This is a genomic window from Curvibacter sp. T50, assembly GCF_057219955.1.
Genome location: NZ_JBXVVU010000007.1, coordinates 1 through 112,032 on the forward strand (window position 1 = coordinate 1; position 112,032 = coordinate 112,032).

Annotated in this window: 106 protein-coding genes (1 of these 106 only partly in view); 53 read left to right on the forward strand and 53 right to left on the reverse strand. The window is 63.5% G+C overall.

Annotation, left to right across the window (positions count from 1 at the left end; genetic code table 11):
• From AC2EBU_RS16330 to AC2EBU_RS16390, 13 genes are all read left to right on the forward strand, one after another.
• Window positions 1-103 (forward strand): EF-Tu C-terminal domain-related protein (locus AC2EBU_RS16330; protein WP_080363168.1); only part of this gene is annotated, 103 nt, incomplete at its 5' end.
• A 24-nt stretch (window positions 104-127) separates the two neighbouring features.
• Window positions 128-442, forward strand: coding sequence for a 30S ribosomal protein S10 (rpsJ, locus tag AC2EBU_RS16335; protein ID WP_484611512.1), 315 nt, complete (start codon window positions 128-130; stop codon window positions 440-442).
• 157 nt (window positions 443-599) lie between these two features.
• Window positions 600-1,274: a 50S ribosomal protein L3 gene (rplC, locus tag AC2EBU_RS16340; protein WP_484611513.1), complete on the forward strand. Its 675-nt coding sequence runs from the start codon at window positions 600-602 to the stop codon at window positions 1,272-1,274.
• Window positions 1,274-1,894: a 50S ribosomal protein L4 gene (gene rplD / locus AC2EBU_RS16345; RefSeq protein WP_484611514.1), complete on the forward strand. Its 621-nt coding sequence runs from the start codon at window positions 1,274-1,276 to the stop codon at window positions 1,892-1,894. The genes rplC and rplD overlap by 1 nt, the downstream gene beginning before the upstream one ends.
• A complete protein-coding gene (gene rplW, locus AC2EBU_RS16350; protein ID WP_484611515.1) occupies window positions 1,891-2,205 on the forward strand; it encodes a 50S ribosomal protein L23 in 315 nt (104 codons plus the stop codon). The genes rplD and rplW overlap by 4 nt, the downstream gene beginning before the upstream one ends.
• 2 nt (window positions 2,206-2,207) lie before the next feature.
• A complete protein-coding gene (rplB, locus tag AC2EBU_RS16355; RefSeq protein WP_484611516.1) occupies window positions 2,208-3,032 on the forward strand; it encodes a 50S ribosomal protein L2 in 825 nt (274 codons plus the stop codon).
• Window positions 3,033-3,042: 10 nt separating this feature from the next.
• Window positions 3,043-3,321: a 30S ribosomal protein S19 gene (gene rpsS / locus AC2EBU_RS16360; protein ID WP_484611517.1), complete on the forward strand. Its 279-nt coding sequence runs from the start codon at window positions 3,043-3,045 to the stop codon at window positions 3,319-3,321.
• Window positions 3,322-3,330: 9 nt separating this feature from the next.
• A complete protein-coding gene (gene rplV, locus AC2EBU_RS16365) occupies window positions 3,331-3,660 on the forward strand; it encodes a 50S ribosomal protein L22 (protein WP_484611518.1) in 330 nt (109 codons plus the stop codon).
• Window positions 3,661-3,676: 16 nt separating this feature from the next.
• Entirely contained in the window at window positions 3,677-4,567 is an 891-nt protein-coding gene (gene rpsC, locus AC2EBU_RS16370) for a 30S ribosomal protein S3 (protein WP_484611519.1), read from the forward strand.
• A 2-nt stretch (window positions 4,568-4,569) separates the two neighbouring features.
• Complete coding sequence (gene rplP, locus AC2EBU_RS16375; protein ID WP_296293417.1) at window positions 4,570-4,986, forward strand: 50S ribosomal protein L16; 417 nt, start codon at window positions 4,570-4,572, stop codon at window positions 4,984-4,986.
• Window positions 4,987-5,000: 14 nt separating this feature from the next.
• Entirely contained in the window at window positions 5,001-5,195 is a 195-nt protein-coding gene (gene rpmC / locus AC2EBU_RS16380; RefSeq protein WP_484611520.1) for a 50S ribosomal protein L29, read from the forward strand.
• 9 nt (window positions 5,196-5,204) lie between these two features.
• Window positions 5,205-5,474 (forward strand): 30S ribosomal protein S17, encoded by a 270-nt coding sequence (rpsQ, locus tag AC2EBU_RS16385; protein ID WP_484611521.1) that lies wholly within the window; start codon window positions 5,205-5,207, stop codon window positions 5,472-5,474.
• Between the two features lie 100 nt (window positions 5,475-5,574).
• The gene (locus tag AC2EBU_RS16390; protein WP_484611613.1) at window positions 5,575-6,084 is read left to right on the forward strand and encodes a redoxin family protein; all 510 of its coding nucleotides are present in this window, start codon (window positions 5,575-5,577) and stop codon (window positions 6,082-6,084) included.
• Window positions 6,085-6,255: 171 nt separating this feature from the next.
• On the opposite strand, the gene AC2EBU_RS16395 is transcribed toward AC2EBU_RS16390, so the two are convergent.
• Both AC2EBU_RS16395 and AC2EBU_RS16400 read right to left on the reverse strand, forming a co-directional pair.
• Complete coding sequence (locus AC2EBU_RS16395; RefSeq protein WP_484611614.1) at window positions 6,256-6,744, reverse strand: GNAT family N-acetyltransferase; 489 nt, start codon at window positions 6,742-6,744, stop codon at window positions 6,256-6,258.
• A gap of 50 nt (window positions 6,745-6,794) precedes the next feature.
• The gene (locus AC2EBU_RS16400) at window positions 6,795-7,475 is read right to left on the reverse strand and encodes a cytochrome b/b6 domain-containing protein (protein WP_484611522.1); all 681 of its coding nucleotides are present in this window, start codon (window positions 7,473-7,475) and stop codon (window positions 6,795-6,797) included.
• Window positions 7,476-7,579: 104 nt separating this feature from the next.
• Here AC2EBU_RS16400 and AC2EBU_RS16405 point away from each other — a divergent pair, with 104 nt between their 5' ends.
• The gene (locus AC2EBU_RS16405) at window positions 7,580-8,032 is read left to right on the forward strand and encodes a c-type cytochrome (RefSeq protein ID WP_484611615.1); all 453 of its coding nucleotides are present in this window, start codon (window positions 7,580-7,582) and stop codon (window positions 8,030-8,032) included.
• Window positions 8,033-8,157: 125 nt separating this feature from the next.
• Here the strand turns inward: AC2EBU_RS16405 and AC2EBU_RS16410 are convergent, their stop codons facing one another.
• Complete coding sequence (locus AC2EBU_RS16410; RefSeq protein WP_484611523.1) at window positions 8,158-8,655, reverse strand: TlpA family protein disulfide reductase; 498 nt, start codon at window positions 8,653-8,655, stop codon at window positions 8,158-8,160.
• A gap of 19 nt (window positions 8,656-8,674) precedes the next feature.
• Here AC2EBU_RS16410 and AC2EBU_RS16415 point away from each other — a divergent pair, with 19 nt between their 5' ends.
• Window positions 8,675-9,382: a DUF4197 domain-containing protein gene (locus AC2EBU_RS16415; RefSeq protein ID WP_484611524.1), complete on the forward strand. Its 708-nt coding sequence runs from the start codon at window positions 8,675-8,677 to the stop codon at window positions 9,380-9,382.
• 13 nt (window positions 9,383-9,395) lie between these two features.
• Here AC2EBU_RS16415 and AC2EBU_RS16420 read toward each other — a convergent pair whose 3' ends face one another.
• Together AC2EBU_RS16420 and AC2EBU_RS16425 are read right to left on the reverse strand one after the other, a co-directional pair.
• Window positions 9,396-10,517, reverse strand: coding sequence for a hypothetical protein (locus AC2EBU_RS16420; protein WP_484611525.1), 1,122 nt, complete (start codon window positions 10,515-10,517; stop codon window positions 9,396-9,398).
• Window positions 10,518-11,046: 529 nt separating this feature from the next.
• A complete protein-coding gene (locus tag AC2EBU_RS16425) occupies window positions 11,047-12,291 on the reverse strand; it encodes a CaiB/BaiF CoA transferase family protein (RefSeq protein ID WP_484611526.1) in 1,245 nt (414 codons plus the stop codon).
• A 53-nt stretch (window positions 12,292-12,344) separates the two neighbouring features.
• Between AC2EBU_RS16425 and AC2EBU_RS16430 the strand changes: the two genes are divergently transcribed.
• Genes AC2EBU_RS16430 through ptsP form a run of 5 tightly spaced genes read left to right on the forward strand, consistent with a single transcriptional unit; the run spans window position 12,345 to window position 16,617 of the window.
• Window positions 12,345-12,884 (forward strand): hypothetical protein, encoded by a 540-nt coding sequence (locus AC2EBU_RS16430; RefSeq protein ID WP_484611527.1) that lies wholly within the window; start codon window positions 12,345-12,347, stop codon window positions 12,882-12,884.
• On the forward strand, window positions 12,881-14,125 hold the full coding sequence (locus AC2EBU_RS16435) for an MFS transporter (protein ID WP_484611528.1): 1,245 nt from the start codon (window positions 12,881-12,883) through the stop codon (window positions 14,123-14,125). The genes AC2EBU_RS16430 and AC2EBU_RS16435 overlap by 4 nt, the downstream gene beginning before the upstream one ends.
• Window positions 14,122-14,565 carry a PTS sugar transporter subunit IIA gene (locus AC2EBU_RS16440; RefSeq protein ID WP_484611529.1) on the forward strand — a complete coding sequence of 148 codons (444 nt, stop codon included), beginning with the start codon at window positions 14,122-14,124 and terminating at the stop codon, window positions 14,563-14,565. The genes AC2EBU_RS16435 and AC2EBU_RS16440 overlap by 4 nt, the downstream gene beginning before the upstream one ends.
• Window positions 14,534-14,803 (forward strand): HPr family phosphocarrier protein, encoded by a 270-nt coding sequence (locus tag AC2EBU_RS16445; RefSeq protein ID WP_484611530.1) that lies wholly within the window; start codon window positions 14,534-14,536, stop codon window positions 14,801-14,803. Before AC2EBU_RS16440 ends, AC2EBU_RS16445 begins: the two co-directional genes overlap by 32 nt.
• Before the next feature lie 38 nt (window positions 14,804-14,841).
• A complete protein-coding gene (gene ptsP / locus AC2EBU_RS16450; RefSeq protein WP_484611531.1) occupies window positions 14,842-16,617 on the forward strand; it encodes a phosphoenolpyruvate--protein phosphotransferase in 1,776 nt (591 codons plus the stop codon).
• Here the strand turns inward: ptsP and AC2EBU_RS16455 are convergent.
• Window positions 16,592-17,479, reverse strand: a complete 888-nt coding sequence (locus AC2EBU_RS16455) for a DMT family transporter (protein WP_484611532.1) — start codon at window positions 17,477-17,479, stop codon at window positions 16,592-16,594. The genes ptsP and AC2EBU_RS16455 overlap by 26 nt on opposite strands.
• Before the next feature lie 56 nt (window positions 17,480-17,535).
• Between AC2EBU_RS16455 and AC2EBU_RS16460 the strand changes: the two genes are divergently transcribed.
• Window positions 17,536-17,886: a carboxymuconolactone decarboxylase family protein gene (locus AC2EBU_RS16460; protein ID WP_484611533.1), complete on the forward strand. Its 351-nt coding sequence runs from the start codon at window positions 17,536-17,538 to the stop codon at window positions 17,884-17,886.
• Window positions 17,887-18,136: 250 nt separating this feature from the next.
• Here the strand turns inward: AC2EBU_RS16460 and lipA are convergent, their stop codons facing one another.
• Genes lipA through AC2EBU_RS16480 form a run of 4 tightly spaced genes read right to left on the reverse strand, consistent with a single transcriptional unit; the run spans window position 18,137 to window position 21,057 of the window.
• Window positions 18,137-19,138 (reverse strand): lipoyl synthase, encoded by a 1,002-nt coding sequence (gene lipA / locus AC2EBU_RS16465; protein ID WP_484611534.1) that lies wholly within the window; start codon window positions 19,136-19,138, stop codon window positions 18,137-18,139.
• A 27-nt stretch (window positions 19,139-19,165) separates the two neighbouring features.
• On the reverse strand, window positions 19,166-19,837 hold the full coding sequence (gene lipB / locus AC2EBU_RS16470) for a lipoyl(octanoyl) transferase LipB (RefSeq protein ID WP_484611535.1): 672 nt from the start codon (window positions 19,835-19,837) through the stop codon (window positions 19,166-19,168).
• 5 nt (window positions 19,838-19,842) lie between these two features.
• Window positions 19,843-20,142, reverse strand: a complete 300-nt coding sequence (locus AC2EBU_RS16475) for a YbeD family protein (protein WP_484611536.1) — start codon at window positions 20,140-20,142, stop codon at window positions 19,843-19,845.
• A gap of 9 nt (window positions 20,143-20,151) precedes the next feature.
• On the reverse strand, window positions 20,152-21,057 hold the full coding sequence (locus AC2EBU_RS16480; RefSeq protein ID WP_484611537.1) for an aminotransferase class IV: 906 nt from the start codon (window positions 21,055-21,057) through the stop codon (window positions 20,152-20,154).
• 184 nt (window positions 21,058-21,241) lie between these two features.
• Between AC2EBU_RS16480 and AC2EBU_RS16485 the strand changes: the two genes are divergently transcribed.
• The 9 genes from AC2EBU_RS16485 (at window position 21,242) to AC2EBU_RS16525 (ending at window position 28,432) form a co-directional block, all read left to right on the forward strand.
• The gene (locus tag AC2EBU_RS16485; protein ID WP_484611538.1) at window positions 21,242-21,733 is read left to right on the forward strand and encodes an ATP synthase subunit I; all 492 of its coding nucleotides are present in this window, start codon (window positions 21,242-21,244) and stop codon (window positions 21,731-21,733) included.
• Window positions 21,734-21,737: 4 nt separating this feature from the next.
• A complete protein-coding gene (gene atpB, locus AC2EBU_RS16490) occupies window positions 21,738-22,586 on the forward strand; it encodes a F0F1 ATP synthase subunit A (protein ID WP_484611539.1) in 849 nt (282 codons plus the stop codon).
• Between the two features lie 67 nt (window positions 22,587-22,653).
• Window positions 22,654-22,917 carry a F0F1 ATP synthase subunit C gene (gene atpE, locus AC2EBU_RS16495; RefSeq protein WP_484611540.1) on the forward strand — a complete coding sequence of 88 codons (264 nt, stop codon included), beginning with the start codon at window positions 22,654-22,656 and terminating at the stop codon, window positions 22,915-22,917.
• Between the two features lie 71 nt (window positions 22,918-22,988).
• Window positions 22,989-23,459 (forward strand): F0F1 ATP synthase subunit B, encoded by a 471-nt coding sequence (locus tag AC2EBU_RS16500; protein WP_484611541.1) that lies wholly within the window; start codon window positions 22,989-22,991, stop codon window positions 23,457-23,459.
• Between the two features lie 7 nt (window positions 23,460-23,466).
• The gene (locus AC2EBU_RS16505) at window positions 23,467-23,997 is read left to right on the forward strand and encodes a F0F1 ATP synthase subunit delta (RefSeq protein ID WP_484611542.1); all 531 of its coding nucleotides are present in this window, start codon (window positions 23,467-23,469) and stop codon (window positions 23,995-23,997) included.
• Between the two features lie 59 nt (window positions 23,998-24,056).
• Window positions 24,057-25,610: a F0F1 ATP synthase subunit alpha gene (atpA, locus tag AC2EBU_RS16510; protein ID WP_484611543.1), complete on the forward strand. Its 1,554-nt coding sequence runs from the start codon at window positions 24,057-24,059 to the stop codon at window positions 25,608-25,610.
• An 18-nt stretch (window positions 25,611-25,628) separates the two neighbouring features.
• The gene (gene atpG, locus AC2EBU_RS16515; protein WP_484611544.1) at window positions 25,629-26,507 is read left to right on the forward strand and encodes a F0F1 ATP synthase subunit gamma; all 879 of its coding nucleotides are present in this window, start codon (window positions 25,629-25,631) and stop codon (window positions 26,505-26,507) included.
• A 17-nt stretch (window positions 26,508-26,524) separates the two neighbouring features.
• Window positions 26,525-27,931: a F0F1 ATP synthase subunit beta gene (atpD, locus tag AC2EBU_RS16520; RefSeq protein WP_484611545.1), complete on the forward strand. Its 1,407-nt coding sequence runs from the start codon at window positions 26,525-26,527 to the stop codon at window positions 27,929-27,931.
• An 84-nt stretch (window positions 27,932-28,015) separates the two neighbouring features.
• Window positions 28,016-28,432, forward strand: a complete 417-nt coding sequence (locus AC2EBU_RS16525; RefSeq protein ID WP_484611546.1) for a F0F1 ATP synthase subunit epsilon — start codon at window positions 28,016-28,018, stop codon at window positions 28,430-28,432.
• A 69-nt stretch (window positions 28,433-28,501) separates the two neighbouring features.
• On the opposite strand, the gene moaC is transcribed toward AC2EBU_RS16525, so the two are convergent.
• Complete coding sequence (moaC, locus tag AC2EBU_RS16530) at window positions 28,502-29,005, reverse strand: cyclic pyranopterin monophosphate synthase MoaC (RefSeq protein WP_484611547.1); 504 nt, start codon at window positions 29,003-29,005, stop codon at window positions 28,502-28,504.
• 163 nt (window positions 29,006-29,168) lie between these two features.
• On the opposite strand from moaC, the gene AC2EBU_RS16535 reads away from it, so the two are divergent.
• Window positions 29,169-30,764, forward strand: coding sequence for a M48 family metalloprotease (locus AC2EBU_RS16535; protein WP_484611548.1), 1,596 nt, complete (start codon window positions 29,169-29,171; stop codon window positions 30,762-30,764).
• Here the strand turns inward: AC2EBU_RS16535 and AC2EBU_RS16540 are convergent.
• Window positions 30,741-31,091: a phage holin family protein gene (locus AC2EBU_RS16540; protein WP_484611549.1), complete on the reverse strand. Its 351-nt coding sequence runs from the start codon at window positions 31,089-31,091 to the stop codon at window positions 30,741-30,743. The genes AC2EBU_RS16535 and AC2EBU_RS16540 overlap by 24 nt on opposite strands.
• A gap of 95 nt (window positions 31,092-31,186) precedes the next feature.
• Between AC2EBU_RS16540 and AC2EBU_RS16545 the strand changes: the two genes are divergently transcribed.
• Entirely contained in the window at window positions 31,187-31,639 is a 453-nt protein-coding gene (locus AC2EBU_RS16545; protein ID WP_484611550.1) for a DUF3717 domain-containing protein, read from the forward strand.
• A gap of 73 nt (window positions 31,640-31,712) precedes the next feature.
• Here AC2EBU_RS16545 and AC2EBU_RS16550 read toward each other — a convergent pair whose 3' ends face one another.
• A complete protein-coding gene (locus AC2EBU_RS16550; RefSeq protein ID WP_484611551.1) occupies window positions 31,713-32,273 on the reverse strand; it encodes a YaeQ family protein in 561 nt (186 codons plus the stop codon).
• A 66-nt stretch (window positions 32,274-32,339) separates the two neighbouring features.
• A complete protein-coding gene (purB, locus tag AC2EBU_RS16555; protein WP_484611552.1) occupies window positions 32,340-33,719 on the reverse strand; it encodes an adenylosuccinate lyase in 1,380 nt (459 codons plus the stop codon).
• Window positions 33,720-33,826: 107 nt separating this feature from the next.
• Here purB and AC2EBU_RS16560 point away from each other — a divergent pair, with 107 nt between their 5' ends.
• The 4 genes from AC2EBU_RS16560 to AC2EBU_RS16575 all read left to right on the forward strand — a co-directional run bounded on the left by AC2EBU_RS16560 (window position 33,827) and on the right by AC2EBU_RS16575 (window position 44,752).
• Entirely contained in the window at window positions 33,827-34,444 is a 618-nt protein-coding gene (locus AC2EBU_RS16560) for a glutathione S-transferase N-terminal domain-containing protein (protein ID WP_484611553.1), read from the forward strand.
• A gap of 359 nt (window positions 34,445-34,803) precedes the next feature.
• On the forward strand, window positions 34,804-40,395 hold the full coding sequence (locus tag AC2EBU_RS16565) for a beta strand repeat-containing protein (protein WP_484611554.1): 5,592 nt from the start codon (window positions 34,804-34,806) through the stop codon (window positions 40,393-40,395).
• Window positions 40,392-43,643, forward strand: a complete 3,252-nt coding sequence (locus AC2EBU_RS16570) for a hypothetical protein (RefSeq protein ID WP_484611555.1) — start codon at window positions 40,392-40,394, stop codon at window positions 43,641-43,643. Before AC2EBU_RS16565 ends, AC2EBU_RS16570 begins: the two co-directional genes overlap by 4 nt.
• A 167-nt stretch (window positions 43,644-43,810) precedes the next feature.
• On the forward strand, window positions 43,811-44,752 hold the full coding sequence (locus AC2EBU_RS16575; RefSeq protein WP_484611556.1) for an OmpA family protein: 942 nt from the start codon (window positions 43,811-43,813) through the stop codon (window positions 44,750-44,752).
• 87 nt (window positions 44,753-44,839) lie between these two features.
• On the opposite strand, the gene AC2EBU_RS16580 is transcribed toward AC2EBU_RS16575, so the two are convergent.
• Genes AC2EBU_RS16580 through AC2EBU_RS16605 form a run of 6 tightly spaced genes read right to left on the reverse strand, consistent with a single transcriptional unit; the run spans window position 44,840 to window position 51,745 of the window.
• The gene (locus AC2EBU_RS16580; protein ID WP_484611557.1) at window positions 44,840-45,232 is read right to left on the reverse strand and encodes a RidA family protein; all 393 of its coding nucleotides are present in this window, start codon (window positions 45,230-45,232) and stop codon (window positions 44,840-44,842) included.
• Complete coding sequence (locus AC2EBU_RS16585) at window positions 45,229-46,881, reverse strand: AMP-binding protein (protein WP_484611558.1); 1,653 nt, start codon at window positions 46,879-46,881, stop codon at window positions 45,229-45,231. Before AC2EBU_RS16585 ends, AC2EBU_RS16580 begins: the two co-directional genes overlap by 4 nt.
• A complete protein-coding gene (locus AC2EBU_RS16590; protein ID WP_484611559.1) occupies window positions 46,878-48,086 on the reverse strand; it encodes an acyl-CoA dehydrogenase family protein in 1,209 nt (402 codons plus the stop codon). Before AC2EBU_RS16590 ends, AC2EBU_RS16585 begins: the two co-directional genes overlap by 4 nt.
• Before the next feature lie 7 nt (window positions 48,087-48,093).
• Window positions 48,094-48,948: an enoyl-CoA hydratase family protein gene (locus AC2EBU_RS16595; RefSeq protein WP_484611560.1), complete on the reverse strand. Its 855-nt coding sequence runs from the start codon at window positions 48,946-48,948 to the stop codon at window positions 48,094-48,096.
• Complete coding sequence (locus AC2EBU_RS16600) at window positions 48,945-49,409, reverse strand: MarR family winged helix-turn-helix transcriptional regulator (RefSeq protein WP_484611561.1); 465 nt, start codon at window positions 49,407-49,409, stop codon at window positions 48,945-48,947. The genes AC2EBU_RS16595 and AC2EBU_RS16600 overlap by 4 nt, the downstream gene beginning before the upstream one ends.
• Window positions 49,410-49,459: 50 nt before the next feature.
• Window positions 49,460-51,745 (reverse strand): bifunctional salicylyl-CoA 5-hydroxylase/oxidoreductase, encoded by a 2,286-nt coding sequence (locus AC2EBU_RS16605; RefSeq protein ID WP_484611562.1) that lies wholly within the window; start codon window positions 51,743-51,745, stop codon window positions 49,460-49,462.
• A 124-nt stretch (window positions 51,746-51,869) separates the two neighbouring features.
• Here AC2EBU_RS16605 and AC2EBU_RS16610 point away from each other — a divergent pair, with 124 nt between their 5' ends.
• Window positions 51,870-52,193 (forward strand): DUF1840 domain-containing protein, encoded by a 324-nt coding sequence (locus AC2EBU_RS16610; protein ID WP_484611563.1) that lies wholly within the window; start codon window positions 51,870-51,872, stop codon window positions 52,191-52,193.
• Window positions 52,194-52,249: 56 nt separating this feature from the next.
• Here AC2EBU_RS16610 and AC2EBU_RS16615 read toward each other — a convergent pair whose 3' ends face one another.
• The 10 genes from AC2EBU_RS16615 to AC2EBU_RS16660 form a co-directional block, all read right to left on the reverse strand.
• Window positions 52,250-53,263, reverse strand: a complete 1,014-nt coding sequence (locus AC2EBU_RS16615) for a Bug family tripartite tricarboxylate transporter substrate binding protein (protein WP_484611564.1) — start codon at window positions 53,261-53,263, stop codon at window positions 52,250-52,252.
• Entirely contained in the window at window positions 53,241-53,534 is a 294-nt protein-coding gene (locus AC2EBU_RS16620) for a hypothetical protein (protein ID WP_484611565.1), read from the reverse strand. Before AC2EBU_RS16620 ends, AC2EBU_RS16615 begins: the two co-directional genes overlap by 23 nt.
• Before the next feature lie 233 nt (window positions 53,535-53,767).
• Window positions 53,768-54,751: a tripartite tricarboxylate transporter substrate-binding protein gene (locus tag AC2EBU_RS16625; protein WP_484611566.1), complete on the reverse strand. Its 984-nt coding sequence runs from the start codon at window positions 54,749-54,751 to the stop codon at window positions 53,768-53,770.
• Between the two features lie 122 nt (window positions 54,752-54,873).
• Window positions 54,874-56,142: a phenylacetate--CoA ligase family protein gene (locus tag AC2EBU_RS16630; protein ID WP_484611567.1), complete on the reverse strand. Its 1,269-nt coding sequence runs from the start codon at window positions 56,140-56,142 to the stop codon at window positions 54,874-54,876.
• Between the two features lie 60 nt (window positions 56,143-56,202).
• A complete protein-coding gene (locus AC2EBU_RS16635; RefSeq protein ID WP_484611568.1) occupies window positions 56,203-57,012 on the reverse strand; it encodes an ABC transporter ATP-binding protein in 810 nt (269 codons plus the stop codon).
• A 109-nt stretch (window positions 57,013-57,121) separates the two neighbouring features.
• Window positions 57,122-58,459 (reverse strand): ABC transporter substrate-binding protein, encoded by a 1,338-nt coding sequence (locus AC2EBU_RS16640; protein WP_484611569.1) that lies wholly within the window; start codon window positions 58,457-58,459, stop codon window positions 57,122-57,124.
• Window positions 58,460-58,545: 86 nt separating this feature from the next.
• A complete protein-coding gene (locus AC2EBU_RS16645; protein WP_484611570.1) occupies window positions 58,546-59,622 on the reverse strand; it encodes a branched-chain amino acid ABC transporter permease in 1,077 nt (358 codons plus the stop codon).
• Window positions 59,623-59,657: 35 nt separating this feature from the next.
• Complete coding sequence (locus AC2EBU_RS16650) at window positions 59,658-60,587, reverse strand: branched-chain amino acid ABC transporter permease (RefSeq protein WP_484611571.1); 930 nt, start codon at window positions 60,585-60,587, stop codon at window positions 59,658-59,660.
• 13 nt (window positions 60,588-60,600) lie between these two features.
• Window positions 60,601-61,386: an ABC transporter ATP-binding protein gene (locus AC2EBU_RS16655; protein ID WP_484611572.1), complete on the reverse strand. Its 786-nt coding sequence runs from the start codon at window positions 61,384-61,386 to the stop codon at window positions 60,601-60,603.
• A gap of 21 nt (window positions 61,387-61,407) precedes the next feature.
• Window positions 61,408-63,354 carry an AMP-dependent synthetase/ligase gene (locus tag AC2EBU_RS16660; protein ID WP_484611573.1) on the reverse strand — a complete coding sequence of 649 codons (1,947 nt, stop codon included), beginning with the start codon at window positions 63,352-63,354 and terminating at the stop codon, window positions 61,408-61,410.
• Between the two features lie 341 nt (window positions 63,355-63,695).
• Between AC2EBU_RS16660 and AC2EBU_RS16665 the strand changes: the two genes are divergently transcribed.
• From AC2EBU_RS16665 to AC2EBU_RS16695, 7 genes are all read left to right on the forward strand, one after another.
• Window positions 63,696-64,409 (forward strand): Crp/Fnr family transcriptional regulator, encoded by a 714-nt coding sequence (locus AC2EBU_RS16665; RefSeq protein WP_484611574.1) that lies wholly within the window; start codon window positions 63,696-63,698, stop codon window positions 64,407-64,409.
• Between the two features lie 64 nt (window positions 64,410-64,473).
• Entirely contained in the window at window positions 64,474-65,460 is a 987-nt protein-coding gene (locus AC2EBU_RS16670) for a pseudouridine synthase (protein WP_484611575.1), read from the forward strand.
• Window positions 65,461-65,555: 95 nt separating this feature from the next.
• Window positions 65,556-66,818: an esterase/lipase family protein gene (locus tag AC2EBU_RS16675; RefSeq protein WP_484611576.1), complete on the forward strand. Its 1,263-nt coding sequence runs from the start codon at window positions 65,556-65,558 to the stop codon at window positions 66,816-66,818.
• Between the two features lie 158 nt (window positions 66,819-66,976).
• Complete coding sequence (gene htpG, locus AC2EBU_RS16680) at window positions 66,977-68,929, forward strand: molecular chaperone HtpG (protein ID WP_484611577.1); 1,953 nt, start codon at window positions 66,977-66,979, stop codon at window positions 68,927-68,929.
• 136 nt (window positions 68,930-69,065) lie between these two features.
• A complete protein-coding gene (locus AC2EBU_RS16685; RefSeq protein ID WP_484611578.1) occupies window positions 69,066-69,506 on the forward strand; it encodes a hypothetical protein in 441 nt (146 codons plus the stop codon).
• A 101-nt stretch (window positions 69,507-69,607) separates the two neighbouring features.
• Window positions 69,608-70,969 (forward strand): AAA family ATPase, encoded by a 1,362-nt coding sequence (locus AC2EBU_RS16690; protein WP_484611579.1) that lies wholly within the window; start codon window positions 69,608-69,610, stop codon window positions 70,967-70,969.
• A gap of 27 nt (window positions 70,970-70,996) precedes the next feature.
• On the forward strand, window positions 70,997-72,517 hold the full coding sequence (locus AC2EBU_RS16695) for a VWA domain-containing protein (RefSeq protein ID WP_484611580.1): 1,521 nt from the start codon (window positions 70,997-70,999) through the stop codon (window positions 72,515-72,517).
• 15 nt (window positions 72,518-72,532) lie between these two features.
• Here AC2EBU_RS16695 and AC2EBU_RS16700 read toward each other — a convergent pair whose 3' ends face one another.
• Window positions 72,533-73,027, reverse strand: a complete 495-nt coding sequence (locus AC2EBU_RS16700) for a hypothetical protein (RefSeq protein ID WP_484611581.1) — start codon at window positions 73,025-73,027, stop codon at window positions 72,533-72,535.
• 289 nt (window positions 73,028-73,316) lie between these two features.
• Here AC2EBU_RS16700 and AC2EBU_RS16705 point away from each other — a divergent pair, with 289 nt between their 5' ends.
• Entirely contained in the window at window positions 73,317-74,543 is a 1,227-nt protein-coding gene (locus tag AC2EBU_RS16705; protein ID WP_484611582.1) for an ABC transporter substrate-binding protein, read from the forward strand.
• A 30-nt stretch (window positions 74,544-74,573) separates the two neighbouring features.
• On the opposite strand, the gene AC2EBU_RS16710 is transcribed toward AC2EBU_RS16705, so the two are convergent.
• Genes AC2EBU_RS16710 through AC2EBU_RS16720 form a run of 3 tightly spaced genes read right to left on the reverse strand, consistent with a single transcriptional unit; the run spans window position 74,574 to window position 78,249 of the window.
• Entirely contained in the window at window positions 74,574-75,746 is a 1,173-nt protein-coding gene (locus AC2EBU_RS16710; protein ID WP_484611583.1) for a phospholipase A, read from the reverse strand.
• Window positions 75,656-76,114, reverse strand: a complete 459-nt coding sequence (locus AC2EBU_RS16715; protein WP_484611584.1) for a hypothetical protein — start codon at window positions 76,112-76,114, stop codon at window positions 75,656-75,658. The genes AC2EBU_RS16710 and AC2EBU_RS16715 overlap by 91 nt, the downstream gene beginning before the upstream one ends.
• Window positions 76,115-76,116: 2 nt before the next feature.
• On the reverse strand, window positions 76,117-78,249 hold the full coding sequence (locus AC2EBU_RS16720; protein ID WP_484611585.1) for an ATP-dependent helicase: 2,133 nt from the start codon (window positions 78,247-78,249) through the stop codon (window positions 76,117-76,119).
• Window positions 78,250-78,363: 114 nt separating this feature from the next.
• Between AC2EBU_RS16720 and AC2EBU_RS16725 the strand changes: the two genes are divergently transcribed.
• On the forward strand, window positions 78,364-79,329 hold the full coding sequence (locus AC2EBU_RS16725) for an AEC family transporter (RefSeq protein WP_484611586.1): 966 nt from the start codon (window positions 78,364-78,366) through the stop codon (window positions 79,327-79,329).
• 241 nt (window positions 79,330-79,570) lie between these two features.
• Window positions 79,571-81,796, forward strand: a complete 2,226-nt coding sequence (katG, locus tag AC2EBU_RS16730; RefSeq protein ID WP_484611587.1) for a catalase/peroxidase HPI — start codon at window positions 79,571-79,573, stop codon at window positions 81,794-81,796.
• A 19-nt stretch (window positions 81,797-81,815) separates the two neighbouring features.
• Here katG and priA read toward each other — a convergent pair whose 3' ends face one another.
• Both priA and hemE read right to left on the reverse strand, forming a co-directional pair.
• Window positions 81,816-83,924: a replication restart helicase PriA gene (priA, locus tag AC2EBU_RS16735; RefSeq protein WP_484611588.1), complete on the reverse strand. Its 2,109-nt coding sequence runs from the start codon at window positions 83,922-83,924 to the stop codon at window positions 81,816-81,818.
• A 315-nt stretch (window positions 83,925-84,239) separates the two neighbouring features.
• Window positions 84,240-85,349 (reverse strand): uroporphyrinogen decarboxylase, encoded by a 1,110-nt coding sequence (gene hemE, locus AC2EBU_RS16740; RefSeq protein WP_484611616.1) that lies wholly within the window; start codon window positions 85,347-85,349, stop codon window positions 84,240-84,242.
• Between the two features lie 693 nt (window positions 85,350-86,042).
• Here hemE and AC2EBU_RS16745 point away from each other — a divergent pair.
• Both AC2EBU_RS16745 and AC2EBU_RS16750 read left to right on the forward strand, forming a co-directional pair.
• The gene (locus AC2EBU_RS16745; protein ID WP_484611589.1) at window positions 86,043-87,383 is read left to right on the forward strand and encodes an iron-containing alcohol dehydrogenase; all 1,341 of its coding nucleotides are present in this window, start codon (window positions 86,043-86,045) and stop codon (window positions 87,381-87,383) included.
• A 54-nt stretch (window positions 87,384-87,437) separates the two neighbouring features.
• Window positions 87,438-89,852 carry a dehydrogenase gene (locus tag AC2EBU_RS16750; RefSeq protein WP_484611590.1) on the forward strand — a complete coding sequence of 805 codons (2,415 nt, stop codon included), beginning with the start codon at window positions 87,438-87,440 and terminating at the stop codon, window positions 89,850-89,852.
• A gap of 48 nt (window positions 89,853-89,900) precedes the next feature.
• Here AC2EBU_RS16750 and AC2EBU_RS16755 read toward each other — a convergent pair whose 3' ends face one another.
• From AC2EBU_RS16755 to AC2EBU_RS16785, 7 genes are all read right to left on the reverse strand, one after another.
• The gene (locus tag AC2EBU_RS16755) at window positions 89,901-90,329 is read right to left on the reverse strand and encodes a CoA-binding protein (RefSeq protein ID WP_484611591.1); all 429 of its coding nucleotides are present in this window, start codon (window positions 90,327-90,329) and stop codon (window positions 89,901-89,903) included.
• Window positions 90,326-91,708 (reverse strand): O-acetylhomoserine aminocarboxypropyltransferase/cysteine synthase family protein, encoded by a 1,383-nt coding sequence (locus tag AC2EBU_RS16760; protein WP_484611592.1) that lies wholly within the window; start codon window positions 91,706-91,708, stop codon window positions 90,326-90,328. Before AC2EBU_RS16760 ends, AC2EBU_RS16755 begins: the two co-directional genes overlap by 4 nt.
• A gap of 99 nt (window positions 91,709-91,807) precedes the next feature.
• Window positions 91,808-92,323 (reverse strand): CoA-binding protein, encoded by a 516-nt coding sequence (locus AC2EBU_RS16765; protein ID WP_484611593.1) that lies wholly within the window; start codon window positions 92,321-92,323, stop codon window positions 91,808-91,810.
• Window positions 92,324-92,363: 40 nt separating this feature from the next.
• Window positions 92,364-92,978 (reverse strand): thioredoxin family protein, encoded by a 615-nt coding sequence (locus tag AC2EBU_RS16770; protein ID WP_484611594.1) that lies wholly within the window; start codon window positions 92,976-92,978, stop codon window positions 92,364-92,366.
• A 43-nt stretch (window positions 92,979-93,021) separates the two neighbouring features.
• Window positions 93,022-95,223, reverse strand: coding sequence for a protein-disulfide reductase DsbD family protein (locus AC2EBU_RS16775; protein WP_484611595.1), 2,202 nt, complete (start codon window positions 95,221-95,223; stop codon window positions 93,022-93,024).
• Between the two features lie 59 nt (window positions 95,224-95,282).
• Window positions 95,283-95,600, reverse strand: a complete 318-nt coding sequence (locus AC2EBU_RS16780; RefSeq protein ID WP_484611596.1) for a DUF167 domain-containing protein — start codon at window positions 95,598-95,600, stop codon at window positions 95,283-95,285.
• A gap of 15 nt (window positions 95,601-95,615) precedes the next feature.
• Window positions 95,616-96,383, reverse strand: coding sequence for an alanyl-tRNA editing protein (locus AC2EBU_RS16785; protein WP_484611597.1), 768 nt, complete (start codon window positions 96,381-96,383; stop codon window positions 95,616-95,618).
• 85 nt (window positions 96,384-96,468) lie between these two features.
• Here AC2EBU_RS16785 and AC2EBU_RS16790 point away from each other — a divergent pair, with 85 nt between their 5' ends.
• From AC2EBU_RS16790 to AC2EBU_RS16800, 3 genes are read left to right on the forward strand one after another with little or no spacing between them, the layout of a single operon-like run.
• Complete coding sequence (locus tag AC2EBU_RS16790) at window positions 96,469-97,317, forward strand: creatininase family protein (RefSeq protein WP_484611598.1); 849 nt, start codon at window positions 96,469-96,471, stop codon at window positions 97,315-97,317.
• A gap of 47 nt (window positions 97,318-97,364) precedes the next feature.
• On the forward strand, window positions 97,365-99,227 hold the full coding sequence (locus tag AC2EBU_RS16795; protein WP_484611599.1) for a sensor domain-containing diguanylate cyclase: 1,863 nt from the start codon (window positions 97,365-97,367) through the stop codon (window positions 99,225-99,227).
• Between the two features lie 26 nt (window positions 99,228-99,253).
• A complete protein-coding gene (locus AC2EBU_RS16800) occupies window positions 99,254-100,327 on the forward strand; it encodes an RNA methyltransferase (protein ID WP_484611600.1) in 1,074 nt (357 codons plus the stop codon).
• On the opposite strand, the gene AC2EBU_RS16805 is transcribed toward AC2EBU_RS16800, so the two are convergent.
• The 7 genes from AC2EBU_RS16805 to AC2EBU_RS16835 all read right to left on the reverse strand — a co-directional run bounded on the left by AC2EBU_RS16805 (window position 100,318) and on the right by AC2EBU_RS16835 (window position 106,209).
• A complete protein-coding gene (locus AC2EBU_RS16805; RefSeq protein ID WP_484611601.1) occupies window positions 100,318-101,007 on the reverse strand; it encodes a histidine phosphatase family protein in 690 nt (229 codons plus the stop codon). The genes AC2EBU_RS16800 and AC2EBU_RS16805 overlap by 10 nt on opposite strands.
• 143 nt (window positions 101,008-101,150) lie before the next feature.
• On the reverse strand, window positions 101,151-101,840 hold the full coding sequence (locus AC2EBU_RS16810; RefSeq protein ID WP_484611602.1) for a VOC family protein: 690 nt from the start codon (window positions 101,838-101,840) through the stop codon (window positions 101,151-101,153).
• Window positions 101,837-102,778 (reverse strand): PhzF family phenazine biosynthesis protein, encoded by a 942-nt coding sequence (locus tag AC2EBU_RS16815; protein ID WP_484611603.1) that lies wholly within the window; start codon window positions 102,776-102,778, stop codon window positions 101,837-101,839. The genes AC2EBU_RS16810 and AC2EBU_RS16815 overlap by 4 nt, the downstream gene beginning before the upstream one ends.
• A 10-nt stretch (window positions 102,779-102,788) precedes the next feature.
• Window positions 102,789-103,409 (reverse strand): glutathione S-transferase family protein, encoded by a 621-nt coding sequence (locus tag AC2EBU_RS16820; protein ID WP_484611604.1) that lies wholly within the window; start codon window positions 103,407-103,409, stop codon window positions 102,789-102,791.
• Between the two features lie 3 nt (window positions 103,410-103,412).
• Window positions 103,413-104,603, reverse strand: a complete 1,191-nt coding sequence (locus AC2EBU_RS16825) for an aminotransferase-like domain-containing protein (RefSeq protein ID WP_484611605.1) — start codon at window positions 104,601-104,603, stop codon at window positions 103,413-103,415.
• Window positions 104,600-105,562, reverse strand: coding sequence for a DMT family transporter (locus AC2EBU_RS16830; protein WP_484611606.1), 963 nt, complete (start codon window positions 105,560-105,562; stop codon window positions 104,600-104,602). Before AC2EBU_RS16830 ends, AC2EBU_RS16825 begins: the two co-directional genes overlap by 4 nt.
• Complete coding sequence (locus AC2EBU_RS16835; RefSeq protein WP_484611607.1) at window positions 105,559-106,209, reverse strand: LysE family translocator; 651 nt, start codon at window positions 106,207-106,209, stop codon at window positions 105,559-105,561. The genes AC2EBU_RS16830 and AC2EBU_RS16835 overlap by 4 nt, the downstream gene beginning before the upstream one ends.
• A 121-nt stretch (window positions 106,210-106,330) precedes the next feature.
• On the opposite strand from AC2EBU_RS16835, the gene AC2EBU_RS16840 reads away from it, so the two are divergent.
• The gene (locus tag AC2EBU_RS16840) at window positions 106,331-107,770 is read left to right on the forward strand and encodes an aminotransferase-like domain-containing protein (protein WP_484611608.1); all 1,440 of its coding nucleotides are present in this window, start codon (window positions 106,331-106,333) and stop codon (window positions 107,768-107,770) included.
• A gap of 20 nt (window positions 107,771-107,790) precedes the next feature.
• Here the strand turns inward: AC2EBU_RS16840 and AC2EBU_RS16845 are convergent, their stop codons facing one another.
• The 3 genes in view from AC2EBU_RS16845 to AC2EBU_RS16855 are tightly spaced (at most 7 nt apart) and all read right to left on the reverse strand, a layout consistent with a single transcriptional unit that may run on beyond the window.
• Window positions 107,791-109,884, reverse strand: coding sequence for an ATP-binding protein (locus AC2EBU_RS16845; RefSeq protein WP_484611609.1), 2,094 nt, complete (start codon window positions 109,882-109,884; stop codon window positions 107,791-107,793).
• Between the two features lie 7 nt (window positions 109,885-109,891).
• Entirely contained in the window at window positions 109,892-110,785 is an 894-nt protein-coding gene (locus AC2EBU_RS16850) for a hypothetical protein (protein ID WP_484611610.1), read from the reverse strand.
• Window positions 110,782-112,032: the end of a fimbria/pilus outer membrane usher protein gene (locus AC2EBU_RS16855; protein WP_484611611.1), read on the reverse strand. 1,266 nt of this gene lie beyond the right edge of the window; 1,251 of the gene's 2,517 nt are visible here — the last part of the coding sequence; its start codon lies beyond the right edge, outside the window; it ends in the stop codon at window positions 110,782-110,784. Before AC2EBU_RS16855 ends, AC2EBU_RS16850 begins: the two co-directional genes overlap by 4 nt.

The window sequence follows — 112,032 nt, forward strand, 5'->3', positions numbered from 1 at the left end:
CAAGCTGATCGCCCCGATCGCCATGGAAGAAGGCCTGCGCTTTGCCATCCGCGAGGGTGGCCGCACCGTCGGCGCCGGCGTCGTTGCCAAAATCATCGAGTAAACCGGATCCAACCAAGGAGCGATCATGTCCGCCAAACAGAAGATCCGTATTCGCCTCAAGGCCTTTGATTACAAGCTGATCGATCAGTCAGCAGCTGAAATCGTCGATACCGCCAAGCGTACCGGTGCGATTGTGAAGGGGCCGGTGCCATTGCCAACCCGCATGAAGCGATTCGACATCCTGCGTTCACCGCACGTCAACAAATCCAGTCGTGACCAATTTGAAATTCGGACTCACCAGCGCCTGATGGACATTGTGGATCCGACCGACAAGACGGTAGACGCCTTGATGAAGCTCGACCTGCCAGCTGGCGTGGACGTCGAAATCAAGCTGCAATAACGGTATAGTTGGCGCCGCCACGGGGGGCTTGCCTAAACCCAGTCCCCCGAGGTAAAATCGCAGGCTCTGCTGAATTGGCAGGGAATTTAATAACCCTCTTTCACATAAAACGCCGTTGCCAATTGCAGTGACGGCGGTGAGAGTATCGGAGAAAAACATGAGTCTGAGCACCTCTTTGGGGTTGCTGGGGCGCAAGGTGGGCATGATGCGTCTGTTCACCGATGACGGGGATGCAGTTCCTGTCACGGTGGTGGACGTGTCCAACAACCGAGTGACCCAAGTCAAAACCCAAGATCGGGACGGGTATGTCGCCATCCAGGTGACTTTTGGCGCCCGCAAATCTTCGCGTGTTTCCAAGCCGCTTGCCGGACACCTGTCAAAGGCGGGTGTCGAGGCCGGTGAGATCATTCGCGAATTTCGAGTTTCCGCAGAAGCGGCCGGTCAGCTTTCGGCTGGGTCGTCTGTGGCGGTAGCGTCCGTTTTCAGTGTGGGTCAGAAAGTCGATGTTCAGGGAACCTCGATCGGGAAGGGCTTTGCTGGAACCATCAAGCGCCACAACTTCAGTTCGCAACGTGCGTCGCACGGCAACAGCCGTTCGCACAACGTTCCGGGCTCGATCTCCATGGCGCAGGATCCGGGCCGAGTTTTCCCCGGCAAGAAGATGTCGGGGCACTTGGGGGACGTTACGGTAACAACACAAAATCTCGATGTTGTTCGTGTTGACGAGGTCCGCCAGTTGTTGTTGATCAAAGGCGCGATCCCAGGCGCCAAGGGTGGTTTTGTGACCATTCGGCCGGCCGTCAAGGCGAAAACTACCCAAGGAGCGATCTGATGCAGCTCGAACTCCTGAATGAACAAGGCCAGGCGTCTGCCAAGTTTGAAGTCCCGGAAACGGTGTTCGGCAGAGCCTATAACGAAGACCTGATTCACCAGATTGTGGTGGCGTATCAGGCCAACGCGCGCCAGGGGACGCGTGCCCAGAAAGACCGCGAACAGGTCAAGCACTCAACCAAGAAGCCCTTCAAGCAGAAGGGTACCGGGCGCGCTCGAGCGGGCATGACCTCATCGCCGCTGTGGCGCGGGGGCGGTCGGATTTTCCCCAACAGCCCGGAAGAAAACTTTACACAGAAAGTCAACAAGAAGATGTATCGGGCCGGCATGGCGTCGATCCTTTCTCAGCTTGCTCGCGAAGGTCGCTTGGCTGTGGTTGACTCGCTGAAAGTCGATTCGCCAAAGACTCGCCAACTCGCTGCGAAATTCAAGGCCATGAACCTTGACTCTGTATTGGTCATTGCGGAAGAGGTTGACGAGAACCTGTACCTTGCTTCTCGGAACCTTATCAACGTGCTTGTCGTTGAGCCGCGTTATGCCGATCCGGTCTCGCTGGTGCACTACAAAAAGGTGCTGGTGACCAAGGCTGCGGTCGAAATGCTCAAGGAGATGTTCGCATGAGCGCCGCCAAGTTCGCTGAAAGTCGCCTGATGCAAGTGCTCGTTGCTCCGATCGTTTCGGAAAAAGCAACTGCGGTCGCAGAAAAGTCCAATGCAGTCACCTTCAAGGTTCTGCAAAATGCAACCAAGCCTGAAATCAAGGCAGCGGTGGAGTTGATGTTCAAGGTCGAAGTCAAGGGTGTCTCGGTCGTGAATATCAAGGGCAAAACGAAACGATTCGGTAAGACTATCGGCCGTCGCGACAACGTTCGCAAGGCCTATGTCACTCTCAAGCCGGGTCAAGAGCTGAACCTGTCCGGGGAGGCTGCGTAATCATGGCTGTCATCAAGATGAAACCGACTTCTCCCGGCCAACGTGCTGTGGTGAAGGTCACTCGCGATCACCTTTACAAAGGGGCGCCGCATGCCAGTCTTCTGGAACCTCAGTTTCAGAACGCCGGCCGCAACAATAACGGGCACATTACGACCCGACACAAAGGTGGAGGCCACAAGCACCACTACCGAGTCGTTGATTTTCGCCGTAACAAAGATGCTATTCCCGCCAAAGTGGAGCGCATTGAGTACGACCCTAACCGTACGGCGCATATCGCATTGATTTGCTACGCCGATGGTGAGCGCCGTTACATCATTGCTCCCCGTGGTATTGAGGTGGGCGCTATCCTCCTGAGCGGAGCTGAAGCGCCGATTCGCGCCGGAAATACGCTGCCTATTCGCAACATTCCGGTGGGCTCGACCATCCATTGCATCGAGCTCAAGCCTGGTGCAGGAGCACAGATTGCTCGCTCCGCTGGTGCGTCAGCGACACTTCTTGCGAAAGAGGGAACCTATGCCCAGGTCCGCATGCGCTCGGGTGAGGTTCGAAAGATTCACGTCGAATGCCGTGCGACCATCGGCGAAGTAGCCAACGAAGAACACAGCCTGCGACAACTTGGTAAGGCCGGTGTGAAGCGTTGGATGGGAATTCGCCCCACGGTTCGTGGTGTTGCGATGAACCCGATCGACCATCCACACGGCGGTGGCGAGGGGCGTACAGGCGAAGGGCGCCACGCTGTCGACCCATGGGGTAATTTGACCAAAGGTTACCGCACTCGTAGCAACAAGCGGACGCAGAACATGATTGTTTCGCGTCGGAAGAAGTAAGGAGTAGCTGATGACACGCTCTCTGAAAAAAGGTCCGTTTGTTGACCATCATCTCGTGGCAAAAGTAGACAAGGCCGTTGCCACGAAAGACAAAAAGCCGATTAAGACCTGGTCGCGCCGTTCGATGGTGTTGCCCGAGTTCATCGGTCTGACCATCGCGGTGCACAACGGCAAGCAGCATGTGCCGGTTTACATCACCGACCAGATGGTCGGCCACAAGCTTGGCGAGTTCGCGCTGACCCGTACGTTCAAGGGTCACCCGGCCGACAAGAAGGTACAGAAGAAGTAAGGAATGACCATGGAAACACGTGCAGTTCTCCGAGGCGTCCGCCTGTCTGTCGACAAAGGTCGGCTGGTAGCCGATCTGATTCGCGGCAAGAAGGTTGATCAGGCTCTGAATATTCTGACGTTCACGCAGAAGAAGGCGGCGCTTGTCGTCAAGAAGGTCCTCGAATCCGCAATTGCGAACGCCGAGCACAACGATGGTGCCGATATCGACGAATTGAAGGTCAAAACCATCTACGTTGAACAGGGGGCGACCCTCAAGCGTTTCACGGCCCGGGCTAAAGGCCGCGGAAACCGTATCAGCAAACCGACGTGCCATGTGTACGTGACGGTTGGTAACTGAAAGGCCAGGTCAGAAAATGGGACAAAAAATCCATCCTACCGGCTTCCGCCTCTCGGTCAGCCGCAATTGGACCAGTCGGTGGTACGCCAGCAACCGCGATTTCGCAGGTATGCTGGCCGAAGACATCAAGGTTCGGGAATATCTGAAGGCCAAATTGAAGAATGCGGCCGTGTCCAAGGTGCTAATCGAGCGCCCCGCAAAGAACGCACGGATCACCATTTTCTCGGCTCGTCCGGGCGTGGTTATTGGCAAGAAGGGCGAAGACATTGAGAACCTTAAGAAGGAACTCGCTGCACGCCTGGGCGTTCCTGTTGCCGTCAATATCGAAGAAGTGCGCAAGCCGGAAATCGATGCCCAATTGATCGCCGACAGCATTACCCAGCAGCTCGAAAAACGCATCATGTTCCGCCGCGCGATGAAACGCGCTATGCAAAATGCCATGCGCCTCGGAGCGCAGGGCATCAAGATCATGTCTGCGGGACGGCTCAATGGTATCGAAATCGCCCGCACCGAGTGGTATCGGGAGGGCCGTGTACCGCTGCATACATTGCGAGCTGATATCGACTACGGCTTCTCTGAAGCCAAGACGACCTACGGCGTGATCGGTGTGAAGGTGTGGGTCTATAAAGGCGACACGCTTGGCCGCAATGATGCACCAGCCGCGGCCGAGCCGAGGAATGATGAAGAGCGTCGTCCGCGTGGTCCTCGTCGGGACAACCGGTCCGGCGATCGGCCCAGTGGTGACCGTCGTCCTGCTGGTCGGCGTCCGGCAGGGGCCGGTTCCGCGCCCGCCGACGGAAGTGACAAACCCGCAGAGGCTTCCGGAGCCGATGCGAAGCCCGCCGTTAAGCGCGTCCGCAAGGTAGGCGCGCCAGCCGCAGCAGCTGACGGTGCCAAAGGAGAATAAAAATGCTGCAACCTGCACGCAGAAAATTCCGCAAGGAACAGAAAGGCCGCAACACCGGTATCGCAACCCGTGGCAATACGGTTGCATTTGGTGATTTCGGACTCAAATCGACCGATCGGGGCCGTTTGACCGCACGCCAGATCGAGTCGGCTCGTCGCGCGATTTCGCGCCATGTCAAACGGGGTGGCCGCATCTGGATCCGCGTTTTCCCCGACAAGCCGATCTCGACCAAACCCGCCGAAGTCCGTATGGGTAACGGCAAGGGCAACCCCGAGTACTACGTTGCCGAGATCCAGCCCGGCAAAGTGCTTTACGAGATCGTCGGTGTCCCAGAAGAGCTGGCTCGCGAGGCATTCAAACTCGCTGCCGCGAAGCTGCCGCTTCGGACCACGTTTGTTGCCCGAATGATTGGCCAGTAATCAGGAGAATGACCATGAAAGCTGCTGAACTGCGCCAAAAAGACGTCACCGGTCTTGAAACCGAGGTGAAAGAGTTGCAGAAGGCCCATTTTGGGCTGCGTATGCAGAAGGCGACCCAACAACTGAACAACACCAGCCAGTTGCGCGTGACGCGCCGTGCAATCGCACGTGCGAAGACAGTCCTCGCTCAAAAGCGGGCGGCCAAATAAGGAGTGACCATGACGGAAGCGAGAACATCCCTCAAGCGCACCTTGATTGGTAAGGTTGTCAGTGCCAAGCGTGCGAAAACGGTGACGGTGCTGGTGGAGCGCCGGGTCAAGCATGAGTTGTATGGCAAGATCGTTGCGCGATCCAGCAAATACCACGCCCACGATGAAAAGGGAGAGTATGGTCTGGGTGACGTAATAGAGATCACCGAAAGCCGCCCCATTTCCAAGACAAAAAACTGGGTTGTTACCCGCTTGGTGGAAAAAGCCGCGGCGGTGTAAGTCTGTTTACTGGGCGTCTGACGCCAAAGCCCGAAACGGCCCACAATGTGGGCCGTTTGCATTTTCCGAAGCCTTAGCCGTTTACCCCCAAGGAGACATGATGATCAAGATTGGCGATTCCGTTCCCGCAGCGACCCTAATGGAGTATTCCGAAGTCGAAGGCGAAGGCTGTAGCATCGGCCCGAACCCGATCGATGTTCGCAAGGCGTGTGCAGGCCGCACGATTGCGTTGTTCGCCCTACCGGGGGCATTCACACCAACCTGTTCTGCGAAGCATGTTCCCGGGTACCTGGAGCATGCGCAAGCCCTGCGGGCTGCGGGTGTTGACGAAATCTGGTGTGTCAGCGTCAACGATGCATTTGTGATGGGTGCTTGGGCGCGTGAGCAAAAGACGGCTGGTACGATTCGGATGCTGGCGGATGGTAGTGCCGACTTTGCCAAAGCGACAGGTCTGACCCTCGATCTGACAACCCGTGGGATGGGACTTCGTAGTAACCGGTACTCCATGCTGATTCGGGACGGTGTCGTAACAACACTCAACGTCGAAGGGCCCGGGAAGTTTGAAGTCAGTGACGCGGCAACCATGCTCGCCCAAGCGAAGGCGATCTGAAACAACATTCAGCCAATTCCACGAACCTCGCGCTTATGACGACGAAGGGGCTCTGCCAGCGAATTCTTTCGCAGGCAATTCAGGCCCCGTTCGATCCACGATTCTCCGCCGATCGGCGTGCACCAAGCCCGGGAAAGACACGCCACACGGAACGTGTGGCCAAAGAAGCAGTCAAAGCACGGCCCGGAGGTAGTGGGCGCCAGGAATAGGGTTGTGGTAATACGGTGGGATCTCGATGAAACCGAGATCCTCGTAGAGGGCGCGCGCGGCCTCCATTTCGTTCAGGGTATCGAGCAAAATGCTGTCATAGGCTTTTGCCCGGGCAAGATCGAGGATCTTCTCACTCAGAAGCCTTCCTATGCCAAAGCGACGATATTGCGGCCGTACGAAAAGGCGTTTCATCTCGCACGCATTCACGTAGTCGGCCTCATCGGCGGGCCGCAACGCTCCGCAACCGGCGACAACCTCGCCGGACCAAGCGAGCAAAAGGGCCCCACGCGGCGCCGAATACTCTCCCGGCAACAGCGCAAGCTCCTGTTCGAAATTCTGAAAACACAGATCGATCGTCAGAGAGCGGGAATACTCCAGAAAGATCTCTCGGACCAATGCAAGATCGGTCGGCGCTGGGCAATCGAGGACAGAGACCCGGACGGTTGACAGCGATTCTGACGTAGGCGGGCGCTTGATCACTTGGTGTGTGTTCGTGAACATCAGCCGCCAAAAGAAACTACACCAGCCACCAGGGCTGCGCACACGACCAGAATCACCAACGCTCGAATGCGAGTGCCGGCATTGTCAACTGCCGAGGGAAGATCATCAGGCAACTCCTTGTCTCCATGCCACATTGGACCGATCAGGTCCTTCTTTCGCACAATCCTGTAGAACGCAATGGCGCCCAGGTGCAAGCCAACCAAGACCAACAACAGGTACTCACCTATCAAGCGGTGCATACGCGTCGCCAGCGAAACGGCGTCGCCCGAGACCAGATTGACCAGAGGCCCGGTAAACGCGATCTCATCATCGGAAAAAAAACCGGTTGAGACCTGCAGTGCCAACAGCCCCATCAGTCCCAGGACCGAGAGCGCGCCGAGCGGATTGTGCCCTGCTGAATCCTCTGCAGAAAGTTCACGACCGCGCAGATACCGCAGCACGGTTCGCGGACCTCTCACGAAATGAACGAAACGGGACCAACGGCCGCCAACAAAGCCCCAAATGACCCGAAACAGCAGCAAGGCCCCCACGAGGTAGCCCAACCGACCGTGCCAGACCATCGCATTGCCGCCAATGTTGCCGCTCACAACAAGCCCGATCACCGCTGCGGCAAGCAGCCAGTGGAACAGTCTCGTCGGCAAATCCCAGACTCGAACCGTACGCATGAACAACCCTTTCACGATAACCGAAACCAATTCGGGTTTTCCCGCAAACTAAAGTTCCCATGGAACTAAAGAATATGGACGATACTCCGTCACATTCCCTACAACCCACGAGGATATCAATGAAAAAACCTCTTTCGTTTCTGTTCGCCGCAATGGCTGTTGCACTGAACGTGCCCGCCGCAGCACAGTTTGCCAAGCCGGAAGACGCCATCAAGTACCGCAAAGCCAGTTTTACCGTCATGGCCGCTCATTTCGGGCGTGTTGGTGCGATGGCCAACGGACGCGCTCCTTATGATGCCAAAGCTGCCGCAGACAACGCCGAAATAGCTGTCGCGATGAGCAAGTTGCCATGGGCCGCATTCGGCGAGGGCACCGACAAAGGCGAAACCCGGGCAAAACCGGAAATCTGGAAAGAGCAGGCCAAGTACAAGGAAGGTGCGGACAAAATGCAGGCAGAAATGGTCAAGCTCGCTGCCGCCGCCAAAACCGGCAATCTTGACAACCTGAAGGCTGCCTTCGGTCCTGCCGCGGGAACCTGCAAAGCCTGTCACGACGCCTACCGAAAAGAGTGAAGGCATACGCTATCCCGTCGCAAAAAAGGCCTGCATTTGCAGGCCTTTTTTCTGTCCAGAAAAGAAAAAACGATAGCAATAAATGACCATAAGTCGCGGGGTATCGGCCAAAATGGACAGAAATATCAGCTCTCGGCCAACAAACGCTCAATCAAGGCGTGCAATTCAGCGAAGTTGGGTTGCCCCACGAACTGTTTGACAATTTCCCCCCTCTTGTTGACCACAAAACTGGTCGGCGTGAGTTTGACGTCGCCCCAAGCCCTGGCGACGTCCCCAGTGTTGTCGATCGCGACTTTGAACGGCAGTTTGCGACTCTGGGCAAAGTTGACCACGTAGGCGGGTGGGTCGTAACTCATGGCGACGGCGACCGTTTCGTAGCCCTTGGCTTGGAATTTCTGATAGGTTTCAATCAGATGGGGCATCTCGGCGACACAGGAAACACAGCTGGTTGCCCAAAAATTCACCAAAGTAACCTTACCTTTTAAGGTCGACGACTGAAGCCTGCTGCCATCGAGCAACACAAAGGTCGAATCTGGCGCAGGTGTTGGTGAGCAGCCACTGATAACCGCAGAACCCAGTGCGACAGAGACCACAAGAAAAAGAGAATGAAAAAATCTGAACATATGCCGGAAGGGAGTCGGAATGAATCGACGTCAGTTTAAAGGGCACCTGGCTGCTGCCGCGGGATTCCTTCTTGTTGGTGCATCCGCCGCGCCGGTGGCGGCCCAGCAAGTCCGAGAAATTGGGCCGGCCGAAACTGCAGCCGCGCTAAAGGCTGCGCTGGAGAAGGGGGTCCACTACGCGGTCAATCAGCTTGGGCGGGCTGATGGATTCCTGGGAAACGAAAAAGTTCGCATTCCCCTGCCCGGACTCTTAGAAGATGCCGCGCGGTTGCTGCGCAAGACAGGTCAGCGTGATCGTGTTGATGCGCTGGTGCTGAGTATGAACCGAGCGGCCGAAGCGGCTGTTCCCTTGGCTCGCGAGCTCCTGGTGAGCGCCGTCCGAGGACTCACCGTACAGGATGCAGCCAGAATTGTCACGGGGGGCGAGACTTCGGTGACGGACTTCTTTGCTGGGCGAACGCGAACCGCGCTGACGGCCGAACTTCTGCCGGTGGTGAGCCGAGCAACCGAGAAGGCTGAGCTCGCCACGCGCTACAACAAGGTGGTCGAAAAAGTGACCAGTTTCGGCCTCCTGAACAAGCAGGAATCGCGATTGGAAGACCATGTCACCGCCAAAACGCTGGACGGCATCTACTACATGATCGGTGAACAAGAGAAGGTCATACGCCGCGATCCGTTGGCCGCTGGTAGCAAGGTGATCTCGACGGTTTTTGGCGCGCTGCGCTGAAACGCAGCGAAAGCTACTGATTTCGCCCAAGCTCAAGCGCCAGCACGGAAGGCAACTGCTGGGCGAGGCGTTCTCTGTTGAGACGCGTGGTCGCCATTGCACCCCACACACCCATCTCCATCGGGTGATCGCCCGAAACCAGCTCTACAAACGCCGTCGAGGGGGACAAGCGCCTGACCGTTTCGAGCAAACCATCCGGTTGGTGTGGGCCATTGGGCCTATCTGCGATGACCAGATGGGGCACGGACTGCCCCAGGACGGCAATCGCTTCGGCATCGTCGGGAACGAAACGGGGCGTTGCCTTGACATTCATGCACAACCAACCCACCTCTTCACGAATGTGCGAATCACTGCAAACCACGAGGATACGCAGTGCTGCCCCCGCCTTTTGCGACGGATTGAGCGGATCACCCCGGGTTTCGAAGTCGAGGTTGGAATAGCGACTTTCGCGCTTGACCATCTCAGGAAACAGTGGGAAACAGATCGTCAGGGTGCCGCCAGTCGGGCGGATGTTGCGCTCTACTTTTGCGCCCATCGTCCGCGCAGCGGTGCCAAGGAGACGCCAGTTCAGACAATCTTCGTCAAGTGCACGCAGAGGGGCGCTACCGCTATCGCAGTCAACAATCAGCAAATCCCGCTCGGGCCAGTCCTGTCGGGTCAGATTGGCGGTAACTCGATCGCCCCGTTCAACCGCCCAGTCCAAAGCCGCTTCCAGCAGCGTGGACATCAGCCCGGGCTCTTCAATCACCTCTGTCGGCCGCAGGAGCACCGAAATCGTGCCCCCGCGTGCGCGCAAAACGTTCTCGCGCTCATCGGCCATTTCGCGCAACATCGCGTCCAGCGAGAAACGCTCCCGGGCCTGCTCGGCCTTGCGGACCGAAACCCGTCCAAGTTGCTGGCTTCGCCGAGCCAAGGTCAAGGCTGTCTCGATACTGTGGCCCATTGCCTCAGCATAGGTGGAGTCGAGCGCATCAGACGCAACTGCTTCGTCGACCAGCGTGCGCAGTTCCCTCAGGGGGCCCAACATCTCCAGGCCGATGACGCCAGCCAACAACAAGCCGGCGTCCGGCTCTTGCGTGCTGGTGACCCCTTCCGAAGTGCTGGCAGAGGGCATGTTCGACGAGGTACTGACCATAAGATTTCCTGCACTGCATGAAAGGGAACTGCAGTCAATTGGGCCAGCACAAGACGAAAGCTGCAACCCCCGAAGTCAACGGAACGGCGAAGACGCCCGAACCATAGTCTCACGAGCCCCACGTGAGCATTGATCAACCGATCTCGCCCAATGGTCTGCTCGACCAGATTTCGCCGTAGTGGCCATGCCGAAATCGATGTACGGGAACTCCGGAGGGGTTGCCGAGCGGCTTCCGAGCAGAGTCGGCCAAGCCGCAGACCAAAAATGCGCGGGTAGCACGCTCGTGACACGGGGGGGTCCTGGTTTCACTGCCACCCCGCTGGTGGCACAGGGGCCGGAAATCCGGTCACGCGGGGCTCAGGTGGGGTCTGACGGGCCGCGCGAACGCCGCCATGCAGCGGGGGCGAAAGATTACCTGAGACGATCAGGGTGACCGCATGCATGCGGTGGTTGGTTGACAAAAAAGGCTGCCCTGGTTCTGTACCGGGTCCCGTGCGAGGCCCCAACAATCGGGACAGTCACACCGATCTCAGATGATCCCTCGCTCGCGCATTTCGGCAATGCGGGTTGGGGGCCACTGGAGTACCTCAGCCAGAACGGTGTCAGTGTGTTCGCCGAGCCGGGGCGGTGGACGATCCCGACACACTGGTGTCCTCTCCAATTTGAGCGGGCTGGCGACGAGTGCCAGGTCTTCTCGCAAAGGATGGCACCAGTGATCGACCATTGCACGAGCGACCACCTGCGGGTCGGCAAAAACCTCATCAAGCCGGTTGATCGCTCCACACGGGACGGTGGCTGCTTCCAGGCTGGAAAGCCAATCGGACTTGGACCGCTGCCTCATCACAGCTTCCAGCATAGGGATCAAGACGTCACGGTTTCGCACGCGGTCCGCATTTCGAGCGAAACGAGGGTCCGCTGCCAGATGCGAACATCCGGCGACCCCACAGAAACGAGCAAACTGGCCATCGTTGCCGACAGCAAGGATAAGGTGATCCCGGGCCGTGTCCGCTGTCCCGGGTGGGGGAGCAACTTCGAATACCTGATACGGCACGATGTTGGCGTGGGCATTGCCGGCACGTCCCGGCACTTGCCCGCTGACCAGGAAATTTGCCGCCAGATTGGCGAGCATGGCAACTTGGGTGTCGAGCAGAGCCATATCGATGGCCTGGCCCTCACCAGTGCGCTCGGCATGTCGCAAGGCGGCAAGGATCCCGACCGTCGCATACATGCCGGTGAACAGGTCGGCAACCGCCACGCCAACTTTCTGCGGTCCCCCTCCAAGGTCGTCGCGTTCGCCGGTGACACTCATAAGCCCACCGATACCTTGCACGGCGTAGTCGTATCCCGCTCGATCACGATAGGGGCCGGTTTGGCCGTAGCCCGTGATACTGCAGTAAACAAGCTGCGGGCGAAGAGCTCTCAAGCTTGGGTAATCCAGTCCATACCGGGCCATGTCGCCAACTTTGAAGTTCTCGACGAAAACGTCGCAATGCTGCGCCAAGTCCCTGATCAGGGACTGGCCCTCTGCGGTTGCGATATCGCAGGTGATTGACCGCTTGTTCCGGTTTGCACCAAGGAAATAGGCCGACTCCGGCGTGTCCAGCCCCGCTTCGTCCTTCAGGAACGGGGGGCCCCAGCTGCGCGTGTCGTCGCCCTGTCCGGGCCGCTCCACCTTGATGACGTCGGCCCCCAGATCGGCAAGGACCTGGGTGCTCCACGGCCCGGCCAGAACCCGTGAGAGATCCAGCACCCTGATTCCAGACAATGTGTTCATCGGAGAATTGTCGCGGGAAACGTCACCGCCCGGACCACTTGATAATGGTGCGCATGATCAGAAAGTTGGTCGCTGGTGCGGCGCTTACCTTGCTTGCGTGTTCCCCGACGCTGAACTGGCGAGAAGTGCGTCTTGGTGACACGCCTTTTGCGACCTTGCTCCCCTGCAAGCCTGATCGAACCATTCGTGAAGTGCCGATGGCCGGTGGCACGGTCTTGCTGCAGGTGACCGGGTGTGACGAGGCTGGAGCGACGATGGCGGTCATGGTCGCGCCTCTGCCGGAACAGGTGTCAGCGGTCGCCGCTCAGGGGCATTGGCAACGGGCCAGTCTGCTCAATCTTGGTGTGACAGAGGTCGTCACCGTGCCGCTGACTACGCCATCAATTGCCGACATCCGACAGGCTCCGCCAACAAGTATTGGTGTGGAAGGCCGGTACCCGGATGGCCGGAAGGTAAACGGACGGCTGCTGTGGTTGGCCGCCGCCGCAAACGACCGACGTTACCTGATTCACCTGATCGTCTACTCGGAACCCGGGCGCCGGGACGCCGAAGAAATCCTCGCGACAATGGTCGAAGGCTTGCGCATTCCATGAGTGCGATACCCCGATCGGCCGCTATCGCGGTGTTTCTGGCCTTTGCGGTAGCCTACTTCTTCTCTGCGCTGTTGCGGGCCATAACCGCGACGCTTTCGCCGGTGCTGTCCCATGAGTTCCAGCTCGGATCCGCCGACCTCGGGCTCCTGGCGGGAGCATATTTCCTGGGATTCTCGGTCACCCAGCTGCCGCTGGGGAGTGCACTGGACCGGTACGGTCCTCGTCGTGTCAGTCTGCTCCTGCTGACCGTTGCGGTTGCCGGGTGTGTTCTGTTTTCCGTGGCAAGCAGTTTCTGGGCTCTGGTTATTGCGCGCGCGCTGATCGGTGTCGGTGTCAGTGCCTGCCTGATGGCGCCGCTGACGGGCTATCGGCGCTGGTACACACCCACAACCCAGCTGCGCGCCAACTCCTGGATGCTGATGACCGGGTCGTTAGGAATGGTGGCGGCCACCTTGCCCGTGCAATGGCTGTTGCCATTGACAGGATGGCGTCCTCTGTTCTGGGGGCTTGCTGTTGCAATCGCGGTGGCCATGGCGGTCATCCTATGGCTTGTACCTGGTTGGGCGCAGCCCCGTTCGACTTCGGGCGACGCGGCACCCCGCATTGCACCCGCGTCCGGTTACGGGCCCATCTGGCGGAGCCGGTATTTCTGGCGAATGGTTCCCATAGGGTTCTTTTGCTACGGAGGAATGGTTGCCGTTCAAACCTTGTGGGCGGTTCCCTGGATGATGCGTGTCGGGGGCCTGTCATCGCAGGATGCTGCCCATGGCTTGTTCTGGATCAACGTGTCCATGCTGATAACTTTCTGGACTTGGGGGTTGATCACACCCGCCCTGGCCCGACGCGGACTCAAGGCTGAACGACTGATCGCGTGGGGTTTGCCCGGCAGCTTCGCAATGCTCGCCAGCGTCATTCTTCTTGGGCCTGCGCTGGGGCCGTGGGGTTTTGCCGGATTGGCACTCTTTTGCATGACCTGCAGTGTGGTTTCCCTCGCGCAACCGGCTGTGGCAATGGCGTTTCCATCGGAGTTGGCTGGAAGGGCATTGTCGGCGTACAACCTGGTGATTTTTCTCGGAGTGTTTTGCGTGCAATGGGCCATCGGTCTGCTTGCGGACACCTTGCAATGGCTCGGTTGGTCCCCGTCCGGCGCACTTCGCACCGCAATGGCGCTATTTCTGTTGCTTTGCGTGGGTTCGTATGGCCATTTCTTCTGGGCCGGGCGGGATAATCGCGAGTCATGAATGCCATCCTTATCATTGCCCACGCCCCATTGGGACATGCGTTGCGCCAATGTGCGCTTCACGTGTTCCCCGATTGTGGTGATGCGGTTCGCGCTCTGGACATTCAACCCAATACCCCCCCCGAAGAGTCGCTGATGGCGGCCCGGATGTTGCTGCGACACCTGAATGCACCATCGACTCTGGTGCTCACCGACGTATTCGGAGCGACACCCTGCAACATTGCGCAAAAACTGGTTGCCGGGGAGGATGCCCGGCTGGTCGCCGGGATAAATCTTCCCATGTTGCTGCGAACCGTCAGTTACCGTCATGAGCCGATTGATGCGCTGGTCGCCCGCGCCCTGACCGGCGCAACGCAGGGCGTCATGCAGGTCGCCGTGACCGCTCCCCAGAACCAGACTCGACGAAACCATGATCCGAATCGAAACGACCATCAGCAATAAACTGGGCCTTCATGCCCGGGCATCGGCAAAACTGACAAAACTGGCGGGAAGCTTTCCCTGCGAGGTGTGGATAGCCAAAGGCGAACGCCGCGTGAACGCCAAGAGCATCATGGGCGTCATGATGCTGGCAGCAGGAAAGGGCTCGGATGTGGTCATCGAAACCAGTGGCGAGCGTGAACAGCAGGCCATGGACGCCTTGGTCGCGCTGATCAATGACAAGTTCGGCGAAGGGGAGTAAATGCCCGCACGAGTGCATTTTCGCAAGGAACCCTGTCGATGACCTTCAGCATCCATGGGCTGGCTGTTGCGAAAGGCATCGCAATCGGACGTGCCGTTCTTGTGGCATCCAGTCGGGCAGACGTCGCCCACTACTTCATCGAAGTCGATAAGGTCGATGCTGAGATAGACCGGGTCCGGGCAGGGCGTGACGCGGTGGTCTTCGAACTGCAGCGCCTGCTGCAAGAGATGCCCAGGGACGCACCGCACGAGTTGGCTGCGTTGCTGGACGTGCATCTTATGCTGCTCCAGGATGAAGAGCTTGCAGAAGGCGTCAAACAGTGGATCCGGGATCGGCTTTACAACGCCGAATGGGCGCTTGTGACGCAGTTCGAGGTAATCGCAAGACAGTTTGACGAAATGGAGGATGATTACCTGCGTGAGCGCAAGGCCGATCTGGAGCAGGTGGTCGAGCGAGTGCTTCGTCATATGAAGGGTGCAACCTCGCCGATTTCAACTCCGGCGCCGACGGCGGGCATGGGCCGCCGTCGCCAACAGGACCTGCAACTCGATGACACCATGGACGTGCCACTGATTCTGGTCGCGCACGACCTGTCCCCAGCGGACATGCTGCAATTCAAGCAGAGCGTTTTTGCCGGCTTTGCCACCGATGTCGGCGGCAAGACCTCGCATACCGCCATCGTTGCACGAAGCCTCGGGATTCCCGCTGTTGTGGGTGCGCGAACGGCCAGCCATATCATCCGACAGGACGATTGGATCATCGTTGACGGAGACGCGGGTGTTCTGGTCGTCGACCCGTCGCCCATTGTGCTGGCCGAGTATGGCTTTCGCCAGCGGCAGGGTGATCTGGAGCGCGAGCGGCTGTCGCGCCTTCGCAATACGCCCGCCGTCACCCTCGACGGTCAGCGCATTGAGTTGATCGCCAATATCGAAATGCCCGACGATACGATTGCCGCGCTCAAGGTCGGCGCGGTTGGGGTCGGGCTGTTTCGCAGCGAGTTCCTGTTCATGGGCCGCCAGGGCAAATTGCCTGACGAAGAGGAGCAGTACCAGGCCTACCGCAAGGCGGTTGACGGCATGCAAGGACTGCCTGTGACCATTCGCACGGTGGATGTCGGCGCAGACAAGCCGCTGGATGATGCCCGCCACGACGATGCCCATCTGAACCCGGCCCTGGGTTTGCGCGCGATTCGCTGGAGTCTTGCAGACCCGGCGATGTTTCTGACCCAGTTGCGTGCCATCCTGCGTGCGGCGGCCCATGGCAAAGTGAACCTTCTCATCCCCATGTTGGCCCATGGCAGTGAGATTCGCCAGACCTTGTCTTTGCTGGACCACGCGCGTGCGCAGCTGGACAACCGGGGCGCGGTGTACGGCCCGCTTCGGGTGGGCGCAATGATCGAGGTCCCCGCAGCGGCACTCTCGCTGAGATTGTTTTTGCGCTATTTCGATTACCTTTCGATTGGGACCAATGACCTGATCCAGTACACGCTGGCCATCGATCGGGCGGATGAGTCGGTTGCCCACCTCTACGACCCGTTGCACCCCGCCGTGTTGCGACTGGTGGCGGACACCATTGCCGAGTGTCAGGCACAGGGCAAAGGGGTGAGTGTCTGTGGCGAAATGGCCGGTGATGTGTCGGTGACACGCTTGCTTCTCGGGCTCGGCCTGCGCAGTTTCTCCATGCATCCCTCCCAGATTCTGGCGGTCAAGCAGGAAATCTTGCGGGCCGACACCGGGAAGCTGCGCATATGGGCGCAGACCGTCCTGGCCGACGAAGATCCGGCGCGGCTCATTGTTGGCGTCGAGGATCGCTGAACCGCTCATCCGTTTCGCTCGGCTTGTCGCGGGTCTGCCGTGTACCGACGACCGCTGCGCCGACGATGAGTCCGCCTGCGAGCAGCACCGTTGTACCCGGACGTTCTCCCCGGACCGTCACCAGCAACAGCGTCGACAGCAGGGGCGTCAGAAAGCTGAGTATTCCGATCTGCCGCGGGTCCCCCTTCTTAATCGCTGCATCCCACAGGAAGAACGCTGCCCCCAGCGGGCCTAGGCCCATCAGAGTCACCAGGCCCCAATCTCCGGTGGACAGGTTCACAGGGGTCTCCAACAGATAATGGCAAAGCAGTGAAAGCAGGCCCGACACGAGGCCAAACAGGCCGATGGCCGAAGTCGGAAAAGGGCTGACCCGCTTGGTGAGTAACGAATAGCTGGACCAGGCGAAGGCGGCGCCCAGTGCAGGCAGGTAGCCCCAGGCGAAGCCACCGGAGAGGTCGCGGTCACCGAGGATGACCAGCGCCGCTCCGGTGAATCCCATCGCTGCGGCGAGCAAGTGCGACGCGCTGAGCCTCACTCCAGGGAGAAACAGCGGCGCCATGACCACAATGCCGAGCGGCCAGAGGTAGTTGACCAGATTGGCCTGTACGGGCGGCGCGTGCCGGAATGCGGTGAACAATAGAAAGTGGTAACCGAAAAGCCCATAGACCCCCAAGAGTAGGGTGGCAAAGGGCATGCGCCACTGACGAAAATCAAGGCGCGACACCGGCAGCGCCACCACACTGCCGATCAGAAGTGCCAACCCGGTCAACAGGAAGGGTGGCAGGTGCGCCAGAGAAACCCCCAAGGTGGCCAGTGAAGCCCACAACCCGATGGCACCCAGCGCCAGAAAGTTGGCTTTCATGGGAAGGTTCTCCGACGGCCGGGCCCGCCCGGAAACAGAACAGAAAGGAACACGGTATGAGTACGTTCGATCACAGCAGTCTGATTCAGGATATCAACGAAAGCTTGGCGCCATTTCGCAAAGCCCAGCCTGAGGCAATGGCCGGCTTCGGCCAACTCGCTCGGGCAGCGATCGCCGACGGTGCGCTCAGCGCCCGGCAAAAAGAGCTGATTGCATTGGCCATCGGTGTTACCCAGCGCTGCTCCGGTTGCATCGGTTTTCACGTGAAGGCATTGCATCGGCTTGGATGTACGCGCGCGGAACTGGAAGAGATGTTGGCCGTTTGTGTCTACATGGGCGGCGGCCCGGCACTGATGTACGCGGCCGAAGCGATCACCGCGTGGGAAAAGATGGCACCGTCGAGCTAATCTAAAATTGATAGCTGAAAGTGACCCTTTTACGATGGGTACCCGGCAATTTTGTCTGAAATCGAAATGCCCAAGCTGCATTGATCAGTTTGCTGGGCGATTCGATGCCGTTTTCGCCGCCCGCAAAGGTTTCGGCGCGGTGAATGCGTCATCAAGCCTCGTTTGACTTGGCCAGGGTGCATGGGGATGCTCCCCCTGAGGTCAGGTAGCGGAGCCTCATTTGCGTTGTATCCGTGTGGTGTGTCGTGGTCTATGAGGTCCTATTGAGCACGCCATGCGCCTGCTGATCAGCGTGGTAGCTGGAACGTACCATTGCGCCAACTGCGGCATGGGTGAAACCCATTTCGTAGGCCTTTTCCTCGAACATCCTGAAGGTGTCAGGGTGCACGTACCGTCGCACTGGCAGATGGCTGTTGCTGGGTGCCAGATACTGGCCAATGGTCAGCATGTCGATCTGGTGGGCGCGCATGTCGCGCATGACGGCCAGAATCTCCTCATCGGTTTCGCCCAGCCCGACCATCAGGCCACTTTTGGTGGGAATCTTGGGGAAAAGCAGCTTGAATTTGCGCAGGAGGTTCAGCGAAAAAGCGTAATCCGAGCCCGGGCGCGCTTCCCGGTACAGGCGCGGCACTGTTTCCATGTTGTGGTTCATGACATCCGGTGGCGCAGCCTTGAGAATGTCCAACGCCCGGTCGTCGCGGCCTCGGAAATCAGGCACCAGAACCTCGATCTGAGTCCCCGGCGAGTGTTCGCGTGTCCTGCGTATGCACTCAACGAAATGCCCGGCACCTCCATCTCGCAGGTCGTCGCGGTCGACACTGGTGATCACCACGTACTTCAGCTTGAGCGCAGCGATGGTTCGCGCCAGATTTCCCGGTTCCTCGACATCCAGTGGATCGGGGCGCCCATGGCCTACATCACAGAACGGACAGCGGCGGGTGCATTTGTCGCCCATGATCATGAAGGTCGCGGTGCCCTTGCCGAAGCATTCGCCGATGTTCGGGCAACTGGCCTCTTCGCACACGGTCACCAGCTTGTTGCTCCGCAGGATATCTTTGATTTCATAGAACCGGGTGCTGGGGCTGCCGGCCTTGACCCGAATCCAGTCGGGTTTTTTGAGCACCTCGGCCGATTGAACCTTGACCGGAATCCGCGATAGCTTGGCGGCCGCTTTCTGCTTGGCTGTGGGGTCGTAGGTTTCGGTCGACTGCGCTTCGCGAACGACGTTTGGCGGTGTTGGTGCTGTGCTCATCAAGGGCCTCCGGTTTGGGCGTGACACTCAGGATGAGAGCAGGGCGCCCAGCTTTTGACCAAGCAGCCGGGCTGCTTCGTCCCAGGCAATCTCGACGCCGATTGTAGAAAGGTCGACGGTTGCGAGCCCCGCATATCCGCAGGGGTTGATGCGTTCAAATGGTTCCAGATTCATAGAAACGTTGAGCGCCAACCCGTGGAAGGTGCAATGGCGGCTGACCTTGATGCCCAAAGCGGCGATCTTCCCCAGGCCCCGAAACGGGTCAGCGGGGTGTGCCGGGCCGCTCAGGGCTGCATGGGAGAACGGGTCATCCAGACGCACATAGATGCCTGGGGCGCCGACGACCCGATGACCGGTGATGCCCAGGTGGGCCAGGGTGCGCAACACCGCCTCCTCCAGTCGAAAGACATATTCCTTGACGTAGTAGCCTGCACGCTGCAGATCGATCAAGGGATAGGCGACGACCTGACCTGGTCCGTGAAAGGTGACCTGCCCGCCCCGGTTGGTCTGAACGACGGGGATTGTGCCTGGGGCCAGCAGGTGGCCTGCCTGTCCGGCGAGCCCCTGAGTGAAGACCGGCGGATGCTCACATAGCCATAATTCGTCGGGGGTGGTTTCGGTACGCGAGGCGGTGAACGCCTGCATCGCGGCAACCGTAGGTTCGTACGCGACCCGGCCCAGCATCTGCGGTATCAGCATGGAACTCAAAGTACGACCTTGACCAAGGGATGCCCGGTGAATGCGCGGTAGAGGGCATCCAGCTGCTCTCGGCTGGTAGCCGTGATTGTCAAGGTGACTCCGAGGTAGCGCCCGCCGCTGCTTTCGCGCAGTTCGACGGTGGCCGAGTCAAACTCTGGGTCGAACTGGCGTGCTACCTCGACCAAGGAAGAGACCAGGCGGTCGTTTCGGATACCCATCACCTTGATCGGGAAGCGGCATGGATACTCGATCAGGGATTCGGCCGCGGTGCGGGGCATTGGGGTGTTGAGCGGCGGTACGGTCATGTCGGTTCGCTATGCGGGTTGCTGCTTGGCCAATTGGTAGGCCGCAAAAAGTCGATCGTAGATCGGCCCGGGCAGGCCGTTGCAAACCGGCTTGCCATCCAGACGAGTAACTGCCAGCACCTCTTTGCTGGCGGATGTCAGCAGCAACTCGTCTGCACGCTCCACGTCAGCACGAACCAGCGGCCGCAGCCCGAAAGGCAGGCCGAGTTCGCGGCACAGCCGCTCCATGAGCCCATATCGGATACCTTCCAGTACCGACTCGTTGCGCGGAGTGCCCCAGATGGCGCCATCCTTGACAACCCAGACGTTGCTGGACGACGCCTCGGTCAGGGTGTCATCGCGAAAAAGGATGGTTTCCTGAGCATTCACGTCGGCGCTGACCTGGCGTGACAGAACCGCGCCGAGCAGGCTGGTGGACTTGATGTGGGCTTTGTGCCAACGGATGTCATTGGCGCTGACGCAGGTGGCGCCGTGCGCACGCACTTCTTGTGAAACCGGGCGCAGGCGACTGCACATGGCAAAGACGGTTGGCGTTACGTCGGCAGGCAAGGCATGGTCACGCAAGGCAACGCCACGTGTGACCTGGAGGTAGACCAACGAGTTTTCTGCAGTAGAACCAGTTTTTTGTCCTGTACCCAACAAGAAACGGTCGAATTTTGCTATTAAATTCGAAGCGATTTGCCGCCATTGCGTCCGGCTGTGGGGGATCGTGAGTCGGATCGCATCAAGGGATCTCTCGAGCCGGTCGATATGCTGTTCGAAACAGAAAAGGCGCCCTTCGTAAGCCGGAATGACCTCATAGACGCCGTCCCCGAAGAGGAAGCCTCGGTCCATGACACTTACCCGGGCGCGATCCAGTCGCAAATAGCGACCATTCAGGTAGCACGGAGAGTGGGGCAAATCGGTGTGGTGCATGACGTCAGATGGGGCGTAGTATCCCTGAACGGTGTCGATGTTTCGGACGTTTTCCGACGACCGCAACCCTCCGCAAGCGCTGGCTTGATGCCTGTCAGCATCGACAAAGCGGAACGGGGCGGGTTTTTACTTATAATCCGACGGTTTGTGAAAAATCATCGGTGTAACTTGCGCGTAATCTGAGATGAAGACAATCGCGCCTGCTCCGGAATCGCAAATCGACGAACCCGAATTCAAGCGGTTGACGGCCCAGGAGGTCAGGGAGCTGCGCGAAGCCAATCCATCAGTGTCCCCCTGGTGGGTTGTGGGGGGGCAGGTTGTCGTAGGGCTCTTGGTGGCAGTTGGTGCCTGGGGTATTACGACGAAGGCAGAAATCGGCTGGTCTGCGGCGTATGGTGCGTTGGTCGTGATTCTTCCGGCAGCAGTGTTTGCCAGAGGCCTCACCGGCCGGTTCGCATCCCTGAATGCAGGAACTGCGGTGCTGGGCTTCTTTTTGTGGGAAATGGTCAAGATGGCCCTGTCGCTCGCGATGCTTGTCGCTGCGCCGGGTCTGGTGGTTGGATTGAGTTGGCCGGCTTTGTTGCTCGGACTTTTTCTGACCATGAAGGTGTATTGGGTGGCGATGGCGTTCTCCCCCAAGCGTGTGAAGCGAATGTTAGAACGAACTGGCGAGTAATCAGATGGCATCTGGAACCGGACCGACGGCAGGCGAGTACATCGTCCATCACCTGCAGCATCTTCAGAACAAGGCACCGTCAGGTGTGGCTGATTTCAGTGTTTTCAACCTGGATTCCCTGTTCTTTTCCATCGTCTTGGGGGTGTTTGGCTGTTGGCTCCTTTGGCTGGCTGCCCGCAAGGCTACCTCGGGAGTGCCGGGGCGTTTCCAGGCTGCGGTCGAAATTCTGGTCGAGATGGTCGACTCGCAGGCAAAGGGCATTGTGCACAACGCCAACAGTCGAAAGATGGTGGCTCCGTTGGCACTGACGGTGTTCGTCTGGATTTTCCTGATGAATGCCATGGACTTGCTGCCAGTCGACTTGATTCCGGCGATTTGGCACAGCGCCGGGCCGGCCTTGGGTATGAAGGACTACATGCGCGTTGTGCCGACGGCCGACTTGTCCGTGACAATGGGTTTGTCTGTTGGGGTTTTGCTCGTCTGCATTTACTACAACATAAAAATCAAGGGGGCTGGCGGCTGGCTTCACGAGCTCTTCACAGCGCCGTTCGGGTCTCATCCGTTGCTTTGGCCATTCAACTTTCTCATGCAAATGATCGAGTTTGTTGCCAAGACGGTTTCTCATGGCATGCGGCTGTTCGGCAACATGTATGCTGGCGAGCTGATTTTCATGCTGATCGCCTTGATGGGTGGTGCTTGGTCGCTCTCGGCCACCGGTATCGGCTTGGCGATTGGTCACATAATTGCCGGGACAGCGTGGGCCATTTTTCACATCCTGATCATTACGCTGCAGGCTTTTGTGTTCATGATGCTGACGCTGGTGTATATCGGCCAGGCTCACGACGCCCATTGATCATCAATCAAGCGGGTTTCCCTTTTTCGTTTCCCTTTCTCGTCAACCAAGTCCTCTAGGAGTCATCATGGAAGTTATCAGTTTTGTCGCACTGGCCGCCGGTCTCATCATCGGTTTGGGCGCTATCGGTGCTTGTATCGGTATTGGCATCATGGGTAGCAAATACCTTGAGTCCGCTGCTCGTCAGCCTGAACTGATGGGTGAACTGCAGACCAAAATGTTTCTGCTGGCCGGTCTGATCGATGCTGCGTTCATTATCGGAACGGGTATCGCACTGTGGTTCGCGACGGCCAACCCGTTCCTGGCCCAGATTGCCAACCTGCCGAAGTAATCAGCCTGTAATCGGCCGACCCACGTCACTCCCCCGCCGACAATGGTCGCTGCGGGGAAAAGGATGAAAAAGTGAGCATTACCGGTACCCTCATCATTCAGATGATTGTGTTCGTGATCTTGGTCGCGTTCACAATGAAATATGTGTGGCCTCCCATAGCGGCAGCGTTGGATGAGCGCGCCAGCAAAATAGCCGACGGCCTCGCTGCCGCCGACAAGGCCAAATCCGAACTCTCAGCTGCTAATGCCCGCGTTGAGGCTGAGCTGTCAAAGTCGCGTGCGGAGACGGCGCAACGATTGGCAGATGCGGAGCGCCGTGCTCAGTCGATCATCGAAGAAGCCAAGACTCGTGCAAACGAGGAGGGCGGGAAGATCGTTGCCGCCGCCCGCGCCGAGGCCGAACAGCAGATGCTCAAGGCCCGCGAATCCTTACGTGAGCAGGTTGCCGTATTGGCTGTAAAGGGTGCCGAGCAGATTCTTCGCAAGGAAGTCAACCCCGACATCCATGCGGATCTGTTGGGGCGGCTGAAGGCGGAGCTGTGAGGTCGTCATGGCTGAACTAGCAACCATCGCGCGCCCCTATGCGGAAGCGCTATTCAAGGCGGCGGGTGCCGATCTCGATTCAACGGCAGCTTGGGTTGATGCCATCGCAGCTGTTGCGAGTGACCCCCAGCTCAAGCAGCTGATAGGTAACCCCCGTGTATCGGATTCGGAAATGGTGCAGCTGGTGGCTGGTGTTGTTCGCGCGCCGTTGCCAGACCTCGCAACCAACTTCCTGAAAACGGTTGTTGAGAATGGACGCTTGGCTGTCCTTCCTGAAATAGCTTCGCAATTTCGGGCGCTCAAAAACGGAAAGACGGGCACTTCCGATGCGGTGGTGTATAGCGCGTTTGCCATGACCGACGCGGCGCTGAGCGACGTGATGAGTGTGCTGGAGGCCCGGTTTGGGCGAAAGCTCAACATTTCCGTTGAAGTGGTGCCCGAGTTGATTGGCGGCATCCGAGTGGTGGTTGGTGACGAGGTGCTTGACACTTCGATCAAGGCACGGCTTGAGCAGATGAGAATGGCCCTCTCGGCCTGATTCGGTGGCCGGCGCTTTGTGTCGGCCCGTTGGCATTTTTAAGAAAGAAGGAAAGAGTCATGCAACTCAATCCCGCAGAAATTTCTGAACTGATCAAGAGTCGTATTGAAGGGCTGGCGGCGAGTGCGGACATTCGCAATCAGGGGACCGTTGTTGCGGTAACCGACGGTATCGTCCGCATCCATGGATTGTCCGACGTAATGCAGGGCGAAATGCTGGAATTCCCGGCCACCAAAGAGGGTGTGCCAACTTACGGATTGGCTCTCAATCTCGAGCGCGACTCCGTTGGTTCTGTGATTCTTGGCGAGTACGAGCATATTTCAGAGGGTGACACCGTTAAATGCACCGGTCGCATTCTCGAAGTCCCCGTCGGCCCGGAACTGATTGGCCGTGTGGTCAATGCACTGGGGCAGCCGATCGACGGAAAAGGTCCGATCGACGCCAAGATGACCGACGTCATCGAAAAAGTTGCGCCTGGCGTTATCGCGCGTAAATCTGTGGACCAGCCGGTCCAAACGGGTCTCAAGTGTCTGGACTCGATGGTCCCGGTAGGTCGGGGCCAGCGCGAGCTGATCATTGGTGACCGTCAAACAGGCAAGACGGCGGTCGCGATTGATGCCATCATCAATCAGAAGGGTCAGAACATGACCTGCGTGTACGTGGCTATCGGTCAAAAAGCCTCGTCCATTAAGAACGTTGTCCGCGCGCTGGAGCAGGCCGGGGCCATGGAGTACACCATCGTTGTGGCGGCCAGTGCTTCGGAATCGGCGGCAATGCAGTATGTCTCCGCCTATTCGGGCTGTACGATGGGCGAGTACTTCAGGGACCGGGGGCAGGACGCCCTGATCGTTTACGACGACCTCTCGAAGCAAGCCGTTGCTTACCGACAGGTCTCCTTGTTGCTTCGTCGTCCTCCCGGACGGGAAGCGTACCCCGGTGATGTGTTCTATTTGCACAGCCGCCTGTTGGAGCGCGCCGCTCGCGTGAATGCCGACTATGTGGAAGCATTTACCAAAGGTGAAGTAAAGGGCCAGACCGGCTCTCTGACGGCGTTGCCAATCATTGAAACGCAAGCGGGTGACGTGTCTGCGTTTGTGCCGACCAACGTGATTTCTATTACAGACGGACAGATCTTCCTGGAAACGTCTTTGTTCAACGCCGGCATTCGACCGGCTATCAACGCGGGTATCTCTGTCTCTCGCGTCGGTGGCGCGGCCCAGACTAAGCTGATCAAGTCCTTGTCTGGAGGCATCCGTACCGATTTGGCGCAGTATCGCGAATTGGCGGCTTTCGCTCAGTTCGCTTCTGATCTCGATGAGGCGACTCGCAAGCAGCTCGATCGAGGCGCACGCGTGACCGAGCTTCTGAAACAGCCCCAGTACAGTCCATTGCCTATCAGTCTCATGGCGGCTTCCCTCTACGCCGTCAACAAAGGGCATATGGATGATGTCGATGTCAAGAAGGTTCTCAGCTTTGAGTCGGGACTTCATGGCTACCTTAAGGACAAACATTCAGCCCTGCTATCCAAACTTGAGAATGAGCGCGCCATGGATAAGGATGCAGAAGCCGAATTGAGTGCCGCTATTTCGGCATTCAAGAAGAGCTTCGCTTAATCCTACGAGGAGCCACCCATGGCAGCAGGCAAGGAAATTCGCGGCAAGATCAAATCGGTTGAGAACACCAAGAAGATCACTAAGGCCATGGAAATGGTGGCCGCGTCCAAGATGCGCAAAGCGCAGGACCGCATGCGGGCCGCACGTCCCTATAGCGACAAAGTTCGAAGTATTGCCCTAAACCTCGGCAAGGCGAACCCGGAGTATGTCCACCCGTTCATGAAGAACAACGATGCCAAGGCGGCGGGGTTCATCGTTGTAACGACGGACAAAGGCCTTTGCGGTGGCATGAACACCAACATTCTGCGGGTTGTGACGAACAAGATTCGTGACCTGCAAAACGAAGGTGTACAGACTGAGGCGGTTGCGATTGGTAATAAGGGCTTCGGCTTCCTGAACCGGGTTGGGGCAAAGATAGTTTCGCAAGCGACTCAGCTTGGGGACACGCCGCACTTGGAGCGTCTTATTGGTCCCGTGAAAGTTCTGCTGGATGCCTATGCGGCAGGTAAGCTAAATGCGGTTTACCTCTCCTACACGCGCTTCATCAACACGATGAAGCAAGAACCCGTCGTAGAACAGTTGCTTCCGCTGTCCGCGTCGCGGATGGCAGCCAGTGGATCCGGCGAGCCGGCCGGTCCTGGTTGGGACTACATCTATGAGCCAGATGCCCAGACGGTAATTGATGAACTATTGGTCCGGTACGTCGAAGCACTGGTCTATCAGGCCGTTGCGGAGAATATGGCATCGGAGCAGTCAGCTCGAATGGTAGCCATGAAGGCTGCGACCGATAACGCTGGCAATGTCATCGCCGAACTGAAACTGGTCTACAACAAGACGCGCCAAGCGGCGATCACGAAAGAGCTTTCGGAGATCGTCGCGGGTGCCGCCGCCGTTTAATTTTTTTGGAGCAAAAAATGGCTCAAGTGCAAGGCAAGATTGTTCAATGTATCGGCGCCGTGGTGGACGTCGAATTCCCGCGCGACCAGATGCCCAAGATCTATGACGCGCTCAAGATGGACGGCTCAGCCCTGACGCTGGAAGTTCAGCAGCAGCTCGGGGATGGCATCGTGCGTACCATTGCTCTGGGTTCTTCCGACGGGCTGCGTCGCGGCAACATGGTCTACAACACCAATGAGCCCATCACCGTGCCAGTTGGCAAAGCAACTCTGGGCCGCATCATGGACGTTCTTGGGAACCCCATCGACGAGCGTGGCCCGGTGTCAGCCGACCTTTCGGCATCGATTCATCGCAAGGCACCTGCCTATGACGAACTCAGCCCGTCGCAGGAACTGCTGGAAACCGGTATCAAGGTGATCGACTTGGTTTGTCCGTTCGCCAAAGGCGGTAAGGTTGGCCTGTTCGGTGGTGCCGGTGTGGGCAAGACCGTCAACATGATGGAACTCATCAACAACATCGCCAAAGCGCACTCGGGTCTTTCCGTGTTTGCGGGGGTCGGTGAACGTACCCGTGAGGGCAACGACTTCTATCACGAGATGGCCGACTCGGGAGTTGTCAAACTGGACAACCTTTCTGAGTCCAAAGTTGCCATGGTTTATGGGCAGATGAACGAGCCTCCGGGCAACCGCTTGCGCGTTGCTCTGACAGGTCTCACTATCGCCGAGTCATTCCGAGACGAAGGTCGCGATGTGTTGTTCTTCGTGGACAACATTTATCGCTATACATTGGCGGGTACCGAGGTGTCAGCCTTGTTGGGCCGCATGCCTTCAGCGGTGGGTTATCAGCCGACTCTCGCTGAAGAAATGGGTCGTTTGCAAGAGCGCATTACGTCAACCAAAGTCGGTTCGATTACCTCGATTCAGGCTGTATATGTGCCCGCCGACGATTTGACTGACCCGTCACCCGCGACGACCTTTGCGCACCTGGATTCTACGGTTGTGCTTTCTCGCGACATTGCTGCACTGGGTATTTACCCCGCAGTGGATCCGCTGGACTCGACCAGCCGACAACTCGATCCTCTTGTCGTTGGTGAAGACCACTACAACACAGCACGGGCGGTTCAAGGAACGCTGCAACGCTATAAGGAGCTTCGAGACATCATCGCCATTCTGGGTATGGATGAGCTGGCTCCTGAAGACAAACTGGCGGTAGCGCGGGCGCGTAAAATTCAGCGTTTCCTGTCTCAGCCGTTCCACGTGGCAGAGGTGTTTACGGGTTCGCCTGGAAAATATGTCCCCCTGTCGGAAACAATCCGGGGTTTCAAGATGATTACGAACGGCGAATGCGACCATCTGCCAGAACAAGCGTTCTACATGGTGGGTAGCATTGACGAAGCGTTTGAGAAGGCCAAGAAGGTTGCGTGATAGTTGGTTTCGTCCCTGCCCGTCTTACGACAACCCAGGGACGCTGTAGGACCAGCCATTCCCCAAGCTTCAGCAGGAATTATCATGAATACAATCCACGTCCAAGTGGTCAGCGCGGAGGAATCGATTTTCTCTGGCGAAGCGCGATTCGTTGCACTACCCGGCGAATTGGGTGAATTGGGAATTTACCCCCGGCATACACCGCTGATTACCCGCATTAAACCGGGGTCAGTTCGCATTGAAACCGCCGACGGCGGTGAGGAATTCGTTTTCGTTGCGGGGGGGGTGCTCGAAGTGCAACCCGACTGTGTTACCGTCTTGTCCGACACCGCAATTCGCGGGAAAGATCTCGATGACGAAAAAGCCAATGAAGCACGTCAGGCAGCGGAAGAAGCGCTGAAGAACGCCAAGAGTGAAATCGACCTTGCTCGTGCGCAGTCGGAATTGGCTGTCTTGGCAGCCCAAATAACGGCCTTGCGCAAGTACCGTCAGAAGCGGTGATCGAAGAGCTCAGAGATCATACAAAGCTCTCCTGAATTTGAGCCTTCGCCGGTCCGGCGAGGGCTTTTTTTATTTGCTGGCTATAAAGGCGCCCGACTGACCGCCGTGCTTTTCAAGCAGTTGGACTTTCTGAATGATCATTGAACGATCGACAGCTTTGCACATGTCATAGATCGTCAACAGGGCGATCTGCACCGCTGTCAGTGCTTCCATTTCAACACCGGTAGGCCCAATTGTTTCGACTCGCGCAGTGCAGGTCACCTTTGCTTCTTGTTCGCCCTCAGGCAAAACGAAATCGACAGAAACCCGGGTCAATGCAAGCGGATGGCAAAGCGGAATCAGTTCACTTGCTCGCTTTGCCCCCATGATGCCTGCAATTCGCGCAACACCAATCACATCGCCTTTTTTTGCCGTTCCCTTGCGGATAAGAGCCAGAGTAGCAGGCTGCATGTAAATATCACCTTGGGCGACGGCGATACGATGGGAAGCCGCCTTTGCGCCAACGTCAACCATATGCGCATTGCCCAGGACGTCGAAATGCGTAAGGGATTTATCAGGAAAAGAAGAGGTCATAGCGGAGGGTTGAACTTAACATTTTGGAAACGCTGGCACAGCATGATAGCGACGCGGAGCCAAGGGACTTAGGATCAGATTCCGCAATCGTATGTCTCGGCGTGCTGCGGTACCCCTTGCAATCGGAAAGATACTCCCCCAAACCCAAAATCCGGAAAAGACGATGTCCCTGAACGCCCTTTCTCGGTCGCTCTTGGCGGGAGTTGCACTTGCCATGCTCCTTGGCATCTCGGGCAGGCAGGCTCACGCACAGTCAGCATCCGCTATTCCGAGCCTTGGGGGCGATATGATGGAAATTCGGACCGAACGAAAACTGGGCGACCGAATTGCTCGTGATCTCTACCGCGATCCGGACTTTATAGACGATGTCCTGTTGGAATATTACGTAGAGGCAATCTGGCGACGCCTGATTGAAGCAGCGCGACGCAGAGGCGATCTTCCGGAAGAACTCTACCGTGAATTTTCCTGGAAAATCCTCCTGGGAAAAGACCGAACCATCAATGCCTTCGCTTTGCCGGGGGGATATTTCGGCCTTCACTTGGGAATGATTGCAGCGATTGAAAGCAGCTCAGAATTAGCCGCGGTATTGGCACATGAGCTCGCTCATGCGTCACAACGCCATCTCTATCGCCTGACGGCACGCCAGGAACGACTTGCACCGTGGATGATCGGGGCCTTCATCCTGGGAACCATCGCTGCCAACCGGAACCCTGATGCCGCCAACGCCATCGTATTGGGTGGACAGGCAGCCGGCTTACAAACACAGCTCAACTTTTCCCGCGACATGGAGCGGGAAGCTGATCGCATCGCCCTCGGAATTCTGCAAGACGCCGGCTTTGCAACTGCAGGCATGGTCTCAATGTTTGAGAAGCTCCAGAGTGCCAACCAACTCAACGATTCGGGGGCGTTTCCCTACCTGCGCACCCATCCGCTGACAACTGACCGTATAGGGGACATGCGTGCCCGAATCGGAATATCGGGTAGCGGAGGGAAAAGGTTTGATCTCGAAGCAAGCTTGATGGCGACACGGGCTTCGATCCTCTCCCGAACCTACGCATCAAATACGAATCAACTCCCGCGGGTCGCACGGAACCAAGCAACCAACCCTAAGGAGCAACTGATCGTCCACCGGTATGGCACAGCACTTGAGGCGACACTGAGCGGTGAGCGGGACAACTCCGAACTGATCCTCCCGGAAATAGATGAGCAAGCCAGTGACAAAGATGAAAAAGCGTGGCTGATCAATCTCGTTTGGGCAGAACTTGACCTCAACGTCGGACGATACGCTGACGCCAACGAACGGCTAACTCGTCTAACCCGCATGCCCGAGCCCGGAAAGCGCCCCGTCCTGCTGTTGAAAATCCAAAGCATGTTGGGTAAGCAAACAGACGAAAGCCGAAAGCGCGCCCGAGAACTCCTTCGCCTGTGGTTAAGCGAACACGCAGATGATGCTGCGGCATGGCAGCTTATGGTGAAGACTCAAACAGAACTGAATGAGCCGATTGCTGCCATCCGAGCCGAAGCAGAAGTGCGAATGGCGAGATTGGACTACATCGGCGCATTGGACCGATACAAGGCCGCAATCCGGCTGAGCACGGAGTCCGAAACAGTACGCGTCGATCAGATCGAATTGGCGGTTGTCGAGACCCGAATGCGGGACGCTCAGGCCAAAATCGCCGAACAGGAAGCAGGCCAAAGCAGACCCTTCCGTTCACCCCAGAGCCACCTTCGGGCCCTAACGCCCGAACAACCGTTGTAGCGCGGAGTCGATCACAATACCCGAAACCGAATAGATCACAGAACCTACCAATGCAGCCCAAAAGCCCAGCACCACAAAGCCAGTGGTCAGCCCAGAAGCAGCCCAAAACAGCAGAGCATTGATAACGAAAAGAAACAGCCCTAAGCTGATCAGAGTAACCGGCAGTGTCAGTAGAACGAGGATCGGCCGAACCAGAGTGTTCAGCAGGCCAATCAGAAGCGCTGCGATCAGCGCCGAGCCAAACCCGCTCACCTGTACACCGGAATAAAAGTGCGCAACCAGCAACAGTGCGCAAGCATTGAGAATCCATTTGCTGAGAAGCTTCATAGGCAAAGAATAGCAGGGCCCGGGAAATGCGAGCCAGCAACCCCCAGACTCCAACCGACCGAGAATGTCGAAGTTCGCTCTCAAGGCCATTAAAGATGCACCCGGAACTCCAATCCCAACCGAACGACGTCATTTCCCTTGTTGATCTGGAGGCGGCCATCAACTTCTGGCGCTTGCGCGATCCGTCGATCGATGGTTGCACGCTCACACCGGCACTATCGGCATTGGCCGAAATCTATGCCCAAATGACTCTCAGCCGCGTACCGGTTGTCAACGTGGACACGGTAGAAGAGCCAGCACGTCAAGCATGGTTGACCTGGTATCACACGACCAGCGATACGCCGTGCATCGCCATCTGTTCAACCAGTCAAGGCGACGCTGTATGCAAGGGTTGTGGGCGGACAGAGATTGAGGTCCAGGCCTGGCCCGCTATGAGTCCGTACCAGAAAAGGGCGACCTGGCACCGAATAGAAAGCGAAGGAACCGCTTGGCGATTCAATCGTTATTCTGAGCGGATATTCAGGGTTGGGACAGATCCGCACATTTAACCCGGGGAACACAACTTCGGGCAGCACCAAAAGCCAGTCAAGAACGGAAAACCCCCCGGACCGCGCCTACCAATTACTTCCAGCGGATGCACTCAATGTCGATGTGTGTGTCTTTGTCCGACAGGCTCAAACTACCCTCCTGCACCGTGGCCTGCAAATGCATATTGCGCTGGGCCAGGCGTGCCAACGACTGTGAAGCCACGGCCGGCACCCGCCAAACCTGAAGCTTCTCCAGCCGTTCCAGCTTGTTTTCGATACCTCGCCACCAGACCTCAGCGGCATGGTGGAACGCGTACACCATGACCTGATCTGCCTTCTGGCAGGCTTTGGCCAGCGGTCGGTCTTCAGGCTGGCCGACCTCGATCCAAAGGCGCATTTGTCCGGTGTAATCTTCCAAGAAGAGATCGGGACTGTCGGGGTCCGAGAGGCCGGCCCCGAAAGCCAGCACTCCATCGCCGCCACAAATCGATTGCAACTGCCAGGAATTCAGTGCCAGCGCCACCAGCCGGACCATCATTCGCTCGTCGGTCTCGCTCGGATGGCGCGCCAACGTCAACGTTTGGTCTGCGTAGTACCCGTGGTCGATGTCAGCAATCCCCAGTTGCACTTTGAAAACGGTAGAGCGGAGTGCCATTTGCTATCAAATATATAGCTGTTGAGGACGCTTTTACGGTGGGTATAAGGCCAAAAAAGGCGAAAACTACACTCGCAATGCCAGTTCTGCTGCTTTACCGACATAATCCTGAGGAGTTAAAGCGAGAAGTCGCAATTTTTCTTCTTCTGGGATCGGTAGCGTCTTGATTAGTACGTGAAGGTCGCCGGCCGTCACCGTTTGACCTCGGGTGATTTCCTTGAGCTTCTCATAGGCACCCTCTACGCCGTAACGCCGCATCACCGTTTGAATGGGTTCGGCCAGCACTTCCCAGGCGTTGTTCAGATCGGCCCGCAGCGCTGCCTCATTGATCTGGAGTTTGTTCAGTCCAGTTAGTAGCGATTGGTATGCCAAACTGGCGTAACCCAAGGCTACGCCCATGTTCCGCAATACGGTCGAGTCCGTCAGGTCCCGTTGCCAGCGGGATATGGGCAGTTTCTCGGAGAGATGCCTTAGCAAGGCGTTGGCGAGGCCCAGGTTGCCCTCAGCGTTCTCGAAATCGATGGGGTTCACCTTGTGTGGCATGGTCGACGACCCGATCTCGCCTGCCCTGAGCTTCTGTTTGAAGTACCCGAGGCTGACATAGCCCCAGATATCGCGGGAAAGGTCGATAAGAATCGTGTTGGCCCGCGCCACCGCGTCGAACAGCTCAGCCATGTAGTCGTGAGGCTCGATCTGTATGCTGTAAGGCTGAAATGTGAGGCCGAGACCCATGGGTTCCGGCGTTTCAACAACCTTTCGAGCAAAGCGCTCCCAGTCGAATTCAGGCCACGCCGCCAAGTGGGCGTTGTAGTTGCCCACTGCGCCGTTCATCTTTCCCATCATCGGTACGTTGGCAATGCTCTTCCTCGCGACGGCCAGTCTGTGGGCCACGTTGGCCAGTTCCTTTCCGACGGTTGTCGGGCTGGCCGTTTGGCCGTGGGTGCGGCTGAGCATCGGAGTCTTCGCAAACTGATGGGCCATTTCTCGCAAACGGTGAATCACCGTGTCTAAACCAGGCAAGATGACCAGATCTCGTGCGGCACGTAGTTGCAGCGCATGGCTTGTGTTGTTGATGTCTTCGCTCGTGCAGGCGAAATGAACGAACTCGCTGGCTTTACTGAGTGCTGGCTGCTCGGCAATCTTGGCTTTGATCCAGTACTCCACGGCTTTCACATCGTGGTTCGTGGTTCCCTCAATGTCTTTGATCGCCAGCGCATCTTCCTGTGAGAACTGTTCGACAAGATCGAACAGAAAGGATCGTGCATCGGAGGGTAACGGCGGAAACTCGGCGAACCCGGCGTCTGACAGGTGAATCAACCAAGCGATTTCGACTTGGATGCGCCGGTGCATGTAGCCCTGTTCACTCATGATGGGGCGAAGAGCGGCCAATTTGGCCGAGTATCGGCCATCCAAAGGGGACAGTGCGGCAATGGGATGGGGAGTCATACACGAATTGTAGGTGTGGGGTGTTGTAGGCGCGCACCGCAGGACGGCCGCCCTTCCCCTAGAATGACCAAAATAGGCCTGAGATACAAGAAAGACAGAGAGGATTCATGAAACTGATCGGCTCCCTGACCAGTCCCTACGTGCGCAAGGTGCGTGTTGTGCTGGCCGAGAAGAAGTTGGATTGCCAGTTTGTTTCGGAAGACGTCTGGAATGCCCAGACACGTATTACTGATTCCAACCCCCTTGGCAAGGTGCCCTGCCTCATTATGGAAGGCGGTGAAGCAGTTTTTGACTCCCGTGTCATCGTTGAATACATGGATACGTTGTCTCCGGTGGGAAAGCTGATTCCGCCGACCGGGCGGGAGCGGGTCGAGGTGAAAACCTGGGAGGCACTGGCCGACGGCGTCATGGATGCGGCTGTGCTGGCCCGGTTGGAGGCGACATGGGATGGGCGCCGTCCTTCCGAAAGGTCTCAGGCGTGGATCGACCGGCAGATGGACAAGATTCACGGCGGTTTGCGGTCCATGAGCTTGGGCTTGGCAGACCGGGGCTACTGCAGCGGCATCCATCTGAGCCTTTCGGACATCGCGGTGGGTTGCGCTCTCGGCTACCTTGATTTCCGCTTCTCCCAGATTGACTGGCGTGGTCAGTATCCCAATCTTGAGCGCCTTCAGGACAAACTGATGTCGCGACCGAGCTTTCAGGAAACCATCCCGCCGACCTGACGCCGAGAGCAGGTCTTGCATTGTCCGGACGGGCCGTTCGGAGTATTTCCAACCGGACTGATTCTCCTTCTCGACCTCGCATAATTAGCGCGAGGTAGGGTCGGTAAGTCACTGTCGATCCTTGGGTTATGATCCGGCGCGTTTTGGGTGTGTGATTTTGGTCACACTTCCACCCTCCACGTAGCTTTCGACGTGTACTTTTTGTAACCGTTTTAACGGTTGACTTTAGACTCGGGCGCTAAGTTCGCGTGTGGCGGGCAAATGGTTTGTCTTCGGAGTACGGATTGAGTCGGGTGCAGACGGTGAGGAGTCGAACGGCTGAAGCGGGTTTTTCTGCCCGTTTGGTTTCGTTCGCCCTCATGCTTCTGGTTGTATGGGCGCTTTCGGCTGTGCAGGCTTTCGCCCAGACCAGCGTCACCAACACGGTGTCCATCACACCTCCGGCCGGCGTGGTTAACACCAACCCCTCCACTTCGTGTTCGGGAGGGGTTTGTTCGGTTCGTGACATTGACGGCGTGTCGCCCAATGCCAACCTAGGGGTAACCAAGACCCCCAGCAGTGTCTCGGTAGGCACGGTGGGCTCGACCTTCAGCTACGTCATCACCTTTGCCAACACGGGCCCGAGTAGCGCCAGCAGCGTGCGGATGACGGACAATCTGACGGCGGCGGGGTTGACACTGGTGAGTGCGCAGGCCTCGTCCGGGACGCTGCAGACCACAACGGGGGCGGTCACCCTGACCTTGGGAACCTTGGCCAGTGGCGGCAGCGGCACGCTGACCCTGACCGTCTCGGTCAGTGCCGGCGCGGGTTCGATCACGAATGCAGTCGGGATCACGAGTACCACACCGGACAGCAACACCAGCAACAACACCGCGACAAGCACCATCAGCCGCGTGGTCAGTGCGGACCTGTCGGTAACCAAGACCCCCAGCAGTGTCTCGGTAGGCACGGTGGGCTCGACCTTCAGCTACGTCATCACCTTTGCCAACACGGGCCCGAGTAGCGCCAGCAGCGTGACGATGACGGACAATCTGACGGCGGCGGGGTTGACACTGGTGAGTGCGCAGGCCTCGTCCGGGACGCTGCAGACCACAACGGGGGCGGTCACCCTGACCTTGGGAACCTTGGCCAGTGGCGGCAGCGGCACGCTGACCCTGACCGTCTCGGTCAGTGCCGGCGCGGGTTCGATCACGAATGCAGTCGGGATCACGAGTACCACACCGGACAGCAACACCAGCAACAACACCGCGACAAGCACCATCAGCAGGGATGCCAGCGCCGACCTGACGGTGGTGAAGACGGCCAGCACGCCCAACGGCACGGGTGCGGGCGCGACGATGAGCTTTGCGATCGTGGTGAGCAACGCCGGCCCGAGCGCGGCGGCCAACGTGACGGTGACGGACGTGGTGCCTGCGGGACTGAACGTGCTCAGTGCCAGCGGCAACGGCCTGACGGTCAGCGTCAGCGGCAACAGCATCACGGGCACGACGGCCAGCCTGGCCAGCGGCGCGACGGCGACGCTGACCATCGTGGTGAGCCTGAGCAACGCCACCAGCGCGACACTGGGCTACACGAACACGGCCAGCATCACCAGCACGACGCCGGATCCGACGCCCACGAACAACACCAGCACGGCCACGGTGACGGTGGAGCCGCGCGCTGACGTGGTCACGACGGTGGATGTGCCCACCAACGCGACGGCGGGCAGCACGATCACGGCGACGGTGACGTTTGTGAACCAGGGCACCTCGACGGCCGGCGATGTGACGGGCACGGTGCTGATCAGCGGCCCGGGCGGCACGCTGACGACGGCGGTGTACACGATCGGCACGCTGGCTCCGGGGGCCACGAGCACCCAGACCATCAGCTTTGTGGTGCCGGGCAGCGGCCCGGTCAGCGCCACCAGCACGGTGACGACGACGACGCCGGAGAGCAACACGGCCAACAACAGCGGCACGGACACGATGACGGTCAATGCCAGCGCCGACCTGACGGTGGTGAAGACGGCCAGCACGCCCAACGGCACGGGTGCGGGCGCGACGATGAGCTTTGCGATCGTGGTGAGCAACGCCGGCCCGAGCGCGGCGGCCAACGTGACGGTGACGGACGTGGTGCCTGCGGGACTGAACGTGCTCAGTGCCAGCGGCAACGGCCTGACGGTCAGCGTCAGCGGCAACAGCATCACGGGCACGACGGCCAGCCTGGCCAGCGGCGCGACGGCGACGCTGACCATCGTGGTGAGCCTGAGCAACGCCACCAGCGCGACACTGGGCTACACGAACACGGCCAGCATCACCAGCACGACGCCGGATCCGACGCCCACGAACAACACCAGCACGGCCACGGTGACGGTGGAGCCGCGCGCTGACGTGGTCACGACGGTGGATGTGCCCACCAACGCGACGGCGGGCAGCACGATCACGGCGACGGTGACGTTTGTGAACCAGGGCACCTCGACGGCCGGCGATGTGACGGGCACGGTGCTGATCAGCGGCCCGGGCGGCACGCTGACGACGGCGGTGTACACGATCGGCACGCTGGCTCCGGGGGCCACGAGCACCCAGACCATCAGCTTTGTGGTGCCGGGCAGCGGCCCGGTCAGCGCCACCAGCACGGTGACGACGACGACGCCGGAGAGCAACACGGCCAACAACAGCGGCACGGACACGATGACGGTCAATGCCAGCGCCGACCTGAGTACCACGCTTTCGGTCACCCCCAACGGCACACCGGGCAGCACGATCACGGCGACGGTGACCTGGACCAACAACGGCCCGAGCACAGCGCAAAACGTCACTGGCACCGTCGTGCTGCCCAACGGCACGACGCAGACGGTTGTCATCGGCTCGCTGGCCAACGGCTCCAGCACCGTCACGGTAGTGAACTACAGCGTGCCGGCCGGCTCGATCACGACGCAGAACTGGACCGCGGGCGTGGCCACCACCACGGCCGAGAGCATCACCACCAACAACACGGTGACGGCTGTAACGCCGCTGACCGCGCTGGCTGACGTGAGCACCACAGTGCGCGTCACCCCCAACGGCACACCGGGCAGCACGATCACGGCGACGGTGACCTGGACCAACAACGGCCCGAGCACAGCGCAAAACGTCACTGGCACCGTCGTGCTGCCCAACGGCACGACGCAGACGGTTGTCATCGGCTCGCTGGCCAACGGCTCCAGCACCGTCACGGTAGTGAACTACAGCGTGCCGGCCGGCTCGATCACGACGCAGAACTGGACCGCGGGCGTGGCCACCACCACGGCCGAGAGCATCACCACCAACAACACGGTGACGGCTGTAACGCCGCTGACCGCGCTGGCTGACGTGAGCACCACAGTGCGCGTCACCCCCAACGGCACACCGGGCAGCACGATCACGGCGACGGTGACCTGGACCAACAACGGCCCGAGCACAGCGCAAAACGTCACTGGCACCGTCGTGCTGCCCAACGGCACGACGCAGACGGTTGTCATCGGCTCGCTGGCCAACGGCTCCAGCACCGTCACGGTAGTGAACTACAGCGTGCCGGCCGGCTCGATCACGACGCAGAACTGGACCGCGGGCGTGGCCACCACCACGCCGGAGAGTAATCTCGCCAACAACACCGCGACCAGTGCCCAGGCGATTGTTCTCATCGCAGACCTTGTGACCACCATCACCGTAAGTCCGGAAGGGACACCCGGAGCGACGATTACCGCGACCGTGACTTGGGTGAACAACGGGCCCAGTGCTGCAGATGGTGTTGTTGGCTCGATCATCCTGCCTGACGGCACAGTGCAGAACGTGAATATCGGAGCGCTTGGGGTTGGTTCGATTGTCCAATCTACCGCGACGTATCGAGTGCCGAACAATGCGATCGGTGAAAGTACGCTGACTTGGACTGCCGGTATATCTGGCGCAACAACCGAAACTAATCTGTCGAACAATACGGTGACTGCACCGACCATTGTTGTGACCATGGCTGATGTTTCGACCACACTCGTGGTTCCGCAGTCTGGTACACCCGGCACCACCATTTCTGTAACTGTCACCTGGGTGAATAACGGTCCAAGCACTGCGCAAAACGTAACGGGAACTGTCGTACTACCTAGCGGAGTGACTCAGACCTTTGGGTTGGGAGCAATGCCCGTTGGATCTTCCACGTTCAAGGTTGTGAGTTATTTGGTGCCGGCCGGATCCAATGCGGGTGAGTCGATGACCTGGATCGCCGGTGTCGCCACCACTACGCTTGAATCAACGCTCGCGAACAATACGGTTTCTGCTTCCACTGGAGTAGCTGCAGTATTCAATGCAAGCCTTTCAGGACGGGTCTGGCTGGATCGAAATTCGGATCGTTGGTGGCAAGGCAACCTGGATACCCCCTTGAACGGTTACCGCGTTGACGTTCTTAAGGGAAGTTTGGTGGTGGGCTCGGCCACAACTGCTGCCGATGGACGCTACAGAGTCGATGGACTGCCAACTGGCACGGGTTATTCTGTTCGCTTCACTGACTCAAGTGGCAACGTGATCTATGGCGTTCCGTTTAACCAACGCAACCTCACAGAGCGCGGCAACGTCCAGACCGGGGGCACCTTGCTGACCTCGCCGACGCAGTCGAACATTCCGGTGACTGTGTCAGGCGCGATCTCCGGTGTGACGCTGTATGCGGGTGACAACGTGGTTGAGCAGAACCTTCCGCTCGACCCGTCCGGGGTGGTCTATGACAGCGTAACGCGCAAGCCGATCGCTGGGGCCAGGGTCACACTCGAAGGTCCGCCCGGATTCAATCCTTCCACCCACCTGGTTGGTGGCGTCAATTCCATGGTCACCGCTGACGATGGGCTGTACCAATTCCTGTTCATTAACAGCCCACCAAACGGAAACTATCGTTTGAGGGTTGTTGCTCCGAATGGCTACCTGCCGACGCCTGCCGTCTTGGGTGGTGTCGCCCTGCCTCAGGGTCTCCTCAACGTTCCGAGTGGAGTCAACTACATACAACCACAAGCTGATGCTCCCGGTGTTGAATTGACCGGGCTACCGGGGACTTTGTACTACCTTGATATGCAGTGGGACTTCGGTCAGTTCCGTGAGGTCCGGCACAACCATATCCCGTTGGATCCGCTGAGTTCCGGAGCGCTGCTGATCAATAAGGTGGGTAACAAGACCGTGGCGGAAATCGGGGATTCTGTCGAATACACGATTCGTGTGAAGAACACGACCGCCCAGTCAATTCCTGGTGTTCGGGTTGAGGACTTGTTGCCCGCAGGATTCCGCTATATACCGGGTACAACGAGAGTTGCCGGTGTCTCGGTTGCAGATCCGAGCGGCGGCATAGGTCGCCAGATGGTGTTCAGTATCGGTAACGTCTCTGGCGATGCTACGGTAGAACTGAAGTACATCGTGCGCGTGGGTGTCGGTAGCCAGGAGGGCGACGGGATCAACCGGGCAACTGCCGTGTTCAATGGTGTGAATGGACCTGTCCGCTCCAATACAGCCATCTTCAAGGTCACTGTCCAGGGTGGTGTTTTCAGCAACGAGGGCTGCATCGTTGGCAAGGTTTACGTCGATTGCGATGGAAACCACGTCCAAAACAACAACAGCGGCTCGCGTGACTTGGGAGTGCCGGGCGTTCGCATTGTGATGTTGGATGGCAGCTACGTCATCACGGACTCCGAAGGCAAGTACAGCCTCTGTGGTGTCAAACCGCAGACCCATGTCATCAAGGTCGATAAGACGACTCTGCCGAGAGGCGCTCGTCTCGTCCCATCCAGCAACCGCAATGCAGGATCAGGGGATAGCATCTTTGTCGACATGCGAGCTGGTGAAATGGCCCGCGCAGACTTCATCGAAGGATCGTGTTCTGTGGAGGTTCTGGATCAGGTGAAGGCGCGCCGAACTGAAGGCCGGATCATCGTTCCTGCCAAAGAGAGCTCGGGCGAGCGTCCCGCAGAGGGAGCGAAACGATGACAGCCAGAAAGCGTAACCTCGAACTCCGCCTCAGACCCGTTGTTCTGGCAATTGGTATGTTGCCGCTCGGTTTGAACGCCCAAGTGGCGGATGGGACAACCAGTGCCGACGTGGTCGGGCGAGCCAGCGCGTTTGATACTGGGGGGCAGGCAACGGTTGGTCCGCGTCCGTTTACGTCCTTTATGGAGAGAGTTTCCTCTCCGGTTGCGAAAATCGCGGTAAGAATTCCGGCAGATAACCTGCTGGCGGACGGTGTTTCAGAAACTGAAGTCGTTGTTGACTTGCAGGGTGCCGGCGGACTGGCGCTCAAAGAGGATATCGACCTTACGATAGAAGTTGATGGAAGCGCGCGGATCGTGTTGCCTGGTGCTGTCGAGTCCGAAGGCAAGGGGCGGACCGGGGATATCGACAAGGTTCAACCTGGATACCAGGTCACAGCAAAAGGCGGGCAGTTAAAGTTCAAACTGGTTGCGCCCTACAAGCCAGGTGTGGTCAATGTTCGGGTCTCGGTCAGAGGAGTGGCCGAAAAAGTCGCGGTTCGGTATGTGCCGGATCTGCGCGAAATGATTGTTGTTGGCCTTCTGGAAGGCCGGATTCGTGCAGACAAATTCGACCCGAAAACAATTGTTCCTGTCCGAGAAAATGATCTTTTCGACCAGGAGTTGAAGGGCTTCGAGCGGGAGTTCAATGGTGGGCGGGGCCGGGCTGGGGCGCGGGCCGCCGTCTATCTCAAGGGAAAGGTCAAGGGTGAGTATCTTCTGACACTTGCTTATGACTCTGACAAAGAGACTCGGCGTGGCCTTTTTCAAGACATAGATCCGAACGCGTTCTATCCGGTGTACGGCGATTCCAGTGTCCGCGGAGTTGACGCCCAGAGTACCGGGAAGCTGTATGTCCGCCTCGACAAGAATCGTAGTTTCCTCCTGTTCGGGGATTTCACAACCCAAGATAACAGTCCCTCACGGAGTCTGAGCCAATATAGCCGGTCGCTTCCGGGACTTCGTGGCCACTATGAAGAAGGAAAAGTTATTGCTAACGCGTTCCTCGCGCGGGAGTCGTTGCGGCAGATCGTTGACGAGTTTCCGGGTCGGGGAATGTCTGGGCCCTACTCGGTCTCCAACCCGAACGGTGTTGCTGGGACCGAGAAAATCGAAATCCTTGTCCGGGATCGCAATCGCCCTTCCATCGTTCTGAAGTCAACCTTGCTGACCCGATCGGTGGACTACGAGTTTGAGCCATTTACCGGGCAGATACTTTTCAAATCTCCGGTTCCATCTTTCGACGACCAGCAAAACCCTTTGAGTATTCGAGTCACCTATGAAGTCGAACAAGGGGGTGAAAAGTTCACGGTCTCGGGTGCTGACCTGCGACTTGCCCTGACGCCGACTTTATCGATCGGTGCTGCAATTGCAAAAGACCAGAACCCGGAAGCGCCGTACGAGGTGTCAGGAGTCAACGTTCAGTTGCGATTGAGCAAGTCCACCGAACTAATCGCTGAAGTCGCGCGATCGACTTCAGTGGTGAATCAGGGAAGCAGTGGTTTCAATTCCAACACGAGCGCAGCCTTTGCGGGGCGATCTGGTGAATTCAGCGGAAATGCCGCGCGTGTGGAACTGCGGCATGACGACCAGGCGATTCGCGGCCGTGTTTATGCCGTTCGTGCTGAAACCGATTTCAACAACCCCAGTGCGGGTGTTGTAGGAGGCAAAACCGAATTGGGCGCATCCGGTGCTTTCAAGGTCAATGACAAATTGACTCTGAATGCAGAAGCCACCCGTACGGACGACAGGGTCGCCGGAAGCCGTAGCGACGCCGCCAGCGTGGGAGCTGATCTGCGCTTGAGCGACCGATTGACCATAGGGGCCGGCGCGCGTCGGGTTTCTCAGGATGCCATCTCCTTGATATCTCAGGGCTTGGTTGCCTGCAACTCAGGCATTGGCGTAAGTGGCTCTGGCTACAACAGCGGTTTCGGCATCAATCAGCAAGGAAATCAGCAGATCGATCCATTAACCGGTCAGCCCGTGGTGTGTACGGGATCGTTGCTTTCAGGCAGCACTCCTGCCGCGCCGGCGGATTTGGAGCGTACTTCGCTGTACGGACGAGTTGGTTTCAAGGTTTCGGACGCCTTGATGCTTAACGGCGAACTCCAGCGCGAAATGGGTGACAACAGCACCACCTTGTACCGTCTGGGCGCAGACTGGACGGTCGCCAAGCAGACCCGTATCTTTGCGCGCCTTGAGCACTCGCGCGCCTGGGGTGGAGCTTATGGCCTGGGCGTTGGTGACGCGGTAAGTGCGTTCTCTGTGGGTGTCGATACACAGTACATGCAGGACGGCTCGCTGTTCACCGAGTATCGACTGCGAGATGCTGCGAACGGAAGGGAAATTCAATCCGCTCTTGGTCTTAGAAACGGGTGGAAACTGTCCGAGGGCCTGCGCCTGAATACCAACTTCGAGCGTAGCAACGGAACCAGTGGCACGACAAATGCCATCGGTCTCGGTCTGGAGTATCTTGGAAGTGAGCTTTGGAAAGGCTCTGGGCGTCTTGAATGGCGTCAGGACGTGAGCAACGTCAATTGGCTGGGCACACTGTCGCTGGCGCGCAAACTGGACCGAAACTGGACTTTGTTGGCGAGGGACTACGTTAACCGTGTGCAGCCACGGGTGGCATTGGCGGGTGATCGGTTTCAGAACCGATTCCAGGTGGGATTCGCTTATCGCCCGGTTGACAACAACCAGTTTGATGCGATTGGCATGTTCGAGCGCAAGATCGACACAGACCGTGTAGCGCGAACCGATCTCAGCACCGATATTGTCAGCCTCCGTTTCAACTATCACCCGAGCCGTCCATGGTGGATCAGTGGACGGTATGCCTACAAGCAGGTTAACGAACTGCTTCTTGGAACGATCAGTGACAGCTATCGTGCGCAGTTGATTGGTGGCCGTGTCAGTTATGACATCACAAACCGCTGGACCCTGGGGGCACTCTTTACGGTGCTTCAAGGCCAGGGTGGCGCCCGCCAGCACGCCTATGGGTTGGAGGTTGGCTATGTGTTGATGGACAACCTCTGGGCGACGGTTGGCTACAACTGGCGCGGCTTCCGCGATGATGATTTGACTGGCAGCGATTACACCAATCGCGGTTGGGTGCTGGGCCTTCGCTACAAGTTCGACGAAGACACGTTCCGCAGGCGGGATGGCTCGGTCAACAAGACCATTGAGCCAACGGCCGCAGGTACAAAACCATGACGAGGACGGGTATGAAAATAATTCTCCCTCTGGCTTTGGTGGCGACAGTCCTTGCAGGTTGTGCGACCACTGGCCGGGAAGGTCCGGGTCCCTCGGGACAAGCGACCGGTCTGGCGCCCGAAAAGCAGCGAATCACAGACAGCATCATCAGGGCAGATCGAGAGAGATTGGACGCCCACCAGGATCGGCTGAGAAAACTCAACGAATCGGGTGTTCCCCAAAACCATTTCGGCTTGGCCAAAGCGCAATGCTGGCTCGATACGGCAAAAACCAAATACCTGGAGAACGACCGGACGGGCTACGTCGAAGAATCGCTTGCCGAATCTATGAAGATTGCTGCGGCTCTCGAAGCGGATCGCAAGGCTGTTGTTGGAATCGATACGCCTTTGGTTGCGCGGAGTGCCCGGTTGCGTGACGACCTTTGGAGCCGTTTGCAAGGTCACAAGAACAATGCACAGACACTGGAGTGCAACGCGCGCACGGTGGCGTGCGCCGAGGTTCGGCTCGTTCGTGCCGGCCACGCGCAGGAGCAGACCGGCTGGCGGCAAGCGACGCCACATATTGCAATGGTTGAAGATGCGTTGCGGCGCGCTGACCAGGAGGCGGCCGCTTGTCGCATGCCGGTCGCCGTTCCCAGGCCCGCCGCTGCAGCGGCCGCACCCGCGCCCGTACCCGTAGCGGCACCGGCAATGCCACAGCAAGCGTCGGTGGTCGTGCCAACGGAGACGTTTGTCATTCTGACTGACGCCTTGTTCCAGTTCGACAAGGCCAAAGCATCTGACCTGTTGCCGGGCGCATCGGTGCGGCTCGATCAGGTAGCCGAGCGGCTGAAAGCGTTCAAGACCATCCGTCAGATCACGGTCACCGGACATGCCGACCGGTTGGGTTCGCCCGACCACAATGCGAAGCTTTCCGAGACACGTGCCGCAACAATCCTGGAAGAACTGAAGAAGCGGGGAGTCCTTGCCACGAACTCGGTGGCCCGCGGCTTGGGTGAAACCAAGCCGGTGACCACAGATTGCAGCGACAAACTGGCTCGTACCGCCTTGATCCAGTGCCTGCAGCCGGACCGTCGTGTGGAAATTGAGCTCAGCGGCCAGGTTCGCTGAGGAAAAGACCGTACCACAGAGTGTTAAAAAGGTGCAGGATCGGTAGGTATCAATCTCCCGCTCCTGTTTGTGGTGGCCTGGATTCGGTCAATCCGGCACCACCGCGGTGACTTCGATCTCCACCTGGGCGCGGTCCTCCATCAGGGCGGCGACCTCCACACACGTCATCGCCGGGAAGTGGCGCCCCATCACCTCCCGGTAGGCGCGGCCCAATTCCGGCAGGCGCCGCAGGTACTCGTCCCGGCGGGTGATGTACCAGGTCATGCGCACCATGTGCTCGGGGCCGGCACCGGCCTCGGCGAGCACCGCGTGTACGTTGCGCAGCGTCTGTGCGGTCTGTTCGATGAAGTCGTCGGTCTCGAACTGCTGCTGGGCGTTCCAGCCGATCTGGCCACCCACAAACACCAGCGTGCCGCGCGCCGCCACGCCATTGGCGTAGCCTTTGGGGGTCGCCCATCCGGGCGGTTGCAGGATTTTCATGGGGTCCTCAGCTTGAAGCGTTGCAGCTTGCCGGTCTCGGTGCGCGGCAGCGTGTCGCGAAACTCGATCTGGCGCGGGTATTTGTAGGGGGCGATGGTGCTTTTGACGTGCTCCTGCAGGGTCTTGACCAAGGCATCGTCGCCGACAAAACCCGGCTTGAGCACACAAAACGCCTTGACGATCATGCCGCGGTCCTCATCGGGCAGACCGATCACGCCGCACTCGGCGACGGCGGGATGGCGCAGCAACGCGTCTTCCACCTCCGGGCCGCCGACGTTGTAGCCGGCGGTGATGATCATGTCGTCGTCGCGCGCCTGGTAGAAGAAGTAGCCGTCCTCGTCCTGCACAAAGGCGTCGCCGGGAAAGTTCCAGCCGTCCCGGACGTAACGGGCCTGCCGCTCGTCGGCCATGTAGCGGCAGCCGGTCGGGCCGATCACGGCGAGCTTGCCGACCGTGCCGCGCGGCACTTCCCGGCCCTGTTCGTCCACCACCCGGGCGTGGTAACCGGGAACCACTTTCCCGATCGCGCCCCGGCGGACGTCGGCACCGGCCGACGAGATGAAGATGTGGAACATCTCGGTGGCGCCGATGCCGTCGGTCATCTCGATGCCGGTGGCGTCCTTCCACAACTGGCGCGTCGCATCCGGCAGGCCTTCGCCGGCGCTCACGCAGGTGCGCAGCGAGGGCAGTCCGATGGCTTTGGCGAACGGCGCCATCTGCCGGTAGAAGGTGGGCGCGGTGTAGCAGATGGTGGCCCCCACGTCGCGGATGAGCCGCACCATGGCCTCGGGGGTGTAGGTGATGTCCGGGTAGTAGACCGAAGCGCCGGCTGCCATCGGGAAGATCAGCATGCCACCCAGACCGAACGTGAAGGCCAGCGGTGGCGAGCCCATCACGATGTCGTCGGGTGTGGCGCGCAGCACATGGCGGGGCCAGGCCTCGCAGGCCGCCAGCACGTCGCGGTGGGTGTGCACCACCGCCTTGGGTTTGCCGGTGGTGCCGGAGGTGAAGGCCAGCAGCGCAATGTCGTCGGCGGCGGTGGGGCAGGCGGTGAAGTCGGCGGGCTGCCGGGCCGCGCGCGCCTCCAGCGAACCCGCGACGCCATCCTGGTTGAACGGCACGATGGTGGTCAGCACCGGGTGCCCGGCCTGCGCGGTGCGCAGCTCGTCCAGCAGCTTGCCGTCGCACAGGGCAAGCGTGGGCTGCGCCTTGTCGATGATGTCGCCGAGTTCGCGGGCGCGCAGCAGCGGCATGGTGGCCACCGCCACCAGTCCGGCCTTGACCACCGCCAGCCAGGCCAGCGCCATGGCCACCGAATTGCCACCGCGCAGCAACACCCGGTTGCCGGGCACCAGGCCCAGTTCACCCGTGAGCACGCGGGCGATGCGGTTCACCTCCGCCTCCGCCTGTGCGTAGCTGAGGGTGCGCGTCGGGCTGCGCAGCAGCGGGTGCTCGCCCCAGCCGCGGGCGTGGGCGCCGCCCAGCAGCGTGGCGACCAGATTGGCCGCGTCCGGGATCTGCAGCTCGGGCCGGTCGTAGCGCAGGTCGGGCCATTGGTCCCGTGGCGGCAGGCGGTCGTGCACAAAGCGGTCGGTCTGCGCGCTGGGCGCACCGGCGCCGGAAGAAGCGCCGGACAAAACATCCGTCATGGGGTGGCCTCCTGCAGAACGGCTTTGCCGATGATGAGCTGTTGAACTTCGGTGGCGCCTTCGTAGATGCGCAGCGAGCGGATGTCGCGGTACAGGCTTTCCACCTTGGCGCCTACCTCCACGCCACGCCCGCCGTGCATCTGCAGCGCCATGTCGATGACCTTCTGGGCGTTTTCGGTGGCGGTCATCTTGGCCGCAGCGGCGGCGACGCTGCGCTCGCGCGCGCTGCCGCTGGCCAAGTCGCGCATCCACGCCGCGCGGTAGGTCAGCAGCGCGCCAGCGTCGATCAGCGCGGACATTTCGCCCAGTTTGGCCTGGGTGAGCTGGAAGTCCGCCAGCGTCTGGCCGAACATGCGGCGCTTTCGCGCCCAGGCCACCGCCTCGGCCAGCGCGCGGCGCGCCATGCCCAATGCGGCCGCTGCCACCGACGCGCGGAAGATGTCCAGCGTCTGCATCGCCAGCTTGAAGCCACCGTTGACCTCGCCCAGCAGCGCGTCGGCGGGCACGCGGCAGCCGTCGAACACCAGCGTCGCCAGCGGGTGCGGCGCCATCACGTGGATGGCGCGGCTGGCGTCCAGACCCGATGTGCCAGCGTCCACGATGAAGGCGCTGATGCCCCGGCTGCCGCCCTGCGGGTCGGTCTTGGCGAACACGCAGTAAAAATCGGCCAGCCCGCCGTTGCTGATCCAGGTTTTCTGGCCCTGAATCACAAAATCCGAGCTTTTTTGGCCGTGACCCAGCGTCATTTGGTCATTATTTGCTATGGTTTGCATAGCGGCCACGTCCGAACCCGCGTCCGGCTCGCTGAGCGCAAAGGCGGCGATCTTGTCGCCCCGGGCCACCGCCGGCAGGTAGGCCGCCTGCTGCGCCGGTGTGCCGGCCAGCGAAATCGCGCCGCTGCCCAGGCCCTGCATCGCAAACGCGAAATCCGCCAGCGGCGAGTGGAACGCCAGCGTTTCCCGCAGCACCACCAGCGCCCGCGAATCCAGCGCGGGCAGGGCGCCGCCGTGTTCGGCCGCCACGCAATAGCGCAGCCAGCCGGCATCGCCCAGGCGGCGCACCCAGTCGCGGCAGGCGGCGCGGTCGTCGGCCTCGTCGACATCCTGCGCCGGCGCCCAGGCGCGCAGGCCGTCGGCCAACTGCCGGTGGGCAAGGTCAAAGAAGGGCAGCGCGAGGTGGCCGGCGGGTGCGCGCAGATCGGTCATGGCCATCTCAGTCGCCTCCGAACACCGGCTTCTGTTTGGCGGCAAAGGCCTCATAGGCGCGGCGGAAGTCCTGCGTCTGCATGCAGATCGCCTGGGCCTGGGCCTCGGCCTCGACGGCCTGCTCGATGGTCATGGCCCATTCCTGCTGCAGCATGGTCTTGGTCATGGCGTGGGCAAAGGTGGGGCCGGCCGCCAGCTCGCGGGCCATCGCCGTGGCGGCGCCGAGCAGGGCGTCGCTTTCGTGCAGCGCGTTGAAAAAGCCCCAGGCCAGGCCTTCCTGGGCGGTCATGGCGCGGCCGCTGAACAGCAGCTCGGAGGCGCGGCCCTGCCCGATCACGCGCGGCAGCAGCGCACAGGCGCCCATGTCGGCACCCGCAAGACCGACGCGGGTGAACAGAAAGGCCGTCTTGGTGGCGTCCGTGCCGTAGCGCAGGTCACAGGCCAGCGCCATCATGGCGCCCGCGCCGGCGCAGATGCCGTCGATGGCGCCGACGATGGGTTGCGGGCAGTTGCGCATGGTCTTGACGAGGTCACCGGTCATGCGGGTGAACTCCAGCAGTTCGGGCATGGTCATGCGCGTGAGCGGGCCGATGATCTCGTGCACGTCGCCACCGGAGCAGAAATTGCCGCCCGCACCGGCGACCACCACCACCTTGACGTCGGTGGCGAACTTCAGCGCGTGGAACAGGTCGCGCAGCTCGGCATAGGAGTCGAACGTCAGCGGGTTCTTGCGTTCCGGGCGGTTGAGCGTGACGGTGCCCACACCGTCGGCGAACGACCAGGCGAAGTGCCGGGCCACGTAGCCGGCGCGGGCGTCGAACTGGCCGCGCATCGGGTTGCCGGCGGGGATGTAGTGTTTCATGCGGTCTCCTGAAAATGGTGTTTGACCTCGCCGAGCAGGCGGTGCAGCGTGGCCATGTCGTCCGGTCCGAGGGCGGAAAAGGCGTCAACGATCCAGCCCTCGTGGGCGCGGGCCATGGCGTGAAAGCTCTGGCGGCCCTGATCGGTGAGCCGAACGCGAAAAGCCCGGCGGTCACCGGCCACCTCGATGCGCTCCACCAGCCCCTCGGCCACCAGCTGGTCGGTGATGCCGGTGACGTTGCCGCCGGTGACCATCAGCCGGCGCGAGAGCTCGTTCATGCGCAGGCCCTCGGGCACCCGCTCCAGCTGGGCCATGAGGTCAAAGCGCGGCAGCGTGGTGTCGAACTGCTCGCGCAGCGCGCCGCGCAGGCGCTTTTCCACCAGCTGGGTGCAGGTCAGCAGGCGCAGCCACAGGCGCAAGGCCTCCGGGTGCTCACTGTGGGCGCGGGCTTCCATGTCCATGGGGCTTTTATTCCTGAATCAATAGCAGACAATCACCTTTTGACGCTGGGTCAGGTGGATTTTTGCCGTGAAACTTCGCGGTAGAGCTGGTCCCGGCCGCTTTCGTACGGCCGTGGCCACCGCACGTCCCGGCTTTGCAGCTTGGCGGCCTCGTGCAGCGTCCAGGCCGGGTCCGCCAGATGGGGTCGCGCCACGGCGCACAGGTCGGCACGGCCGGCGGCGATGATGCTGTTGGCATGGTCGGCCTCGGAAATGGCGCCCACCGCCATGGTCTGGATGCCCACCTCGTTGCGAATGCGGTCGGCAAACGGCGTCTGGTACATGCGGCCGTACACGGGTTTGGCCTCCCGGGTGGTCTGGCCGGACGACACGTCGATCACGTCGCAGCCGGCGGCCTTGAACAGGCGGGCGATCACCACCGCATCGTCCGGGGTGTTGCCGCCCGGCGCCCAGTCGTGGGCGGAGATGCGCACGCTCATCGGGCGCTCGGCCGGCCAGGCGGCGCGCATGGCGGCAAACACCTCCAGCGGGTAGCGGCAGCGGTTCTCGATGGAGCCGCCATAGTCGTCGGTGCGGCGGTTGGTCAGCGGGCAGATGAAGCTCGACAGCAGGTAGCCGTGTGCGCCGTGCAGTTCCAGCCAGTCAAAGCCGGCCTCGGCCGCGCGCCGGGTGGCGGCGACAAACTGCGCGGTGAGCTGGTCCATGTCGGCGCGGGTCATGGCGCGGGGCACCTGGTTCTGCGCGCCATACGGCACGGCGCTGGCGGCCATCAGCGGCCAGTTGCCGTCGGGCAACGGTTCGTCCGTGCCTTCCCAGCCGACGCAGGTCGAGCCTTTGGGGCCGCTGTGGCCCAGTTGCAGACCGATCTTTGCCGGGCTGTTGCGGTGCACGAAGTCGACGATGCGTGTCAGCGCCGCCGCTTGCTCCTCGTTCCACAGCCCCGGGCAGCCGGGGGTGATGCGGCCTTCGGGCGTCGGGCTGGTCATTTCCACCATCACCAGCGCCGCGCCGCCGACGGCGCGCGCGCCCAGATGCATCAGGTGCCAGTCCTGCACCACACCGTCCACGGCCTTGTACTGGGCCATCGGTGACACCACGATGCGGTTGGCCAGCTGCAGGCCGCGCACCGTCACCGGCGTCAGCATCGGCAGCTGCGGGCGGCCAGTGCCGGCAAACCAGGCCTCGTAGCCTTCCAGCCATTTGGCGTCGCGCAGGCGCAGGTTTTCGTGGCTGATGCGCTGGCTGCGCGTCAGCATGGAGTACATGAACTGCGGCGGCGCCATCCGGTCCGCGTAACGGCGTCCGCACACCTCGAACCATTCCATCGCGTTCCAGGCGGCGTTCTGCAGTTTCAGCACCTCGACCTGGCGCAGTTCCTGGTAGCGTGCCAGCACCTGCGGAATCTGCCCGGGCGCGTCACCGATGTCGATGAACTGGCGCGTCAGCTCGATGGCGTCCTCGATCGCCAGCTTGGTGCCGGAGCCGATGGCAAAGTGGGCGGTGTGCACCGCGTCGCCCATCAGCACCACGTGGCTGCGGCCGTTGAAGTGCGACCACTGTTCGCACTTGACGCGCTGGAAATTCAGCCAGGCCGAGCCGCGCAGGTGGCGGGCATTGGTCATCAGCTTCTCGCCCTGCAGGTTCTTGGCGAACAGCTGCTCGCAGAACGCGATCGACTGGGCCTGGTCGGCCTCATCCAGCCGGTGTGCCTGCCAGACCTCTTCCGGACATTCGACGATGAAGGTGGTGGTGTTCTCGTCGAACTTGTAGATGTGGGCCTGGAACCAGCCGTGCTCGGTTTTCTCGAACAGGAAGGTGAAGGCGTCATAGAGTTTGTGGGTGCCCAGCCAGATGTAGCGGTTGGGACGCACCACGATGTCGGGCTGAAAGACGCGTTCGTACTGGGTGCGGATGCGGGAGTTGATGCCGTCGCTGGCGATGATCAGGTCCGCGTCGGGGTAGTCGGTGTCGGAATCGACTTCGGTTTCGAACACCAGCTTCACGCCGAGCTGCTCGCAGCGCGCCTGCAGGATGTTCAGCAGCTTCTTGCGTCCGATGCCGACAAACCCGTGGCCGCCGGAGCGGATCACCTCGTCCTTGAAGTGCAGCTCGATGTCGTCCCAGTGGTTGAAGGCCTGCTGGATCTCGGCCGCGGTGGCGGGGTCCCACTGGCGCATGTTGTCCATGGTGGCATCGGAAAACACCACGCCCCAGCCGAAGGTGTCGTAGGGCTTGTTGCGCTCCACCACCGTGATGTCATGGGCCGGGTTGTGCTGCTTCATGAGCAGCGCGAAGTACAGGCCCGCGGGGCCGCCGCCGATGCAGACGATGTTCATGGGGTCTCCAGCGCATTAGTTCAGACAAAAATAGTTTAGAACTAAACGAAAACATCCGAACAGGGATTAACCCTTGTCCGCAACTGACGGGGCACAATGAAGGGCCTCACTCGGAGTCCCTCGCATGTTGTTCAAGTTCAAATCCAAGGCAACCGGTGACCTGATCATGCTGGAGCCCAATGGCAGGAGGGTGCTAGACATCATTGGCAAGTCGCCGGAAACCAGCGGCATCATCGAGCCGCTGCAAATGGCGCGGGCCATTCAGGCACTGGAGTTGGCCATACGGACTGAAGAAGCCGCACGAAATGCAGCAGTCGAATCGGCACGCTCCCGCGGGGATGATCCACCGGCCGGGGAGGTCGTTTCGCTGCGTCAGCGAGCAACGCCGTTCATTGAGATGCTGCGGCGATGTGAGAAGGCTGAGGCGCCGATTGTCTGGGGAGTTTGACCGCGCGCTACGGGGCCAGGGGCACGCGCGTGAGCGCGTGCAGACTCGGGTGGGTGTCAGTCCACTTTGGCACCCGAGGCCTTGACAACGGCCGCCCATTTGACGAGTTCCGCATCAATCAGGCGGGAGAACTCGGCGGGGGTGTTGCCGCTGGGAATCGCACCCTGAGATTGCAAACGCTCGCTGATGGTCGCAGTCCGCAGAGCCTTGGCGGTCTCTTGCTGAATTCGGGAGACGATCTCCGCCGGTGTGCCGGCCGGCGCCAGCAAGCCGAACCAGCTGCTGGCTTCAAAGCCCTTCAGACCAGCGGCCTCCTCGATGGTGGGTAATTCCGACATGGCTGCAGAACGCTGCGCGCTGGTAACTGCAAACGCCTTGAGCTTGCCGGCTTTGATCTGCGGCATGGCCGAGGGCAGGTTGTCGAACATCACATCGGTGTTACCGGCCACCAGATCGTGCAGCGCGGGCCCCGAACCCCGGTAGGGGATATGGGGCATGAAAACGCCGGTCCGGGATTTGAACAGCTCGCCCGCAAGGTGGATCGATGTTCCGTTGCCACTGGAAGCCATGCTGAGTTTTCCAGGGTTGCTCCGGGCATAGCGGATGAAGTCGGTTACCGTATTGATGCCCAAGGCCTTGGCCCGATCGGCATTCATCACCATGACATTCGGAACACCGGCGACCAGAGTAACCGGCGCAAAGTCCTTTTGCGGGTCATACGGAAGACGGGGATACAGCGACTTGTTGATGCCGTGGGTGCCGACCGTACCCATCAGGAGGGTGTAACCGTCCGGCGTGGACCTGGCAACCAGTTCGGCGCCGACGTTGCCGCCGGCGCCGGCGCGGTTTTCAACGACAAAGCTCTGGCCGAAGGCCCGGCTCAGTTCCGGAGCAATCGCGCGGGCCAGAATATCGGTGGTGCCACCGGGCGCGAACGGAACCACCATGCGCACGGGCTTGGTGGGCCAACCGCTTTGGGCAAGCGCAGCAGAGCTGAGCGCCAAGGCGGCCGCAGTGGCCCCGAGGCGGGCCAATAGCAAACGACGTTCAGGGCGAATCAGATGGGGCATGGTGCTGGGCCTCTGCGGAGTTGGTGCGAGACGCCATCATGACGGCATTTCGGCACGACTGTCCTTGGTGAATACCCAAGGTGGCCGCGCAGGCGTTGACATGACTGATCCGGCCCGTTGCCAGTGTGCTTTGCGCGTTGCCGATACACGCGCTGTCGTGGCCCACCGTGCAGGCGGCCAGATCGCTCGCCTGCAAAATTTGCAGTGCCGCGATTCCTGCCTGATCCTTGCCGACCCCCGCGTCATTGAACACGCACAGAACGGGGCGCACGGCCGCTGCGTATCGCGCCGAGCTGACGCCGCCATGTGAGCCGCTGACAGCAATGCAACCGCCGTCGCACGGTGACAGTTCGGTAATCGAATCAACGATCCGAAGCTGGGGCGGCCGGGTCTGTGACATACGGGAAAACAGCGCAAAAAACCGGCCGCACGGGCGCGGCCGGTTACCAGGAAATGTGGACAGCCAAAGTTCTGCAGCGATGCTCTGGCCGAGCGGGCATGTCGTCAGTCGGCAAAGGCCTTGGCAGCTTCGAAAACCGGGCGGATCTTGTTGATCTCCGCGGCGACGAAGGCTTTGTGCCCTTCCGGGGTTACGCGGTTGTCTGTGGCAACAATCGCCCCCAGACCTTCCTGCTTCTTGATGAAGTCGGGATCCTTGAGCGCCTTTTTCATGCCTTCGTTCAAAATCTTGGTGATCGCGGCCGGCGTGCCCTTGGGTGCATACAGCCCGTGCCAGATCGTCAGGTTGAAGCCCTTGAGCCCCATCTCCTGCAAGGTCGGGTAGTCCTTGAGCGTCTTGTGGCCGGACAATGGACGTGCTGTCGTTACAGCGAAGGCCTTGACGCGGCCACCCTCGATCTGACCGACGGTGTTGGTGGTCTGGTCACACATCACGTCGACTTGCCCTCCGACCAGCGCGTTCATCGCCGGCGCGGTGCCGCCGAACGGAATGGTCGTCATGGATTCGTTCAGCTTGACGGCCGATTGCCACATCAGGCCGCAAAGGTGGGATGCTGAACCTTGTCCGGCATGCGCAAGGTTCAGTTTTCCGGCGTTGGCGCGGATGTAGTTTTCAAAGTCGCGGTAGGTATTGGCCGGCAACTGGGGCTTGCCGATCAGGGTCATCGGTACATCGTTGACGATACCCAGGTATTCAAAGTCTTCCAGCGGCTTATAGGTCAGCTTGCGGTACATGACCGGTGTGGTCGCCATGCCAACATGGAACAACAACAGCGTCTGTCCGTCAGGAGCCGCTTTGGCCACCTTGTTGGCGCCAATGGTTCCACCGGCACCGGCGGCGTTTTCAACCACAAAGTTCGAGCCCGGAATCGCCTTACGCATGGCTTCAGCCAGGTCGCGCGCAACACGGTCGGTCGGACCGCCGGCCGCGAAGGGCACCACGATGGATATGGGGCGATTGGTGGGGTAGGTCTGCGCGTTTGCGCCGGCGGCGACGGCCAGGCATGCGAGGAGAACGAGCTTCTTCATGGTTCACTCCAGTTGATCGATGGAGCGATGTTACGAGCCGCGGCGCACCGTGCAATCGCGGGAACTACGTAAGGGCGAGCCCGGATGCGCAGTGCGACCGTGATCGGAATTCCGTCCGTCGATCACTGGTAGCTGCGGGCGTCCTCTATGACCTTGCCGTCGTTGGGCAGGCTACCGGGGGCCAGTACCTCGACATTGCCACGCAGTTTTGTGACATCTCGAATGGCATCGGCTACGCGGCCGACCAGTCCGTCAGGGCCGCTGCAGGTTGATTCGACCTTCAGCGTCATCTGGTCGTTCGCCATCTCTCCGGTAACCACCAGACGGGCCCGAACGATTTCCGGAAAGCGCCGAACGATATCGGCCACCTGGCCCGGATGCACAAACATGCCCCGGATCTTGGTGGTCTGGTCGGCGCGGCCCATCCAGCCCTTGATGCGGGGCGCGGTGCGCCCGGTCGGGCAGGAACCGGCCAGGATCGCCGAAAGGTCGCCGGTGCCGAAGCGGATCAAGGGGTAGTCGGGGTTGAGCACCGTCACCACCACCTCGCCGACCTCGCCGTCGGCCACCGGGTCGCCGGTGCCGGGCCGCACAATCTCGACGATGATGTTTTCATCCAGCACCAGGCCTTCGCGGGCCGCGGTTTCGTAGGCGATCAGGCCCACATCCGCCGTGGCGTAACACTGGTAGGCGGTGACGCCGCGCTCGGCCAGCCAGTCGCGCAAGGAGGGCGGAAACGCCTCGCCGGACACCAGGGCCTTGGTGATGGGCAGCGTCATGCCGACTTCCTGCGCTTTTTCCACCAGGATCTTCAGAAAGCTCGGCGTGCCGGCGTAGGCCTGCGGCTTCAGGTCGGCGATGGCGGCCAGCTGTTGTTCGGTGTTGCCCACGCCACCCGGAATGACGGTGCAGCCCAGCGCCTGCGCGCCGCTTTCCATGATCCAGGCGCCGGGCGTCAGGTGGTAGCTGAAGCAGTTGTGCACCAGGTCGCCTTCGCGGAAGCCGGCCGCGGACATGGCCCGCGCACAGCGCCAGTAATCCGTGGCATGACCCTCGGGCTCGTAGATCGGCCCGGGCGACTGGTACACCCGGCGCGCGCCCCGGCTGCGCAACAGGCCGTTCCAGCCGATGGTCGAAAAGCCGCCGAACGGGTCACTACCCGCGGCACGGGAGGCCTTCTGGCGGTCGAGCAGTTCGTACTTTCGCGTCACCGGCAGGCGCGCAAGCGCGGCGCGATCGGTGACGGCCGTGGCGTCGACACCGTCCAGCAGCGCGGCAAGCGCCGGTGCATGGCGCTGCGCCTGGGCGATCTGAGCGGGAAGGGCGCCGAACAACGCGGCTTCGCGGGCTTCGGGCGTGCGGATCTCAAGGTCGTCGTGGTGATGGCTCATGGTGGAACGCTTGCGCACCTCCGGCAAGGGTTGAAACGGAAAGGAAAACGGAACCGGCTGTCAGGCCAGCCAGCGCTTGCGCCGCTTGTAGCTCTTGACGTCCTTGAAGCTCTTGCGCTCGCCACCGCCCATGCCGAGGTAGAACTCCTTGACGTCCTCGTTGCTGGCCAGGTCGGCCGCCGCCCCGTCCATCACGATGCGGCCGGACTCCATGATGTAGCCGTAGTCGGCATACCGCAGCGCCATGTTGGTGTTCTGTTCGGCCAGCAGGAAGGTGACCTTTTCCTTGGTGTTCAGGTCCTTCACGATGTTGAAGACCTCTTCGACGATCTGCGGCGCCAGGCCCATCGAGGGCTCGTCGAGCAGCACCATGTTGGGGTTGGCCATGATGGCACGCCCGATGGCACACATCTGTTGCTCGCCACCGGAGGTGTAGGCCGCCTGCGAAGTGCGGCGGGTCTTCAGGCGCGGGAAGTAGTTGTAGACCTTCTCCAGGTTGCGGGCCACTTCGGCCTTGTCCTTGCGGGTGTAGGAGCCGGTCAGCAGATTTTCTTCAATGGTCAAGTGGGCGAAACAGTGGCGGCCTTCCATGACCTGGACCACGCCGCGGTTGACCAGATCGGCCGGGCTCAGATTCTCGATTCGCTCGCCCCGCAGTTCGACCGAACCCTTGGTGACCTCGCCACGTTCGCCTTTCAGCAGGTTGGAGATGGCCCGCAGGGTGGTGGTCTTGCCGGCGCCATTGCCGCCCAGGATGGCAACAATGCCACCCTCGGGCACCTGCAGGGAAACGCCCTTGAGCACCAGGATCACGTGGTTATAGATGACCTCGATGCCGTTGACGTTGAGAACGATGTTGGGGTTGCTCATGTTGGAGTGTCCTGTTGAACCAGCTGAAAGGCCCGCACGCGGCCCTTTCAGCTGATGGCCCGTGTGGGCCACCAGGCCTTCCCGTCAAGCGGGAAGGGTTGCCGAAGAATCAGGACTGGCAGTCTTGCGGTGTGCGGCGAGTGAGTTTCTTCTCGGCCGCGTACTTGTCGGCAGCGGCTTTGACCATGGGCTTGATGATCTGCTCGTCGCCCTGGTACCAGTCGCTGCTGAAGACCCATTTGGTGCCGTCCCAGGTGTGGATACGGGCCCAGGCGGCGCCCATGTGGTCGGCGCAACTGGTGGAGATGGGTCGCATGACACCTTTGAAGCCCAGCGCGTCCAGCTTGGCCTGGGTCAGGTTCAGGTTTTCATACCCCCAACGGGCCTGCTCTCCGGTCATGACTTTGCCTTTGCCGAAGCGCTCCTGAGCTGCGCGGACCCCTTCCACAGCGAACATGGCGCTGATCAGACCGCGCATGTACAGCACTTCACCCACTTCATCCTTGGGTCCGGTGCCTTGATTCTTGGCATGCAGCTTTTCCAGGACTTCCTTGACCACGGCGGCGCCTTTTTCCGTTCCATGCTGCATGGTGATTGCGCTGTAGCCCTTGGCGCCCTGGCCAACGTCTTTCACGTCAGGTTCGGCACCCGCCCACCACACACCGTACATCTTCTCGCGCGGATAGCCTGTGGCCTGGGCTTCTTTCAGAGCGGTGGAGTTCATCACACCCCAGCCCCAGTTCAGCACGTAGTCCGGGCGGTTCTGGCGAATCTGAAGCCAGGTGGCTTTCTGCTCGACGCCGGGGTGGGTGACGGGCAGAAGGCTCAGGTCAAAGCCATGCATCTTCGCGCGTTCTTGCAGCAGGGGGATTGGCTCTTTGCCAAACGGGCTGTCGTGGTAGACCAGCGCGATCTTCTTGCCCTTGAGCTTGTCGAAGCCGCCTTCCTTCTTGGCAATGTGCTGGATCAGCACGTCGGCGGCGACCCAATAGGTGCCAGCGATCGGGAAATTCCACTTGAACACGCCGCCGTCCTGGCTTTCGCTGCGGCCGTAACCGGCCGTGATCAGCGGAATCTTGTCCACGGGGGCTTTTTCGGTCAGTGCAAAGGTGATGCCGGTGGACAGGGGCTGGAACACGGTGGCTCCGCCATTCTTGCCTTTCAGTCGCTCGTAGCACTCGACGCCGCGGTCAGTGGCGTAACCGGTTTCACATTCTTCAAAGGAGACCTTCACGCCATTGATGCCGCCGCGGGCGTTCGTGAGTTTGAGGTAGTCGACGTAACCGTTGGCAAAGGGCACGCCGTTGGGCGCGTACGCACCGGTGCGGTAGACCAGGGCAGGGAAAAACTGCTCTTTGGCCTGGGCGGAAGCCAGGGACGTGGTCAACACACCGGAAAGACCGGCAGCGACCACCGTGGCGGTGAGGGCAATTTGGCGAAGCTTCATGGGTTGTCTCCTAAGAAAGTGAAGCACAGGGGGAACCGAATAGTTAACGCTAAAAGACGCGTGTAGGTGTCAGGGATGTCCCTTGGTCAATGCGGGAAAGGCCAGATTCGCAGCTTCTGTTTGGCAATTGACCACAGTTTGGCGAGTCCATGGGGTTCCACGATCAGGAACCAGACAATCAGTGCGCCGAAGATCATGAATTCCGTGTGCGCCACGGCTGCGGTGGAGATGCTCACGCCCACCAGATCACCCACCCAGGGTAGGAACTGGTTCAGGAAAATTGGCAGGATCACGATGAAGGCGGCCCCGAAAAAGCTGCCCATGATGGAGCCCATGCCACCGATGATCACCATGAACAGCAATTGGAAGGAACGGTCGATGGAGAACGCGGCCGGCTCCCACGAACCCAGGTGGACAAAGCCCCAGAGCCCACCGGCGACGCCGACAATGAAGGAACTGACAGCGAATGCACTGAGCTTGGCATAGACCGGGCGGATGCCAATCACGGCGGCGGCCACGTCCATGTCGCGAATGGCCATCCATTCTCGACCGATTGCTGAGCGCACCAGATTCTTCGCCAGCAGTCCGAACACGACAAGGAACCCCAGGCAGAACAGATACTTTTCAACGGGCGTATTGATGGTCCAGCCCATGACCTGCAGATTGGACACCGATACGGAACCCGATGCATTGTTGTTGGTGAACCAGCCCACCCGCAGGAAGGCCCAGTCACAGAAGAACTGTGCCGCCAAAGTGGCAACCGCCAGGTACAGCCCCTTGACCCGCAAGCTCGGGATACCGAAGAACATGCCCACTGCTGTGGCAAAGAAACCGCCGGACAACAGCGCCACGATCAGCGGCATGCCGTCGATGCGGATGTAGGTGTTGTAGGCCATGTAGGCGCCCACCGCCATGAAGGCCCCCGATCCCAGGGAGATCTGGCCGCAATAGCCCACCAGGATGTTCACACCCAGCGCTGCCAGCGACAGGATCAGGAACGGGATCAGGATGGCGCGGAACATGTACTCGTCTGCCAGCATCGGTATCGCCAGGAAGGCGAACGCGATGATGGCCAGCACGGCGAACCGGTCCTGCGTGATCGGGAAGATCTGCTGATCGGCGCGGTAAGAGGTCTTGAACTGACCGTTTTCTCTGTAGAACATGATTTATCCGTTCGGTCTGGGCTAGTCGGGGGGGCTTACACGCGGTCGATGATTTTTTCGCCGAACAGGCCCTGTGGGCGGAACAGCAGGAAGACCAGCGCCAGCACGTAGGCGAACCAGATCTCGATGCCACCACCGACCAGCGGTCCGAGGTATACCTCGGACAGCTTCTCGCCGACCCCGATGATCAGGCCGCCGATGATGGCGCCGGGCACGGAGGTCAGGCCGCCGAGGATGATCACCGGCAGGGCCCGCAAGGCCACCGTGGTCAGGGAGAACTGCACCCCGAGCTTGGAGCCCCAGATGATGCCGGCGACCAGCGCCGTGATGCCGGCCACGAACCAGACGATGACCCAGATCTTGTTGAGCGGGATGCCGATCGACTGCGCCGCCTGGTGATCGTCGGCGACTGCACGAAGCGCGCGTCCGGTGGCCGTCTTCTGGAAGAAGATGGAAAGTCCCGCAACCAGGAAAGCCGCGATGATGGCCGCATAGACGTCTTCGAGGTTGACCAGCACGCCACCCGGGAACACGCCCTCGAAAAGGAACACAGGATCCTTGGGCATGCCGACGTCGATCTTGTAGATGTCGCTGCCGAAGATGGTCTGGCCGAAGCCGTCGATGAAGTAGGTGATGCCCAGTGTGGCCATGAGCAGCGTCACGCCTTCCTGGTTGACCAGATGGCGCAGCACCAGCCGCTCGATCAGCCAGGCCAGCGCAAACATCAGCGTGGCAGCCAGCAGGAAGGCGATCGTATTGGCCAGGAAACGGCTTTCTATACCGGTCCAACCGGGCACCCATTCGGCAAAGCGGGCCATCGCGAGCGCGGCAAACAGCACCATCGCGCCCTGCGCGAAGTTGAACACCCCCGAGGCCTTGAAGATCAGCACGAAGCCGAGCGCCACCAGGGAATACAGCATGCCGGCCATCAGGCCGCCAAACAACGCTTCAAGAAAAAATGCCATGGCTGTGTTCTCCTCAGTGGCTCGTGCCCAGATAGGCGCGAATCACGTCTTCGTTGTTGCGTACTTCGTCGGGGGTGCCGTCACCGATCTTCTTGCCGTAGTCGAGCACCACGACGCGATCGGAGATGTCCATCACCACACCCATGTCGTGCTCGATCAGCACCACGGTGGTGCCGAACTCGTCATTGATGTCGAGCACGAAGCGGCACATGTCCTGCTTCTCTTCCAGATTCATGCCCGCCATCGGCTCGTCCAGCAGCAGAACCTGCGGCTCCATCGCCAGCGCGCGCCCCAGGTCGACGCGCTTTTGCAGGCCGTAGGGCAGTTGGCCGACCGGCGTCTTGCGAAAGGCCTGGATTTCCAGGAAATCGATGATGTGCTCGACGAACTCGCGATGCTGCTCTTCTTCCTTCTGCGCCGGACCGATCCGCAACGCCTGCAGGAACAGGTTGCTCTTGATGCGCAGGTTGCGCCCCGACATGATGTTGTCGATCACGCTCATGCCCTTGAACAGCGCCAGGTTCTGGAACGTGCGGGCGACGCCCATCTCGGCCACCTGCCGGCTGTTCATGTGGCTGAAGGTTTTGCCGCGAAAGGTGATGTTGCCTTCCTGCGGGGTGTAGACCCCGTTGATGCAGTTGAGCATGGAGCTCTTGCCGGCACCGTTGGGGCCGATGATGGCCCGGATTTCGTGCTCCTTCACATTGAAGGAAATGTCGGTGAGCGCCTTCACGCCGCCAAATCGCAGGCTGATGTTCTTGACGTCGAGAATGACGTCGCCGATCTTTTTCTTGGTCATGATGAGTGCGTCCTGTGGGGATCAGGCGGCGGCTTTGACCGGCGCGAAAGTCTTGGCGTCCATGATTTTCAGTGTGGCGCTGACCTTGCCGGTACGGCCGTCTTCGAACTTCACCACCGTTTCAATGAACTGCTCGGTTTTGCCGCCATACAGCCCGTCGATCAGGGGCTGGTACTTCTCGGCGATAAAGCCGCGGCGGACCTTGTTGGTGCGGGTCAGCTCGCCGTCGTCGGCGTCCAGTTCCTTGTGCAGCACCAGGAAGCGGCTGATCTGGCTGCCGGCCAGCAGCGCGTCCTCGGCCAGGTCGGCATTGACCTTCTCGACGCATTCCCTGATCAGCTGGTAGACCTCGGGCTTCTGGGCCAGGTCGGTGTAGCCGGCGTACGGCAGGTTCTGGCGTTCTGCCCAGTTACCCACCGCGTCGAAGTCGATGTTGATCATCACGCAGACCTTCTCGCGCTGGTCGCCGTAGGCCACCACTTCCTTGATCTGCGGGAAGAACTTGAGCTTGTTCTCGACATATTTGGGGGCGAACATCGCGCCGTCGTTGGCGCCGCCGTGGATGCGGCCCACATCCTTGACGCGGTCGATGATCTTGAGGTGGCCGTGGCTGTCGATGAAACCGGCGTCGCTGGTGTGGTACCAGCCGTCGGCGGTGAGCACCTCTTCGGTGGCCTTGGGGTTCTTGTAGTACTCCTTGAGCAGGCCGGGCGACTTGACCAGGATCTCGCCGTTGTCGGCCACCTTGATCTCCACGCCCTGGCACGGCACGCCCACGGTGTCGGCGCGGGCCTCGTGGTCCGGCTGCAGGCACACGAACACCGCGGTCTCGGTGGAGCCATAGAGCTGTTTGAGGTTGATGCCGATCGAGCGGTAGAAGCTGAACAGGTCCGGCCCGATAGCCTCGCCGGCGGTGTAGGCCACCCGCACGCGGTTCATCCCCAGGTTGTTGCGCAGCGGGCCGTATACCAGCAGGTTGCCCAGCCAATACAGCAAAGCGTTGCTGCCCCCGATCGACTTGCCGTCCAGACGGTCGGGGCCGACTTTTTTGGCCAGGTCCATGAAGTAGTGGAACATCTTGCGCTTGATCGATCCGGCGTCTTCCATGCGGATCATCACGCTGGTCAGCAGGCCTTCGAACACCCTCGGCGGTGCGAAATAGTAGGTGGGGCCCACTTCTTTCAGGTCGATGTTCACCGTGCCGGAAGACTCCGGGCAGTTCACGGTGTAGCCGCACACCAGCCACTGGGCGTAGCTGAAGATGTTCTGGCCGATCCAGGCCGGCGGCAGATAGGCCAGCACGTCTTCGTCGCCACTGAGGCGGTCGAACTCGGCGCCGGCCCGGGCACGGTCGATCAGTGAATTGTGGGTGTGCACCACACCCTTGGGATTGCCGGTGGTGCCCGACGTGAAGAACATCGCGGCCACGTCACCGGCCTGCGCCTTTTCGATCTCATCCTTGTAGAAGTCGGGATGCTGCTTCGAAAACGCCTCGCCGGCGCCGATCAGCTCGTCCAGACCGGCCAGGCCTTCTTCGTCGTAGTTGCGCAGGCCCCGCGGATCGTCGAAGTAGATGTGGGACAACTGGGGGCAGCTTTCACGAATCTCCAGCATCTTGTCGACCTGCTCCTGGTCTTCCACCAGGGCAAAACGCACCTCGGCGTTATTGATCGGGAAGACGCATTCGGCAGCCACGGCATCTTGGTACAGGGGCACCGGAATCGCGCCCAGCGACTGCGCGGCCAGCATGGTGGCATACAGGCGGGGCCGGTTGGCGCCGATGATGACCATGTGTTCACCGCGATGCAGGCCGGCCTGGTGCAGTCCGCAGGCAATGTGCTCGGCCATGCGGGCAATGTCGGCCCAGCTTCGGGTTTGCCAGATGCCGTACTCTTTTTCCCGCATGGCGGGAGCCTGGCCGCGGCGCGCCGCATGGTCCAGCAGCAGGCGGGGGAACGTGGTCAGCATGGTGTTGGTCCTTGTCTCCAGTTGCGTTGCACCCGGGCCGATGGGGGCTTGGGTACCTGTTGGCGCGAATGTAGGGCTGAGTTTGACGTTATGTTGTCGTTTCGACGACATTCCTAGGGAAAATACCGATCCAATCGCCTGATCGCCTTGAGGGCCATCAACCGCCAGGCCCGGTTGGCGCAGCGTAACGGTGGCTGTCATGGTCGCAAGCGTGACAGTACGCCCAATGCAGGGGTAAACCCCCTGTTAATTGACATTCTTGTGCTTGTCTGGCGACAATCCAAGGTCCAACCCCCATAGGACTTTCCCCAGCCTCGAATGCGGCAGGGGCCCGCGACCCGATGAGCCTTGATACCAGTCTTCACCAACGCCGGCGGGAGTTGACCCGCGACGAAATGGCCGATATTCCATGGCTGGCGCTATTGCAGGCGAGTGAGCGGGAGCGCGCGATCCGCGAACTGCGGGTCAGTGATGCGGCCCCGGGGGACTATGTCTGCCGTGTTGGCCGACCGGTAACGTACTGGTTCGGGGTGGTCGAAGGCCTTCTCAAGATGAGCAGCGACAGCGCCGACGGTCAGACCATGACCTTCACCGGCGTGCCGCCGGGGGGCTGGTTCGGCGAGGGCACCGCGCTCAAACGCGAAACCTATCGGTACAACATCCAGGCGCTGCGCCGCAGCCTGGTGGCGGGGCTGCCGGTGGATACCTTTCACTGGTTGCTGGACCACTCCATTGGCTTCAACCGCTTTGTCATGAGCCAGCTCAACGAGCGTCTGGGCCAGTTCATTGCCGCCCGCGAGATCGACCGCATGAACAACCCGGACCTGCGGGTTGCCCGCAGCCTGGCGTCGCTGTTCAACCCGGTGCTGTATCCCGGCGTGGGGCAGGTGCTGCGAATTACGCAGCAGGAACTGGCCTATCTGGTGGGCCTGTCGCGCCAGCGGGTCAATGAGGCATTGGCCACCCTGCAGTCGCAAGGCATGATCCGCATCGAGTACGGTGGCCTGCGCATTCTGGACCTGCAAGGGCTGCGTTCTGCCGTGTTTTCGCGTTGAAATGGCCGATACCCAGCGTTAAAAGGTCATTTATTGCTATATTTTTTGTACTGATGAGTTGCCCATGACCTTGCCGACGCCTCCCCGGGACTCCGCTGTGCGCCCACCCCCTCCGCCCGGAAGCGGCGCGACGTCCTCTCCGGCGCGCGTCTTGGCGCCGGCGCGTCGGGTCGCCGCGCCGGCGACCACCGTGCGCCTGAACAAGCGCATGGCCGACCTGGGGCTGTGCTCCCGCCGGGAGGCCGACGACTGGATCGCCCGGGGCTGGGTGAAGGTGAACGGCCAGCCGGCTGCGATGGGACAGCCGGTGACCCTGTCGGATCGGGTCACCGTGGACCGCCAGGCCGAGGGCCAGCAGGCCAACCGGGTCACGATCTTGCTGAACAAACCCATGGGCATCGTCAGCGGGCAGGCCGAAGACGGTCATGCGCCGGCCATCTCGTTGATCCAGCCCGCCAGCCGGTGGCGCGACGACAACGCGCGCTTTTTCTTCCACCCGTCGCAACTGCGGGGACTGGCGCCGGCCGGGCGGCTGGACATCGACTCGACCGGTCTGCTGGTGCTGACGCAAGATGGGCGTGTGGCGCGTCAGCTGATCGGCGAAGACGCCGGCATGGAGAAGGAATACCTGGTGCGGGTGGCCTGGACCGGCGCCGAAAACCCGGCCGCCTCGTCCTCGGCCGCCGCTACCCATGCGCCGTTGCGGCCGCCCGTGCGGGTAACCCCGGGAGGAGAACGGCTCGGCCGCATCGACGACGGCGTTCCGGTCACCCGTGATGTGCAGTCGGTCTTCCCGCGCGAGCGACTGGCGCGGTTGCGCCATGGCCTGTTCCTGGACGGCCAGGCCCTCAAGCCCGCCCAGGTCGACTGGCAGAACCCCGAGCAGCTGCGCTTCGTGCTGACCGAAGGCAAGAAGCGCCAGATCCGCCGCATGTGCGAGCTGGTGGGCCTGAAGGTGCTTGGCCTCAAGCGCGTGCGCATCGGCCGCGTCATGCTGGGCAACCTGCCCGTCGGGCAGTGGCGCTACCTGGCGCCGCACGAGCGGTTCTGAAAGCGCGTGGTCTGGATGCCGCTCCCTAACCGGCAGCGGCTTTCCTGCCCACAATGAACGTCCGAACGCGGCTCCTGCTCCGCGACGGCGACATCATGACCAGAAAAAATGCCGCGTTGACCGACGTTCGCAACCATCTGCGCCCCTCCGACCTGCGCGGCGTGGCCCAGCTCGCCACCCAGGCCACCCGGGGCGTGACGCGCATTGTCGAAGGCGTGCACCAGTCCGTCTACGACACCATGGGCGTGCCCGGCGGGCCGGTCAAGGGGCAGACGCGCGGCGTGACCGGGCTGGTCTACAAGAGCATCCACGGTGTCACGCAGGCGGTGGGTAAGGCGCTGGACCTGGCGCTTACCGGGCTGATGCCGTTGCTCGAATCCGCTGGCCCCGCGAAGCCTGCCAGCGCGCAACGCGAAACCGTGCTGACCATCCTGAACGGCGTGATGGGTGACCATCTGGTCGCCAGCGGCAATCCGCTGGCCACGCCGATGAGCCTGCGCCATCAGGGCCAGGCGCTGTTATGGAACGTGGAGCCGAGCCTGGCCGGCGCGAGCCGCAAGGTGCTGCTGATGATCCATGGCTTGTGCATGAACGACCTGCAATGGCACACCGAAAAAGACGGCCAGGTGGTCGATCACGGCGAAACCATTGCCGCTGCACTTGGCTACACACCACTTTATCTGCGCTACAACACCGGCCTGCACACCTCGCAGAACGGCCACCAGCTCGCTGCCGAGCTGGAGCAAATGGTGTCGCATTGGCCGGTGCCCCTGCAGGAGATCACGGTGCTGGTGCACAGCATGGGTGGCTTGCTGATCCGCAGCGCGCTGTACTACGCCCAGCAGGAGGGGCTGACATGGCCCGGATATCTGAAAAGCATCGTCTTCCTGGGCACGCCGCACCACGGTTCGCCGCTGGAGCGCGCGGGCAACTGGGTGGACACCATTCTGGGCAGCACGCCGTTCACCGCGCCCTTTGCGCGCCTGGGCAAGCTGCGCAGCGCCGGCATTACCGACCTGCGCTGGGGCCACGTGCTCGATGCCGACTGGCAGGGCCATGACCGCTTCCATCGCAAGCCCGACAGCCGGGTGCCGTTGCCGCTGCCCGAGGGCGTGGCCTGTTACGCGGTGGCCGCCACGCTGGCGTCCGAGCGCAGCGCCCTGGCCGACCGCCTCACTGGCGACGGCCTGGTGCCGCTGCACAGCGCGCTGGGCAAGCACGACGACCGGGCGCGCTCGCTGATCTTTGCGAAAGACTCGCAGTGGATCAGCTTCAACACCGGCCACATGGAGCTGCTGAGCCGCCCCGAGGTGACGCAGCAGGTGCTGAAGTGGCTGACGCCGCCACAAGGCGGCTGACAGCGCGGGCCGGGTGCGCCAGCCGATCTTGAAACTGCGCCGGGCGCCCATAATTGCGCCCTTCGCACGGCCCGTTCCGGTGCCGGGCGCCGCCTCTGCGGGCTTCATGACCCGCCGGTTCGGCCGCGATTCCTCTCTTCATCCAGCTTGTTTTCACCATGACCCAACAGACCCATTCCTTTCAGGCCGAAGTGGCCCAGCTGCTGCACCTGGTCACCCATTCGCTGTATTCCAACAAGGAAATTTTCCTGCGCGAGCTGATTTCCAACGCTTCGGACGCCTGCGACAAGCTGCGCTTCGAGGCACTGAACGACGCCGGCCTGTACGAGGACGCGCCCAACCTGGAAGTGCGACTGGCCTTCGACAAAGACGCCAAGACCCTGACCATCACCGACAACGGCATCGGCATGAGCGCGCAGGAGGCCATCGACCACCTGGGCACCATCGCCAAGAGCGGCACCCGGGATTTCATGGGCCGCCTGTCGGGCGACCAGAAGCAGGACGCGCAGCTCATCGGCCAGTTCGGGGTGGGTTTCTATTCCGGATTCATCGTGGCCGACAAGATTACCGTCGAGTCGCGCCGCGCCGGCATGAAGGCCGACGAAGGTGTGCGCTGGACCAGCGGCGGCACCGGCGACTTTCAGACCGAGACCATTACCCGCGCCGAACGCGGCACCCGTGTGGTCCTGCATCTGCGCGAGGACGCGCTGGAGTACGCCAACGGCTGGAAGCTGCGCGAGCTGGTGCGCAAGTATTCCGACCACATCAGCCTGCCCATCCTGCTGGAGAAAGAGGAATGGAAGGACGGCGAGAACGATCAGCCCGGCGCCATGGTCAAGACCGGCGAGTGGGAAACCATCAACCAGGCCACGGCGCTGTGGACCCGCCCGAAAAAGGACGTCAGCGACGAGCAGTATGGCGAGTTCTACAAGGCCATCAGCCACGATTTCGAGCCGCCGCTGACATGGACCCACAACCGCGTCGAGGGCAGCACCGAGTACACCCAACTGCTTTACCTGCCGGGCAAAGCGCCGCACGACCTGTGGAACCGCGACCGCAAGGCGGGCCTGAAGCTGTACGTCAAACGCGTGTTCATCATGGATGACGCCGAGGCGCTGCTGCCGTCCTACCTGCGTTTCGTCAAGGGTGTGGTCGACTCGGCCGACCTGCCGCTGAACGTCAGCCGCGAGCTGCTGCAGGAAAGCCGTGACGTCAAAGCCATCCGCGAAGGCAACACCCGCCGTGTGCTGGCAATGCTCGAAGACCTGGCCAAGCACAACCAGCTGTCGGCCCCGGCCGAAGGTGCCGACGGGGTCACCGACGTGGTCAGCGAGGAAGACAAGGCCAAGGCCGGCAAGTACAGCCAGTTCTATGCCGAATTCGGCGCCGTGCTCAAGGAAGGCCTGGGCGAAGACTTCGCCAACCGCGAGCGCATCGCCAAACTGCTGCGTTTTGCCTCCACCACCACCGACAGCGTCAGCGTGTCGTTTGCCGACTACAAGGCCCGCATGAAGGACGGCCAGGAGGCCATCTACTACATCACCGCCGACACGCTGGCGGCCGCGAAGAACAGCCCGCAGCTGGAAGTCTTCCGCAAGAAAGGCATCGAAGTGCTGCTGATGAGCGACCGGGTGGACGAGTGGGCGCTGGGCTTCTTCCAGGAGTTCGACGGCACGCCGCTGCAAAGTGTGGCCAAGGGCGCGGTCGATCTGGGCAAGCTGCAGGACGAGGAAGAAAAGAAAGCCGCCGAAGCCGCGGCCGAAGCCTTCAAGCCCCTGCTGGAGCGCCTGAAAGCCACCCTCAAGGAAAAGGCCGAAGACGTGCGCGTGACCACCCGACTGGTCGACAGCCCGGCCTGCCTGGTGTCTCCCGATGACGGCATGAGCCTGCAACTGGCCCGCTTGCTGCGTCAGGCTGGGCAGCCCGCGCCAGCGACCAAGCCCGTGCTGGAGGTCAATGCCGAGCACGCGCTGGTGAAGAAGCTTGACGCCAGTGCGCACTTTGACGACCTGGCCCACATCCTGTTCGACCAGGCCCTGCTGGCCGAAGGCGGCCTGCCCGAAGACCCGGCGGCCTATGTCAAGCGCGTCAACGCGTTGCTGCAGGGTTGACGGACAGCGCAGCCGGTCCCCCGACTCGCGCTGCGTTGCCCGACTCCGATACCGCGCCCGAGCGGAGTGACGCGGCGCAGACGCCCACGGGGTTTGGCGGACAATGGCCGCGGGTTCTACTGACCGAGGAGTTCCGATGACACTTGCGCATTGTTTCAGGGCCGGCTGGCGCGGCGGCGCCGCGCTGCTGATGGCACTGTCGCTGGCGGGTTGTGCGTCGGTCGGTGTCAGTGTGCCGCTGGGGCCGCTGTCCGTGGGCATCGGCGTCGGCAGTGGCGGCGTCAGTGCCCGTGTGGGTGCCGGGGTCGGGCCGGTATCGGCCAGCGTGGGCTTGGGCAGTGAGGGCGCCAGCGCCGGTGTCGGCGTGCGCGCGGGACCGGTCGGTGTCGGTGTCAGCGCCGACAGCCAGGGCCAGATCACCGGATCGGCCGGTGTGGGCGCCGCCACCGCCGTCGGGGCGGTGCAGGTGGGCGCCAGTGCTGGCACCAGCCGCGTGCTCCGCCCGGCGCAGGGCTCGGCGCCCACCCCGTCCGCGTCTGGCCCTTCCGCGGCGGCCCCGGCCGCGGGTGAACACTGAATTTCGGTTGTTTTGGCCAATACCCAGCGCAAAAAGGTCACTTTTGGCTATTATTTTGATAGTGATGGGTGAATCCGCCGGGCAGTCGCTACCATGGGGCCATGCACCCACAGACCCTTCAGGCCTGTCTGGCCGATCTGGATTCCGGCTTGTTGCAGCGCGACGCGGCGGTGCGCGCCCTGCTGCTGGCGGCGCTGGCCGGTGAACACGTACTGCTGATCGGCCCGCCGGGCACGGCCAAGAGCGAGCTGGCGCGGCGCCTGCGGGGGGTGTTTGTCGGCGCCCGCTATTTCGAGCGCCTGCTGACGCGTTTTTCGGTCCCCGAGGAACTGTTCGGCCCGCTGTCGCTGCAGGCGCTGGAAAACGACCGTTATGAGCGGCTGACCGACGGTTTCCTGCCCACGGCGCAGGTGGCGTTTCTGGATGAGGTGTTCAAGGCCAATTCCGCGATTCTCAACGCCCTCCTGACCTTGCTCAACGAACGCGAATTCGACAACGGCAGCGGTCGTGTGCCGGTGCCACTGATTACGGTGGTGGGTGCCAGCAACGAGGTGCCGACCGACGAATCGCTGGCCGCTTTCTTCGACCGCTTTCTGCTGCGGGTGCCGGTTGCCGCGGTGGATGATGCCCACTTTGGGGCCTTGCTGGCCTTGCCGCCGCAGCCGGCGGCGGCGCCCGCGCGCCTGTGTGAAGCCGATCTGCAAACCCTGCGCCAGCGCGCCCATGCCGTGGCGCTGCCGGAGCCGGTGGTCGAACGCCTGGCGGCCGCCCGGGTCGGGTGCGCCGCAGCGGGCATCGGGGTGTCTGACCGACGCTGGCGCAAGGTGGTGCATCTGCTGCGGGTCATGGCCGCCAGCCGCCAGGCCGACGTGATCGACCCGTGGGATTTATGGGTCCTGCCGCTGGTGCTGGCGGACCGGCCCGAGCAGGTGCCGGCCTTGATCGAAGACTTCCTGCGCGAGGTCGGCGGCGCTGTGCCGGTGGATGCGCAGTGGCTGGGCCGTGTTGCCGATGCGCTGGAGCGCCAGCTGGAAATCGAAAGCTCGGCGTCGGCCACAGGCGAGGACGGGGCGGCCGGCAAGCTGGCGCTGGCGCAGGCCATTGCCGGTCCGGCGGCCGAGGGGCAGGTGCTGGTGCGTATGGTGGCGGAGGGCGCGCGCCGCCGCTTCAGCCCCTTGCATATCGCCGCGCGGGTGGCGCAGGCGGGCGAAGCGCGCGAGCGCGCGGCCAGCGCTTGCGCGGTGGCAGTCGCCGAAGCCGAGCGGGCGCGCTGCGGTGCCGCTGGCCACCCGTGGCTGCCGCCGAGCTGGCGCGCGCGGATCGACGCCGTTCATGGGGCCAATGTGGACCTGTTGCAGGCCCTGCACCAGCGGCTGGCCGCTGTCGCCGACGCATTCGCGGCCCTGCCGGTAGATGCGGCGCTGGCCGGCCCGGCGCCGCTGCCGGTGTCCTGGGACCACTGAACGCTGCCGTCCCGGTGCCCCCTGGTGATGACGGCCCGTCCTACGGCTCCTCCCCAGATCTCGGCCGCGTGCCGGGCGGTGGCAGTCCCGTCGGCTGGCCCCAATGCGCCGTGGCATCGGCTGGCCGAGCTTCCGCGCGAACTGTGGTTGCCGGCCATCACCTGCAGTGTGGCCGCCGCCGACGCGCGTCTCGCGGGCCTGGTGCGCTGGCACGGGGCGCTGCTGGCCGGTCGGCTGCCCGCGCCGGACGACCACTGGGCCGATCCCGTCGCGACGGGCGCCATGCGCCAGGTCCTGGGCGAGCTGGATCTGCCCTCGCTGACGGCAGGCAGCACCGGGCTGACAGTGCAGGTTCTGCGCAGCGTGTTGTGGCATCTGGACACCCTGATCGACCGGGCGGTCGATGACCCGCGCGAACGGGCCATCACCGCTGCCGCCGAAGCGCTGCGGGCGGACTGGACCCGCGAACGCGGTGGCTGGGAACAGGCCCTGGCCTTGTTGCAGACCCTGGGGGATCTGGCCCATCTGCGCTGGGACGATCTGCAGGGACGCCTGGCGCGTCGCGAATGGGCCGTGGCCGAGCGCGCCGCGGCCCGCCTGCGCCAAATGCCGCAGCTGATCGCTTTCATCGACCAGGTGGGCCGCGCCCGGCGTGATGCCGATCTGCCCCTGCGCGAGCGCGCCAGCCCCGCCGTTGCCCCGCCGCAGTGGCTGTCGGTACGGGCGGTCGATATCCGGCTGGCCGATCAGCCGGGCGCGGTACGCGGCGTCAAACGCTCGGGACAACTGGCCCGTTTGCTGGCCAGTGAGGCAGCGCAACTGCACCACCCCGTGCTGCGCCGGTTGTGGCGCGCGCGGTTTGCCGAATCGCAGCTCTTGACCTATGAAGACGAAGCGGTCCTCATCCAATGGGTTCCTGCGCCCGATGTCCGCCCCAGCCTGGCGGCCGTCCCGCAAACCGAGCCGCTGGGGCGTGGGCCGCTGATCGTCTGCCTGGACACGTCCGGGTCCATGCGTGGCGGGCCCGAGGCCGTTGCCCGGGCCGGAGTCTTGCAGGCCTTGCGCAGCGCATGGGCGGCGCAGCGGCCTTGCCGCCTGCTGGCTTTCGGAGGTGCCGGCGAGGTGGTCGAACACGAACTGGTGGCCACCGCCGGAGGGCTGGATGCGCTGCTGGAAGTGATGGGTCTGGCCTTCGATGGCGGCACGGATGTGCAAACGCCCCTGGAGCGCGCGGTCTCCCAGGTGGCCGAGCAGGGCTGGGCACTGGCCGACGTGCTGATCCTCAGTGACGGCGAGTTCGGTGTCACCCCCGCCACGCTGGCGGCGCTGCGCGCTGCCAAGGCGCAGCTGGGCTTGCGGGTTCACGGTGTGTTGATCGGCGACCGCGAGACTCTGGGGCTGCTGGAAACCTGCGACCACCTGCACTGGGTGCGCGACTGGCGCCGTCATGCCGATGACCCGGCACAGGCTCGCGCCGATGGCTTCTCGCCGGTTCACAGCCGCAGTCTGACCGCGCAGTATTTCCCCAACGCCCTGCGCCGGGGATGAGCCCGCTGCAGGCCGCTACTGCGGGTTTTGCAGCGTGTATTGCCCCTGTCCGGTGAGGAAGCCGTCGCCGAGCAGCCCGTCGGCCTGGCGGTCCAGGCCCATCAGCGCGCGAAAGGTGAAGTTGCCGTTGGCGCCCTGATAGCGGCCGGTGCCGCCGACGATCTGGCCGTCGCCAGTCCATTCGTCCCGTCCGTGGGTGCCCTGGGGAGTCAGGTTGATGGTTTCGGTGCTGTGCATGGTCAGGGTCGATCCATCGGCGAACCGGAAGACGGTTTCGGCGCGTATGGGCAGTTTTCCAGCCACGGGCGGTCCGACAGGACTGACCTTGCGTTCGTAGGTGGCGGGCTCGGCATTGCCGAAGATGGCGACGCCCAATCGGGTATTCGTCGCCGGCGTTCGGGGGCCTTGCACCGAACTGGACCGCCAGTGAATGTCCTTCTGGGCCATGGCGACGACTGGCGCCAGCAGGCAGATGGCCGCCACGGCCCAAGCGGTAAGGCGCTGCTTCATGGGTGTGCTCCTGAAAAAATCACCGGGAAAAATCCCATGTGTCAGTCTGTCCTCGGGCGCAACCGAAGACATTGAGGTTCATCAGGTGCGTAACGCCATTTTTTCTATGTGGCGACTAGATTCCGCAATGTAAAAAATGGTTTTGCATAAGGGAAAACGATAGGCCAGACCGAGAGGGGCGTTGCTACAGTTCCGGCGCGGGGCCCGCCGCTCGCGGCCGCGATCCGCGGGGCACGATGTGGCCCGGTTTCATCGCAACGCCCCGTTGCACTCCGTTTGGAAAGTTCCCATGCACATGCTCTTTGCCATCCTCCGTCGTCAAACGCTGGCCACGTGGCTGGTTTTCCTGGCGTGTGCGTGGGCTGCGGTCGCCCCGCTGCAGGCCCGGGCACAGGAAACGTTCAAGCTGGGTGTGATCGGGCCTTTTTCCGGGCCTTCCGCTGATTTCGGCACGCCCATGCTCAACGGCATTCAGCTGGCGGTGGAGGAAATCAATGCGGTCGGCGGTTACCTCGGGCGCAAGATCGAACTGGTGATCAAGGACGACAAAGGCAATCCGGACGAAGGTTTGCGCCAGTCGCAGGCCCTGGTGACCGAAAAAGTGCGTGCGACGATCGGTTTTTGCAATACCGGCGTGGCCATGCGTTCGCTGGACGTGTTCCAGAACGCCCAGTTGCCGCTGATCGTTCCCTGCTCGACCGGGACCGCATTGACGGCGAAGTTCCCGGCCCCCCAGAGCTACGTTTTTCGGACCTCGGCCCGCGATGCCATTCAGGCGCCGTTTGTCGTGGACGACATTGTCAAGCGGGGCTGGACCAAGGTGGCCCTATTTGCCGATAAAAGCGGATACGGCGACGGCGGCTTTCAGGACGTGGTCAAGGCGCTGGCAGCCAAAAACCTCCAGCCGGTCTACGTGTCGCGCTTCGATCTCGGTGTGAAGGACCTGGTCGACGAGATGAAGGCGGCCCGAAGCGCCGGCGCCGACGTCGTGTTCAGCTACACCGTCGGCCCGGAGAACGCCGTCATTGCCCGCGCCCGCCAGGCCATCGGGTGGAAGGTTCCCCAGGTAGGCGCCTGGCCCCTGTCGTTTCCGTTCTTCATTGACGGCGCCAAGGAGGCCGCCGAGGGGGCGCTCATGGCGCAGACCTTCATTGCCGAGCCCAGCAACGAACGGCGCGCGGCCTTTCTTTCGGCCTATGCCCGCAAATTCCAGACGCGGCGTATTCCCGTTCCCATGGCGGCCGCGCAGGCCTATGACGCCACCTACGTGCTGGTCTATTCGCTCTTTGGCATTCGCGATGGCAATCTCGGTGGCCCGGCCATCAAGAGCGCACTGGAGAACATTCAGCGCGTCTACTACGGCGTCGTCGCCACGTATGACAGGCCGTTTTCCCTGGACGACAAGGACGCCATTTCAGCCAACATGCTGGTCATGGGGCAGGTCAGGAACGGCCTGGTCACCTTTGCCTATCCGGAAGACGCGCGTCGCAATCTGTTCGTCCAGCGCAAGCAGTGAGCCGAAGCTCGGTTTCCGGTCCGGTAGCGGTCAGAAATCGACCAGGCTCAGCCCGACGCTGAACACTGTGCGGCGGCGGTTGTAGTCGATCAGGCTGTCGCCGTAGCCCGAAAACAGCTGGGTGTGCAGGCGCAGGCCACCGGCGCTGTCGAACAGGCGGGTACTCTCGCCCAGCGGCCGCATCCATTCCAGTCGCAGCGAGCCTTTGGCCTGTGATCGCAGCGAATGGCGCCAGACGAAACCCACCGTATCCTGTCCCCCGGCGGGGTGCCAGTACGTGGCCAGTTCGGCGCGGCCGATGGTGTTGCTGATCTCGGGGTTGTCGTCGTTGGTGCGCTTTTCGGGGATACGCGCCCAGGCGCGTGCCTGCACCCGCCAGTCCTTTCCACGCTCCATGCCGGTCATCAGGTAAGCGCGGTTCCAGCTGCGCGAATAGGGCAGGCTTTGACCGTTCGACTGGTGCACCGCGCCGATGCCGCTGTAGCGCAGACGCCAGCCACCGGGCAACGGGACATCGGTGGGGTAGACGTAGACGATCTCCGGCTCATGGTCCGTGGTGCGGAACGGGCGCGACAGGCCCCCGTTGAAAAGCTGCCAGTACGACTGCTGGCTGTAGCCGAACCACAGCGAGTCGCGCCGGACCGGGTCACCCTGGGTGAGCAGCCCCTGGGCCAGTTTGGTGCGCACCGACAGCTGGATGCGGGTCTCGGTATTTCGGTACGGCAGCGCCTGGGTGGCGTTGTTGAGCGGGTTGCCGGAAGTCGGCAGGGTGTTGACGCTGTCGGAGGTGATCAGTGACAGGCTGATGGGCCGGTAACCGCGAATCGTGAACGGGTCGCAGGTGCTGGTGGCTTCCAGCTCCCAGAAGCGGGCCAGATCGGTGTGGCGGGTGTCGCGACAGCCTTGTTCGTCGGACAGGCGGATATCCACGGCGGGCGGCGGGCTCGGCGTTGCCATGGCCGGCGCGCTGGCGCTGGCCGCGCTTTGCTGGCGCGCCCAGCGGTCAAAACAGGCCAGGCGCGCGGTGGCGTCACCACTCAGCGCGGCGCAGGCCTGCCACTCGCTGTTGGCCAGGGCAGCGCCGCTGACGCCCAAAAGGGCCGCCAGCAGGCTCAGTCCCAGCCGATTTGTTTGTGCAGCTCGAAGGCGCGCCGCTGATCGGTGTCGTCCCGCCACCAGGAGCCTGTAATCGTTCTTCCGCATGAATCCTCCTTGATTGCGCCGCTCCAGGTCGCGGCGATGCGCCGGCCGTCTTCGGACTCTTCCAGCGTAAAAATGCCCTCGTCCACATCGCCGCTCACGCGGGCGACGGCGGGTTCACCGCCTGCCGAGCGCTGCAGAAATCCGGCCACGCCGTCGCGGTGTTCCGGGTGGGGTGTCAGCCGAATCACGGTGAGGCCGGGCACGCCGTCGATCTGGCCTCGCCAGGTGCCCAGCAGATGGGCCTGGCCGATCTGGCGGGCAGCCGGACAGTCGCGGGCGGCGGTTTCAGGCCGGTTTTGGGCAATACCCAGCGTAAAAAGGTGACTAAATGCTATAAAAACAGTAGTATTCCGCAGGGCTGTACGCATGATCACACCTTGGCCGAATGGGCGTCTTGCGCCTTGCGGGCGAACTCCGCGCGCAGCGCCTTGAGCTTTTCGCGCGGGTCTTCCTTCACCGTGGCCGGGTTCAGCGCCATTTCGGCAATGAAGCGGCTCGGGCGCGCCGGCACCACCTCACGGCCTTTCTTGCGGCGTTTGGTCCAGCTCACCGCCAGCGTGCGCTGCGCGCGGGTGATGCCCACGTACATCAGGCGGCGCTCTTCCTGCAGGCGCTGCAGCACGTCGTCGGCCGGCGTGGCGCCGGGTTCGTCGTCTTCGTCGCCCAGCTTGAACGGCAGCAGGCCTTCGTTCACGCCGACCAGCATCACATGCGGCCACTCCAGGCCTTTGGCGGCGTGCAGCGTGGACAGCGTCACGACGTTCTGGTCCTGCTCGCGCTCGCTCAGCGTGGACAGCAGCGAGATGGTTTGGGCGACCTCCAGAAGGGAACGGGCCCCCACGCTCCCCGCTGCGCGTGTTTCGCTGCCCCCCGCGGGGGCGTTCGCGCCTTGGGGCGGCCCGGCGGCGCTCAGTGCGCTGTCGGCGCCATCGTCGATCTGGCCGCCGCAGCGCCCGGCCATCCAGTCGCAGAACTCCAGCACGTTGGACCAGCGCGCGGCGGCGACCTTGTCGTTGTCGTCGCTGTCCAGCAGGTGCTTTTCGTAGCCGATGTCTTTCAGCCAGTCGGCCAGGAAGGCACGGGCGCCTTCGGCGCCGTGGGTGTGGCGGGCGCGGTACTGAAGCTCGTTCACATAGCGCCCGAACTCGTGCAGGCTGCCCACCGCCCGCGCGCCCAGCACCCCGGGCAGGCTGTGGCTGAACAGCGCCTCGAACAGGCTGAGCCTGTACTGGCCGGCAAAGTTGCCCAGGCTCTGCAGCGTCTGGTGGCCGATGCCGCGTTTGGGGGTGGTGACGGCGCGCAGGAACGCCGGGTCGTCGTCGTTGTTGATCCACAGCCGGAACCAGGCGCACAGGTCGCGGATCTCGGCGCGGTCAAAAAAGCTCTGCCCGCCCGAGACCTTGTAGGGGATGTTCGCGCGCCGCAGGGCCTGCTCGAACACCTTGGCCATGTGGTTGGCGCGGTACAGGATGGCGAAATCCCTGAATTCCTTGTCCCGGGCGCTGGCCTGCAGCGAGCGGATGCGCGCCACGACCCGCTCGGCCTCGTGTTCCTCGTGGTCGGCATCGACCACCCGCACCGGTTCACCCTCGCCCAGCTCGGAAAACAGGGTCTTGGGAAACAGCTTGGGGTTGGGGCCGATCACGTTGTTGGCCGCGCGCAAGATGGCGCTGGTGGAGCGGTAGTTCTGCTCCAGCTTGATGACCTTGAGCTTCGGAAAGTCCTGCGGCAGCTTTTTCAGGTTGTCCAGCGTGGCGCCCCGCCAGCCGTAGATGGACTGGTCGTCGTCGCCCACGGCGGTGAAGCGCCCGCGCTCGCCCACCAGGTGGCGCAGCACCTCGTACTGGGTGGCGTTGGTGTCCTGGTACTCGTCCACCAGCACATGGCCCAGCGCCGCCTGCCATTTGGCGCGAACCTCGGGAAAGTCGGCCAGCAGCTTCAGCGGCAGGCCGATCAGGTCGTCGAAGTCCACGCTCTGGTAGGCCGACAGGCGCTCTTCGTAGCGGGCCATGATCACGGCGGTCTGGCGTTCGTCCTCGTCGCGTGCCTGGGCCAGGGCCTTCTCGGCGTTCAGGCCCTGGTTCTTCCACAGGCTGATGGTCCATTGCCAGTGGCGCGCGGTGGCGGCGTCGGTGGTGCCGCCGCAATCCTTGAGCAGGCTGGTCACGTCGTCGCTGTCCAGGATGCTGAACTGGGGCTTGAGGCCCAGGGCTGCGCCGTCTTCGCGCATCAGGCGCACGCCCAGCGCGTGGAAGGTGCAGATCACCACGTGTTTTGCGTCGCGGCCGATCAGCCCCTTGGCGCGTTCGCGCATTTCGGCGGCCGCCTTGTTGGTGAAGGTGATGGCCGCGATGCGTTTGGGCTCCAGCCCGGCCTGGATCAGCCGCGCGATCTTGTGGGTGATGACCCGCGTCTTGCCCGAGCCGGCCCCGGCCAGCACCAGGCACGGCCCGTGCAGGTAGTTCACGGCCTCCTGCTGGGCGAGGTTGAGTCCGGCGGTCATGGTGGGGTGGTGGGCGTCCGCCGTCGCGACAGGCGAAGGCAGGCGGGCGCAAAGCGGCGAATCATACCGGCCAGTCCCCCGGCGCGCCGAGCGGCTTGCGGCGACAATGCCGCGGTGTTTTCCGTCTTCATCGTCACCTTTCCCTTCTTTGCCCTGGTGCTGGCGGGTTACATCGCGGCCCGGCGCCGCATGTTGCCGCTGGAAGCCATACCGGGCCTGAACGGCTTTGTCCTGTTCTTTGCCCTGCCTTGCATGTTGTATCGCTTCGGTGCGAGCACGCCGATTGCGCAGTTGCTGGACCCGGGCGTGTTTTTTACCTGGCTGGTTTGCGCGCTGGTGATCGTTGCGTTTACCGTGGCCATCAGTCTGAACAGCCGCATCGGCTGGAACGATGCGTCCTTCGGCGCCCTGGTGGCCGCGTTCCCCAATACCGGATTCATGGGGGTGCCCCTCCTGGTGGCTCTGCTGGGGCCGTCGGCCGCCGGGCCGATCATTGTCACCATCATGGTGGACATGATCATCACCACCTCGCTGTGTATTGCGTTGTCCCGGCTTGACGGCGCCGACGAGCACGGCATGGCGGTGGCGGCGAAAAATGCGCTCAAGGGCATGCTGCGCAACCCGATGCCCTGGGCCATCTTGCTGGGTGCTCTCGCTTCTGCTGCCGGTCTGGCCCTGCCCGGGCCGGTCGGGAAAACCGTGGGGCTGCTGGCCGATGCCGCATCGCCGGTGGCGCTGTTCACCATCGGCGCCGTGCTGGCACGTTCGCAGATGGTCGCCCATTCCCACCGACCCCATCCATCGCTGTTGCGCGATTACCTGCCGGTTGCGCTGATCAAGCTGCTGGTCCATCCGCTGCTGGTGCTGCTGCTCGGTGCCACCGTGGTCCAGGCGGGACTGGGGCTGGATCGGGCCGCGCTGACGGTCATGGTGCTCATCGCGGCCCTGCCCAGTGCGAGCAATGTCTCGCTGCTGGCCGAGCGCTTTGACGCCGACAACGGCCGCATTGCCCGCATCATCCTGGTGTCGACGGCGGCTGCATTTTTCACGTTTTCCGCCGCCGTTGCCCTGCTGGTCTGAAGCCGGATCTCCGGACGCCGCGGGGGATGGCTATTGCATTGATAAAACCAATCAATTCGACCCGTCGATTGGTATTGTCTAAAGTTCAGGTTCCCGATTCCGCTGGAGCCTGACATGAAATCCTGGTTCGATGTTTCGCCGCTGCCGGGCCACTGGCTCGACCTGCTTGCGGCACAGGCTGCCGTGTTCTGAGGTTCCGCCGGAATCGTTGTCCCTTCCCTCACCGCGTCAGGAGATCACCATGAGTCCATCCGCAGCCCCAGCCCCAGCCCAGTGTCCCTTCCACTCCGCCGGGGGCGTCCGTGCCACACACGGCGCCCGCTCCAACGCCGACTGGTGGCCCAACCAGCTGAACCTGGCCATCCTGCACCAGCACCAGCCGGTGTCCAACCCGATGGACCCGGACTTCGACTACGCCGAGGCCTTCAACAAGCTCGACTACCCGGCGCTCAAGAAAGACCTGGCCGATCTGATGACCCAGAGCCAGGACTGGTGGCCGGCCGACTACGGGCACTACGGCGGCCTGTTCATCCGGCTGGCCTGGCACGCCGCGGGCACCTACCGTACGGCCGATGGCCGCGGCGGCGCCAACACCGGCAATCAGCGCTTCGCGCCGCTGAACAGCTGGCCCGACAACGGCAACCTCGACAAGGGCCGCCGCCTGCTGTGGCCCATCAAGCAGAAGTACGGCAACGCCATCTCCTGGGCTGACCTGTTCATCCTGGCCGGCAACGTGGCCATGGAAACCATGGGTTTCAGGACCTTCGGTTTCGGCGGCGGCCGCGCCGACATCTGGGCACCCGAAGAAGACATCTACTGGGGCGCAGAAAAGGAATGGCTGGCCACCAGCGACAAACCCGACAGCCGGTACAGCGGTGATCGCGCGCTGGAAAACCCGCTGGCCGCCGTGCAGATGGGCCTGATCTACGTGAACCCGCAGGGCCCCGACGGCAAGCCCGATCCGGTGGCCAGCGGCCGTGACGTGCGCGAGACCTTCGCCCGCATGGCCATGAACGACTACGAAACCATGGCCCTGGTGGCTGGCGGCCACACCTTCGGCAAGATGCACGGCGCCGGCGATGCGGCCCTGGTCGGGCCCGAGCCGGAAGCCGCGCCGCTGGAGGAGATGGGCTTCGGCTGGAAGAACCGGCACGGCAGCGGCAAGGGCGGCGACACGACCACCAGCGGCTTCGAAGGCGCGTGGAAACCCAACCCCACCCAGTGGGACATGGGCTACTTCAAGGTGCTGTTCAAGTACGAGTGGAAACAGATGACCACAGCCGCCGGGGCCATCCAGTGGGAAGCGCAGAACGTGGATCCCGAGGACATGATTCCCGACGCCCATGACCCAAGCAAGAAGCACGCGCCGCACATGACGACGGCCGACCTGTCGCTGCGCTTTGACCCGGCCTACGAAAAAATCTCCCGCCACTTCCTGGCCCATCCTGACGAGTTCGCTGACGCCTACGCCCGCGCCTGGTTCAAGCTGACCCACCGCGACATGGGGCCGAAGGCGCTGTACCTCGGCCCCGAGGTGCCCGCCGAAGACCTGATCTGGCAAGACCCGGTGCCGCCGGTGGACCACCCGCTGATTGATGCCGCCGACGCCGCGGCGCTCAAGGCCCGTGTGCTCGCCAGCGGCCTTTCGGTGAGCGAGCTGGTCTCGACCGCCTGGGCTTCGGCTTCCACATACCGCGGCAGCGACAGACGCGGCGGTGCCAACGGGGCCCGCATCCGCCTGGCCCCGCAGAAAGACTGGGACGTCAACCAGCCGACGCAACTGGCCAAGGTGCTCACCGTGCTGGAGGACATCCAGCGCGGCTTCAACGCCGACGCCAGCGGCGGCAAGAAGGTGTCGCTGGCCGACCTGATTGTGCTGGCGGGCAACGCGGGTGTGGAAGCTGCCGCCCGGGCCGCCGGGCAGATGGTGGAGGTGCCTTTCGTTCCCGGCCGCACCGACGCCACGGCCGAGCAGACCGACGCGGATTCCTTTGCCGTGCTCGAACCGGTGGCCGACGGTTTTCGCAACTGGCGCCGGAAGGCGTTCAGCGTTTCGCCCGAAGCGATGCTGATCGACAAGGCACAGCTGCTGACCCTGTCCGCCCCGGAGATGACGGTGCTCGTCGGTGGCTTGCGCGTGCTCGGCGCCAACCACGGAGGCTCGCAGCACGGGGTGTTCACGCAGCGTCCGGGTCAGCTGACGACCGACTTCTTCACCAACCTGGTGGACATGGGCACGGCGTGGACGCCGGCCGGCGACAACCTGTACCAGGGCAGCGACCGAAAGACGGGCGCTCCCCGATGGACCGCGACCCGTGTGGACCTGGCTTTCGGATCCAACTCGCAGCTGCGGGCCATCGCCGAGGTCTATGCCCAGTGCGACAACGGTGCCAAGTTCGTCCGCGACTTTGTCGCCGCCTGGAACAAGGTGATGAACCTGGGCCGGGTTGATCGGCGGCGCGCGTGAGGCCGCAGCGGCACGGCCTTCAGATCGCCAGCGGATCGATGTCAACCGCCCAGCGCTGAATGCGGCGGTGTCGCGGCTGGGCCCGCAGCGATTGCAGCAGGGGTTGCCAGGCGGCGACAAACCGCTGCAAGGCGGGCCGCGACGGGCTTTCCACCAGCAGCTGCGCCCGTTCGACATTGGCCACCCGTTGCATCAGCAAGGGCACGGCCGGGTAGCGGGTGATGGCGCCCAGCAGCGCCGCCAGATGTTCTTCGGCCAGGCTGCTGGCGTCGTTGAGGAATTCCTGCGCCTGCTCCTGGGTCGCCGCATCGGCACGCAGCAAGGCCTGAAACAGGAAAGGCGGCAGGCCGGCCTGGGCCCTTTGCGCCAGCTGTGACGCGGCAAACGCCGGGTAGTCGTGCCGCTTGAGTGCCTCAAAAACCGGATGCGACGGGTGGAAGGTCTGCACCCACATTTCGCTGCGGCCCGCGTGTTGGGCATCGCGACCGGCGCGGCCGCCGGCCTGCATCAACAGGGCAAACAGCCGTTCCGGCGCGCGAAAGTCACTGGAAAAAAGGGCTCCGTCGGGGTTGATCGCCGCCACCAGCGTCATGCGTCGGAAATCGTGGCCTTTCGCGACCATCTGGGTGCCGACCAGGATGTCGACCTCGCCGGCATGGACGGCGGCGAGCTGGCTTTCCAGTGCGCCGGTGTGGCGCGTGGTGTCGGCATCGATGCGGGCGATACGTACCGGAGTGCCGTCGGGTCGCAGGGTGGTGCTCAAGGTTTCGGCGAGCATCTCTTCCAGCCGTTCGGTACCCCGACCGAGTGGCCGAATGTCCGGGTTGCCACAGGCCGGGCAGGCCCGCGGCACCGGCTGGGTGAAGCCGCAGTGGTGGCAGCGCAAGGTGCGGTCGTGTTTGTGGAAGACCCGGTAGGCGCTGCAGTGGGGGCATTCGCTCTTCCAGCCGCAGTCGGTGCAATGCAGAACCGGTGCATAGCCGCGTCGGTTGAGCAGCAACAGCGATTGTTCCTGACGCGTGATGCGCTCGCGCAGCGCCTCGATCAGTGGTGCGGACAACAAGGCATGGCGGCTTTGGCGGTTCATGTCCACCCGTCGCACCACGGGCAGTGCACCGGCGCCGATTCGCTCGGGCATGGACAGGCGCAGGTAGCGGCCGCCTTCGCTGGCCGGCCGGCTGAGGTACCAGCTTTCCAGGCTTGGCGTTGCCGAACCGAGGATCACGGTGGCGCCTTCGAGCTTGCCGCGGTAGACCGCCAGGTCCCGGGCGGAGTAGCGGGCCCCCTCTTGCTGTTTGTAGCTGGGGTCGTGTTCCTCGTCGACAACCACCAGCCTCAGCCAGGGCATCGAGGCGAACACCGCGAGTCGGGTTCCCAGCACCACCCGGGCGCTGCCGGTGTGCGCCGCCAGCCAGCTGGCGAGTCGCCGGGCCGGCGTCATGGCGCTGTGCTGCGTCACGACCGCCTGCGGGCCGAACTCGGGCGCAAAGCGGCGCACCAGCCGTTCCTGAAACTGGGGTGTCAGATTGATTTCGGGGACCAGAAAAAGCACCTGCGCCCGCGGGTCGGTGCGCAGCAGGTCGGTGGCCGCTTGCAGATAGACCTCGGTTTTGCCGCTGCCGGTTGCGCCATGCACCAGGAAAGGCCCCGGGCCGTCACGGATCGCCGTCAGCGCCGCGGCCTGGCCAGGGCTGAGGGTGCGGGCCGGCTCGGACGGCGGGGCATCGCTGCCCGCGGCGCCGGACGGCGGCAGCGCACGGCGCAGGCGGCGACCCATCTGGACCGGGGTGAGATCGCGCAGGCTCGGGGGCAGGACTGACAAGGCCAGCTCGCCGGGGCTGCGCTGGTAATAGCTGGCCGCAAAATCCACCAGACGCAACCAGGCCGGAGACAAGGCCGGGACCGAGTCCAGGTGGGCGGTCACCGGCCGGAGGGTGGATGGATCGATATGGTCCGGCGCCGCCGCCAAGGGTCCCCAGACGATGCCGGGCACGTCCCGCGAGCCCAGGGGGACGCGCACCAGGCTGCCGGGCGCGAGTGGGCACTCACTGGTGTAGGTCAGCGGCCCGTTGTGGCTGCTGTGGGCGGGCAAAGCCACCAGAACCGAGAGCCAACAGGAGGAGCGCATGCGTGGAGCCGAGTCTGAAAATGAATACTTTCAGGCGAATTCGCTGCTAAGTACTTGATTCCCCAAAGCTTTCCGGGAAATCCCGGGAAACTGTGGATAACTTTGTTGAAATCCCCTTCGGACCCGCGCCAAAGCCTTGAAAATCAAGGCTTCCGACGGCCTGCCCGCCAAAAAAGCAGCTTTCTCAATCCTATATGAATCAAGCACTTAGCGGTGCTACGGCTTTGGGAGCGGGTGCAGCGTACAAAACATCTGCCTGTTGCGCCGCGTCACATTTTTTGTGCATAAGAAGCCTTTTGCGCCGCCGTTTTTGTGCTAGGAGCGCAGATCGCGGGAATGGCGATGGACTTCGTCGACCAGATGGGCCACATGCTCGGGGGGGGTGTACTGGCTGATGCCGTGGCCCAGGTTGAAGATCTGGGTCGGCCCGCGGGTGCTCCGGTCGGTATGCGGCAGGCCAAAGCTGTCCAGCACCCGGCGCACCTCGGTGCGGATCGCTTCGGGTGGCGCAAACAGCACGTTGGGGTCGATGTTGCCCTGCAGTGCCTTGCCCGGGCCGCCGACGTCGCCACCGACGATCTGTCGCGCGGTCCCCAGATTCATGGTCCAGTCCAGACCCAGCACTTCGCAGTCGAGGGCTTTCATGTCTTTCAGCCACAATCCGCCGCCTTTGGTGAAGACGATGCGTGGCACGATCTGGCCATCGACGCCGTGGCGCTTGAGCTGCGCCAGCACGCGCGCGGTGTAGGCCAGGCTGAAGGTCTGGAAGGCGCCGTCGGCCAGCACCCCGCCCCAACTGTCGAAAATCATCACGGCCTGCGCGCCGGCATCGATCTGCGCGTTCAGATACGCCGCCACGGCGTCGGCGTTGACCTGCAACATGCGGTGCATCAGGTCCGGGCGGGAATAGAGCATGGTCTTGACCAGGCGGTAGTCGTCGCTGCCTTTGCCTTCGACCATGTAACAGGCCAGCGTCCAGGGGCTGCCGGAAAAGCCGATCAGCGGCACACGCCCGTCCAGCGCCTTGCGGATCGAGGTGACGGCGTCGGTCACGTAGCGCAGCTTGTCCATGTCCGGCACCTGCAGCGCGGTCACGGCGGCCTCGTCGCGCACCGGCGAGGCGAAACGCGGGCCTTCGCCCAGGGCGAACGACAGGCCCAGGCCCATCGCGTCGGGCACGGTGAGGATGTCACTGAACAGAATGGCCGCATCCAGCGGATAACGCTCCAGCGGCTGCAGCGTCACTTCGGTGGCGTAGTCCACGTTGGTGGCCAGGCCCATGAAGCTGCCAGCCTTGGCGCGGGTGGCGCAGTACTCGGGCAGGTAACGGCCAGCCTGGCGCATCAGCCACAGCGGGGTGTAGTCGGTGGCCTGGCGCAGGCAGGCGCGCAGGAAGGTGTCGTTTTTCAGGGGGGCGAAGGTCAGGCTCATGGCCTGAATTGTCGCAGGAGCGATTTGACCGCCGCCCAGCGCCCGGGCCGGTGGCGCGCAAGAACGACGCGACAGGGATCGCCGCGATCTCACCATCATTAGAGGAATCGACGCTAAGTGCAAGCAGCAAGAGAGTTTTTCGGAACAGTTCAGCCAATCTGTGGATAACTTTGTTGAAAAGCCGTGGGGAGTGCTTCCAGGGCCTTGAAAATCAAGCCTTGCATCGGGCTGCCGGTTTTTCGGGCAGTGCGACAAAACATCGACAAATCAAATACTTAGCTTTTCCATGGCGGGTGGAGAGACTGACCTTGACGCGCCGGCCCACGAGGGGTCAGGGGCGCTTCAGATTGTGAAAAAGTCCGGGCAGTACGCCCGGCCGGACCGGAAAGGGCCCGCTACGCCGAGTCGCGACACCCTCCACGCCTGTTGGGGCGGTGTTTTGGCCATTTTTGGCCAATACCCAGCGTAAAAAGGTCGCCTTATGCTATAAAAATCATATTCTCCGGGCGGGCCCTGCTTGCCGGCGCGGTTGCCCCGTTCGGTGCTCCGGGCGCAGCCGGTTCGCGTCGCCGCTTCAGGGTTTACGCGGGGGTGCCTTAGGTATTCCCCTCTTTTTCAAACCGGATTGACACGGGCATACTGCGCCGTTTGGGCTGCCAGACCGCGCCAGCTTTAAGAAAGAGACCCATGATTGCCGACCTGATGAGTGACTCCCTGCGGGCCAGCGGCCTGAGCGCCTTGATGCGCGGCGCCGGAATGGTGACCCGTTTCATTCCGATTCCGCAACCGACCCTGTTGGTCGGCCCCGGTTCCAGCGCCCGCCTGGGTCAGGCGGTGGCTGGTTTTGGTCACCGCAAGATCCTGGTGGTGACCGACGCGATCATTTCCCGGCTGGGCCTGCTCAAGCCGTTGACCGAAGCCCTCGAAGCCGGCGGCGCCCGATTTGTCGTTTTTGACAAGATCACGCCCGACGCGCCGATTCCGCTGATCGAGGAGGGCATAGCCTTCTTCCAGGAGCATGACTGCGATGCCATCGTCGCTTTTGGCGGCGGCTCGGCGATGGATGCGTCCAAGGCCATTGCGGTTGCCGTGGCCAACCCCAAGCCGCTGCGCCAGCTGGCCGGGTACTTCAAAGGCCTGCGTACGCCGGTGCGCATCTATGCGGTGCCCACCACGGCCGGGACCGGCTCCGAAGTGACGGTGGCGGCGGTGATTTCCGACCCGGAACGGGGTCGCAAGCTGGTCATTGTCGATCCGCGGATCGTGCCCAAGATGGCCGCGCTGGACCCGTCGCTGATGACCGGGCTGCCGCCTGCGGTGACGGCCGCCACCGGTATCGATGCGCTGACCCATGCGATCGAGGCTTTTGTCGGCAACTGGAAGACGCCGTATTCCGACGGCATGGCGCTTTCGGCGGTTGGCCTGATCTTCGAGAATCTGCGCACCGCCTACCGCGAAGGAGGCAACCTGCAGGCCCGGGAAAAAATGTCCTTGGCCTCAACCTACGCCGGTTTTGCGTTTACTCGGGCCAACGTCGGCTATGTGCACGCCATCGCGCACCAGTTTGGCGGCCGCTACCACACGCCGCATGGCCTGGCCAACGCGATCATGCTGCCCCATGTGCTGCGTTTCAGCGCACCGGCGATCACCGACAAACTGGCCCAGCTGGCGGTGCGGGCCAAACTGGGTACGGAAGGGGACGAGCCCGAAACCCTGGCGAACCGCTTCCTGGATGCCGTGGAGGCGCTCAACCGGGACCTGGGCATTCCTGAAACCCTGGCAGCGCTGCGCGAAGAAGACATCAGCGATCTGGCCCGTGCGGCCCAGCATGAGGCCATGACCGGGTATCCCGTGCCCCGCTACATGACCCAGGAAGAATGCGAAGCGATGATCCGCAAGGTCTTGCCCCGCCCGGAAAAGACGGCTGCACCGGCCCGCAAAACGGCCGCCAAGGCCGGCACCGGTGCTGCCGCCAAAGCCGCGCCGCGGCGACCCGCGCGCCGCAAGACCGGCGCCGACGCGGCCTGATCCACCCCATACCGGCCCCGAATCCACCCCAACCCGACAACGAGGAGTCAACACATGAAAAAAGTGGTTACCGTCACCCTGGGCTCGTCCAAACAGGACTTCAGCTTCGAAACCGAGTTCCTGGGGCAGGCCATGACCGTGCAACGGGTGGGCGCCGACATGGACACCGGAAAAGCCTGGGAGCTGATGCGCCGACAGCAAGCCAGCGCCGATGTGGTGGCGCTGAGTGAAATCAGTGACCACTACCAGGTCGGACTGCGCACGCTCATCAACAAGGAAACCGAGCGTCTGACCAAGGTCGTGACGCGGGTGCCGGTGACCACGGGCGCCACCATGCGCCGCCTGTTGCAGGTGCGGGCGATCCGCCATGTGCAAAAAGAGCTGGGCAATTACTTCAACAACAACCTGGTGTTGTTCCTGTCGGGCATGCGCAACTACGACATGGCGGTGGCCATGGCCGACTACACCCCGAACCTCAGTTTTGCCGACGCCGTGTTCGGTACCGGCTCGCCGGTGCTGCTGAACTCGCTCGAAAAGCTGGAGCTGTACGCCAAGGGCAGCGATTTCATTCTCAGCGGGCGGCCCGGCCAGTTGCTGGAGTCGGCGCTGACGGGGTTCAAGAACAAACGGATCTCCAACGCCGTTGCCGACGCCCATGTGGTGGTGGGCACCTTCGCGGAGATCAAGGCGGTCGGCAACCGCACCAACCTGCAGGGCAAGACCCTGATCACCTCCGCGGTGGACGACGAACGCCTGGCGTTCTTCAAGGACTGCAAGGTCAATCTGGTGGTGGACGTGACGCCCAAGCTGTTTGACCGCGTGGTGGGGGTCAGCACCCTGGAGGCCATGGTCCTGGCCAAACTGGGCAAGGAAGCCTCCGAGGTTTCTGACGACGATTTCACCGAGATCCTGGACGAACTGAACCTCAAGCCGCGTCTGCTGCACCCGACCGGCAAGTTCCGCAAGATCCGCCGCTTTGCGTTTGTCATTCACCCGCTCAGCCAGGAATTCATCCGCAAGGGTTTCCCCATCCCCAAAGGCACGCCCAAGTTTGTCATGGACCGTGTCGAAACCCTGGCGGCGCACATGCCACCCATGGTGTACTGCAAGATGGAGAACATCGTTTCGCCCACCGGGGCGGAAGCCGAAGGCTGGCTGATTTCGGTCGGCGGCACCCCCAAGGAAATGCTTGCGCGCAGCCCCGAGTTCACCTACCGCCGACTGCTGGCGGCCGCCGAAATTGCCGAACGCCTGGGTGCGCAGATCATGGGCCTGGGGGCCTTCACCAAGGTTGTGGGTGATGCCGGCATCACCGTGGCCCGCCGCGCCCGCATTCCGATCACCACCGGCAACAGCTATTCGGCATCGGGCGCCCTGTGGGCGGCCGCCGACGCCATGCGGCGCATGGGGCTGATCAAGGTCAGCCCCGGCGACAAGCGGGTGCCCGCCAAGACCATGGTGATCGGTGCTTCCGGCTCCATCGGATCGGTCAGCGCACGCCTGCTGGCGATGGCCTTTGACGAAGTTGTGATCGCGGGCCGCGACATGAAAAAGCTCGACGAACTCAAGGCCTCGATCCTGCTCGACACCCCCGACGCCAATGTGGTGTGCTCGACCAACTACGACGAACTGCTGGGTGACATGGACATGATCGTCACCTCCACCTCGGGCGCCGGCAAGAAAATTCTGGACATTACCCGGGTCAAACCCGGATGTGTGATCACCGATGTGGCCCGACCGCTGGATCTGCCGCCGTCCGAGGTCGCCAAGCGGCCCGACGTGCTTGTCATCGAATCGGGCGAAATCGAGCTGCCGACCCGTGTCAAGGGCATGAAGAGCATCGGTCTGCCGCCGAATGTGATCTATGCCTGCCTGGCCGAAACCATCGTGCTGGCTCTGGAGGGGCGCTTCGAGGTGTTCACCATCGGTCGTGATACCGAATGGGAAAAGGTCAAGGAAATCTACAAGCTCGGCCTCAAGCACGGCATGAAGCTGTCAGCCATTTCGGGCGTGAAAGGGGTCTATTCGGACGCCGACATCGCCAATGTCGTGGCGCTGGCCCGCAAGGCCCGCCTGACCTGGAAGGGCTCCGCGGCCCCGACCGCCGACGCCGCAGACAAGGCGCCCGTCAGATCGGCCCGCAAGAGTGCCCCGGGAGCAACCAAAACCGCGGCTGCCAGGAAAAAGGTCGCAACGCCGGTCGAGGCGGCGCCAGCGGCCACGCCCGTGACAGCAGCGCCCAGGAAAGCGCCTGCGCGAAAGAAAGCGGCCCCAGTGGCGGCTGCGGCAGCACCGGCGCCGGTCCCCGCAAACGCTCCAGCGGCTGCGCCGGCCGCGGCAAAACCCGCCCGCAAGCGGCCCGCTGCGGCGCCCAAGACGTCCGAAGCCACCGTGGACAACAGTGCTGCGGCGTCTGCCAAAGCACCTGCGCGCAAGGCTGCCAGGCCGAAAACGGCCAAAGCCACCTGACGGGCCCCCGGCATCGCCCCTTGGGCGTGTTCGGGCGCCGCGACTGCTTCAGCCTGGTGGCCGGGCGCCGCTGCGCCGCATTTCGACCGCAATGCAGGCATCCTGCACCACGGTCAGCCCGGCCGCTTCCGCAGTGGCTGCGGCCTCCGGATGGGTGATGCCCAGTTGGAGCCAGACCCCCTTTGCGCCGATGGCTATGGCCTCCTGCACCACCGCCGGCACGTCCTCCGGATTGCGAAAGACATTGACCAGATCGATAGGCTGGTGGCGGGCTGCCTCGGTCAGGGTGGCAAACACCCGTTCGTCCAGAATATGCGCGACCCCAGCGGCCGGGTTGACCGGAACAATCTGCCAGCCGGCAGCCTGCATGGCGCGCGAGACGCCGTAACTCTCGCGCCAGCTTTTGGGCGACAAACCCACCACGGCAATCGTGCGGCTGCGCTCCAGCAAGGCGCGCCGGGTGGCGGTGCCGGTCATGGTGCACCCCGCGTGGCGCGCGCCAGCGCCTGATCGATGTCCCAGAGGATGTCGTCCACGTCCTCGATGCCGACGCTCAGGCGCACCATGTCGGCGCTGACGCCGGCCTTGGCCAGTTCCTCGCCGTTAAGTTGCCGGTGCGTGGTGGACGCCGGGTGAATCACCAGCGTCTTCGCGTCGCCGATGTTGGCCAGGTGGCTCAGGAACTCGCAGGCGTCGATGAAGCGCTCGCCCGCCGCGGCGCCGCCTTCGATGCCGAAAGTCAGGATGCCCGAGGCACCCGGCTGGCCATCCACCGCACGGAACTGCTTCTTCGCCAGTTCGAAGTACGGTGAATCCGGCAGGCCGGGGTAGTTGACCCAGCGCACCTTGGGGTGCTGTTGCAGGAATTTCGCCACCGCCAGCGCGTTGCGGCAGTGCTCGCGCATGCGCAGGTGCAGCGTTTCGGTGCCCTGCAGCAGCTGCCAGGCACTCATCGGCGACAGCACCGCGCCGAAGGTGCGGTTCACCTCCATGCGCGCCTTCATGGTGTAGCCGAAATCGCCAAAGGTCTCGTAGAACTTCACGCCGTGGTAGGCACGGCTGGGCTCCACCATCTCGGGGAATTTGCCGTTGTCCCAGGGGAACTTGCCGCCTTCCACCACCACGCCGCCCATGGTGGTGCCGTGGCCGCCCAGGTACTTGGTGGCGCTGTGCACCACGATGTCGGCGCCCCAGTCGCAAGGGTTGCACAGGTACGGGCTGGCCACCGTGTTGTCGATGACCAGCGGCACACCGTGCGCGTGTGCCACCTCGGCCACGGCGGCGATGTCCAGCACGTTGACCAGCGGGTTGCCGATGGTCTCGCCATACACCGCGCGGGTGGTGGGGCGCAGGGCGCGGGCGAAGTTGTCGGGGTCGGACGGGTCGACAAAGGTGGTCTCGATGCCCAGCCGTGAGAACCCCACGCCCAGCTGCCCCACCGTTCCGCCATACAGGGTGCTGGCCGCCACGATGTGGTCGCCCGCCTTCAGGATGGCCAGCAGCGCCGTCATCTGCGCCGCCATGCCGCTGGCGCAGGCCAGCGCGGCGCGGGCGTTTTCGAGCGAGGCCACACGCTCCTCGAACACCGCCACCGTCGGGTTGCTGATGCGGCTGTAGACGTTGCCGAAGGTCTGCAGGTTGAACAGGCTGGACGCGTGCTCGGCGCTGTCGAACACAAAGCTGGTGGTCTGGTGGATCGGCGTGGCGCGTGCGCCGGTCACCGGGTCGGGAATGGCGCCAGCGTGGATGGCACGGGTGGCGAACGCGTAGTCGCGGTCGCCGCCCTTTGTGGAGAACTTGGCGAAGGCGTCATCACGGTCGGCGCTCTTTGCTGTGGCCTTGGGCGAGGTGGACATGGTTTTGTGGTCTTCCTGCGGGAGGGCTTCGACAGGCTCAGCCCGAACGGAGGGGGGCAGGCACAGCCGGTGGGTTGGTCAGGTCGGGCTGGGGCCGGCTCAATAAGGCAGCTGCTGCGGCCGCTTGGCCGAGATCACGCGGGTGTTCACGCCGGCCCAGCCCAGGCCGCCGAACAGGCGGGCGTGTTCGATCTTCACGCACCGGTTCTGGACGACTTGCAGGCCGGCATCCTCGGCGCGTTCGGCGGCAGCTTCGTTTTCGACGCCGAGTTGCAGCCACAGGCAGCGGGCGCCGGCGGCAATGGCCTCCTCGGCCAGCGGCGGGATGTCGGCGCTTTTGCGAAAACAGTCCACCATGTCGATGCGCCCGCCGCCGTGTGCGATGGACTGCGCGGCCTCGGTCACGCTGGCAAAGCAGCGCTCACCCAGGATGCGGCCGCCTTCGGCCGCCACCAGCGGGTTCACCGGCACGACGCGGTAACCGTGCGACTGCATGTACTTGGCGGCGAAGTAGCTCGGCCGGTGCCACTGCGGCGACAGGCCCACCACCGCAATCGTGCGGCAGCGGTGCAGCACGTCGCGCAGGGTGCTGATGGTGTCGGGGGTGCGGCTCATGGCCGCAGTGTACGGTTTTGCCGGGTCGAATCGGGCGTGATCAGGACTTGTACTTGACGCTGCAGCCATACGCCTGGCTGGTGGTCACCGACACCGGTTTGCCGGCCTTGATCTCGGCCAGCGCCTGGCGCACGTAGTTGGTGGCTTTGGCGATGTCGTCCACCCGGGCGCTCGGGATGCTGTCGATGCCGCCGGCATACACCAGCACGCCCTGGGCGCTGACGATGTACATGTGCGGCGTCACACGGGCGCCATACGCGCGGCCGGCGGTGCCGTCTTCGTCCATCAGCGTGGCGGTGGGGGCGGCCTGTTTGTCCTGCATCCAGCGGGCCAGCTGCGCGGGGCTGAGGTAGTCGCCGCTGGCGGTTTCGGTGGAGTTGATCGCCAGCCAGACGACGCCCTGCGCGGCGGCTTCCTTTTGCAGCGCCTGCATGTTGCCCTGGTAGTGCTTGCGCACAAAGGGGCAGCCGGGGTTGTTCCATTCCAGCACCACGGTCCGGCCCTTGAAGTCCGCCAGCCGCACCGGTTTGCCGGCCGTGTCGGTCAGCGTGAAGCCGGGCGCCGGCTGGCCGACGCTGGTGGCAGCCCAGGTGGTCAACGGTGTGGCCAGGGCCAGGCCGGTGGCCGAGGCGATAAGCAGAGAACGTCGTTGCATGCCATGGTCTCCAGAGTCGAACGGTGCGGAACCGGGGGGCTGACTACAGCCCCGCCAGCGCGGCGCGCACCTCGCCAACGCTGAGGATTTCGGACAGCACCACCGGCGGTTTGCCGGCGGCGTAGAGCACATAGACCGGCACCCCGTTGCGGCCGAGCTGGGCCAGGGCGGCGGTGATGGCCGGGTCGCGCCGGGTCCAGTCGGCGCGCAGCAGCTGCACTTTTTTGGCGTCGAACTCGGCCAACAGGCCGGCGTCGGCCAGGGTGGTTTTCTTGTTGTACTGGCAGGTCACACACCAGGCGGCGGTGAAGTCCACAAACACCGGCTGGCCGGCGGCCAGGCGTTTGTCCACCTCGCCCGGCGCCCAGGGGGCCCAGCGGGCGGTGCTGGCGGCCACCGACGAGGCCGGCTCGGCCAGTTTGATGACATTCTGGCCAATACCCAGCGTCAAAAGGACAAAGCTTGCTATCGAAACCGAAGTCATGACGGGCCGTGCACGTCCGCCCAGCGTCAGCGACCAGATCACGAAGCTCAGCGCCACCAGCAGGGCCAGCAGCGCGCCGGCGCCGTCAATGCCACTTTGCTGGCCCAGCACCCACACCAGCCAGACCACGGTGGCAAACATCGGAAACGCCATCAGCCGGCGGAAGGTGTCCATCCACGCACCGGGGCGCGGCAGCGCGCGCGCCACCGCCGGCAGGAAGCTGGCCGCCAGGTACGGCAGCGCCAGCCCCAGGCCGATGGCGGCAAACACCGACAGCGCCTGCGCCGCCGGCAGACCGACCGCAAAGCCCAGCGACGCGCCCATGAACGGCGCCGTACACGGCGAGGCCACCGCCACGGCCAGCACCCCGGTCAGGAACGAATCGGCCACCGGGTGGCGGGCCTGAAGGCTGGCCAGCGACGAGGGCAGCACGCTGCCGAATTCGAACACCCCGGCCAGGTTCAGCCCGATCACGGTGAACAGCGCCGCCAGCGCCGCCACCACGGCCGGGTTCTGCAGCTGGAAGCCCCAGCCGAGGCTCTCGCCCGCCGCGCGCAGCGCCAGCAACAGGCCGCCCAGGGCCAGGAACGACAGCACCACCCCGGCGGTGTAGGCCAGCCCCGCCAGCCGGTGGGCGCGCCGGTCGCCGCCGTGCTGCGCAAAGCCCAGCACCTTGATTGCCAGCACCGGGAACACACAGGGCATCAGGTTCAGGATCAGCCCCCCGACCAGCGCGCCCAGCAGCGCCGCCAGCCAGCTGCCGCTGGCCGCCGGCGGGGCCGGCGGAGCGCGGTTGGCCGCGTTGGCCTGGAGCGCCGCCTCCAGCGCGGGCGACACGGTGGCCGGCGCGGCCACGGCCGGCCAGGTGCCCAGCACCTTCAGTTCGGCCCGCCAGCCCTGGCCGTCCGCGGCCAGCACCACCGGCAGCACCGACGGGCTGTTGGCCCGCTGGGGCGACAGCGGCACCCGCGCCGTCCATTCGCCGCCGTTCCACGCCTGGGTCCAGGCGGCGGCGGTGGCGATGACTTCCGGCGTTTCGGGGAAAAAGTCCAGCGTCTTGCCGCGCAGCGCCACCGGCAGACCCTGCACGCTGACGGCCAGCGCATCCCCGTCGATGCGCACCTGGCTGTCCGGCCGCACGCCGCCCACCGGGCCCATGACCGGCCGGGGCCGGGCGGCCAGCGCGGCATCAAACACCGCACCGTTCAGGGCGGTGGAGCCGCGCAGCGGAATGCGCAGCGCAAACTCGCCCTCCTGCGGAATACATTCCTGGCGGCAGACCAGCCAGGCCGCCTTGAGCCTGACGTCCAGTGTGTCGCTGCCCACCGGCGGTTTGAAATCCGGCGTGATGGTCAGCGGCACCGGCAGCAGCACCGTGCCTTCGTAGCCGTAGTTGGCCAGGTTGCCGATCGGGATCTTTTTGGGCACCGGCCAGTCGATGTCCCCAGCCAGCACGCCGGGGGGCAGCGTCCACTGCAGTTCCGTGGGCAGGCCGGAGTCGCCCGAGTTCTTCCAGTAGGTGTGCCAGTGCGGCTGGTGCGCCAGCTGCAGCCCCACCCAGACCGGCTGGCCACTGGCCTTGTCCGCCCCGGCGCCGGTGGGAACCCCCTGGGGCGCGTGCGCCATCAGCTCGGCACGCACTTCCGGGGTGGTGACGACTGGTTTGGCAAGATTTTGGGCGTGAGCCAGCGTGAAAAGGTGAAAGTTTGCTATCAGAACAAAAGCAAACAGCGGGGCACGAAGGAGACGTCGGAAGGTCATGGGGCTGGATCGGGGTCTGGGCGGTGGGAGTCGGTCCGCCGCGATTTGGTTCCCGCCGGTCACGGCGGCGTGGTGTCGCCAAAAACGGCCGGCAGCACGGCGGGCGCATGGATGCGCAGCTGTTTGTTGACGTTTTCGCGCCCGAACACCACGGTGATGGCGGCCGGCCGCACGCCGAAGTGCGGCGCCAGGAACTTCACCATGTAGTCGGTGGCCTTGCCGTTTTCCGGCGTGGCCTTGACGCTGACGCGCAGCTGGTTGCCGCGGGCCTCGCCGATCTCGTCCTTGCGCGAGGACGGCTTGCCCAGGATGTTGACCACCAGCGTGTCGCCGTCCCAGCAGAAAAACGAGTCACCGGTGGCGTTGCGCGGCTGCATGGGCGTCGGCGGGCTTCAGTCGGCAAACCCCAGCACCACCCGGCGGGCGTTGGCGGCCTTTTTTTCGATTTTGGTCACCACCACCGCGCCGATCTCGGCGGTGTTGGCCACGTGGGTGCCGCCGCAGGGCTGCAGGTCGATCAGGGCGGCGGCACCAATTTTGATCGTGCGGATCGTGCCGCTGCCGCGCGGCGGCTGCACGCTCATGCTTTTCACCAGCGCCGGGTTGGCGTCCAGTTCGGCGTCGGTGATCTGGCCCACGGTCACCGGGTGCGCGGCCGCCACCAGCGCGGCGATGCCGGCGTTCAGGGCGTCCTTGTCCAGCGGCTCGCTCATCGCAAAGTCCAGCCGGGCGTAGTCGGGCGTGATCGAGCAGCCGTTCACCAGCTGCGGCACCAGGTGGCACAGCAGGTGGGTGGTGGTGTGAAACCGCATCATGCGGTGGCGGCGCGCCCAGTCGATGCGGGCCGTCACGGCGTCGCCCACGGCCAGGCCGGCCTGGGCACACAAGTCCTGAAATGAGAGCGAACTGTCGCCGGTTGACGCTGGCAAATGGCATATTTCGCTGGCAAAACGGCCCTCGGCATCCTTGCCCTTTCGGGTGTCGGCAATGGCCAGCTCGCGGCCGTCGGCGCCCACCAGCACGCCGCTGTCGCCGGCCTGCCCGCCGCCCTGCGGGTAAAACACCGTGCGGTCCAGGACGATGCCCTGGACGGTGATGGCGGTGATGGTGGCGGCGCATGCGCGCAGCGTGGCGTCGGTGCGAAACAGGTCCTGGGTCATGGCGGCCATGATAGCGACGCGCGGGGTGTTGCGGACACCACAGCGGGGCCGTTGCGCCCGGTTTTCTGGGGTGTCAGGGCGTAAGATGCCTGCCATGTCTGCCGTGCCCCGTTTCTGGTCCGCGTTGACCACCACCGACTTTGACCGCCTTGATCGGGAGCGGGCCATCGCCGTGCTGCCGGTGGCGGCGACCGAACAGCATGGCCCGCATCTGCCCTTGTCGGTCGACACCGACCTGGCCCAGGGCATCGTGCAGGCGGCGGTGGGGCATCTTCCGGCGGATCTTCCGGCCCTGTTCCTGCCGGTACAGGCGGTCGGATTCAGCCCCGAACATGCGGCGTTTGCGGGAACCCTCACGCTGAAGGCGGAAACGGTGATCCGCCTGTGGACTGAAATCGGCGAGTGTGTCGCGGCGGCGGGGGTGAACAAGCTGCTGATCTTCAATACCCACGGAGGGCAGGTTGGCCTGCTGGATGTGGTCGCCCGCGACCTGCGCGCCCGGCGCTCGATGCTGGTGGTCAGCACCAGCTGGTTTCAGTTGCCGCTGGTTGACGCCTCGGGCGCGGATGTGAGTGATTGCTTCGGCGCTGTCGAGCACCGCTTTGGTGTGCACGCCGGCGCGGTCGAGACATCGATGATGCTGGCGCTGGCGCCGCACCAGGTTCGTGCCGGGGAGCTGACACGGTTTGATTCCACCTCCCAACTGCGCGCCCGGCACTGTGCCATTCTGGGCAATGGGCGCAGCGCCCGGTTTGCCTGGCAGGCGCAGGATCTCAACGCCGCCGGTGCGGCCGGTGACGCGACCTTGGCGTCCGCGGAGGCGGGACGGGCGCTTGTGGACGCGGCCGGCCGGTCGCTGGCCTCCTTGCTGGTCGAGATGGACCAGCTGCCGCCCGACACCGTGCGCCGCGCGGGGCAGAAAGGGACCGGGTAGGCATGGCGGCAGGCGCGGTCGCCACGGGTGGGCGCGGGGCAGCGCAGATGCCGATGCCCGGTCGCGGCGCCGCGCTCTGGCGGCTCGGCCTGGTGCTGCTGTGGCTCTTGGGCAGCATGGCGCCCCCGGCGGCCTGGGGCGGCGAAGCCGTTGTGTTGCAGCGATTGGCCTGGATCGAACCGGGCACCGGCGCTGCGGTGGCCGAGGTTGTAAAGCACAAGGAACGCTTCGTGCCGGTGGATGCGAAGACGGTCCATCCGCTCGGGCCAGACCGGACCCTGTGGTTGTGGCTGCGTCTGCAGGCGCCTGCCGGACCGGCTCAGCCCTGGGGCCTGGAGATTGCCATGCCCTTGCTGGACTATGTGGCGCTGCATCAGCCGGGTGCCGACGGGGTGTGGACCAGCCAGAAAGCGGGTGACACGGTGGCCGTGGCGCAGTGGGCGCGACCCGGGCGATATCCGGTGTTCGACCTTTTTTTGCCACCCGGGGCGTCACACGAGGTCTTGCTGCAGGTCCGCCAGCAGTATCCGGTGGGTTTTGTGCCGCGGGTGGCACCGAGTTCCGAACTGGAGCAGGCCCGGGAGCGCGGGTACCTCCTGCTCGGCATGGTCTTCGGCACGATGGCGCTGATGGCGGTCACCTGCCTGATCGTGTGGGCTTTGCACCGTGAGCAGGTATTTGCCTGGTCGGCGGTGCATGCGTCGGCGCTGACACTCACCATCGCCGCGATGACCGGGGTCGCCGCCCAATTGCTGTGGGACGACTCACCCCGTTGGGCCAATCTGGCGTCCACCGTGCTGCCAGCGGCCACCGCGGGCATCAATATCCTGTTCCTTCGCCACCTGTGCAGTGTGTCGGGACGGTATCCCCGAACCGACCGGCTGGCCCTGCTGGCCGGTGCGCTGATCCTGCTGCTGGTGGCGGCGTTTCCGTGGGTCGAGCAGCCGCTGCAGGTGGCGGCGATGACACCGGCGCTGGTCCTGAGTGCGGTGCTGAGTTTTGTGCTCGGCGGACTGGCCTGGCGCCGGGACGATGCGGTGGGCCGTTGGGTGGTACTGGCATACCTGCCCCTGCTGCTCACGGTTGCCCTCGTGATTTTGAGAATCCAGGGCTGGATCACGGCCAGCTGGCTGTCCATGGAGGGTACCGCCGTCGCGGTGGCGCTGGCGTCGCCCCTGCTGGTACTGGCATTGAACGCCCGCTCCAGCGACAGGCTGGTACTGCAGGCGCGGGTGAACCGGTTGACACAACAGGATGCGCTGACCGGCCTGTTGTCGAATGCCGCCTTCGAACGGCAGCTCAAGCAGGTGATTTCGGGCGTGATGATGCGCCGCGAGTCGGCGGCGGTCGCGGTGGTCGAGCTGGTGAACCTGTCCGAAATCCGTCGGGCGTGGGGCGATGCGATGGCCGAGCAGGCCGTCTTGCGTGCCGTGATCAAACTGCAGCGCTTCGTACGCGAATCCGAACCCGCCGGGCGTCTGGGTGCCGGCCGATTCGGCCTGGTTTTCGAAGGCGTGCGCGACCGCGCGGCTTTGCAGGCGCGACTGGTTCAGCTGGTGGCGTCGGGGCTGGCGCCGACGCGAGGGGCCGAACTGGATGTGGCGCTGCGTTTCCATGTCGCGGCGGTGGTACTGGGCGAGCGCATGCGGCCGCATGACCTTCTTCTGCGCGAACTGGAGCGTCTGCTGAAGGGCATGTCGTCGCGCACCCGCCGGCCGATCCGTTTCCTGGAGCCGGATGGCGAGCTGTCCGATAGCGAGGTCTCACGGGACGGTGACGGCCTCGCTGACAACGCGCCCGGCGGCGACAGCTCGGGGACGGGGAACTCGTCTGGCGGCGTCTCCGGACCTCGTGCGACCCCGGCAGGAGTACCGGGAGTCCCGGCGGCATCCCAACGTTCGCCGCGGTAAGCTCGCGGCAGTTCCTCTTCGAAACCATGCAGATACCGCAACTGCGCCAGCGCCTGCGCGCCCTGGGCGCCGCCCCCGCCCATGAGCACCGTGTGCTGCGCCTGTGGTCGCAGGCCCGGGCGCAGGACAGCGGGCGCCGGCGCATCGAGGATTTCCTGCCGGCCACGCTGCGTGCTGCTCTGCCGGCGCTGGAGGGCGAATTCGCCGCACTGGCACGCCTGCGTTCCGAGCACCCGGGCGAAGACGGCTCGGCCCGGCTGCTGGTGGACCTGGCCGATGGCCAGACGGTGGAAAGTGTGCTGATGCCGCCCGGCCGCATCCCGGGCCTGTGTGTGTCCACCCAGGTGGGCTGCGCGGTGGGTTGCGGCTTTTGCATGACGGGGCAGTCGGGGCTGATCCGCCAGCTCAGTGGCGGCGAAATCGTCGCCCAGGTGGCGCTGGCGCGTACGCTGCGGCCGGTCAAGAAAGTGGTGTTCATGGGCATGGGCGAGCCCGCGCACAACCTGGATGCGGTGCTGGACGCCATCGACCTGCTGGGCACGGCGGGGGACATCGGCCACAAGAACCTGGTGCTGTCGACGGTGGGGGACGAGCGGGTGTTCGAGCGGCTGCCGCTCGGTCGCGTCAAGCCGGCGCTGGCGCTGTCGCTGCACACCACCCGGGCCGATCTGCGCGAACAGCTGCTGCCCCGCGCGCCCCGCCTGACGCCCGAGGCGCTGGTGGACGCCGCCGAAGCCTACGCCCGCGCCAGCGGCTATCCGGTGCAGGTGCAGTGGACGCTGCTGGAAGGCATCAACGACACCGACGACGAGATCGAGGGCCTGGTGCGCCTGCTGGCGGGCAAATACGCCATCCTGAACCTGATCCCCTACAACACGGTTGACGCGCTGCCCTACCGCCGCCCCAGCTGGGAACACGCCGCCGACATGGCCCGCCGCCTGCACCGTCGCGGCATCCTGACCAAATTGCGCCACTCCGCCGGGCAGGACGTGGACGGCGGATGCGGCCAGCTGCGCGCCCGGTCCGTGAACCCGCCCGTGCGGGCGGTGCCGCTGCTTCGCAGGGACCGGCCGGCGACGGCCGCGCCACCTCAGGCGTAGGTGATCCAGCGGGCGTATTCGGGCTCGTTCAGGTGCGGCAGGGTGTTGTAGGTCAGCAGCATGTGCCGCTTGGGGGTGAAGGCAAATTCAGTCACCGCACTGTTGCGGATGCGCAGATTCAGTTCGATGGTGGTTTCCGGCGAGGTGCCCAGCACCTGCCCGACGGCGGTGGCGATCGGTCCGCCGCTGGAAACCAGCAGGACATTGCCCTGGAAATGGTGCTGGCGGACATGGTCCAGCGCACTGGTCACGCCGTGAACGAATTCCCGGTAGCTCGGCATCCCGCGCGGGCTGATGACACCGGCCATCCACTGCGCCAGCGCATCGCGCAGCAGCCGGAAGTGATGCCGGTACAGCTCAGGCGTGTCGGGGCGCGGCAGCGGGTCCGGCGCAATGGCGCGGATGAGGGCATGACTGTCGTATTCGTTCAGGCCTGGCCATTCGAGCACCGGCGCGCCGGCTGCGGCGGACGTCGGCAAACCCATGCCCTCGCGGATACCCGCCCAGGTCTGGGCATGTCGGCGCAGCGTGCCCGTGATCACGGCATCGAAGGCCAGACCCTTGCTGGCAAGCGTCTGACCCAGGCGCACACTCTGGCGGTGCCCCAGATCGCTGAGCTGGTCGTAATCGTCGGCTCCGAACGAAGCCTGGCCGTGGCGCACAAGGTAGAGGGTTCCCATGGCGTGGATGGTCGCGCAGCCGATTTGCGCAACTTGTCCCGGCGGCGACTGGGCGTCACCCGCGCGACGCCAGCGGCATCGGCGCGATGGCGGCGGGCGATTCAGGGCCGTGCCGGACCCCGCGCCGCCGGTCGCGGCGAGGCTCAGGCCGAGGCCAGATCCAGAAGTCCCCGGGGCGTCTGCAGCTGAACCCGCAGCCGGGGTGTGCCGACCGAAACGCCTATCCCTTCCAGGCCCAGACTGCCCAGCGCCTGCCGCAGCGAGCGGGCCTCGGGGTGGCGCAAGGCCATCGAATGCAGTTGCAGCCCGCTGGCCGGCAGGTGGCGACCGGCCGGTTCGCCTTTCCATTCGATCAGGGTCGGCAGGCAACCGTCGAACAGGCGCTGCCCGTCCGGCCGCACCGTGATGCGCCATTGCAACAAGCCGGTGGCGGTCCGCCGGCTGGCCTCCAGGACATCGCCCCGGTCGATGTCCTGGGCGGCCAGGGCTGCCACGCTGGCCGCCGCGTCGGGAACCCGGGCTACCCAGTGCACCAGCTGCGGTCCGTCGCGAGCGACCCGCGCCTTGAGGTGGGGGTCGTCCAGGTCGAACCAGCGGCGTTTGGCGGCAGCCGGCGGCGCGGCGCCCGGCTGGCAGGCGATGATTTCCAGGTAGGCGTCAGGGAAGGCGTCCGAGGCAATCGCCAGCAGCCGGTTGTGGGTCCCCATCAGCGGATGTTCGCCACCGGGACCGGGCGTGACGCCCAGCGTGTCTTCGCACCAGCGCACGCCCGCGTCCAGCGTTTCGGCATAGACCACCAGATGGTCGACGTGGCCTTGGGTCAGGGCATTCACAGCTGCACCGTCCCGTCGATACAGGGCGCCACATCCCCGCCGACCCAGACCTGATCGGTGCTGTCCCGGGTCAGGAAGACCCGGCCGGCGCGGCCCAGGCAAAGGCCCTGCACCGCGACGTACTGGTCTGGCAAGACTCCGTCGGCGATCAGCCACTGCGCCAGGCTGGCGTTCAGGCTGCCGGTGACCGGGTCTTCATTGACCCCGATGGGTGCGGCGAAGGCGCGGACCTCCAGGTCGGCATCACCCTCCGGCTCTGCGCGCTCGGGGGTGGGCGCCGAGCGAACGAAAGCCCGCGCTTCACGGCTGGATCGCGATATCAATTCCGTAGCAAAAGATGACCGGATCACGCTGGCTATACCCACTTTTTGCCCGATTTCTGCCAGTTGGGCATGGTCAGGGTCGCAGTGGCGCACGGTTTCGGCACGGTCGAGCAGCAATCCCAGCCAGACCGGCCCGTTGTCCAGCATCTGGGCGGCTACCACCTGGTTTGGCGTCAGGCCCAGCGCCGTCGTGATTTTGGCCAGCAGACCGGCGTCCGGTGCGCTGCGGCGCAGGGGCGGGGCAGCAAACGCCAGCTGCGTGCCGTGCTGGCGCAATGTCACCAGGCCCACGCCACATTCCTGCACCACCTGGCCCGGCACTCGCGGCACCCCGCCGGTGTCCAGCCAGGCCCGGCAGGTGCCCAGCGTGGGGTGGCCGGCAAACGGCAGCTCGCCGCCGGGCGTGAAGATGCGCACGCGGTAATCGGCGCCGCCGGCGCGGCCGGCCTCGGTGGGCGGCAGCACGAAGGTGGTTTCCGACAGGTTGGTCCAGCGGGCAAACCGCTGCATCGCGGCGTCGTCCAGGCCGGTCGCGTCCAGCACCACGGCCAGCGGGTTGCCCCAGCCGGGCGCGGTGGTGAACACATCCATCTGGCGGAAGGGGCGGTCGGTCATCGGAGGTCTTTCACGACAGGGGCAGGTCCAGCACCCCACGGGTGGCCGGGCGCGCCAGGAGGGCCGCGTACCAGCGTTCCAGGTGCGGCAGGGACGGACGCGGCTGGGGCAGGCCCCACCAGCGGTGGATTTCGCAGCCGATCGGGATGTCGGCCATGGTGAAGCGTTCGCCCGCCATCCACGGCCGGGTGGCCAGGTGGGCGTCGAGCATCCGCAGCAAGGGCTCGGTGGCGGCCACCGACGCCGCGATCACCGCCGGCTGGCGCTGCTCGGCCGGGGTGCGGATCCACTGGATGAAGGCCGGCCCGCCGGCGCGGTTCAGCGTGGTCTGCTGCCAGTCCATCCAGCGTTCGGCGTCGAAGCGGGTGCGCAGGTCCTCCGGGCAGAGCGTGCCCGTCGCATGGCTTGCGGCGAGGTAACGCACGATGGCATTCGACTCCCACAGCGTGAAGTCACCATCTTCCAGCAGCGGCACCAGCGCGTTCGGGTTCTTCGCCAGGTAGGCGGGGGTGTGGTTGTGGCCGAAAGCCAGGCCGGCGTCGATGCGCTCGAACGGCACGCCCAGCTCCTGCAGGGCCCACAGCACCTTGCGCACGTTGATCGAGCTGGTGCGACCCCACAGGCGCAGCATGGATCAGGCCTGGTAGTGGCGGATCGCCTCGGCCAGCGCGGCCACGCCGGTGTTGATCTGGTCCACGCTGGCGGTCACGAAGGACAGGCGCAGCGTGCGCGGATCACCGTGGTCGGCGTAGAAGGCGGCGCCGGGCACGAAAGCGACGTTGCGGTCCACCGCCTTGGGCAGCAGGCCCACGGCATCCACGCCCTCGGGCAGGCGCGCCCACAGGAACATGCCGCCGGCCGGCCGGTTGAACTGGAAATCCAGCCCGGCCATTTCGCGGTCCAGTGCCGCCAGCATGGCCTCGCACTGCTGCTTGTACAGCGCCCGGATGGTGGGCACATGGCGGTCGATAAAGCCGTCCTTGAGCACTTCGGCCACGATGCGCTGGTTGAAGCTCGGTGTGTGCAGGTCGGCCGCCTGTTTGGCCTGCAGCAGCTTGGGGTACAGGGCTTTGGGCGCCACGACGTAGCCCAGCCGCAGGCCGGGCGCGAGGATTTTGGAGAACGAGCCCAGGTACACGCAGCCGTCGGGGTTGCGCGAAGTCAGCGAGGGCGGTGGCGCGCTGTCGAACCACAGGTCACCGTAGGGGTTGTCCTCGATGACCGGTACGCCGGTTTCCATGGCGGCCGCCGACACGGCGGCCCGGCGCGCTTCCGACATGGTGCGACCGGTGGGGTTCTGGAAATTGGGCAGCAGGTAAATGAAGCGCGCGCGCTCCGCGCCCAGGCCGGCCTTGGCGCGCAGGTCCTCGGCCAGCACGCCGCTGTGGTCGCTGTCGACGCTGACCACGGTCGGCTCCATGGGCGTGAAGGCCTGCAGTGCGCCGAGGTAGGTGGGCGTTTCCACCAGGATGCGGCTGCCGGCGTCGATCAGGATCTTGGCCACCAGATCCAGGCCTTGCTGCGAGCCGGTGGTGATCAGCACCTGGTCGGCGTGGATGTCCATGCCTTGTTTCTTCAGGTCATGCGCCACCCAGTCGCGCAGCGGGCCGTAGCCTTCGCTGGCGGCGTACTGCAGTGCGGCACGCCCGTCCTGCGTGAGGACGCGCTGCGTGGCTTCGAGCATGGCCTCGACCGGAAAGGTCCTGGGCGAGGGCAGGCCGCCGGCAAAACTGATGATGCCGGGCTTTTCGGTCACCTTCAGAATCTCGCGAATTACCGAAGGGTTCATCTTGTGGGCACGCGCGGCCAGGGTCCAGGTGGTCATGGGCTTCCTTTATGGGTCGAGAGGGGGATTGTCGTCGGGGTTCGGAGGGTGGTGCGTCGGCCCAGAAACACGGTGGCAACCACGGCCAGCGCAAACAGCACGGTCATGGCATCCAGGGCTTCGCCCAGCAAAGGCACGGCCGCCACGATGCTGATGAACGGTTGCACCAGTTGCAACTGGCTGACCCGCAACGCGCCGCCCAGGGCCAGGCCCCGGAACCAGGCGAAAAAGCCGGCCCACATCGAAAACACGCCGACGTAGGCCAGTGCCAGCCACGCGGGCAGCGAGACCGTGTGTGTCGGCCAGGTCAGCACGCTGGCCGGCACGGTCACCGGCAGCGCCAGGACACAGACCCAGCTGATCACCCGCTCCGCGCCCAGTGTGGCGGTCGCTTGTGCCCCGCCGACATAACCCAGCGACGCCGCCAGCACCGCGCCGACCAGCAACGCGTCCGCCGGTTCGAGGCCCAGGCCCTGTCCCGCCTGGGCGGCACGGATCAGGGCGTAGGCGACCACCAGTGTGCTGCCCAGCACCGCAAACAGCCAGAAGCTCCATCGCGCCCGCTGGTGCATCAGCCAGGCGGCGACGGCCGCCGTCGCCAATGGCAACAGGGCGGTGAACACGGCGGCATGGCTGGTCGTGACATGGCGCAGCGCCCAGCCCAGCAGCAGCGGAAAGCCGATGACATTGCCGGCCAGGGCCAGCAGCAAGGGGCGGACTTCGGATGGGGCGGGGCGGCGTGCCCGGGTTGCCAGCAGAAACAGCAGCGACAACATGCCCGCCAGCGCGGCGCGCGCCCAGGTCACAAACCACGGCGACAGCTGGGGCGCTTCGGTGGTGCCGGTCGCCAGGCGGGTCATTGGCAGGGTCAGGGCGAACACGGCCACGCCGAGCAAGCCCAGCCACAGCCCCCGTTGCCGGTCGGCGTCGGTGGGCGCCAGGGGCAAACCCGCGCTCACAGTTTCCCCCCGAACAGGCCGGGCGCGCTGACCACGATCCAGACCGCCGTCAGGGTCAGGGCCAGGGCCATCAGGCGGTTGAACGCCAGCAGCCGGCGGCCGGTCGGCTGACCATCCTCAACCGGCCCGGCAAGCCAGTGACGCAACAGTGAGCCCACCAGCGCGTAACTGAAGTTGCTGAAAAAAGCGTAGCCCAGCAGCACCGGCAGCACCAGGACAAACCGTGCCCCGGCGTCGGGTCGGCCCGCGATCCAGCCGGCCACGATGGACAGCGCCAGCATCCAGGCCTTGATGTTCAGAAACTGCAGGCCGACGCCTTGCCAGAAACCGACCCGCAGCCGGGCCGGGTCGGCTTCGGCCAGTGAGCGGCTGCCCCACAGCCGGCGTGCCAGCCACAGCAGATAGGCTGTTCCGCCGGCCACGATGGCCCAGCGCAGCGGCGGCAGAGCCACCACCAGCGAACCGACCCCCCCGGCGCACAGCGAGAAAAGCAGGCCCCAACCTACCGGCACGGCCAGGATGAAGCGCAAAGCCCGACGCAGCCCCTGGTTGGCGGCCAGGGCCGCCGACAAGGTGGTGTTGGGCCCCGGAGTGAAGCTCGATGCCGTGGCCAGCACCAGCAGCGCGATGAATTCGCTGGATGTCATGGTCGGGGGGCTGGACGCAACATGGGTGCCAATGTATCCTCCGATGGCAGTACACAAGCAGTACAGATTTACCAATCAGATAAAAGACTGTATGGCGTTGTCGACCCATACAGCTTCCCCCATGGCACTGACCCGATCGAGCACCCAATCCCTGGCCGAGCAGCTGGTCGAGCGCTATGCGCAGCGCATCCGCGACCGCCTGCTGGCTCCCGGCGCGCGCCTGCCCAGCGTGCGCCAGTGCGCCGCGCAGCATCAGGTGAGCCCATCGACGGTGGTTGCCGCCTATGACCAGCTCGCCGCACGCGGCCTGATTGTCTCGCGGCCGCAGCGCGGCTTCTTTGTCCGTGATTTTCAACAAAAACTGCCAATACCCATTGTCAAAAGGTCGCCTGATGCTACTGAAAAAATAGCTACCGAGGTTCCGATGGCCCGCCCGCCGGGCGGGCAGCCGCTGGACGCCACGCGGTTGATCCGCGCCATGTTCCAGCCCGCGGGGCCGCAGCCGCAACCGGGCATGGGGGTCTTCCCGCCCGATTGGCTCAAAAGCCCCTTCCTGGCGGCGGCGGTGCGCAAGGTGACCTCCACAGCCGCCTTTCAGGACAGTTCGTTGACCTACGGTGAGCCCCAGGGCGACGCCGGACTGCGCCGCGCGCTCGCACAGCACCTGGATACCCTGGGCCTTCCGGTCCGGCCCGGTCAGATTGTGACCACCGTGGGCGCCACCCATGCGCTGGATGTGGTCAGTCGCACCTTGCTCAAACCTGGCGACAGTGTCATGGTCGAAGAGCCCGGCTGGGCGGTCGAGTTCGCACGGCTTGACGCCCTGGGCATGCGGGTGTTGCCGGTTCCCCGGGGGGCTGCCGGACCGGATACCGACATCATGGCGCGGTACTGCGAAGTCCACGCACCGCGGCTGTTTGTCAGCGTCAGTGTGCTGCACAACCCCACCGGCGCCCTGATCACGCCGGCCAGTGCGCACCGGGTGCTGCAACTGGCAGGGCGCCATGGTTTCCTGGTCGTGGAAGATGACACCTACAGCCACATCGCACCCGCCCATGCCACGCGGATGGGCAGTCTGGACGGACTGGAACGCACCATTTATGTCGGGGGTTTCGCCAAGATTCTTGCCCCGGCATGGCGAATCGGCTTTGTTGCCGCGCCATCGCACCTGGTCGAACGGCTGGTCGACACCAAATTGCTGACCACCCTGACGACGCCGAGCCTGCTGGAAAAGGCCTTGGCGCTGTGCATGGAGCAAGGCCAGTTGCGCCGCCATGCGGAGCGCATTCGCCACCGGCTGGACCAGGCGCGCGTGCGCAGCGTGCAGATGGCCTTGCAGGCCGGATGCCGTTTTGTTGCCGAGCCGGCCGGCCTGTTCGGCTGGGTCGATACGGGGGTGGACACCGACACCCTGGCGCTTCGCCTGCTGGACGAGGGGTACCTGATCGCGCCCGGCGGCCTGTTCCATGCCAGCCGGCAACCCAGCACCCACATGCGGATCAATTTCGCGACCTCGCAGGACCCGGCTTTCTGGGCGGCCTTCCGGCGCTTGCGCGGCTGAGCCGCCGCGGTGCGAACCGGTCAGGCCAGGGTGTCGAGCGCCTGGCGAATCGCCTGGGCCTCGTGCTGCAGCAAGGCCAGAGTCTGGCCGAACAACGGCCAGGCCGCCTTGCCGGCCGCAAGTTCCAGACCCCGGGCCAAGGCTGCGCCGCGCATGAAGGTCAGGCTGGACAGAGCCCCTTTGAGCGCATGGGCCTGGGCCGCTGCCGCCGCGGCATCCTGGCGCTCCAGCGCCTGCGCCAGGGTAAGCAGGCGCTGGTCAAGATCGTCGCGCATCGCGGCGGCCACTTCCCGTAAAGCGTCGGCGTCGCCACCGAGCCGGGTGCGCAGGCGCTGGAGGTCAAAGCCGGCGTTGTGGCCAGGGGTGCCGGTACCGGAAGGCGCAGCGGCCGAAGTCGGCTCGCCTTGCACCGTGGTGGCGCCGGCTGCCACAGGGGCCGCCGCGGCGGGCGGCATTGCCGCGGGTTGGCCTGCTTCGGGTGCGGCGCCCCAGCGCATGGGCGGCAGCAGGGCTTCGGGGGTGGACGCACGGGACTTCAGCGCCTCGTGCAGCGCCTGGGCCAGGGTGTCCGGAGAAACCGGTTTGGAGGCATAGGCATCCATGCCGGCGGCAAGGTATTTCTCACGGTCGCCTGCAAGGGCATGGGCGGTGAGCGCAACGATGGGGATATGCCCCCCCAGGCGCGCTTCCTGGGCGCGGATGCGGGCCGTGGCTTCCTCGCCGCCGAGCACCGGCATCTGGATGTCCATCAGGATCAGGTCAAATGCCTCAGCGGCCCAGAGGGCCAGGGCCTGCTCGCCATCGTTGGCGGTCACGACGGTGCAGCCCAGCTCCTGCAGCATGTGGCTGGTGATCAGCCGGTTGACCGGGTGGTCCTCGGCCAGCAGCACCCGCATGCCGGCCAGGCTGCGCGCGTCCAGGCTGGCCGGCAGGGTCAGCTGGCTCGGATCGTCGGGCGCATGGCTGAAGACCGCGCTGAACCGGAACGCGCTGCCCTGCCCGGCCTGGCTGGCGACGCGGATCCGCCCGCCCATGCGCTCGACCAGCTGGGCACAGATGGCCAGGCCCAGCCCGGTGCCGCCGTAGCGACGGGTGGTCGACGCATCGGCCTGCGTGAAAGCTTCAAAAATTCCGTTTTGCTGTTCAGGCGTCATCCCGATGCCCGAATCGCGCACTTCGAACAACACCCGGATCTGTCCCGGGCCGATCTCCCGCGGGTCCGCGTCGGGCCAGACCCGCACCCGGATGCCACCCGCGTGGGTGAACTTGACGGCGTTGGACATCAGGTTGACCAGGATCTGGCGCAGTCGGCCGGGATCACCGACCAGGGCCGGCGGCAGCGCCGGGTCACAGTCGAGCCGAACCTGCAGGCCCTTTTCCCGGGCTTGGGCCACGAACGGCGAAATCGCCTTGTCCACCCATTCGAGCAGGTCAAAGCGCACCTGCTCGAACACCAGCTTGCCGGCCTCGATCTTGGACAGGTCCAGCATGTCGTTGAGCAGCGCCAGCAGCGACGTGGCGGATTGGTCCATCAAGTCCAGGTACTGGTCCTGCGGCGGCTGCAGCGGCGTCTGGCGCAGCAGCCGGGCCAGCCCGATGACCGCGTTGAGCGGGGTGCGGACTTCGTGGCTCATGTTGGCCAGGAAGTCGCTCTTGGCCCGGTTGGCCTGTTGGGCGCGCTCCTGCGCCTGCTGCAGCGCGGCCTGTTCGGCTTTGCGCTCGCCGATATCGGCGCAGGTGCCGACCAGCTGGGTCGGCCGGCCGTGGGTGTCGCGCGCGGTGATCGTGCCCCGCAGTTCGATCCAGGTCCAGCCGCCCGCTGTCTGCACCCGGTGTTCGGTGCGCAGTCGGGACGTCTGTCCGCGGACAAACGCCTCCAGCGCCGTGCGCAGGCCACCGAGGTCGTCCGGGTGCACCACGGACAGCCACCGCGCCATCGGCATCACGGCAGGCGCCGGTGTCTGACCGGTCAGGCTGGCCCAGCGGGCACTGAGGTGCATGGACTGGGTCGCGATGTCCCATTCCCATACCGCCAGTTCCGCGGCGTCGATGGCTTGTTGCAGCCGCAGCGGCGGCAGGGGCGGTGGCCCATCGGGGGAGGGTGCGCTGGTCATGGCGCGTTCATTGTGCCGTGATCGTGATCTGCAGTTCGTCGCGGTATTCGCCGGCCAGAACGCGCTCGACGGAGCCGATCTCCGCTTCCAGCACATGCCGCTGGCGGCCCCCTGCAGCAAAGGGCAGCCGTGCCGCCGTGGCGAGCCCGACCGTTTGCCCGTTGATGCGCAATGTCCAGGCGATGGCCGGCGATTGCGGGGCCCGGGCATTGGTCAGGTGGCCGCGCTGGGTGCTTTCCAGCACCACACTGTGGGGCGTATTGGCCTGGACATCCAGGGTGGTCGACCGGCGGGCGCCTTGCTGCAGCAAACCGAAGTCCAGCCGGGCAAGCTGCGACCCGCCGGCGGTGTCGGAAAACTGGGCCCGCACCGTCGCGTCAACCTGGGCGCTGATGCGTACCTCGCGGGTATCCAGCGTGCGGCCCTGGGCGTCGATCAGGCGAGCCAGCACGGTGTGCTGCCAGTTGCCTGCGGCGAGCCATTGGCCCGGTTCGGGCCGCAGCCACAGGCGCAGCGTCTGGTCCTGCTGCGGGCCGACGGTGATGCTGGCAGCATCGACCGGTGCAGCGGCCACGGGTTCGGTGCCACTTGGTTGGCCGCTGATGGACAGCGCGAGGCGGTCACCGGTCGCTGCCGGACCGGCCAGCATCAGCCGACCGGGTTCGCTGAGACCTTCAATCTGCAGCCGGGCGACACAACCGCGCGTGCTGCGCACCCGCAGCGTCCAGGCACCGGCGGTCGGCGCGCTGTCGGGGCGGTAGCGTTCCAGTGTCACGGCGGCCGGGCTGTCCAGTCGGCAGTCGGGGCCGGTCTGGGCCAGTGCGGAGGCGGCCAGGCTGGCCAGCAGAACGGCCACGCCGACCCGCGGCCACCGGTGTGTGCGGGGAGGGCGGCGGGTCATCGTTCGGCCCCTTTCTGGACGATGGCGCCGAGCGAGACGATACCCTGCTGATCCGGCGTGATGGTGAACCGGGTCAGCACCAGCGATTCGCCGGCCGGGCGCAGCTGGTAGCGACCGGGCCGCAGCGGCGGGCTGGTGAACAGCCCGCGCCGGCTGGTGAACAGGTCAATGGCTGGCCCCCCCGCATCGGCGACCAGTTGCAGCGCGCGCAGGCCCGCCGGTCCGCCGTCGGCTTCTTGCAGCAGGGCAGTGACCTGGACGTTGGCGTCGCTGCCAACCGGCACGGCCAGCACCGAGCGGTACGCGGGCCACAGGCGCGGACGGTCCAAGCCCAGGCCCAGGCCGGGGGGCAGATTGGCGATGTCGAGCTGGATTTCACGCGGTGTATAGGCGTTCAGGTCGACCAGCACCGGTGCGCCCCAGCGGTCGCTGGAGGCGGCCGCTGTCGGCCCTGACGGGTCTATGTGGATGGTGAGGGCGCCGTAGGCCGGGCGGGGGCGCAGGATAGCGGCCGAATCGTTGACCGGTGGCGCCAGCGCCCAACCGTCCGCGGTGAGGATCAGGCTGCTGGCGACACTGACATCGGCGAATTGGGTCGAACCGCTGACTGCGTGATTGCCGCTGAGCTGGGCGGTCCACTCCGCGCGGGAGGTCATCATCTGGGCGCGCACGCTGCGCTCGGTTCCTTCGCGGCTGCGGGCTGCCCCCAGCGACAGCCGCCACGGCGCATCGGCCTGGGCGACGCTGGCAACCCCCCAGGTTTCGGCATCGAGCTGGACACGGCGGGTGAAACTGTCGGCCGATCCCATGGCGCGCTGACCCGAGCCATCCGGCTGGCGTTCGCCCGACCAGCGCAGGCTGATTCCCAGCGACCGCTCCCGCCGCTGGTCCTGCCGCTCCCAGCGCAGTCCGGCCTCCAGCGACCACTGCGGGCTCAGCCGCTGGCGCAGGGTCAGGTTGGCCGTGTCGAGTGGTGGTGATCCGTCGTGCGGCCGTGCCCGGGCCCAACTGCCCGACAGGCCCATGCCACCGGGCGCCACCGCGCCGATTCGCAGGCCGGCATCGGTGCTGCCTTTGCCGGGTGAATCGGTCGAGACGTTGGCGTGGCCGTGCCGCCGGTGGGTCCACTGCGCGCTGGTGGACCAGGACCAGCGCGGTCGCGGGTCGCCCAGCCGCAGCGGCGACTGCTGGCGCCACTGCAGGCTCGTGACCTGCCCGGTAAAACCCGGGTGACGGTTGCCGGTGAA

What these genes read in the sequence shown, in the direction of transcription:
- purB (WP_484611552.1), bottom strand. Translation starts at nt 33,719, where the DNA reads ATGACTCCCCATCCCATTGCCGCACTGTCCCCTTTGGATGGCCGATAC.
- AC2EBU_RS16425 (WP_484611526.1), bottom strand. Translation starts at nt 12,291, where the DNA reads ATGAACACATTGTCTGGAATCAGGGTGCTGGATCTCTCACGGGTTCTG.
- AC2EBU_RS16790 (WP_484611598.1), top strand. Translation starts at nt 96,469, where the DNA reads ATGCCTGCCATGTCTGCCGTGCCCCGTTTCTGGTCCGCGTTGACCACC.
- AC2EBU_RS16535 (WP_484611548.1), top strand. Translation starts at nt 29,169, where the DNA reads ATGTCCCTGAACGCCCTTTCTCGGTCGCTCTTGGCGGGAGTTGCACTT.
- AC2EBU_RS16405 (WP_484611615.1), top strand. Translation starts at nt 7,580, where the DNA reads ATGAAAAAACCTCTTTCGTTTCTGTTCGCCGCAATGGCTGTTGCACTG.
- AC2EBU_RS16675 (WP_484611576.1), top strand. Translation starts at nt 65,556, where the DNA reads ATGACCAGAAAAAATGCCGCGTTGACCGACGTTCGCAACCATCTGCGC.
- AC2EBU_RS16595 (WP_484611560.1), bottom strand. Translation starts at nt 48,948, where the DNA reads ATGAAACACTACATCCCCGCCGGCAACCCGATGCGCGGCCAGTTCGAC.
- AC2EBU_RS16640 (WP_484611569.1), bottom strand. Translation starts at nt 58,459, where the DNA reads ATGAAGCTTCGCCAAATTGCCCTCACCGCCACGGTGGTCGCTGCCGGT.
- AC2EBU_RS16715 (WP_484611584.1), bottom strand. Translation starts at nt 76,114, where the DNA reads ATGCGTACAGCCCTGCGGAATACTACTGTTTTTATAGCATTTAGTCAC.
- lipB (WP_484611535.1), bottom strand. Translation starts at nt 19,837, where the DNA reads ATGCTGATACCGCAGATGCTGGGCCGGGTCGCGTACGAACCTACGGTT.
- AC2EBU_RS16720 (WP_484611585.1), bottom strand. Translation starts at nt 78,249, where the DNA reads ATGACCGCCGGACTCAACCTCGCCCAGCAGGAGGCCGTGAACTACCTG.
- rplD (WP_484611514.1), top strand. Translation starts at nt 1,274, where the DNA reads ATGCAGCTCGAACTCCTGAATGAACAAGGCCAGGCGTCTGCCAAGTTT.
- AC2EBU_RS16410 (WP_484611523.1), bottom strand. Translation starts at nt 8,655, where the DNA reads ATGTTCAGATTTTTTCATTCTCTTTTTCTTGTGGTCTCTGTCGCACTG.
- AC2EBU_RS16600 (WP_484611561.1), bottom strand. Translation starts at nt 49,409, where the DNA reads ATGGACATGGAAGCCCGCGCCCACAGTGAGCACCCGGAGGCCTTGCGC.
- AC2EBU_RS16635 (WP_484611568.1), bottom strand. Translation starts at nt 57,012, where the DNA reads ATGAGCAACCCCAACATCGTTCTCAACGTCAACGGCATCGAGGTCATC.
- rpsS (WP_484611517.1), top strand. Translation starts at nt 3,043, where the DNA reads ATGACACGCTCTCTGAAAAAAGGTCCGTTTGTTGACCATCATCTCGTG.
- atpD (WP_484611545.1), top strand. Translation starts at nt 26,525, where the DNA reads ATGGCTCAAGTGCAAGGCAAGATTGTTCAATGTATCGGCGCCGTGGTG.
- rplC (WP_484611513.1), top strand. Translation starts at nt 600, where the DNA reads ATGAGTCTGAGCACCTCTTTGGGGTTGCTGGGGCGCAAGGTGGGCATG.
- AC2EBU_RS16815 (WP_484611603.1), bottom strand. Translation starts at nt 102,778, where the DNA reads ATGACCGACCGCCCCTTCCGCCAGATGGATGTGTTCACCACCGCGCCC.
- AC2EBU_RS16610 (WP_484611563.1), top strand. Translation starts at nt 51,870, where the DNA reads ATGTTGTTCAAGTTCAAATCCAAGGCAACCGGTGACCTGATCATGCTG.
- AC2EBU_RS16800 (WP_484611600.1), top strand. Translation starts at nt 99,254, where the DNA reads ATGCAGATACCGCAACTGCGCCAGCGCCTGCGCGCCCTGGGCGCCGCC.
- AC2EBU_RS16460 (WP_484611533.1), top strand. Translation starts at nt 17,536, where the DNA reads ATGAGTACGTTCGATCACAGCAGTCTGATTCAGGATATCAACGAAAGC.
- AC2EBU_RS16590 (WP_484611559.1), bottom strand. Translation starts at nt 48,086, where the DNA reads ATGACCGATCTGCGCGCACCCGCCGGCCACCTCGCGCTGCCCTTCTTT.
- AC2EBU_RS16770 (WP_484611594.1), bottom strand. Translation starts at nt 92,978, where the DNA reads ATGCAACGACGTTCTCTGCTTATCGCCTCGGCCACCGGCCTGGCCCTG.
- AC2EBU_RS16840 (WP_484611608.1), top strand. Translation starts at nt 106,331, where the DNA reads ATGGCACTGACCCGATCGAGCACCCAATCCCTGGCCGAGCAGCTGGTC.
- rpmC (WP_484611520.1), top strand. Translation starts at nt 5,001, where the DNA reads ATGAAAGCTGCTGAACTGCGCCAAAAAGACGTCACCGGTCTTGAAACC.
- AC2EBU_RS16605 (WP_484611562.1), bottom strand. Translation starts at nt 51,745, where the DNA reads ATGAACATCGTCTGCATCGGCGGCGGCCCCGCGGGCCTGTACTTCGCG.
- AC2EBU_RS16630 (WP_484611567.1), bottom strand. Translation starts at nt 56,142, where the DNA reads ATGAGCCATCACCACGACGACCTTGAGATCCGCACGCCCGAAGCCCGC.
- AC2EBU_RS16665 (WP_484611574.1), top strand. Translation starts at nt 63,696, where the DNA reads ATGAGCCTTGATACCAGTCTTCACCAACGCCGGCGGGAGTTGACCCGC.
- rpsC (WP_484611519.1), top strand. Translation starts at nt 3,677, where the DNA reads ATGGGACAAAAAATCCATCCTACCGGCTTCCGCCTCTCGGTCAGCCGC.
- AC2EBU_RS16580 (WP_484611557.1), bottom strand. Translation starts at nt 45,232, where the DNA reads ATGAAAATCCTGCAACCGCCCGGATGGGCGACCCCCAAAGGCTACGCC.
- AC2EBU_RS16690 (WP_484611579.1), top strand. Translation starts at nt 69,608, where the DNA reads ATGCACCCACAGACCCTTCAGGCCTGTCTGGCCGATCTGGATTCCGGC.
- htpG (WP_484611577.1), top strand. Translation starts at nt 66,977, where the DNA reads ATGACCCAACAGACCCATTCCTTTCAGGCCGAAGTGGCCCAGCTGCTG.
- lipA (WP_484611534.1), bottom strand. Translation starts at nt 19,138, where the DNA reads ATGAGCACAGCACCAACACCGCCAAACGTCGTTCGCGAAGCGCAGTCG.
- AC2EBU_RS16505 (WP_484611542.1), top strand. Translation starts at nt 23,467, where the DNA reads ATGGCTGAACTAGCAACCATCGCGCGCCCCTATGCGGAAGCGCTATTC.
- rpsJ (WP_484611512.1), top strand. Translation starts at nt 128, where the DNA reads ATGTCCGCCAAACAGAAGATCCGTATTCGCCTCAAGGCCTTTGATTAC.
- AC2EBU_RS16455 (WP_484611532.1), bottom strand. Translation starts at nt 17,479, where the DNA reads ATGAAAGCCAACTTTCTGGCGCTGGGTGCCATCGGGTTGTGGGCTTCA.
- AC2EBU_RS16565 (WP_484611554.1), top strand. Translation starts at nt 34,804, where the DNA reads ATGCTTCTGGTTGTATGGGCGCTTTCGGCTGTGCAGGCTTTCGCCCAG.
- AC2EBU_RS16430 (WP_484611527.1), top strand. Translation starts at nt 12,345, where the DNA reads ATGATCAGAAAGTTGGTCGCTGGTGCGGCGCTTACCTTGCTTGCGTGT.
- AC2EBU_RS16415 (WP_484611524.1), top strand. Translation starts at nt 8,675, where the DNA reads ATGAATCGACGTCAGTTTAAAGGGCACCTGGCTGCTGCCGCGGGATTC.
- atpB (WP_484611539.1), top strand. Translation starts at nt 21,738, where the DNA reads ATGGCATCTGGAACCGGACCGACGGCAGGCGAGTACATCGTCCATCAC.
- AC2EBU_RS16560 (WP_484611553.1), top strand. Translation starts at nt 33,827, where the DNA reads ATGAAACTGATCGGCTCCCTGACCAGTCCCTACGTGCGCAAGGTGCGT.
- AC2EBU_RS16655 (WP_484611572.1), bottom strand. Translation starts at nt 61,386, where the DNA reads ATGACCAAGAAAAAGATCGGCGACGTCATTCTCGACGTCAAGAACATC.
- katG (WP_484611587.1), top strand. Translation starts at nt 79,571, where the DNA reads ATGAGTCCATCCGCAGCCCCAGCCCCAGCCCAGTGTCCCTTCCACTCC.
- AC2EBU_RS16845 (WP_484611609.1), bottom strand. Translation starts at nt 109,884, where the DNA reads ATGACCAGCGCACCCTCCCCCGATGGGCCACCGCCCCTGCCGCCGCTG.
- AC2EBU_RS16755 (WP_484611591.1), bottom strand. Translation starts at nt 90,329, where the DNA reads ATGACCGGCACCGCCACCCGGCGCGCCTTGCTGGAGCGCAGCCGCACG.
- AC2EBU_RS16750 (WP_484611590.1), top strand. Translation starts at nt 87,438, where the DNA reads ATGAAAAAAGTGGTTACCGTCACCCTGGGCTCGTCCAAACAGGACTTC.
- AC2EBU_RS16765 (WP_484611593.1), bottom strand. Translation starts at nt 92,323, where the DNA reads ATGAGCCGCACCCCCGACACCATCAGCACCCTGCGCGACGTGCTGCAC.
- AC2EBU_RS16835 (WP_484611607.1), bottom strand. Translation starts at nt 106,209, where the DNA reads ATGACATCCAGCGAATTCATCGCGCTGCTGGTGCTGGCCACGGCATCG.
- AC2EBU_RS16435 (WP_484611528.1), top strand. Translation starts at nt 12,881, where the DNA reads ATGAGTGCGATACCCCGATCGGCCGCTATCGCGGTGTTTCTGGCCTTT.
- rplW (WP_484611515.1), top strand. Translation starts at nt 1,891, where the DNA reads ATGAGCGCCGCCAAGTTCGCTGAAAGTCGCCTGATGCAAGTGCTCGTT.
- AC2EBU_RS16445 (WP_484611530.1), top strand. Translation starts at nt 14,534, where the DNA reads ATGATCCGAATCGAAACGACCATCAGCAATAAACTGGGCCTTCATGCC.
- AC2EBU_RS16685 (WP_484611578.1), top strand. Translation starts at nt 69,066, where the DNA reads ATGACACTTGCGCATTGTTTCAGGGCCGGCTGGCGCGGCGGCGCCGCG.
- AC2EBU_RS16780 (WP_484611596.1), bottom strand. Translation starts at nt 95,600, where the DNA reads ATGCAGCCGCGCAACGCCACCGGTGACTCGTTTTTCTGCTGGGACGGC.
- AC2EBU_RS16585 (WP_484611558.1), bottom strand. Translation starts at nt 46,881, where the DNA reads ATGACGGATGTTTTGTCCGGCGCTTCTTCCGGCGCCGGTGCGCCCAGC.
- AC2EBU_RS16745 (WP_484611589.1), top strand. Translation starts at nt 86,043, where the DNA reads ATGATTGCCGACCTGATGAGTGACTCCCTGCGGGCCAGCGGCCTGAGC.
- rplV (WP_484611518.1), top strand. Translation starts at nt 3,331, where the DNA reads ATGGAAACACGTGCAGTTCTCCGAGGCGTCCGCCTGTCTGTCGACAAA.
- AC2EBU_RS16805 (WP_484611601.1), bottom strand. Translation starts at nt 101,007, where the DNA reads ATGGGAACCCTCTACCTTGTGCGCCACGGCCAGGCTTCGTTCGGAGCC.
- AC2EBU_RS16480 (WP_484611537.1), bottom strand. Translation starts at nt 21,057, where the DNA reads ATGCACCACACCGATTTGCCCCACTCTCCGTGCTACCTGAATGGTCGC.
- AC2EBU_RS16525 (WP_484611546.1), top strand. Translation starts at nt 28,016, where the DNA reads ATGAATACAATCCACGTCCAAGTGGTCAGCGCGGAGGAATCGATTTTC.
- AC2EBU_RS16710 (WP_484611583.1), bottom strand. Translation starts at nt 75,746, where the DNA reads ATGCGGAAGAACGATTACAGGCTCCTGGTGGCGGGACGACACCGATCA.
- AC2EBU_RS16775 (WP_484611595.1), bottom strand. Translation starts at nt 95,223, where the DNA reads ATGACCTTCCGACGTCTCCTTCGTGCCCCGCTGTTTGCTTTTGTTCTG.
- AC2EBU_RS16760 (WP_484611592.1), bottom strand. Translation starts at nt 91,708, where the DNA reads ATGTCCACCTCGCCCAAGGCCACAGCAAAGAGCGCCGACCGTGATGAC.
- rpsQ (WP_484611521.1), top strand. Translation starts at nt 5,205, where the DNA reads ATGACGGAAGCGAGAACATCCCTCAAGCGCACCTTGATTGGTAAGGTT.
- AC2EBU_RS16570 (WP_484611555.1), top strand. Translation starts at nt 40,392, where the DNA reads ATGACAGCCAGAAAGCGTAACCTCGAACTCCGCCTCAGACCCGTTGTT.
- AC2EBU_RS16390 (WP_484611613.1), top strand. Translation starts at nt 5,575, where the DNA reads ATGATCAAGATTGGCGATTCCGTTCCCGCAGCGACCCTAATGGAGTAT.
- atpA (WP_484611543.1), top strand. Translation starts at nt 24,057, where the DNA reads ATGCAACTCAATCCCGCAGAAATTTCTGAACTGATCAAGAGTCGTATT.
- moaC (WP_484611547.1), bottom strand. Translation starts at nt 29,005, where the DNA reads ATGACCTCTTCTTTTCCTGATAAATCCCTTACGCATTTCGACGTCCTG.
- AC2EBU_RS16695 (WP_484611580.1), top strand. Translation starts at nt 70,997, where the DNA reads ATGACGGCCCGTCCTACGGCTCCTCCCCAGATCTCGGCCGCGTGCCGG.
- rplB (WP_484611516.1), top strand. Translation starts at nt 2,208, where the DNA reads ATGGCTGTCATCAAGATGAAACCGACTTCTCCCGGCCAACGTGCTGTG.
- AC2EBU_RS16485 (WP_484611538.1), top strand. Translation starts at nt 21,242, where the DNA reads ATGAAGACAATCGCGCCTGCTCCGGAATCGCAAATCGACGAACCCGAA.
- AC2EBU_RS16825 (WP_484611605.1), bottom strand. Translation starts at nt 104,603, where the DNA reads ATGACCACCTGGACCCTGGCCGCGCGTGCCCACAAGATGAACCCTTCG.
- AC2EBU_RS16475 (WP_484611536.1), bottom strand. Translation starts at nt 20,142, where the DNA reads ATGACCGTACCGCCGCTCAACACCCCAATGCCCCGCACCGCGGCCGAA.
- AC2EBU_RS16660 (WP_484611573.1), bottom strand. Translation starts at nt 63,354, where the DNA reads ATGCTGACCACGTTCCCCCGCCTGCTGCTGGACCATGCGGCGCGCCGC.
- AC2EBU_RS16440 (WP_484611529.1), top strand. Translation starts at nt 14,122, where the DNA reads ATGAATGCCATCCTTATCATTGCCCACGCCCCATTGGGACATGCGTTG.
- atpG (WP_484611544.1), top strand. Translation starts at nt 25,629, where the DNA reads ATGGCAGCAGGCAAGGAAATTCGCGGCAAGATCAAATCGGTTGAGAAC.
- AC2EBU_RS16785 (WP_484611597.1), bottom strand. Translation starts at nt 96,383, where the DNA reads ATGACCCAGGACCTGTTTCGCACCGACGCCACGCTGCGCGCATGCGCC.
- rplP (WP_296293417.1), top strand. Translation starts at nt 4,570, where the DNA reads ATGCTGCAACCTGCACGCAGAAAATTCCGCAAGGAACAGAAAGGCCGC.
- AC2EBU_RS16540 (WP_484611549.1), bottom strand. Translation starts at nt 31,091, where the DNA reads ATGAAGCTTCTCAGCAAATGGATTCTCAATGCTTGCGCACTGTTGCTG.
- AC2EBU_RS16705 (WP_484611582.1), top strand. Translation starts at nt 73,317, where the DNA reads ATGCACATGCTCTTTGCCATCCTCCGTCGTCAAACGCTGGCCACGTGG.
- AC2EBU_RS16795 (WP_484611599.1), top strand. Translation starts at nt 97,365, where the DNA reads ATGCCGATGCCCGGTCGCGGCGCCGCGCTCTGGCGGCTCGGCCTGGTG.
- priA (WP_484611588.1), bottom strand. Translation starts at nt 83,924, where the DNA reads ATGCGCTCCTCCTGTTGGCTCTCGGTTCTGGTGGCTTTGCCCGCCCAC.
- AC2EBU_RS16820 (WP_484611604.1), bottom strand. Translation starts at nt 103,409, where the DNA reads ATGCTGCGCCTGTGGGGTCGCACCAGCTCGATCAACGTGCGCAAGGTG.
- AC2EBU_RS16850 (WP_484611610.1), bottom strand. Translation starts at nt 110,785, where the DNA reads ATGACCCGCCGCCCTCCCCGCACACACCGGTGGCCGCGGGTCGGCGTG.
- AC2EBU_RS16625 (WP_484611566.1), bottom strand. Translation starts at nt 54,751, where the DNA reads ATGAAGAAGCTCGTTCTCCTCGCATGCCTGGCCGTCGCCGCCGGCGCA.
- AC2EBU_RS16545 (WP_484611550.1), top strand. Translation starts at nt 31,187, where the DNA reads ATGCACCCGGAACTCCAATCCCAACCGAACGACGTCATTTCCCTTGTT.
- AC2EBU_RS16420 (WP_484611525.1), bottom strand. Translation starts at nt 10,517, where the DNA reads ATGGTCAGTACCTCGTCGAACATGCCCTCTGCCAGCACTTCGGAAGGG.
- ptsP (WP_484611531.1), top strand. Translation starts at nt 14,842, where the DNA reads ATGACCTTCAGCATCCATGGGCTGGCTGTTGCGAAAGGCATCGCAATC.
- AC2EBU_RS16670 (WP_484611575.1), top strand. Translation starts at nt 64,474, where the DNA reads ATGACCTTGCCGACGCCTCCCCGGGACTCCGCTGTGCGCCCACCCCCT.
- AC2EBU_RS16550 (WP_484611551.1), bottom strand. Translation starts at nt 32,273, where the DNA reads ATGGCACTCCGCTCTACCGTTTTCAAAGTGCAACTGGGGATTGCTGAC.
- atpE (WP_484611540.1), top strand. Translation starts at nt 22,654, where the DNA reads ATGGAAGTTATCAGTTTTGTCGCACTGGCCGCCGGTCTCATCATCGGT.
- AC2EBU_RS16700 (WP_484611581.1), bottom strand. Translation starts at nt 73,027, where the DNA reads ATGAAGCAGCGCCTTACCGCTTGGGCCGTGGCGGCCATCTGCCTGCTG.
- AC2EBU_RS16645 (WP_484611570.1), bottom strand. Translation starts at nt 59,622, where the DNA reads ATGTTCTACAGAGAAAACGGTCAGTTCAAGACCTCTTACCGCGCCGAT.
- AC2EBU_RS16650 (WP_484611571.1), bottom strand. Translation starts at nt 60,587, where the DNA reads ATGGCATTTTTTCTTGAAGCGTTGTTTGGCGGCCTGATGGCCGGCATG.
- AC2EBU_RS16615 (WP_484611564.1), bottom strand. Translation starts at nt 53,263, where the DNA reads ATGCCCCATCTGATTCGCCCTGAACGTCGTTTGCTATTGGCCCGCCTC.